Consider the following 113,475-nt stretch of genomic DNA (forward strand, 5'->3'; position numbering starts at 1 on the left):
GACGGGTGGTTGACCGTTCTGCGTGCCAGGGACGCGGTCGGTGATCCGGCGGTGCTGGTGCACGCGGATACGCCGGAGCTGCAGCGTATGGCGGTCCTGGACGTCCTGATCAACAACGCCGACCGCAAGGCCGGGCATGTGCTGACCGACGCCGAGGGCCGGGTCTACGGGGTGGACCACGGGATCTGCCTGCACGAGGAGAACAAGCTGCGCACCGTGCTCTGGGGCTGGGTGGGCAAACGTCTGCCCAGCGAGCTGCGCGACATGGTGTGCGCGCTGCGCAAGGAGCTGGACGCCGGTCTGAGCTCCCGGCTGGACGACCACCTCACGACCCGTGAGGTGCGTGCGCTGTCCGAGCGGGTCGACGCGCTGATCGCCCGCCCCAGGTTCCCGGAGCCCTCGGGACACGGCCCGGCGATACCTTGGCCCGCCTTCTGAGAGCATTTCCCGCGCAGTGGACGTAGCGTGGAGAAGTGCCAGTACTTCACGACGCACCATCACAGCTCCCGCGCACCCTCGGCGCACTGCGCGCCTCCGGGCATGAGCAGCGGGGCGTCAAAACTGAAATCCGTGAGAACCTTCTAGCGGCCCTCCGGGAGGGCCGTGATCCCTGGGTGGGCATCGTGGGCTTCGAGTCCACCGTGCTGCCCCAACTGGAACGTGCGCTGATCGCCGGTCACGACGTGGTCCTGCTCGGCGAGCGCGGCCAGGGCAAGACCCGCCTGCTGCGGTCACTGACCGGCCTGCTCGACGAATGGTCCCCCGTCATCGAGGGCTCCGAGCTGGGCGAACACCCCTACGAACCCATCGCTCCCGCGACGATCCGCAGGGCCGCCGAGCTGGGCGACGACCTGCCGGTCGGCTGGCGGCACCGCTCGCAGCGCTACACCGAGAAGCTCGCCACCCCGGACACCGCGGTGGCCGACCTGATCGGCGACGTCGACCCGGTCAAGGTCGCCGAAGGCCGGTCGCTGGGCGACCCGGAGACCATCCACTTCGGCCTGGTGCCGCGCGCGCACCGGGGCGTCGTGGCCATCAACGAGCTGCCCGACCTGGCGGAACGCATCCAGGTCGCGCTGCTCAACGTCATGGAGGAACGCGACATCCAGGTGCGGGGCTACACGCTGCGGCTGCCGCTGGACGTGCTGCTCGTGGCGAGCGCGAACCCGGAGGACTACACGAACCGAGGGCGGATCATCACTCCGCTCAAGGACCGGTTCGGCGCCGAGGTCCGCACCCACTACCCGCTCGAGGTGGCCGACGAGATCGCGCTGGTCCAGCAGGAGGCCGAGCTGGTCGCCGAGGTGCCGAGGCACCTGATCGAGGTCGTCGCCCGGTTCACCCGGCACCTGCGTGACTCCAGCGCCGTCGACCAGTCCTCCGGTGTGTCCGCGCGGTTCGCCGTGGCCGCCGCCGAGACGGTCGCGGCGTCCGCGCTGCGCAGGGCGGCGATCACCGGTGAAGGCCGGGCCTTCGCTCGTCCGGTCGACCTGGAGTCGGTGCCGTCCGTGCTGCGCGGCAAGCTGGAGTTCGCCTCCGGCGAGGAAGGCCGCGAGGAGGAGGTCCTGGAGCACCTGCTGCGCAGGGCCATCGCCGACACCGCACGGTTCGCGCTGCGCGGGGTCGACCTGACCGAGCTGGCCGACCAGGTGGCGAGCCGCCCGGTCCGGACCGGAGAGCGGATCCCGGCCGCCGAGGTCGTCTCGGCGCTGCCGTCGGTGCCGGCGCTGACCGAGGTGGCGAAGCGGCTCGACGCCTCGGGTACCGAGGATCCCGGCCCGATGGCGTCGGCCGCCGAGCTGGCTCTTGAGTACCTGTTCCTCACCCGCAAGCTGGCGAAGGACGAGTCCGAAGACGGTGCTGCCGGTGACACGGTGACTTATGGCTGATCCTCGGCGTAGGAGGCTGCGCTACGCCTACGGTCCGTACGCCGGTGGCCCGGACCCGTTGGCTCCGCCGTTCGACATCCGTCAGGCGATGGACGAGATCGGCCGCGACGTCATGGAGGGCTCGTCGCCTCGGCAGGCTCTCCAGGAGCTGCTGCGCCGGGGTATGCAGGGCCGCAGGGGTCTCGACGACCTGTCCAGGCAGGTCTGGCAGCGCCGCCGCGACCTGCAGCGCGACAATCGGCTCGACGGCACGTTGCAGCAGGTCAGGGAGCTGCTGCAGCGCGCGATGGACGCCGAGCAGGAAGCGCTCGGCCGGGAGGACTCCGACGACGCCCGGTTCCGCGAGATGCAGCTCGACGCGCTGCCGAACGACACCGGTGGCGCGGTGCGTGAGCTCGACTCCTACGACTGGCGCTCCAGCGACGCCCGCGAGGCGTACCAGGAGATCCGGGACCTGCTCGGCAGGGAGATGCTGGATCAGCGGTTCGCCGGCATGAAGCAGGCGATGGAGAACGCCACGGCGGAGGATGTCGAGCGGGTCAGGGCGATGCTCGACGACCTGAACAACCTGCTCGCCCAGCACGCGCAGGGGCAGGACACCCAGGAGCAGTTCGACGAGTTCATGGCCGAACACGGCGAGTTCTTCCCGGAGAACCCGCGCACCACCGAGGAGCTCGTCGACGTGCTCGCGGCCCGGTCGGCCGCCGCGCAGCGGATGCTCAACTCCATGTCCGCCGAGCAGCGTGCCGAGCTGGCGGAGCTGACCCAGCAGGCGTTCGGTGACCCTCGGCTCGCCCAGTCGCTGGCCCAGCTGGACGCTCAGCTGCGCGGGCTGCGCCCGGGAGAGGACTGGGACGGCTCCGGCCGGTTCCGGGGTGACAACCCGATGGGCATGGGCGAGGCGACCCGGGCGATGGAGGAGCTGGGGCAGCTCGACTCGCTGGCCGAGCAGCTCGCGCAGAGCTATCCCGGTGCCCGGCTGGAGGACATCGACCTCGACGCGGTCAGCGAGCTGCTCGGGGACGAGGCCAGGGTCGACGCACGGACGTTGGCCGAGCTGGAACGTGAGCTGCAGCGGCAGGGCCTCTTCGAGCGCGCGGCGGACGGGACGTTGCAGCTCTCTCCGAAGGCGTTGCGGCGCCTCGGTGAGTCGGCACTGCGTGACGTGGTGGACCGGATCGGTGCTCGCCGGGGTGAGCGGGAGACCCGCCGCTCGGGTGCCGCCGGTGAGGCGACCGGGGCGACCCGGCCGTGGGCGTTCGGCGACACCGAGGCCTGGTCGGTGCCGCGCACCATGCTGAACGCTCAGCTGCGTCAGGCGGGCGGGGACACCCGTCGGCTCGACGTGAGTGACGTCGAGGTGGTGGAGACCGAGCAGCGCACCCGTGCCGCGGTGGCGCTGTTGGTCGACACGTCCTGGTCGATGGTGGCCGAAGGGCGGTGGGTGCCGATGAAACGCACCGCGCTCGCTCTGCACCAGCTGATCTCGACCCGGTTCCGGGGTGACGACCTGGCGTTGATCACGTTCGGCAGGCACGCCCAGACCGTGGATCTGGGTGAGCTGGTCGGCCTGGAAGGCGCGTACGCGCAGGGCACGAACCTGCACCACGCGCTGTTGTTGGCGCAGCGGCACCTGCGTCGGCACCCGGATGCCATGCCGGTGGTGCTCGTCGTCACCGACGGCGAGCCGACCGCGCACCTGGAGCCGGACGGTGAGGCGTACTTCGACTACCCGCCCAGCCCGCACACGCTGCGCGCCACGGTGTCCGAGCTGGATCGGCTGTCCGGGATGAAGGCGATGTTCACCTTCTTCGTGCTGGGGGAGGACCCGCGCCTCGCGGCGTTCATGGACGACGTGGCCCGCCGCTGTGGCGGCAGGGGCGTCGCGCCCACCCTGGACGGCCTGGGCGCCGAGGTCGTCGCCGACTACCTCCGCACCCGCCGCTGACAGCACACCACCCGTGAGTGATTTGGGCTGCCCTGGCAGCCCAAATCACTCACGGGTGGTTCTGAGCTGGTCGGCCGAGGTGAGGATCGCCTCCGCCAGCGCCGAGCCGGGACCGTCCAGCTCCCGGCGGCCGCTGGACAGCACGAAGTCGAACGGCGCGAGCTCCGGCAGCCGTGCCTGCGGTGCGACCGGGACGAGCCCGTTCGGGATCAGCGACGATGCGTGCGCCACCACACCGAGCCCGGCCAGCGACGCCGCGCTCAAGCCGCTGAGACTGCTGCTCGTACAGGCCATCCGCCAGGGCCTGCCGACGGCTTCGAGCGCGGCGATGACCACGCTCCGGGAGATGCTCGGCGGCGGATGACAGACCAACGGCACCGGGTCGTTCGGGCCCAGAGGTGCCATCGCCGGTCCGGTGACCCAGATGTAGCGGTCGCGCCAGACCACCGTGCCGTACACCTCGCTCGGCGGGCGCTTGGCGAACACCAGGTCCAGGTCCCGGCTGTCGGCGAGCCGCTGCAGGTTTCCGCTGAGCCCCACGGTGAGCTCGAGGTCGACCAGCGGGTGACGGTGCCGGAACTCGGCCAGGATCGTGGGCAACCTGGTCAGCACGAGATCCTCGGAGATGCCGAACCTCAATCGGCCGTGCACCCGGGAGCCGTGGAAGTGCGCGAGGGCCCGCTGGGTCGTGTCCAGGATCGTGCCGGCGTAGTCGAGCATCGCCTCGCCGTCGCGGGTGAGCTCCACGGTGTGGGTGTCCCTCACGAACAGCGGCCTGCCCACCGTCGCCTCGAGCTTGCGCACGTGCTGGCTCACCGTGGGCTGCTGGACGTCGAGGTGCTCGGCCGCCCTGGTGAAGCTCAGTGTGCGCGCGACCGCGACGAACGACCTCAGATGCGCGGGGTTGAACACAGATCCACTGTAATCGCGAACTAGCATGACAATGATCGTGGTAGGCGGGTTTCCGAATGACTGTCCGACGACGACCATGGGACAGGTGAGTTCCCTGCGACGACTGACCCGCCATCTCCCGATCGACGCCTTCATGGCGCTGATCTTGCTCACCGTCGCCATCGCGGCACTGGTACCGGCAGAGGGGCAGTGGGCGGTGGGTTTCGGCAGCGCGACGACGATCGCCATCGGGGTGCTGTTCTTCCTGTACGGCGCGCGGCTGTCGCCGGCAGAGGCGCTCGACGGGCTGCGGCACTGGCGGCTGCACGGCACCGTCGTGATCGCCACGTTCGTGCTGTTCCCGCTGCTCGGCCTTGCGGTGCAGCTGCTGCCCGAGTCGATCCTCCCGCACCAGCTCGCGCTCGGCGTGCTGTTCCTGTGTTGCCTGCCCTCGACCGTCCAGTCGTCCATCGCCTTCACCTCGGTCGCCAAGGGGAACGTGCCGGCCGCGATCTGTGCCGCATCGCTGTCCAACCTGGCCGGCATCGTGGCGACCCCCGCACTGGTCGGGCTGCTGATGTCCACGCGAGGCGGCGGCTTCTCGGGGCGCGCGGTGCTGGACGTCGCGCTGCAGCTGCTGGCGCCGTTCGTGCTCGGCCAGCTGCTGCGCAGGTGGATCGCCGACTGGGTCGCGCGGCACCGTCGCATGCTGGCGGTGGTGGACCGGGGTTCGATCCTGCTGGTGGTCTACGTTGCGTTCAGCGCCGGGATGACTGCCGGCATCTGGCATCAGCTGTCCCTCGGTGCGCTCGGCGTCCTGTTGTGCGTGGACGCCGCGCTGCTCGCCCTCGTGCTCGCGGTGACCTGGTTCGTGCCGGGCAAGCTGGGCTTCTCCCGAGCCGACCGGGTCACGATCCTGTTCTGCGGCTCGAAGAAGAGCCTGGCGAGCGGGCTGCCGATGGCGAGCGTCCTGTTCGCCGGTCACGGGCTCGGGCTGCTGGTGTTGCCGGTCATGCTGTTCCACCAGATTCAGCTGATGGCCTGCGCCTGGCTGTCCGGCCGGATGGCCCGTCGGCGGGCCGCTGCAACCGTCACGGAACCGTCGGTGTTCCATACGGTGTGAGCAGCCCGAGCATCGATGTCCTAGCCCCCGAGGGCACCACCGCCGACGAGGCGGCCAGAGACGATCCGATACGACGTGCGCTCGCTGAGGACCTCGATGCCGGTTTCGTGTTGCTGTTCGAGACCTATCAGCGGTTGCTGTTCTCCACCGCGCTGCGGGTGAGTGGACGGTGGGCCGACGCGGAGGACCTCACCGCCGATGCGTTCCTGCGTGCCTATCGGGCACTCGGCGACTACCCGGCGGACCGCATCGCCACCCTGCGCCCGCGTGCCTGGCTGGTGACGATCCTGCTCAACGGGTGGCGTAACCGGCAGCGCTCGTCCGTGCGGCACCCGACGGCGCCGCTGGACAGCGCGCCCGAGGTCGTCGACCCCCGGCCCGACGTCGAGGACATCGTCACCGGCCGGGAAACGGGCGCGGAGCTGGGCGAACAGCTCGCGGAGCTGGCGTATCCGCAGCGCGTGGCAGTGGTGTTGCGTCATGTCGGTGAGCTCTCCATCGCGGAGATCGCCGAGGTGCTCGGCTGTGCTGAGGGCACCGTGAAGTCACATATCTCCCGGGGACTGGCCCGGTTACGGGTGCTGAGCGCCGAGCGCGCCGGCACGACCGATGGAGGTGTTCGATGATCACTAGAGGTGATGACGAACGAGCAATGACCAGGCAACTGGCCGGATTGGGCGTCGAACCGCCGACGGGGTTGATGGATCGGGTGGTGGCGCGCTGGTCGCAGGTGCCGGGCCCGATCGGTGAGCTGCTGGTGGCCTCGACCGAGGACGGCATCGCGTACCTGCGCACCGGAGTCGATCCGGATGAGTTCAGAACCGACTTCCGTAAGCGGTTCGCCCGGCCCCTGCTCGAAGCGCCGCAACCGCCCGCCGGTCTGATGCGCGCTCTGCGTGCAGATCTGCGCGGCGCCGACGAGCTGCCGGTGGACCTGCGCGGGCTCACCGAGTTCGCGCGCGACGTCCTGACCGTGACCAGGGCGATCCCAGTGGGGGAGACGCGGCCGTACGCCTGGGTGGCCAGCGAGATCGGCAGGCCCAAGGCCGTGCGCGCGGTCGGTACGGCTCTGGGCCGCAACCCCGTGCCGCTGGTCATCCCGTGCCACCGGGTGATCCGTTCGGACGGAACGTCCAGCGGCTACATCTTCGGCCCGGCCGCGCGCGAACGGCTCCTGCGAGCGGAGACGCGGTGACTCAGCCGTGCCAGGTCGACCGATGGTCGCGGTGGGTGTCCAGGTAGTTGCCCGGCTTGAACAGGGTGTCGTAGAAGTCCAGGTCGATGTGCTGGGCCTGCAGATAGTTCATGATCCAGACGGTCGGCACGGTGCCGGGGAACTTCCCGAACGTCTCGTCGACGTAGGTGGCCTGCAGGCTCAGCAGCTCCTTGAACCGGGCGTCGTGCGGTGCGGCCGCCCCTCGGACGCCGGGGGTGTCGAGCCACGGTCCCGGCGTGCCCGGGTTGAACGGACCGCCCGGGCCGAACTTGCGCTCCGTGTACGCCTCGACCGCGGCGGTCATGTCCGGGTAGTGCGGCCGGCAGTACGCCTCGAACACGCCGGGTAGCCCGGTGGGGTTGGGCAGTGCCCAGCTGTCGTCGGCCTGCACGTGGAACCCGAGACCGGGTACGTCGGGGCGGCCGGAGGCGCCCAGGATGCTGGGCCGGTCGATGCCGTCGAACGTCCAACCGCCCAGGCCCATCGCCTGCAGCAGCAGGTGACCGTTGTAGGCACTGGTCATGAGCTCGGCGGTCGCCTCGGCCAGCGAGTACTGCTCGACGAAGGACAACGGCAGCGGATCGTCGACGTCGACCCGGTCGGCGAAGGCGGCCAGCCCGGGGATGGGCCGCTGGTTCACGTCGTCGTAGACGGCATAGCCGTTCTGCGCGAAGAACGCGAGGTTGGCGAGCGTCTGCTGCGCCACGTCCGCCACCGGGATGACCAGCAGCGAGCCGGGGTGGTTGCCGATCCAGGTGTTGTGCCCCTCGAAGTAGGGCTGTTCCCTGGGCAGCCAGATCCGCTCGTCGGACAGCTTTCGGACGCGACCCAGCACGGCGTTGAGCCTGGTCTCGACGTCCTGGTCGTCGGGACCGGGCTCGGCGTCCCTGGTCGGCAGGAAGTACGTGCCGGACTCGTCGGTGAAGAAGAACTCCGCGGTGTGGAACCCTGCGGCCGAGGGGAAGGTGCGGCCCGCCGCGGAGCCGCTGTAGTTCGGGAACGCGGGCGCGTACCCCGGGTGGTGGGTGATGCCGTAGTGCCAGCCGGTCACGCCGGCGACCGTGGTCAGCACCAGCGCACGTTCCAGGTCGCTGAGCGGCTCGGGCTCGTGCCGGCTTCGGAAGGCGAGCGGACCGGCCGGTATCTCACCGCCCATCGGGAACCGCCGGGACCGGCGTCCGAAGATCGCGTCGAGCAGGGGGAACTCGGTCAGCCGCCGCACGGCGTCCCGTTCCACCTCGGTCAGCCGGATCGGGCGCAGATCGACCATGAGCTCTCCCTGTTCTCGACAGGTTGCGGATCAAACCAGGGCGATTCGATCATATTTCAGGCTCCGTGAGCGGGTCATCTCCACGGGACCCGCGTTGGGCGCATCAGTTGTGCCGGTCGTCGAAACGACTCGTGCCGGATACCTGAACGGGACCTGCGGGTAACAGCTCACCGGCAGACTACTAGGGGTGACAGAACCGGAGAGGTGCCGAGCGTGCGCTGCCGCACGTGATGCCGGCCAGGCGAGCTCACTGGCCTGGTCGCGTGAACGCGCGCCGGACGGCGGGATCAGCTGGCTGTGCGACCGCTGCGCCCGGGTGAACCTGCGCTCGATCGAGGCCAGGCTCCCCGACGAGTGGTGGTGAGCTGAGACGTTCCCCGAACCGACCTCGGCGGCCAGGTCCCGTGCCGAGGTGTTCGTCGGCTACCTGGACTACTTCCGTGACCAGCTGCTGGCCAAGGTCTGTTCGCTGTCCGACGATGACGCCCGGCTGAGCACGGTGCCGTCCGGCTGGGCGCCGATCGAGCTGCTCATGCACCTGCGTCACGTCGAACGGCGCTGGCTCGAATGGGGCTTCCTCGGCATGGACGTCGGTGACCCGTGGGCCGACCACCGCGACGACCGCTGGTACGTGCCGGCCGACCTGCCGCTGACCGAGGTCGCCGAGGCACTGCGTGCTCAGGGTGCCCGCTCCCGCTCGATCATCGAGGCGCACGACCTGGCCGAGATCGGCCGGCCTGGCCCACGCTGGGACGGGCAGCCTCCCGCCAGTCTCGAACGCATCCTGTTCCACCTCCTCCAGGAGTACGCCCGCCATCTCGGTCAGCTGGACGTCGTCACCGAACTGGCGGGCGGACCAGTCGGCGAGTGAGCACAGCTCTCGCCGCCGGGCACGGCATGCTGGGCGGATGGGCGGCGACGAGACCTGGACCAGCGATGAGTGCGCGCGGGCGTGGGGAGTGAAGACCCCCACGTGGCTGGGCTACGTGGCCCGCGGTCAGGCGCCCGAGCCGCTGCCCGGCTTCGACGAGCAGCGCCGCCGCAGGTGGGACGCCGAGACGGTCCGCACGTTCCCCCGGCCCGGTGTCGGCCGCACCCGAGCCGGCGCGAGTCCCGAGGCGGAGGCTCTGCTGGCCGAGATGCGCGAGGTGGCCGAGCGCATGGAGGACCTGCGCACGCGCCAACGCGACCTGCTGGCAACAGGGAAGGCCCAGGGCCTGGAGATCCAGGCGATGTCCAAGGCTTTGGGCATCTCCCGCCAGACCGCCTACGGCTGGCTCGGCCGCTGAGGCCGACCCTGGCGACTTTGCACATCTACGTGCTGCGTCGCACATGGCCGGACATGTGCGACGCAGCACGAACACGTGCAAAGTGCCCCCGGGCGCAGCCCGGCGCGCGGGGACGGGGTTAGCGGCCGGTTGTCCAGAGGTACTCGTGCTCGGGGCGGCCGGTGACGCCGTAGCGCAGGCGCATTTCCGCGTTGCCGGCATCCGCGAGCGCCGCCAGGTAGCGCTGGGCCGTGGCTCGCGCGATGCCCAGCTCGGTCGCCACCTCGGCGGCCGAGAGCGGGACGTCGGAGTCGCGCAGCCGTTCGGTCACGAGCTTGGCCGTCGCGGGGGACTGGCCCTTCGGCGAGGTCGTGCGGTTGCGATCGTAGAGGGTCTGGATGGCCCGGTCGAGGTCCTGCTGGCGTAGTGGCGCGTCGGTGCCGAGCAGCTCCCGGTAGCGGGCGTACGCGGTCAGCCGCTCCGCCAGCTGGCCCTTGGCGAACGGTTTGACCAGGTAGTTCAACGCGCCGGCACGCATTGCGGCGCGCACCGTCCTGGCGTCGGACGCGGCGGACAGGATGATCGCATCGGTGTTCAGCTCAGCGAGCAGGGCCAGCCCGGACTGGTCGGGCAGGTAGATGTCGAGCAGGACCAGGTCAGGGCGCAGTTCGCGTGCCTTCGCGCGTGCCTCGGCGCCGTTGTGCGCGACACCGACCACCTCGAAACCGGCGACCTCGGCGACGAAGCCGGCGTGCACGCCCGCGACCCGGAAGTCGTCGTCGACGATCAGCGTCCTGATCACCGGTCACCTCCCTGGTGGGTGAGCGGCCGGGACAGCACACCGGGAAGCGCGGCGACGAACAGCGCGCCCGTGTCGGCATCCCCGGCCTGGGCCAGCCACAGGTCGCCGCCGAGCGAGCGTGCCTCGTGCCGGGCAAGCGCGAGCCCCAGTCCGTGCCCCGGGGTGATCTTGGTCGTCGTGCCCTCGTCGAACAACACTGCACGCAGCTCCTCGGCGACCCCCGGGCCGCTGTCCTGCACCGAGAGGTGCAGTGTCGAGCCGTCCGCGAGCAGCGTCAGCTCGATCCACGCCGGTCGCCGGGACCCGAGGTTCGCCGCACGCAGCGCGTTGTCCAGGAGGTTGCCCAGCACCGTGGTCACGGTGACCGGCTCGGTGATCTCGCCGGTCAGCGACGAGTCATCGGACAGCCGCAGCGCGACCCCTTTCTCCTCCGCCTGCTCGGACTTGGCCAGCAGCAGCGCGCCCAGGTACGGATCGTGGACCGAGGCGTCGATGTCCGACGTGCCGGCGCCGCTGCTGTCGGTGAGCGCCTGCAGGTACTCGATCGCCTCCGCCCGATGCCCGAGCTGCAGCAGGCCGGACAGTGTGTGCAGCCGGTTGGAGTACTCGTGGCGTTGCGCACGCAGACCGTCGGTCAGCGAGCGGATCGAGTCGAGCTCACTGGTCAGCATGTCGAGGTCGGTGCGGTCGCGCAGGGTCAGCACGGTACCCAGCTCGTGATCGTCGCGCCGCACGCGACGGGAGTTGACCACGATCACCCGGTTGCCCGCGACCGCGAGCACGTTGTCCATCGGCGACTCGGCGATGGCCAGCCGGACCCGGGGCGACACGGGTAGCTCCGCCGCGCGGGAACCGATCGGAAGGTCCACGCCGAGCAGCCGCTCCGCCTCGGCGTTGCGCACCGATATCCGCTGGTCGGCGTCGACCGCGAGGACGCCTTCGCCGACGCCGTGCAGCACGGCCTCGTGTTCGTAGAGCATCTCGGTCAGCTCACGGGGCTCGACACCGTGGGTCAACCGGCGCAGCCAGCCGCTGAGCAGCCAGGACGCGGCCAGACCGAGCAGCACGGACACCACGGCGAACACCCCGATGATGACCAGCAGCCGGTTGATCTCCGCGCCCGGCACACCCACCGCGTAACCGACACTGACCTCGCCGACGACCGCCCCTCCGGCACCGAACACCGGCGTCTTGCTGCGTACCGACCTGCCGAGCGTGCCTTCCTGCACGACGCTGACCACCTCGCGCCCGGCCAACGCTTCGGCGGGACTCGTGCTGACCGGTTTACCCACCTGGTCGGGCGCCGGATGCGCGAGCCGGATCCCGTTGGCGTCGGTCACCACGACGAACAACGCCTCGGTCCGTCCGGTCAGCGACACGACCTCCGACTGGAGCGCACCACCCTGCCGTTTCGCCGCGACCGCCGCGATCACCTCGGGGTCGCTCGCGACGACGCGTGCGATGGCCAGCGCCCGCTCCCCGTACTCGTCGGTGAGCGTGTTGCGCAGCAGCCAGCCGGTCAGTGCCGCGACCAGCGCGATCAGCAGGGCGACGAGCGCGGTCTGCAACACGAAGATCTGGCGGCTGAACCGGAGCCTGCTGATGACACCCGAGCCGAGCATGGCTGCAGAACCTACTCCGCGCCGGGAGCAGAACGCGCAAAAGGTGAACAACGAGCAGAGCGGATGGAGTACGCGAAGAAGGTTCCTTCGCCGGCCGGGCCGACCTAGCTTTCCCCCAACATCGAACGACGTGACGAAGGAGTCACCGTGGTCGCACCACCGGAACGCCCGCTGATCGAGCTGATCAAGGCGACGAAGCGTTTCCCGAACGGCTCCGGTGGTGTCCACACCGCCGTCCGTGACCTCGCCATGACGGTCCAGCCGGGCGAGTTCGTCTCGGTCGTGGGTCCGACCGGATGTGGCAAGTCCACGACGTTGTCGCTGGTCTCCGGCCTGCAGCGAGCCTCGGCCGGTCAGGTGCTGGTCGAGGGCCGGCCGGTCACGTCGATCCCGGACGGTGTCGGGTACATGTTCCAGAGCGACGCGGTCATGCCGTGGCGGTCGGTGCTGGACAACGTGGCGTCCGGACCGAGATTCCGCGGCGCGAGCAAGAAGGAGGCCCGCGAGCAGGCCACCGACTGGATCGCCAGGGTCGGCCTCGCCGGTTTCGAGAACTACTACCCGCACCAGCTCTCCGGCGGTATGCGCAAGCGGGTCGCGCTGGCCCAGACGCTCGTCACGAACCCGCGCATCCTGCTGATGGATGAGCCGTTCTCCGCACTCGACGTGCAGACCAGGGCCAACATGCAGGACGAGCTGCTGCGGCTGTGGGCGGGCAGCGGCGCCGCGGTGATCTTCGTGACACACGACCTGGACGAGGCCATCGCGCTCGCCGACAAGGTCGTGGTGATGACGGCGGGCCCGGCGACGGTCAAGGACGTGTTCCCGATCCCGCTGCACCGCCCCCGCGAGGTGGAGGAGCTGCGGCTGACTCCCGAGTTCGTCCAGATCTACCGGGAGGTCTGGGAGTCATTGCGTGTCGAGGTGGACAAGACGAGGCAGCGGAGCGTGGCACATGTCTGAGACGACGGTAGCGAGCGCCGCGGTCCCGGTCGCGGAGACCGAACAACAGATCCTCGCCGGAGTGCGGCGCGGCCAGCAGCGCCATCGGCGCAACACCTGGCTGTCCCGGCTGGCGATCATCGTGGTCTGGCTGGGCAGCTGGGAACTGGTCGTCGGCCTCGGCTGGATCGACCACTTCTTCTACTCGCGGCCGTCGGAGATCTGGGCGCGGCTGGTCGAGTGGTTCGCCACCGGGACCGACTACGGCTCGATCTGGCTGCACATCGGGATCACGGTCGAGGAAGCGGTGATCGGGTTCCTGCTCGGCACCGTGGCCGGCGTGATCCTGGGTGTGCTGCTCGGACGCAGCCAGTACCTGGCCGACGTGTTGGCGCCGTTCATCAAGGGCGTCAATGCCGTGCCGCGCATCGTGCTGGCCTCGCTGTTCGTCATCTGGTTCGGCTTCGGGCTGGAGTCGAAGGTGGCGACGGTGTTCGTGCTGGTGTTCTTCGCGGTGTTCTTCAACGCGTTCACCGGTGCTCGCGAGGTGGACCGCAACCTGATCGACAACGCCCGCATCCTCGGCGCCGGTCGGACGCAGGTACTGGGCAGCATCGTGCTGCCGAGCGCCACGTCCTGGATCCTGTCCTCGCTGCACACCGCGTTCGGCTTCGCGCTGATCGGCGCGGTGGTCGGCGAGTACACCGGTGCCCAGGCCGGTATCGGGTTCCTGATCTCCAATGCGCAGGGCACGTTCGACACGGCGGGTGTGTTCGCCGGAATGATCATCATCACCGTGGTCGCGCTGGTCGCGGAGTGGGGCATCGGGTGGCTGGAAAGCAGGCTGCTGCGGTGGCGACCGACCGTCAACACGTCGGCCGCCGGGATCTGAGGTCGACTCCATGAGACGCGTATCCCGCATCCTGTGCATCGCCGTCGTGGCGATCCTCGCGGTGGCCGGACTGACCGGGTGCCGTGACTCGCGCACCCTCAGCACGGGTCCGGACGGCACGCCGCGGATCACCCTGATGGTCGGCGGGCTCAACAAGGTCATCTACCTGCCGGCGATGCTGACCCAGCAGCTCGGCGGGTTCGCCCGCCAAGGTCTCGACGTGCAACTGCTCGACCAGGCCTCCGGCGCGAACGCCGAGACGGCGTTGCTGTCCGGGCAGGTACAGGCGGTCGTCGGGTTCTACGACCACACGCTGGACCTGCAGGCCAGGCAGCAGTGCATCACCAGCGTGGTGCAGATGGCGAACATCCCCGGCGAGGTGGTGATGGTCGGCAGCAAGCACGCTGATCAGATCCGGAGTGCGGCCGACTTCCGGGGCCGCAAGATGGGCATCACGTCGCTGGGTTCGTCGACGGACTTCCTGACCAAGGCACTCGCGGCCAACGCGGGCGTCGGAACGGCGGACTTCACCCCGGTCAAGGTGGGCGCCGGTCAGACGTTCATCGCCGGTCTGAACAACGGCGGCATCGACGCCGGCATGACGACCGATCCGACCGTGGCCCAGCTCGTGCAGACCGGCCAGGGCAAGGTCCTCTACGACATGCGGACCGAGCAGGGCACCCGGGACGCTCTCGGCGGGCTGTACCCGGCGACCTCGCTGTACATGAGCTGTTCGATCGTGGACCGCTATCCCGAGGTGGCACAGAAGCTGGCGACCGCGTTCGTGGAGACGCTGCGCTGGATCCACCAGCACAACCCTGAGCAGATCGCGGCGGCGATGCCGGCCAGCTACGACGGCGGCAACCGGGCGCTGTACGTGGAGTCGATCAAGGACAGCATCGGGATGTTCAACGCCGACGGTCGCATGAGCCAGGAGGGCGCCCAGAACGTCCTGAAGGTCCTGTCCGGCTTCTCGAAGAACGTCCAACGCCACAAGGACCGAATCAACCTGACCCGCAGCTACACAACAAAATTCGTGGAACAAGCCCAGTAGCCGAGTAGCCCCAACTACCCGTGAGTGGCGAGTGGTCTCAGAGGACCACTCGCCACTCACGGCTACTTGGGGCACACACAGGCCTTCCGCGCGCCGCGCAGAGCGTCGTTCGCTCTGCGAAGCCGAACTCCCGACCCGGTTTCTTGATCACCACGGTGTGGTGGCTGATTTTTCGCCTGAAAACAGCCACCAGGCCGTGGTGATCATGAACGGGACGTCAGCCGGTCCAGGGTTTGGCGAAGCGCTGGTAGGTGCCGTTGCCCAGGGCCAGGCGCAGCCACTCGTTCACCCACTGCTGGAAGACGACGTCGCCCCGGGGGAGCAGGTAGGCCTTCGGGCCGAAGTCCAGCGGCTTGTCCGGGTTCACCGGGCACAGCTCGGGGTGCTGCTTGGACTGGTAGCGCGTCTCGCTGGCGTCGGTGATCATCAGATCGGCCTTGCCCTGCAGCAGCTGGTCGAAGATCGTGTTGTTGTCCGGGTGCGGCACGATCGTCGCCTTCTTGAGGTGCGACCGGGCGAAGTCGTTGTTGGTGCCACCCGGGTTCACCACGACCCGGACACCGGGGCGGTCGATCATGTCGAGGTTCTGGAACTTCGACACGGAGCTGCACCGCGTGATCGGCGCCTTGCCGTCCATCAGGTACGGGTCGCTGTAGGACGCGATCTTGGCGCGGCTCGTGGTGACCGACACCCCGCCCATCGCGATGTCACAGCGTTGCGCACTCAGGTCGCCCGCCAGGTTCGCCCAGGTCGTCGGGACGATCGTGAGCTTCACCCCGAGCTTCTGGGCCATGTCGCCTGCCATGTCGATGTCGATACCGGACCAGCGGTCGGTCTTCGGGTCGCGGTAGGTGAACGGCCGGTAGTCGCCGGTGCTGCACACCCGCAACTCGCCGTGCTGGGACACCAGGTCCAGCGTGCTCGGCGGCGGTGTGTACGGCTCGGGGAACGCCGGCTTCTTCGCACAGCCGGCCACGATCAGCATCAGCAACGCCGACGCAAGGACGCTCGCGGCTCTCATCGTTCTCCGCCAGCTGCGTGGCATACCCGGGACCCCTCGTTCAGTTCTTCGTACAGTTCTCCCGGCCTCGGCAACGAGACACGGACCGCAGCTACGGTGCCACAGTCGACATCACTCACAGTTCGCGGGCGGGTTTCCAACGCGTAAGTTGGGATGCATGCAGACCTGGTCATCCACCCCGTTGCCCTCGGTCCCCGGATCCGGCCCACCGCTGAGGCTGTTCGATACCGCGACCGGCGAGATCCGTCCCACAACGCCCGGCGCAACGGCCCGGATGTACGTCTGCGGCATCACCCCCTACGACGCCACGCACCTCGGACACGCCGCGACATACCTCGCGTTCGACCTGGTGAACCGGGTGTGGCGGGACTCCGGCCACGACGTGCTCTACGTCCAGAACGTGACCGACATCGACGAACCGCTGCTGGAGCGCGCCCAGCGGGACCAGGACGACTGGGTCGTTCTCGGTATGCGGGAAACAGCGCTGTTCCGGGAGGACATGGAGTCGCTGCGGGTCCTGCCGCCGCAGCACTACATCGGCGCGGTCGAGGCCATGTCGGAGATCAGCGAGCTGGTCGCCAAGCTGCTCGCCTCCGGCGCTGCCTACCGCATCGACGACCCCGAGTACCCGGACGTCTACTTCGACAGCGCGGCGACCCGCGAGTTCGGCTACGAGTCCGGCTACGACGAGCAGACCATGCGCACGCTCTCGGCGGAGCGCGGTGGCGACCCGCAGCGGCCCGGCAAGCGCAACCCGGTCGACGCCCTGCTGTGGCGCATGGCGCGCGAGGGTGAGCCGTCCTGGGACAGCGAGCTCGGCCAGGGCCGCCCGGGATGGCACGTCGAGTGCACGGCGATCGCGCTGAACCGGCTCGGTTCGCAGATCGACGTGCAGGGCGGCGGGTCGGACCTGATCTTCCCGCACCACGAGTTCGGCGCGGCACACGCGGAGGCGTCGACCGGCGTCCACCCGTTCGCCCGGCACTACTGTCACGCCGGGATGATCGCCCTCGACGGCGAGAAGATGTCGAAGTCGAAGGGCAACCTGGTCTTCGTCTCGAAGCTGCGTGCCGACGGCGTCGACCCGGCCGCAGTGCGCCTCGCGCTGCTGGCCGGGCACTGGCGCTCCGACCGGTCCTGGGAGACCGAGCTGCTGCGCGACGCCGAGGCCAGGCTGGCGTCGTGGCGAGAAGCGGCCAACCTGGACGCCGGACCGCCCGCCGAGGACACCGTCCTACGTCTGCGCACGCACCTCGCCGACGACCTGGACAGCCCGAAGGCCCTGGCCGCGGTCGACGCGTGGGCACGCGAGGCCCGCGAGCGCCGAGGCCGCGACGAGCAGGCTCCCGCCCTGATCAGGACCGCCGTCGACGCGCTGCTCGGCGTAGCCCTGTAACCACCCGTGAGTGGCGAGTGGTCTCCTGGGACCACTCGCCACTCACGGGTGTTCTAGGTGCCGTAGGGGTGTTCGGTGCGGGCCGTCCGCAGCGCGCGGCCCCACCAGAGCAGCTGGTCGAGCAGGGCCGTCGCCGCCGTGTTCGGACCCGTCGGATCGTGTGGCTCGCCGTCGGCGTCGAACTGGCCGTGCGCCATGTGGAAGCTGGCGGTCTCCCGCACGGTCACCGTATGCAGCTCCGCGAAGACCACCCGCAGCGGTTCGATCGCCCGCAGGCCACCGGAGAGCCCGCCGTAGCTGACGAACCCGACGGGCTTGGCCTGCCACTCCTTGCCGACGCCGTCGATCGCTGACTTCAACGGCCCCGGGTAGCTGTGGTTGTACTCAGGGGTGACCACGACGACGGCATCCGCCGCGCCGATCCGTCCGCTGAGGTCGGGTGGCCCGTCCGCGAGGTCGAGCACACCTACCCCGAACTCGGCCCGTCGCTGCGCGCGGCGGACGAACCAGTCCGCGACGACCGGCCCGAACCGCCCTTCTCTGACGCTGCCGATGATGACTTCCAGTTGAATCGGTTCGCTCATGAGGCAGACCGTAAAACCTCAATAAATATTCAGGTCAAGTCCTTGACCGCGCTCCGCCGCCTCCGGTAAACCAGAACCAACGTTGAGATCAGAGGTGGCGTAATGCGGCATGCCGAGTGGAACCAGGTCGAGCTGACAGTCGGCCAGCTCGCCGAACGCAGCGGCGTCGCGATCTCCGCGCTGCACTTCTACGAGCGCCAAGGCCTCATCCACAGCCGGCGGACCTCGGGCAACCAGCGACGCTACCGCCGCGAGACACTTCGACGCATCGCGTTGGTGAAGATCGCGCAGCGGGTCGGCATCCCACTGGCTGAGGTGCGCGCGGCACTGGACGAGCTGCCGAACAACCGCATGCCCACCCGCGCCGACTGGGAGCGGCTGTCCCAGCAGTGGCACGACGAGCTGGAGCTGCGCATCAAACACCTGGAGCAGCTGCGTGACAAGTTCACCGACTGCGTCGGCTGCGGATGCCTGTCCATCGACCGGTGCCGCATGGCGAACCCGTACGACGAGCTCGCCGACCACGGCGCCGGTCCACGCAGGCTGCTGGAGCGGTCAGCACCGAAGTGCTGACCGCGTCCCGCTAGTGGCTGCGACCGCCGGCGCGGCCGGGACCGTTCGGCCCGCCGCCCCTGCGACGCAGGTACCGCTCGAAATCGGCCGCGATCGACTCGCCGGAGGTCTCCGGCATGGTCGTCTCTGACTCCGTGCGCTCCTCCAGCGAACGCACGTACTCGCGGACCTCGTCGTCGGCATCGGCCATCTCGCTGACCGTCCGCTCCCACGACTCGGCCTGCTCCGGCAGGCCGCCCAGCGGCACCTCGATGTCCAGAACCTCCTCGACCCGGTGCAGCAGCGCGACCGCCGCCTTCGGGTCGGGTGCCTGCGACACGTAGTGCGGCACGGCCGCCCAGAACGCGATCGCCGGGATGCCGGCGCGCACACACAGGTCCTGGAACACCCCGACGACACCCGTGGTGCCCTTGTAGCGCGAGGTCTCCAGCCCGAACCGGGCCGCGGACTCCGCGTCGTACGCGGACCCGCTCACCGGCACCGGACGCGTGTGCGGGGTGTCGGTCAGCAGCGCACCGAGCGTGATGACCGTCGTCGCCCCGACCTTCTCCAGGTAGGTCAGGAGCTCGGCGCAGAAGCCACGCCACCGCATGTTCGGTTCGATACCCCGGATCAGCACGACGTCGTGCTCGGCGCCAGGGGGACGGCACACGGATAACCGGGTGGTCGGCCATTCGATCCGTCGGGTGATCCCGTCCACCAGCTGGACTGTGGGACGAGTCACCTGAAAGTCGTAGTAGTTGTCCGGGTCCATGGCCGCCAGTGGTGTGGCATCCCAGCTCAGCTCGAGGTGTTCCAGCGCGGTACTGGCCGCGTCACCGGCGTCGTTCCACCCCTCGAAAGCGGCCACCACCACGGGTTGGAGCAGCCTGGGCGGCTCTCCATCGGTCAGGTTGTCGGCTTCATGCCAGGACAACGAGACCGCGTCGGGCTCCCTCGGCTCGCGATCGCTCATCGGCTCAGCCTACGGCCGGGGCCCGGTTTACGACGGGTGGACGTGCCCAACGGGTGTCTATGAGGTCGTTATCGGATCCGGCTGGTCTGTTCGGACGACTATTCTTGGCGACCATGTCGACCCCTCAAGACCAGCCGTTGCTCCGTGCCCTGAACGAGCGAGTGCTTGTGGCTGACTGCGCGACGGGGACGATGCTGCAGTCGGTTCCGTTGAGTCTGGACGACTTCGCGGGCCTCGAAGGGTGCAACGAGATCCTCAACGACACCCGCGCGGACGTCGTCGAACAGATTCACCGGGAGAACCTCGAGGTCGGCTCGGACCTGATCGAGACAAACACCTTCGGTACGAACCTGCCGAACCTCGCCGAGTACGACATCCAGGACCGCATCCGTGAGCTGGCCGAGAAGGGCGCCGCGATCGCGCGCCGGACGGCCGATGAGTTCTCGACGCCCGAGTGGCCTCGGTTCGTGCTGGGCTCGGTCGGGCCGGGCACCAAGCTGCCCACGCTGGGCCACGCGCTGTTCACCGATTTGCGCGACGCCTACCAGGACTGTGTCCTCGGCCTGCTCGACGGCGGCATCGACGCGGTGCTGATCGAGACCGTGCAGGACCTGTTGCAGGCCAAGGCCGCGGTGATCGCCGCCAAGCGCGCGATGGCTCAGGCAGGCCGCACGGTCCCGATCATCACGCACGTGACCGTGGAGACCACCGGCACGATGCTGCTCGGCAGCGAGATCGGTGCCGCGATGACCGCGCTGGAAGCGCTCGGCATCGACCTGATCGGGCTGAACTGCGCGACCGGTCCCGCCGAGATGAGCGAGCACCTGCGGCACCTGTCCAAGCACTCCCGTATCCCGGTCTCGGTGATGCCCAACGCCGGCCTGCCCCAGCTCGGTCCGAACGGCGCCGTGTACCCGTTGAGCCCCGAGGAGCTGGCGCAGGCACTGGCCACGTTCGTCGCCGACTACGGCGTCGGCATGGTCGGCGGCTGCTGCGGGACGACACCGGAGCACATCCGCCAGGTCGTCGCCGCGATCCGGGAGACCACTCCCGCCGTCCGCGACCCGCGTCCGGAGTCCGGGGTGTCCTCGATCTACGCGCCGGTGCCGTTCCGCCAGGACACCAGTGTCCTGATGATCGGTGAGCGCACCAACGCGAACGGTTCGAAGAAGTTCCGCGAGGCGATGCTGGAGCAGAACTGGGAGGACTGCGTCGCGATCGCCAGGGACCAGGTGCGCGACGGCGCCCATCTGCTCGACCTGTGCATCGACTACGTCGGCCGCGACGGCACCGCCGACATGGCGCAGCTGGCAGGCAGGCTGGCGACCGCGTCGACGCTGCCGATCATGCTGGACTCGACCGAGCCCCCGGTGATCCAGGCGGGGCTGGAGCGCCTCGGCGGCCGTTGCATCGTCAACTCGGTGAACTACGAGGACGGCGACGGGCCGGAGTCGCGGTTCCAGCGCACGATGGCGTTGGTCCGTGAGCACGGCGCCGCCGTCGTGGTGATGTGCATCGACGAGGAGGGCCAGGCCAGGACTGCCGAGTGGAAGGTGCGGATCGCCGCGCGGACCATCGACGACCTCGTCGCCAAGCACGGCATGCGCACGTCCGACATCGCGGTCGACACCCTGACCTTCCCGATCACCACCGGCCAGGAGGAGGTCCGCCGCGATGCGCTGGAGACCATCGAGGCCATCCGTGAGCTGAAGCGCCGCTACCCGGAGGTACAGACGACACTCGGTGTGTCGAACGTGTCGTTCGGCCTCAACCCGGCGGCGCGCCAGGTGCTCAACTCGGTGTTCCTGCACGAGGCGGTCGAGGCCGGTCTGGACACCGCGATCGTGAGCGCGGCGAAGATCCTGCCGATGTCGAAGATCCCCGACGAGCAGCGCTCGGTCGCGCTGGACCTGATCTACGACCGGCGCGCCGAGGGCTACGACCCGCTGAACCGGTTCATGGAGCTGTTCGAGGGGGTCACGGCCTCCTCGGCGAAGGAGAGCCGGGCCGAGGAGCTGGCCGCGCTGCCGCTGTTCGACCGCCTGGAGCGACGGATCGTGGACGGCGAACGGCAGGGCCTCGACGCCGACCTGGACGCCGCGCTCGAGGAGAAGCCCGCGCTCGAGATCATCAACGAGACGCTGCTGGCCGGGATGAAGACGGTCGGTGAGCTGTTCGGCTCCGGTCAGATGCAGCTGCCGTTCGTGCTGCAGAGCGCCGAGGTCATGAAGGCCGCCGTCGCCTACCTCGAGCCGCACATGGAGAAGGCGGAGGACGACCAGGGCAAGGGCACGATCGTGCTGGCCACGGTCAAGGGCGATGTGCACGACATCGGCAAGAACCTGGTCGACATCATCCTGACCAACAACGGCTACACCGTGGTCAACCTGGGCATCAAGCAGCCGATCGCGACGATCCTGAGCGCCGCCGAGGAGCACCGGGCGGACGCGGTCGGGATGTCCGGGCTGCTGGTCAAGTCGACGGTGATCATGAAGGAGAACCTGGAGGAGATGAACTCCAGGGGAGTGGCGCAGAAGCTGCCGGTGCTGCTCGGCGGCGCCGCGCTGACCCGGTCCTACGTCGAGAACGACCTCGCCGAGATCTACCAGGGTCAGGTCACCTACGCCCGCGACGCCTTCGAGGGCCTGCGCCTGATGGACTCGGTCATGGCGGTCGCGCGCGGCGCGGCACCGGCCGAATCCGAGGAGGACCGCGCGAAGGCCGCCGAGCGCAAGGCCCGCCACGAGCGGTCCCGCCGGATCGCGGCGAAGCGCAAGGCAGCCGAGCCCGTTGTGCCGGAACCGACCCACTCCGACGTGGCGACCGACGTCCCGCTGCCGACGCCGCCGTTCTGGGGCACCAGGGTCGTGCGCGGGATCCCGCTCGCCGACTACTCCTCGATGATCGACGAGCGGGCCACGTTCCTCGGTCAGTGGGGCCTGCGTGGCGCGCGTGGCGGGTCGGGCCCGACCTACGAGGAGCTGGTCGAGACCGAGGGCCGTCCCCGGCTGCGCTACTGGCTGGAGCGGCTGTCCACCGAGGGCGTGCTGGCACACGCGGCGCTGGTCTACGGCTACTTCCCGTGTGTGTCCGAGGACAACTCGCTGGTCATCCTGACCGAGCCGAAGCCCGACGCGCCGGAACGGTTCCGGTTCACCTTCCCCCGCCAGCGCCGCGACCGGAACCTGTGCCTCGCCGACTTCTGGCGGCCCCGGGAGCTGGCCGTCAAACACGACGAGGTCGACGTCGTCCCGTTCCACCTGGTCACGATGGGCCAGCCGATCGCCGACTACGCCAACGAGCTGTTCGCCAAGGACGCCTACCGCGACTACCTCGAGGTCCACGGTCTGAGCGTGCAGCTCACCGAGGCGCTCGCGGAGTACTGGCACCGGCGTATCCGGGACGAGCTGCGCTGGTCCGACGGCGGCAGCGTGTCCGCAGAGGATCCCGACGACGTCGAGGCGTTCTTCAAGCTCGGCTACCGGGGTGCCCGCTACTCACTCGGCTACGGCGCCTGTCCGGAGCTGGAGGACCGTCGCAAGATCGTCGAGCTGCTCGACCCCAGCCGCATCGGGGTGGAGCTGTCGGAGGAGCTGCAGCTGCATCCCGAGCAGAGCACCGATGCGTTGGTCGCGCATCACCCCGAGGCGAAGTACTTCACGGCGTGACCGGCGAGGGAGACGGCCTGCGGGCCGTGCTGTGGGACATGGACGGCACCCTCGTCGACTCGGAGAAGCTGTGGGACGTCTCGCTGCGTGAGCTGGCCAGGCGTCTCGGCGGTGAGCTGACCGAGGACACCAGGGCCGCGATGGTCGGCAGCGCTCTCGGGCGCACGATGGAGCTGATGTTCGACTCGCTCGGGCTGGAGCGCCGGCCGTCGGCCATGGCGGAGGCCGGCCGGTGGCTCAACGCCCGTACCGGCGAGCTGTTCGCCGAGGGGCTGCCGTGGCAGCCGGGCGCGCTGGAGGCGTTGCGGCTGGTGCGCGAGAGCGGCGTGCGGACGGCGCTGGTCACCTCGACCCACCGGGCACTGGCCGAGCGCGCGCTCGACTCGATCGGCCGGGAGTACTTCGACATCACGGTGTGCGGGGACGAGGTACCCGCGACGAAGCCGGCGCCCGATCCGTACCTGATCGCGGCCGAGCTGCTCGACGTTCCGGTGACGCACTGTCTCGCCGTCGAGGACTCGCCGACAGGCGCTGCCTCGGCCGAAGCGGCGGGCTGCACGGTGTTGGTCGTACCGAGCGAGATCCCGGTCCCGGACGGCCCGAACCGGGTCCATCGGGATGGGCTGGCCGGGCTGACCGAGACCGAGCTGCACGACATCTGGGGCCGCCCTCAGGCTCGGAACCGCTGGTCGCCGGAGGACACCCATTCGCCAGCGTCGGTGAGCGACCGGTAATACTGGCTCTACGCCGTCGGCCGCATCGCGGCCGCCGTCAGCAGACGCTTCGACGTGTCTGGTCCGGGGGCGGGGTATGGCGTACCCGACACTTGAGGGGGAAGGGAGCACATCAAGTGAAGACTTTCGATGGCTTGTTCGCCGAGCTGTCCGAGAAGGCGCAGTCGCGCCCGGACGGCTCCGGAACAGTGGCCGCGCTGGACGCAGGTGTGCATGCCCAGGGCAAGAAGCTGCTCGAAGAGGCCGGCGAGGTGTGGATCGCGGCTGAATACGAGGCCGACGATCAGTTAGCCGAGGAGATCTCCCAGCTCCTCTACCGAATCCAGGTCCTCATGCTCGGTCGCGGGCTAGGCCTGGAGGACGTCTACAAGTTCCTCTAGACCTCTCAGGCCTATGGCGATGCCGCGTCGTCAGGCCGCTCTACCCGTAACGTAACCAGGAGAAGTGCATGCTCCGCGTCGCCCTGCCGAACAAGGGAACCCTGGCTGAGCCCGCAAGCACGATGATGCGGGAAGCCGGATACCGGCAACGCTCCGACTCGCGGGACCTCAGCGCCCTCGACGAGGAGAACCAGATCGAGTTCTTCTATCTGCGGCCGAAGGACATCGCGATCTACGTCGGCAACGGCGACCTGCACATGGGCGTGACCGGCCATGACCTGATGGACGAGTCGGGCAGCCCGGTGCGCCAGATGCTCAAGCTCGGTTTCGGCTACTCGAAGTTCCGCTTTGCGGTCCCCGAGGAGAAGGACTGGAAGCTCGAGGACCTCGACGGCAAGAAGATCGCCACCTCCTACCCCCGGCTGGTGCGGGCGCACCTGGCCGGTAAGCGGATTCAGGTGAAGGAAATCGTCAAGCTGGACGGTGCGGTCGAGATCTCCGTCCAGCTGGGCCTCGCCGACGCGATCGCCGACGTGGTGAGCTCGGGTCGCACGCTGCGGCAGCACAACCTCAAGGTCATCGGTGAGCCGATCGCGGAGTCCGAGGCGACGCTGATCGAGCGCGAGCCGAGGCACGACCGTAAGGACAGCCTCGAGGTCAAGGCCGAGAAGTCGATCTTCCTGGAGCGGCTGCGCGGTGTGGTCTACGCCCGCCAGTACCTGATGCTCGACTACGACTGCCCGGAGTCGCAGCTGCCCGCCGCTGAGAAGGTGACCCCTGGTCTGCAGTCGCCGACAGTGTCGCCGCTGCGGCGTCAGGGCTGGGTCGCGGTCCGCGCCATGGTCCGCAGCAACCAGGTGAACCTGGCGATGGACCGCCTGGCCGCCCTGGGCTGCACGGCGATCCTGACCTCGGTCATCCGTTCCTGCCGAGCGGTCGACGGCCGCACCGGCGGCAACGAAGAGGTAGCCGTCTAGCTCGCACAGAGGTCGTCCACGCCGCACAGAGGCCGGAGCCTCTGTGCGGCGTGCAGCCGGTCTGTGCGAGGTTCAGATGTCCGACTCGCCGGGCTTGCCGGGGTCGTTCAAAGCCTCCGGGTCCGGCCAGCCGGGGTAGTCCGGGGGTGTGCCGCCGAAGGCGGGGCACAGCGGTTTGTGGCTGCACCAGTCACACAGACGGCTCTTGTTGGGGCGGAAGTCGCCGGACCGCCCGGCACGCAGGATCGCGGTCCAGATCGCGTCCAGCGTGCGTTCGAACCTGCGCAGCTCGGGTTCGTCCGGCCGATAGGTCAGCGCCTCGCCGTCGGCCAGGTACATCAGCCGCAGCTGGGTGGGCACCTCGCCCCTGGTCATGAGCAGGACCAGTGCGTAGAACTTCATCTGGAACAGCGCACGCGCCTCCGCCACCTGACGGGGCGCGGCACCGGTCTTGTAGTCGATCACCCGGACCTGCCCGGTCGGGGCGATGTCCAGCCGGTCGACGTAGCCGCGCAGCAGCAGCCCGGACTCCGTCTCCGTCTCCACCAGCTGCTCGCAGGCGGCGGGCTCGAACCGGCTGGGGTCCTCGAGGGTGAAGTACGTGTCGAGCAGCGCGCCCGCCGACTCCAGCCAACGAGCCAGCTCCGGATCGTCCGGACTCTCGAACAGCGTGCTCAACTCGGGCTCGGTGGTGCTCAGCTCGGCCCACACCGGCTCGACCAGCTCACGGGCCTTCGCCGGCAACCGTTCGCCGGCGGGCAGGTGGAACAACCGCTCCAGCACGGCGTGCACGACGGTTCCCCTGACCTGCGCCCTGCTGGGCGTCTCGGGGAGCCGGTCGACCGCGCGGAACCGGTAGAGCAACGGGCACTGCTTGAAGTCGGCCGCGCGCGACGGCGACAACGCGGGCCTGCGGCGAGGTCTGGGTTCGTCCGAGGGCGGCTCGGACGACTGTGCCTGCACCTCGGATGATGCCTGGAACTCAGCGGTGTCGGTCACCCGGCGAGCCTAGGCGATACCCCTGACAGGGAATCATGAGACCGCGACCGGGGCGATCAGTCGTCGTCATCGTCGTGGCTACTGCTCGAATGCCGCGAGCTGCTCCGTGAACCGCCGTCATCGTCGTCGTCCGAGTCGTGGCTGCTGCTCCGGGAGGAGTGGTCGTCGTCGCTGTCGTAGTAGGAGCTGTCATCGTCGTCGTGGCTGCTGGAACGGCTGCTGTAGTGATCGGAATCGTCGTCCGAATCGCTGTCCCGGTCGGAGCGAGAATGTCTACTGCCGGAATCACCGTCCGAGTCCCAGCTGGCATAGGACGAGAAGTCATCCGAGTCGTCCGAATCCCGCGAACGATGGCGGGAGCCCCGGTCGTCGGAGTCGTCGTCCGAACCGCTGTGCCGGGAGCTGCTGGAGCTCGAGTAGCTGTCGGCGTAATGATCGATGACGCTGTCGATGTCCGAGGAGTCGTGACCGGAGTGGTCGTCGTCCGAGCTGCCGCGGGATCGGGAGCCGCTGGAGTGTGAGCTGCCCGAGTCTCCCGAGTCCACCCCGTAGCTCTCCAGGATCGAGTCGCGGATGTCGTCGGAGTCGCCGCTGTCCGAGTCGCCGCGCGAGCTGCCCTTGGACTCCTCCGCATGTCTGCTTGCCGTCATCGCACCGGAGAACACGTCGTCCATGTCGCCCGACATCGCGCTCTCCGCGATCCGGCTCGCGTCGTCCGCCTTCTCCTGATCGGTGTAGGTCGAGCCAGAGCCGGTGCTCGACCGTTCGCTTCCCGTGTCGGTCGAGGTCCGGGGGAGATGGCTGGTCGGCGATTCGGACCAACCACCTGAACCGGTGTCGGGCGTCGGCGTCACCTGCTCGCGCGATCCGCCTGAGTCCGATGTGGAGTCCGCGACGCGTTCGACCGGTCGGCTCACCCCACCCAGCACGTCGTTCCGTGAGCCGGTCGAGGCACTGTCGGTGTGACCCGCGCCCGGCACCGCGTTGATCGGCTGGGTCGCGCCGGTGACGGAGCGGTCGTCCCAGCCGGACCCGCCGGGCGTCGAGTTGACCGCCTGACCCGGCTGGCCGGTTCCGGGCAGGTTCACCCCGGGGCGGCTGGGCTGCGGCTGGGTCGGCAGCGGTTGCGTCGGAGGGTCGACGGGGTTGTGCGTCGTGCCGCCCTGGAGCACGCCACCGAGGGGTCCGTGCCGCTGAGGGCCGGGTTGTTGCGCGCCGGGCCGCTGAGCCCCGGGCGGCGGTGCCCCCACAGAGGGCAGCTTGACCGTGTCCTGCTGGGTCCCGCCGATCGGGCCGGGGATGACCGATCCCTGGGTTCCCGGCTTCTCGCCCTGAGCGAGGATTTCGCTGTGCCCGAGTGACGGACCGGTGCCCGGCGTCAGGTCACCGGGGGTGAGGTCGCCCGGGGCCGGGACCGCCGGCTTGGGCACCGCGGGTACCGGGACCGTTGGTTGCGCGGGCGCGGCGAGCCCACCGGGGACGGTGGGAACCTCAGGGCGATCGCGCCCGGGTACCGGCGGTGCGCCGTTGCCGGTCTGGTCGACCTCGGGGTCGTCCTGCTCACGAGGACCGGTCACCTCGGGCCGGTGCACCTGGGTGCTCGACTGGTTCGGCTCGCGCGACTGCCTGTCCCGCTCCGGGTGCGCGATCAGGTCCTGGACCTGCGTCGTGACCGACTTCGTCGGGTTGTCGTCCTCCGACAGGGGAGTGGACATCGCCTTGTGGACGTCGTCGCGCAGGCTGTCCAGCTCGGCCTTCTGTGCGTCCCGTCGCCGGGCGACCTGCTGTCGCTGGTCGACGAGCTGCCTGCGCGGACCGATGTCGGGATCGGTTCTCTTACGACTCGACGGGGCCTTGAGCGCGTTGTCGAGGTTCTCCAGCGTGTCGTCGAGATCCGCGACCGATCTACTTGCTCTGTCGAGTTCCTGGTAGGTCTTGATCTGGGTCTGCAGCGCCACCTTCTGCTGGGTGAGCTGCAGCCTGCGCGACTCGAGATTCCGGACCGGGATGGGCTTCGGTTCGAACTTGCGATCGTCGGGCAGCGCGCGCCAGGCCTGCTCGGCCTTCTCGACCTCGGTCAGCTGCTTCTGCACCGAGGCCAGGGTGACGTTGGCCTGCTTGAGCCAGCGCTTCTCCGACTCGGCGTCCGCGCCCTGGATCCGGCTGGCGGTGATCGTCGCGGGATCGGTGGACGGCGCGCTGGCGGCCATCAGGCCGCCGCCGGTGACCAGCAGACCCGCGGAACCGAGCACCGCGACCGCGCGGCAACGTCGCATGGCCGCGAGGGCGAACTCCCTGCGCCGGCTCAGGACGGCGGGAGCGGTGGCACGCGGAGGTAGGGGAAGGAGATCGGCCTCGGAGTTCGAGGAGAAGGGCAGCGGTGGGGCGCTCGCGGAGCGGTGCGAGCTCTCCCTGCGCATCTGGCGGGCGACCGCGCGATGTGCCGCGGTGCAGTACTTGCGTTGGGGGCGGCCATCCAGCTCCGGCTCGATGATCACGTAGCACCCGGGAAGGGCGCAGCGCCGACCCTCGTTGATTGTCATCTCCCCCATCCCCTACTGGAAGCCCCGGCAATGACCCTGTCCGACGACCGCGTGAGGGCACACCTCAGCGGCCCGACAATGATCTGCCTTCCCCCGACTTCCCATCCGAGCCTGGCCAAGGTATCGGACCGGCGGCGCAGTGTCACTACCACGGTGCGCACAGTTACTTCCCCGGCCGGAGGTCACCGCGCCACGGTAGGCTGCGTCGCGCTTTCTCGTGGCCGAACGAGAATTTTCGCCCTTGTCCAGGTGATTGCCGTGCGCGGCGGTCCGAACCTCCGGCGGCAGCGCTCCCGGGGCGCCGCGATAGCGTGCGGCACATGTCAGTTGATGCCGTCGGCCCGTCCGAAGCAAGTGGGCCGTTCGGTCCCGGAGACAGAGTCCAGCTGACGGATCCCAAGGGGCGCCGGTACACCCTGGTCCTGCAGAAGGGCGGCGAGTACCACACCCATCGGGGAGGACTGCCGCACGACGACCTCATCGGTCTGCCCGAGGGAAGTGTCGTCACCTCGGCGGCGGGCACGCCGTATCTGGCGTTCCGTCCGCTGCTGCCGGACTACGTGCTCTCCATGCCCAGGGGCGCGCAGGTGATCTACCCGAAGGACGCCGCCCAGATCGTCATGTGGGGCGACATCCGGCCGGGCGCCCGCGTCCTGGAAGCCGGTGCCGGCTCCGGAGCGCTCACCTGCTCGTTGCTGAGAGCGGTGGGGGACCGTGGATCGGTGACTTCCTACGAAGTTCGCGACGACCACGCCGTACACGCGGTGAAGAACGTCGAACATTTTTTCGGTGAGTCACCACCCAACTGGACCTTGCGAATAGGTGACGTCTCTGAGTTCTCCGGAGAGGTCGATCGGGTCGTGTTGGACATGTTGGCGCCGTGGGACGTGTTGCCAGTGGTGCGCGAGTCACTCATCCCCGGTGGCGTGCTCACCATCTACGTCGCAACCACCACTCAGCTGTCCAAGGTCACCGAAACACTGCGTGAGCAGCAGTGTTGGACCGAACCGCAGTCCTGGGAGACCCTGATGCGGCCGTGGCACGTCGTCGGTCTGGCCGTCCGGCCGGAGCACCGCATGATCGGTCACACGGCGTTTCTGCTGACCACTCGGCGGCTTGCGGACGGCGTAACGCCGCCTCGGCCGCAGCGTCGGCCCACCGGTCGTTGACCTCGCGACCACTTCACTGCGTGACGTCAAGCTGTCATCTGGCTGAGTGCTGGATCACCGATCTGACCTACCGCACTAATCGCGTCCGCCAGGTACCGTGTGGAAACGGAACACGGAGGGGAGGCGGCCGTGAACCACAATGAAGGACCGGAGCGGCACACACCTGAGGATCGCGGTACCAGCGCCACGGAGCTGGCCGCACAGATTCGATTCCTCGAAGACGAGGTTTCGTTGTTGCGGCGCAAACTGACCGAGTCGCCGAGGCACGCTCGCGTGCTGGAACAGCGTCTCGCCGAGTCGGCCAGCCGGCTCTCCCAGTTGAGCGCCCGCAACGAGAAGCTCACCGAGACGTTGCGTGAGGCGCGCAGCCAGCTGGTGGCTCTCCGCGAAGAAGTGGATCGGCTCGCCCAGCCGCCCAGCGGCTACGGCGTATTCCTGACCGGCTACCCCGACGGCACGGTCGACGTGTTCACCGCCGGACGGCGGATGCGCGTCGCGGTCTCACCGGCGGTCGAGGCCGCCGAGATCGGCCCGGGCCAGACGGTCCGGCTCAACGAGGCACTCACCGTCGTCGAGGCGGGAGACTTCGAGCGCACCGGCGAGGTCTGCGCCCTGCGTGAGGTTCTCGTCGAGCCGGTCAGCGACGGAGGTGTGCTCGGCTCGCGGGCACTCGTCGTCGGGCACGCCGACGAGGAGCGGGTCGTGTGGCTGGCGGCCCCGCTGATCGCGGGCCCGGACAACCCCGACGCGATTCCGCTCAAGCCGGGCGACTCGTTGCTGGTCGACACGAAGGCCGCGTACGCGTACGAGCGGGTGCCGAAGGCCGAGGTCGAGGACCTCGTGCTGGAGGAGGTCCCGGATGTCGCGTACGAGGACATCGGTGGTCTGTTCCGGCAGATCGAGCAGATCCGCGACGCGGTGGAGCTGCCGTTCCTGCAAGCGGACCTGTTCCGCGAGTACGAGCTGCGCCCGCCCAAGGGTGTTCTGCTCTACGGCCCTCCCGGCTGCGGCAAGACGCTCATCGCCAAGGCGGTGGCGAACTCGCTGGCCAAGAAGGTCGCCGAGGCTCGCGGCGAGAGCCCGCACGAGGCCAAGTCGTTCTTCCTGAACATCAAGGGCCCCGAGCTGCTCAACAAGTTCGTCGGTGAGACCGAGCGGCACATCCGGCTGATCTTCCAGCGCGCCAGGGAGAAGGCGTCGGAGGGCACCCCGGTGATCGTGTTCTTCGACGAGATGGACTCGATCTTCCGTACCCGTGGTTCCGGTGTCTCCTCGGACGTCGAGACCACGATCGTGCCCCAGCTGCTCAGCGAGATCGACGGCGTCGAGGGCCTGGAGAACGTGATCGTGATCGGTGCCTCCAACCGTGAGGACATGATCGATCCCGCGATCCTGCGACCGGGCCGGCTCGACGTGAAGATCAAGATCGAGCGGCCGGACGCCGAGGCGGCCAGGGACATCTTCTCGAAGTACCTGAGCCAGACCCTGCCGATCCACTCCGACGACATGGCGGAGTTCGGCGGCAGCCGTACCGCCTGCCTCGACGCGATGATCCAGCGGGTCGTCGAGCGCATGTACGCGGAGACGGAGGAGAACCGGTTCCTGGAGGTCACCTACGCCAACGGGGACAAGGAGGTCCTGTACTTCAAGGACTTCAACTCGGGCGCGATGATCCAGAACATCGTCGACCGGTCGAAGAAGGCGGCCATCAAGTCGGTGCTGGAGACCAACCAGCCCGGCCTGAGGGTGCAGCACCTGCTCGACGCGATCGTCGATGAGTTCGCGGAGAACGAGGACCTGCCCAACACGACCAACCCGGACGACTGGGCACGCATCTCCGGCAAGAAGGGGGAGCGGATCGTCTACATCCGGACCCTCGTCACCGGCAAGAACGTCGAGTCCGGCCGGGCGGTCGACACCGCATCGAACACCGGTCAGTACCTGTAGCGACAGCTCTGGGGCAGCCCCGTCCGATTCGTTCAATACGGATCGGGCGGGGCTGTTCTAGCTTCACGGTCATGGGTATCGAGGCACAACTGGACCTGATCGGCATCGTGACAGCGGACATGGCCGCGTCACTGAACTTCTATCGAGGGCTCGGCGTGGACATCCCCGCCGGAGCCGACACCGAGCCGCATGTCGAGGTGACGCTGGCGAACGGCGTGCGGTTGGCCTGGGACACCGACCAGACCATCCGGTCGTTTCATCCGTCGTGGTCGCCCGGGGCTGGTGGCCGTCTGGGGCTGGCGTTCCTGCTGTCGGACCCGGGCTCGGTGGACAGCGCCTACACCGACATGGTGGCGGCGGGCGCCACCGGTGAGCTCGAACCGTTCGACGCGTTCTGGGGGCAGCGCTACGCGGTGCTGCGTGACCCGGACGGCAACACCGTGGACCTGTTCGCCGCGCTTGGAGTCTCGGCCAACAGCTGACCCAGCGGCACGCCGGCGAGTGCGCGCACCTCACGGGACAGGTGTGCCTGGTCGGCGTAGCCGCTCACGGCGGCGACCTCGGCCGCCGGCACACCGCGCCAGGCCAGCCGGCACGCCGCCCGGAACCGCAGGATCCTGCGCAGCGTCGACGGCCCGTAGCCGAACGCGTCGACGGCCCGGCGATGCAGCGACCGGCTGGTCCAGCCGAGTGCATCGGCCGTCGACGCCACGCCGGCTCCCTCGGTGAGTAGCCGAACGGCCTGCCCGAGCCCCGGCACGGGCAGGCCGTCGGGCGACAGCGTGTCGCGCACCGCGCCGATCAGCGCCTGCTCGGGGGAGTGGCCCGCCTCCACGGACGCGATGACCCGCCGCGCGAGGAGCGGGTGAAGGTCCGCGAGCGGCCTGCGGCTGTCGCGTAGCTCGGTGGCGGGAAGCCCGAGCAGGCCCGGTGCCGCTCCGGGCCGGAACCGCAGCCCGGTGAGTATCTGCCCCGGCTGCTGGTCGGTCACGAACGCGGCAGTGTCCGGCCCCGCGACGAGAAGTTGCGAACCCGACCAGATCAGGTCCATGCATCCGTCCGGAAGCACCCGCTGGCGATGCGGCTGCTCGTCGACATCGAGCGAGCCCCGCCAGGTGCATTCGACCAGTGCGCGCAACGGCGTCGGCGCGTCGAACTCCTGGTAGTGGGGCACCTGACGAACTGTAGCTGCCGTCCGTCGCGGCCAAGGAACGCTCTGGCGACGTTCCACGCCCGACTCCCGGATTTTGGCACGGATGATGACTATCTCCTGGGACTCATGTGAAATGCTCCGTAGGTCGTTCCGGGCTGACCGGGTTGCGCGTCGACGGCGCTGTGTTGACACTGAAGTCAACAGATTGAATATTCAACCAACTTCGGAGTTGACGTGAGCCAGACCAGATGGCTGAGCGACGATGAGCAGCGCACCTGGCGCGCCTTCCTCGCCGCGCAACGGCTGCTGTCCGATCGGCTGGAACGACAGCTGCAGACCGAGTCCGGCATTCCGCACGCCTACTACGAGATTCTGGTCAACCTGTCCGAGGTGCCTGGCCGCACGATGCGCATGTCGAAACTGGCCGCGACCTCGCTGTCCTCACGCAGCAGGCTGTCGCACGCCGTGGCCCGGATGGAAGAGGCCGGGTGGGTCCGGCGCACCGAGTGCACGACCGACCGACGCGGCGCGATGTGCGAGCTGACCGACGCCGGGTTCGCCGCGATCCAGGCGGCCGCCCCCGGTCATGTAGCCACCGTGCGCGAGTTCCTGTTCGACCAGCTGTCCGAGGAGCAGGTCAAGCAACTGCACGAGATCAGCACAGCGGTGGCGAACAACCTGGGCGGCAACGGCAACTGGCCCCTGAAGGAAGAACTGCCCCGAGACCTCCCCGCCAGAGGCGCCCCCCGCCGAAAATAAGCCCGTGTGACCACAGGGGCGTTCTTGCCGACTTTGCACACCCACGTGCTGCGTCGCACACGTCCGGACGTGTGCGACGCAGCACGTGGGTGTGCAAAGCGTCCCGGAGGACATAGCGGCGCAGAGTTCTCCTTTCCCCAGACAGAGGCACCGATGGGAGGCGCGCCCCACGTTGACCCGACCGAGGAGCCTCTCGGCGACTAGGCTCGTGGCATGAGTGCTCGGCGGATCATGGGTACCGAGATCGAGTACGGCATCTCGGTACCCGGCGACTCCACGGCTAACCCCGTGATCACCTCGACCCAGATCGTGCTCGCGTACGCGGCGGCGGCGGAGCTGCCGCGCGCGAAGCGGGCCAGATGGGACTACGAGGTGGAGTCGCCACTGCGCGACGCCCGGGGTTTCGACCTGTCCGCGCCGAGCATCCCGACCGGCTCGGACTCCGAGCTGGACGACCTCGGCGCGGCGAACGTCATCCTCACCAACGGCGCCCGGCTCTACGTCGACCACGCCCACCCCGAGTTCTCCACCCCCGAGGTCACCACGCCTCGTGACGTGGTGATCTGGGACAAGGCGGGCGAGCGGGTGATGGAGGAGGCCGCGCTGCGGTCCTCCAGCGTTCCGGGGACGCCGCCGATCCAGCTGTACAAGAACAACGTCGACGGCAAGGGTGCCAGCTACGGCAGCCATGAGAACTACCTGATGGCCCGTTCGACGACCTTCCCGTCGATCATCACCGGGCTCATCCCGTTCTTCGTGTCCCGCCAGGTCGTGTGTGGCTCCGGCCGGGTCGGGATCGGCGCGAGCGGCGACGAGGCCGGCTACCAGCTCTCCCAGCGCGCCGACTACATCGAGGTCGAGGTCGGGCTGGAGACGACGCTCAAGCGCGGGATCATCAACACCCGCGACGAGCCGCACGCCGACGCCGACAAGTACCGCAGGCTGCACGTCATCGTCGGTGACGCGAACCTGTCCGAGTACTCGACGTTCCTGAAGGTCGGCACCGCGGCGCTCGTGCTCGACATGATCGAGGCGGGCCTGCGGTTCGACGACCTGCGCCTGGCGGAGCCGGTGCGCTCGGTGCACGCGATCAGCCGCGACCCGGGGCTGCAGACGAAGGTGGAGCTTGCCGACGGGCGCAAGATGACCGGCCTCGACCTGCAGTGGGCCTACCACGAGCGCGCCCAGGCGCACGTCGAACGCACTCAGGGCGCCGACGTCGACGAGGTGACCGCCGAGGTGCTCCAGATCTGGGGTGAGGTGCTCGACGCGCTCGGGCGTGACCCGATGGAGTGCGCCGACCGGCTCGACTGGCCGGCGAAGCTGCGACTGCTGGAGGGCTACCGCGCGCGGGACAACCTGGCGTGGTCCTCGCCCCGGCTGCAGCTGGTCGACCTGCAGTACTCCGACGTTCGCCTGGCGAAGGGTCTCTACAACCGCCTGGTGGCTCGTGGGTCGATGAAGCGGCTGGTGACCGAGGAGCAGGTCACGGCGGCGATGCACGAGCCGCCGGAGGACACCAGGGCCTACTTCCGAGGCCGGTGCCTCGAGCGCTACCCGGCGGCGGTCGCGGCGGCCTCGTGGGACTCGGTGATCTTCGATTTGGGGCGCGAGTCACTGGTGCGAATCCCCACACTCGAGCCGTTGCGCGGCACCCGCAAGCACGTCGGAGAGCTGATTGACAACTCATCCACAGCGGAAGAGCTGGTGACAGCACTCACCGCTGGGTAATGTTCGTAAGTGCAGGACCTACCAGACCGGGAGGCGTCATGGCCCAGGAGCAGACCAAGCGGCAGGGCGGCGGGGACGGCGAGGGCGACGACGACGGAGGCGCAGCGCCGGCCGGCCAGGAGCGTCGTGAGAAGCTGGGCGAGGATGTCGACACGATCTTGGACGAGATCGACGACGTGCTCGAGGAGAACGCCGAGGACTTCGTCCGAGCCTATGTCCAGAAGGGCGGCCAGTAGCCGCCAGCGAGTCAGGACATGAACCAGTGCCGCCGATGGTCGAAGTCGGCGGCACTGGCGTAAGTCGGCAACAGCATCTGCGCGAAGGAGTAGTAACCACCGATGGATCCCAGGTCGGGGCGGGGGCCGGCAGGTCCGGTCAACAGCCCGGTGAACATGGCACTGCCCGCTGAGTACTTCACGCCGGGGTCGTCGTCGTTCACCGATTTCGTCGCCACCACCGCGCCACACCTGATGCCGGGCCGGCTCCCGGAGAATGTCGCGCCGGGCCAGCTGCCCGCCGGGTTCGAGGCGATTCACGGCACCACGATCGTCGCGCTGTCCTTCAAGGGCGGCGTGCTGATCGCGGGCGACCGCAGGGCGACGACCGGCAACCTCATCGCGTCGCGGGACATGGAGAAGGTCTTCGTCACCGACGGCTACTCGGCGGTGGGCATCGCCGGGACGGCCGGTTTCGCGGTCGAGATGGTGCGGATGTTCACCGTCGACCTGGAACACTTCGAGAAGATCGAGGGCGTCCCACTGTCGCTGGACGGCAAGGTCAACAAGCTGTCCGGCATGGTGCGGGGCAACCTGGGTGCCGCGATGCAGGGCCTCGCGGTGATCCCGCTGTTCGTCGGCTACGACATCGACGCTCCCGACCCGGCACGGGCGGGACGGATCGTCAGCTTCGACGTCGCCGGCAGCCGCTCGGACGAGAACGTCGGCTACGCGGGCATCGGTTCCGGTTCGCTGTTCGCACGCTCGGCGCTGAAGAAGCGGCACGATCCGGAGGCCGACGTGGACGCCGCGATCCGTGCCGCCGTGGAGGCGCTCTACGACGCCGCCGACGACGACACCGCGTCCGGCCTGCCCGACCTCGGTCGCCGGATCTACCCCGTCGTGGCCACCATCACCGCCGAGGGCGCCGTCCGCCAGCCGGACGAGCGGATCGGCGAGGTGGCCAGGGCGGTCGTGGCCGACCGGCTCACCAGGCCCGGCGGATAGCCGCCCTCATGCGTACATCGTCGGAACCGACAACCAGGAGTGATCAGTGACGCTGCCGTTCTACGCCTCGGCCGAGCAGGTGATGCGCGACCGCTCGGAGCTCGCCCGCAAGGGCATCTCCCGGGGGCGCAGTGTCACGGTGCTGACCTATGCCGGTGGCGTGCTGTTCGTCGCGGAGAACCACTCGTCAGCGCTGCGCAAGGTGTCCGAGATCTACGACCGGATCGGCTTCGCCGCCGTCGGCCGCTACAACGAGTTCGAGAACCTGCGCACGGCGGGCATCCGGCTCGCGGACGTTCGCGGGTTCTCCTACGACCGGCGTGACGTGACCGGCCGCTGGCTGGCGAACGCCTACGCCCAGACCATGGGGTCGATCTTCACCGAGCAGCAGAAGCCGTTCGAGGTGGAGCTGTGCGTCGCGGAGGTCGGACATGCCGCGGACGCCGACCAGCTGTACCGGATCACCTACGACGGGTCGATCACCGACGAGCCCGGGTTCGTGGTGATGGGCGGGCAGACCGAGCCGATCAGCGCGAAGCTGCGCGAGTCGTACGAGGACGGCATGGAGCTGGCCGATGCGATCGCCATCGCGGTGCGCGGCCTGCAGTCCGCCTCGCCCGGTGGGACCACGTCCGGTTCGGGCAGCAACGGCGCGGCGGCCGAGCGGGTGCTCGGGGTGTCGGCCCTGGAGGTCGCGGTCCTGGACCGCAGCCGCCCCCGGCGCGCGTTCCGCCGCATCACCGGCGCGGCCCTGGAGGCGCTCCTGCCGGAGGAGAACCGCGCCTCCGCGAAGAAGGATGACGCCGAGGAGCCCTCCTCGGAAGGCAGCGGAGACGAGTCGTCCAGCTCCTGACGCAGGTTCGTGAGTGGTACGGGCGCCTCTGGGCGCCCGTACCACTCACGAGTCACCAGGGGTGGTGGGGGCGGTCGCGGTTGGCCCAGCGCGGGTTCGACTCGTCCCTGCGGTAGATCGGCACCGGCTTGGACGAGGCGCGGAAGGTGAACTTCGTGGCCTTGTCGATGACCTCACCGTCGGTGGCCAGGAGGCTGGGCGTCGCCACCTCCACGTCCAGCGTGCTCATCTCGGCCTGCTTGTAGACGTGGCTGTGCGACAGGGCCGCGAGCGCCAGCGCGAAGCAGGCGCGCAGCCGGGAGAACCGGATGTCTGCGCGCAGCCACCGAACGTCCAGCAGCCCCGAGTCGAGCTGCGGGCGCCACGCGGGCACCATGCCTGCGGGGTGGTAGGGCCCGTTGCCGACGAACAGCACCCACACCGACCGCCAGCTGCCGTTCAGCTTCACCTGCAGCGGCTCGGAGCGGTGCAGCACGACGACCAGGGCGACCAGGAACGCGGGCCACTTGCCCCACCGGTCCTCCCACTGCTCACGCAGCCGGACCAGGTCGGAGTAGCAGCCGAGGCTGGCGGTGTTCAGGAAGTACCGCTTGCGTTCCCGTTCCGCGTCGTGCAGCTCGACGACACCGAGGGTCACCGCCGCCGCCTCGCCCGCGTCGGTCGCGTCGATGGCCTCCTGCAGGTCGTAGATACCGACGTCACGCGCGAAGTGGTTGAGCGTGCCGGCCGGGATCAGCACGAGCGGCAGCTGGTTCTCGTTGGCGAACGCCGCGACCGTCGCCACCGTGCCGTCGCCGCCCGCCACGCCGACCGAGCGGACCGATCCGTCGCCGGCCTTCAGCTCGTCGGCCAGCTCTTGGCGAAGGTCGGTGCCCTTGCCGACCACCAGCATCGTGGCCTTCGGGAAGACGTTGCGGATCTGCTCGGTCGGGTCGTACTCGGGGTCGCCCGACATCGGGTTGACGACGAACACCAGGCCTTCACCCTCAGGCAGCTCCGGCACCCGGTTCATCGGTCGCGCGGCGGCCTCGTCGGACGGGCGGACCGGCCACCAGCGTCGGGTGATGAGCGCCGCCCCGGCACCGATCCAGGCACCCGCGGCCACGTCCGAGGCCCAGTGCACACCCACGTGCACCCGTGAGTACGCGACCGCCGCCGCGAGCGGGGCGATCGCCAGGCCGGTGCGTGGGCTCTCCAGCGCGACCGCCGTGGCGAACGCGGCGGCCGACGCGGCATGCCCGGACGGGAACGAGCTGGAGGTCGGTCTGTTCTCCAGACGGCGGCTGACCGGCAGCAGCTCGGCCGCCGGACGACGGCGCGGGACCAATGGCTTGAGCACCCCGTTGGCGGTTGCGCTCGCGAACCCGATCGCGATCACCCCACGCAACGCGCCTCGCCGAGTCACTCCAGCACGCGCCGCGAGCACCGCAGCGATAGCGAACCAGAGCACACTGTGGTTCGCTGACCGGGTCAAACGCATGATTAGCCGGTCCTTGTAACCCGGCGGGTAGGAGGCGACTCGATGCTCAATGGCACGGTCCGTTTCGTTGACACGCCCGACCGTCCGTCGGAACCACTCGATCACAGGCTCGACAGTACGGGCCGTGCAACGCTTACGCTGAACCCATGAACCGGCGGATTTATGGGGTCGAGACCGAGTTCGGGGTCACCTGCACCTTCCACGGCCAGCGGCGGCTCTCTCCGGACGAGGTGGCGCGATACCTCTTCCGTCGGGTCGTGTCGTGGGGACGGTCCTCGAACGTCTTCCTACGCAACGGCTCGCGTCTGTACTTGGACGTGGGTTCCCACCCGGAGTACGCGACCGCGGAATGCGACTCGCTGACCCAGCTGGTCGCACACGACAAGGCGGGTGAGCGGATCCTGGAGGAGCTGCTCGTCGACGCCGAGCGACGGCTGGTCGACGAGGGTATCGGCGGTGACATCTACCTGTTCAAGAACAACACCGACTCGGCGGGCAACTCCTATGGTTGCCATGAGAACTACCTGGTCGCCCGTGCTGGTGAGTTCTCCCGTATCGCCGACGTGCTGTTGCCCTTTCTGGTCACCCGCCAGCTGATCTGCGGCGCCGGCAAGGTGCTGCAGACCCCGCGCGGCGCGGTGTACTGCCTGTCCCAGCGCGCCGAGCACATCTGGGAGGGCGTCTCCTCGGCGACCACCCGGTCGCGGCCGATCATCAACACCCGGGACGAGCCGCACGCCGACGCCGAGCGCTACCGCAGGCTGCACGTCATCGTCGGCGACTCGAACATGTCCGAGGTCACGACCCTGCTCAAGGTGGGTTCGGCGACGCTCGTGCTGGACATGATCGAGCACGGTGTGCAGTTCAGGGACTTCACCCTGGACAACCCGATCCGGGCGATCCGGGAGATCAGCCACGACCTGACCGGTCGTCGGCCGGTACGGCTCGCCGGTGGTCGTGAGGCCAGCGCGCTCGACATCCAGCGCGAGTACTACGCGCGCGCCGTCGAGCACGTGGCCGCGCAGGGTGGGGACAAGACCACCGAGCGGGTGCTGGAGCTGTGGGGCCGGGCACTGGACGCGGTGGAGAGCCAGGACCTGTCGCTGATCGACCGGGAGATCGACTGGGCGATCAAGCGCCGGCTGGTCGAGCGGTACCGCGAGCGCAACAACCTGGAGCTGTCCAGCGCGCGCATCGCCCAGCTCGACCTGGCCTACCACGACATCCGCCGTGGCCGTGGCCTGTTCGACCTGCTGCAGCGCAAGGGCATGGTCGACCGGGTGACCGACGACGGTGAGATCGAGGTCGCCAAGGACACCCCGCCGCAGACCACCAGAGCCAAGCTGCGGGGCGACTTCATCGCGGCGGCCCAGGCGGCCGGGCGCGACTTCACAGTCGACTGGGTCCATCTGAAGCTGAACGACCAGGCGCAGCGCACTGTCCTGTGCAAGGACCCGTTCCGCGCGGTCGACGAGCGGGTGGACCGCCTGATCGCCAGCCTGTAGTCCCCGTGAGTGGCGAGAGGCCCTACCCCGAAGGGGCGCCGAAGGCGTAGCAACCCTGGGCACTCACGACCGCTTTTTGGTCGTGAGTGCCCAGGGTTGCTATAGGACCTCTCGCCACTCACGGGTCTGCTCGACCGGTGTTCACCGCGTCGGGCGGCGCGGTTCGGACACCTGGTTCCGCTGGACGCTATACGCTGCAGGCGTGTCCTCCGTCCGTGCCGAGCGCTTGGTGAACCTGGTTCTCTGCCTGCTCTCCACGCGGCAGTTCCTGTCCGCCGAGCGGATCCGGGCCACGGTGCCCGGGTACGCGAGCGCGACATCCGACGAGTCGTTCTTCCGGATGTTCGAGCGGGACAAGTCGGAGCTGCGTGACCTGGGAGTTCCGCTGGAGACCGGCAAGCAGTCGGTGTTCGACACGATCGAGGGCTATCGCATCGCCCGGCAGGACTACGAGCTGGGCGAGGTCGAGCTGGCGGCCGATGAGGCCGCCGCCGTCGCGCTCGCCGCGCGGCTGTGGGACTCCCCGGAGCTGGCCGGCGCGGCACGCGGCGCCCTGGTGAAGCTGCGCGCCGCCGGCGTCGAGGTCGACGAGGCCGCCGGAGCCGGGGTGGAACCGAAGGTGCGGGCGAGCGAGCCGTCGTTCGGGCCGCTGCTCGCCGCGGTGCAGGCCGGTCAGGTCGTCCAGTTCGAACACCAGCCCAGTCCCACCGCCGAGCCCCGGACCCGCACCGTCGAGCCGTGGGGTGTGGTGAGCTGGCGCGGACGCTGGTACCTCGTGGGACACGACCGCGACCGGGACGACACCCGGTGCTTCCGGCTGTCCCGGATCAGCGAGCCGGTCAAGGCACGCGGCCCGCGCGGCGCGGTGCGGCCGCCCGAAGGTGTCGACCTGATGGCACTCGTCAGACGCAGCGCCGGGCCGCCGCCGGTGATCGGCGTGGCCCGGGTCTGGGTGGCGAGGGGCCGAGCACTCGGTCTGCGCAGGCTCGGCAAGCTCGCCGGGGAACAGGACCATGCCGGACGAGCCGGTGACGTGCTGGAGCTGGAGCTGCGCAGCCCGGAGACGGTCGCGCGGTGGGTCGGTGGGCACGGGCCGGACGTGGTCGTGCTCGATCCGCCGGAGCTGGCCGATGCGGTCCGGCGAGGCTGGCTTGCGGCCGCGCGAGCGCACGCGCCCTCGGATCCGGCGGACCGGTCTGTCGAGATGCGCGTCGGGGGAGCGGCTCGATGAGCCCCGGCGGCCTGGGAGTGTCCGCGCGGCTGCCCCGGCTGCTGTCCCTGGTGCCGTACCTGCTGGCGCACCCGGGGGTTCGGGTGGCAGAGGCGGCAGCGGACTTCGGGGTCGCGGAGAAGCAGCTCTGGCGCGATCTGGAGCTGTTGTGGATGTGCGGGCTGCCCGGCTACGGCCCCGGGGACCTCGTCGACCTGTCGTTCACCGAGGACACCGTCACGGTCACCGAGGACGCCGGCATGCGGCGTCCGCTGCGGCTCACCACCGCGGAGGCCACGGCGCTGCTGGTTGCGCTGCGCGCGCTGACCGAGGTGCCCGGCATGGTCGACACCGACGTCGTCATGCGGGCGGTGCTGAAGATCGAGACCGCCGTCGGTGCACCGGACGGCCCGACGGGTGTGGCGGTCGGTCTGGCGGCGCGCGAGGAGGAGACGAGCACGGCGATCCGTGCCGCGATCGGTCGGGGCCGTGCGCTGCACATCCGGTACTACACGGCGTCCCGCGACGTGGTGAGTGAACGCACCGTCGACCCGATGCGGCTGCTGCTCATGGAGGGCCGCGGGTACCTGGAGGCGTGGTGCCGTTCCGCCGAGGACGTGCGTCTGTTCCGCCTGGATCGGATCGACGACGTCGAGGAGCTGGACGAGAAGGCCGCGCCACCGCCGTCGGCGCGGCGCAGCGACCTGTCGGCGGGGCTGTTCCGGCCGTCCCCCGAGCAGCGGGAAGCGGTCCTGCGGCTCGAACCGGAGGCCCGGTGGGTCGCGGAGTACTACCCGGTCGACGAGGTCGTCGAGCTGGAGGAGGGCGCCGCGCGGATCCGGATGCGTTTCACCGACGACGCCTGGCTCGTACGCCTGGTCCTGGGTATGGGCGGCCACGCCCAGATCCTGGAGCCGGCCTCCCTGCGCGCCGAGATCGCCCGGCGCGCGGAGGAAGCCCTCCGCGCGCTGACCTGACCTGACCGCAACCCCGCGAGTCGGTCGTGTCAGCACAGCGAGTCGGGCATCTGGGCACACCGAGTCGTCGACGAGGTGTGCTGAAACGCGCGACTCGCGGTGCTGAAACGCGCGACTCGCGGGGTGGGTGACGCTTCGGAGTGGCTTGGGCGGGGGGAGTAGGGGCGTACCGATACGGTGGGCGGCATGGGATGGTTGCCTAGCGCGCTCGTGGTGGTCGTGGGGCTGCTGGTGCTCGGGCTCGTGGCGGTGCGGGTATTTCGTGTAGTGCGACGGACGCAGGGCGCCGTCGAGGCGCTGTCCATCTCCGTCAGCGGTCGCCGCATGCGGGTACAGGCGGGTGTCGACGAGCTGAACGCCTGGCGGGCGCAGCGGCGCAGCGCGAGTCACTCCGGCGGCGACGCGTAACATCGGCGACATCCGACATTTCGGGCGAGAGGACACATCATGCCGGGCGGTTGGGAATGGGTGATCATTCTCGTAGTGATCCTGTTGTTGTTCGGAGCGAAGCGGCTGCCTGACATGGCCCGTTCGCTCGGGCAGTCGGCCCGGGTGCTCAAGAGCGAGGTCAAGGGCATGAAGTCGGACGACGAGGCGCGCGAGTCGCAGACCAAGTCCGACCCGCCCGCCGAGCAGCAGAAGCCGGCCGCGCTGCCGCCGGGACAGCCCTCGGCCGCCGAGCCGAGAGCCGCCTCCGAGCAGCCGGGCACGCGCTCCGACGACGCGAGGTAGCCCAGCACGGTGTGGAATCCGCTGGCTCGTCGCCGTCGTCGCCGGGCGAACCCCGACGGCACCATGACGCTGATCGAGCACATCTACGAGCTGCGCAACCGACTCGCCGTGGCGATCGTCGCGGTCGCGGTGATGGCCGTCTTCGGCTACATCTGGTTCGGTGTGTCGTTCTTCGGCGTCCCCAGCCTCGGTGACGTGCTGAAGGGCCCGTACTGCGCGCTGCCGCTCAACGTCCGGCCGGTCGTGAACGGCGCGGGCACGTGCACCCTGTACGGCACCGGCGCACTGGACCAGTTCTCGCTGCGCATGCGCGTCGGTATCGCCGCCGGTGTAGTGCTGTCCTGTCCCGTGTGGTTCTACCAGCTGTGGGCGTTCATCACGCCCGGTCTGTACGCCAAGGAGCGCAGGTTCGCCGCGACGTTCGTGTTCGCCGCGGTGTGCCTGTTCCTGGCCGGCGCCGCGATGGCCTACTACGTCGTGCAGAAGGCCTTGGGCTTCCTGCTCGGGGTCAGCACCGACGTGCAGACCACCCTGCTGTCCGGCGAGAGCTACTTCGGGCTGATCATCGCCCTGCTGTTGATCTTCGGTGTGAGCTTCGAGCTGCCGCTGCTCGTGGTGATGCTCAACCGGGTCGGTGTGGTCAGCTACGAACGGCTCAGCAAATGGCGCCGAGGGCTCATCTTCGGGCTGTTCGTGTTCGCGGCCGTGGCGACCCCCGGCGGCGACCCGATCTCGATGACCGCGCTCGCGCTCGCGCTCACGGTGCTGTTCGAGATCTCGATCCAGATCGCCAGGGTCCACGACCGCCGCAAGGCCAAGCAGCGCGCCGCCGAGGGCTGGGACTCACTGGACCCCGACCAGCCGTCACCGCTGGACACCACCCCGAGCAAGATCGAGGAACCGGAACCGCCGAAGCCGTCCTACGACGACGCGACCTGACCGAGGTCAGGCCCGGTCGAACTCGCCCGCCCTGACACCAGCCAGGAGCGCATGCCACTCGGTCGCGGCGTAGCGGTGTGCCGGTAGCGCCCGGTCCTTGGTGTCGCGGACGGCGACCGTGTCGTCGGACAGGAAAGCCATCTCGACGCAGCTGTTCCCGTTGCCGCCGCTGAACGTGCTCTTGCGCCAATTTGCCTGGGCGAGGTCCATGGCGCCTCCTCAATACAGACTCAGGTCTGGGCGGCCAATCGCCGGATAAGGGCTAGTGACTCGGCCGGATTGAGCGCGACATCGCGAACCCAATCGAAGGTGAGTCTAGCCCCGGCAGCGTCACCGTCTTTGTCGAGTAGCAACGCGCCGAGAGAGTGCTCGACATAGGCCATGTCAGGCTCACCGAGGTCTTCGAACGCTAGAAGGGTGAAGCTGGACGCAAGCCCAGCGTGTGCTCCAACGGTGTTGGCCACTACTTGCAGACTGACCGTGTTGAGGCTGGAGGCTTCTGCCAACCGCCGCAATTGAGCCCGCAGAACGTCAGGTCCACCGACTGGACGGTGCAACACGCTTTCGTCGATCACCGCGACGAGTTCCAGCGGAGTTTCGTCCGACAGCAGTCTGCGTTGTCTGATCATCCGCGCCTCGACGGCGCGATCTACTTCGCGGGGAGTGCGGGGGACTGGCACGGACGTGAACAGCGCGCGTGCGTAGTCGGCGGTTTGCAGCAGACCAGGCACGAAGCCGAGGTTGAAGTCCAGCACCTGACTGGCGTAGGCCTCGAATGCCACGTAGCTGTTGTTGCCCAGCTTGTAGGGCTCCCACCAGCCTGGTTGGCCCGCTCGGATGGCGAGGCCGGTCAGCTCCTCCCATCGCTCACTCTCCCCGTACAGATCGAGCATGCTGCGGACCCGGTGTACGTCCACGCCCTGCACCGCTCGCTCGATCCGGCTGAGTGTGGGTGGCGACCAGAACAGCATGGGCGCGGCTTCCTCCAGCTTCATGCCGGCCTGCTGGCGCAGCTTTTTGAGCTCGCGAGCCAGGATTCGGCGCAGGAGCATCGAGCCCTGGTTGTGTGCCATCCGTTCCCCCTCGTGGCGCAGCAGCCTCGCAGGCGTTATACCGGACTTGAAAGTTTCATGTTTCGAACTGTCTAGGTTGATCTTGGTCCGTCGACGCTCGTCGCATGACGGACCACAGCCTGATCACCACCGCGCGGCTCCTACTGCACTGGCCGGAGGTGGTGAGCGCGTTGCGCGAGATACATCAACCAGACCCGGACGGGCGCTGTCTGGGCTGCACGAGCCAGGTCGGGCCGGCGCCGTGGTGGCCGTGCGGACTGGCTCTCGTATCAGGCGCCGCGCCGTTCCCGCCCGGGATGTGACAACCTGGACGTGTGGCCAGCCGCTCTCCCGCCCAGGCGTACGCGGCATCCCGCGAGCGCAACGCCGCGCCCCGGCTCGTCGAGTTCGTCGGCATCCTGCCGTTCGGGCTCGACCCGTTCCAGCGTCAGGCCTGTATGGCGCTGGAAGGCGGACACGGGGTGCTGGTCTGCGCACCGACCGGGGCGGGCAAAACAGTCGTCGGTGAGTTCGCCGTGCATCTGGCGCTCGCCGAGGGCACCAAGTGCTTCTATACGACGCCGATCAAGGCGCTGTCCAACCAGAAGTACGCCGATCTCGTCGCGCGCTACGGCGCCGAGCACGTCGGTCTGCTGACCGGGGACACCGTGATCAACCCGCACGCCTCGGTCCTCGTGATGACGACCGAGGTGCTGCGCAACATGCTGTACGCGCAGTCGCCGGCGTTGGTGGGGCTCGGCTACGTGGTGATGGACGAGATCCATTACCTCGCCGACCGGTTCCGGGGCGCGGTGTGGGAGGAGGTGATCCTGCACCTGCCGCCGGAGGTGTCACTGATCGGTCTGTCCGCGACGGTGAGCAACGCCGAGGAGTTCGGCGACTGGCTGGTGACCGTGCGCGGTGACACCGCCGTCGTGGTGGACGAGCACCGGCCGGTGCCGCTGTGGCAGCACATGATGGTCGGCAACCGGATGTTCGACCTGTTCGCCGGCGAGGACGCGAGCGGGGCGCTGCGCGTCGATCCCGCGCTGATCAGGGAGGCCGAGGAGAACGGTCGTCGGTTCGCCGGTTTCGACCGGCAGTCGACCGGCCGGGTCGGGCGGTCCGGTGGGCGTCGCAACGGGCGGTCCGGGCCGCCGCGCGGTGAGCGGTTCCGGCCGCCGTCGCGGGTGACCGTGATCGATCGGCTGGACCGCAACGGTCTGCTGCCCGCGATCACGTTCGTGTTCAGCCGCGCCGGGTGTGATGCCGCCGTCGGGCAGTGCGTCCGGTCCGGACTGCGGCTGACCACCGAGGAGGACGTGGCGCGCATCCGGACGATCGTCGCGGCGCACACCTCCGAGCTGCCCGAGGACGACCTCTCTGTGCTGGGCTTCTGGCCGTGGCGTGAGGCGCTCGAACGCGGTATCGCGGCGCACCACGCCGGGCTGCTGCCGGCGTTCAAGGAGACCGTCGAAGAGCTGTTCGTGCTCGGCCTGGTCAAGTGCGTGTTCGCCACCGAGACACTCGCGCTCGGCATCAACATGCCGGCGCGGACCGTCGTGCTCGAACGGCTGGTGAAGTACAACGGCGAGAGCCACGCAGACCTGACCCCGGGGGAGTACACGCAGCTCACCGGTCGGGCGGGGCGTCGCGGCATCGACGTCGAAGGCCACGCGGTGGTGATCTGGCAGCCGGGCGTCGAACCCGCGCAGGTCGCGGGGCTCGCCTCCACCCGGACGTATCCGCTGCGCAGCTCGTTCCGGCCCAGCTACAACATGGCGGTCAACCTGATCGACCGGCTCGGGACCGAGCAGGCGCGGCTACTGCTGGAGCAGTCGTTCGCGCAGTTCCAGGCGGACCGCTCCGTCGTCGGCCTGTCCCGACGCATCGAGCGCAACGCCGAAGCGCTGCGTGGATACGAGAAGTCGATGGAATGCCACCTCGGTGACTTCTCCGAGTACGCCCGGCTGCGCCGCGCCCTCGGCGACCGGGAGAAGGCGCTGAGCAAGGGCAACGCGGCCGCCCGGCGGGCGGCCACCGCGGACTCGCTCGCCGCGCTGCGGCCCGGTGACGTGATCGCGGTGCCCTCTGGTCGGCGGTCGGGACTGGCGGTCGTGCTCGACCCGGGTCTGGACCAGACCGGTGAGCCCCGGCCGCTGGTGCTCAACGAGGATCGCTGGGCCGGGCGCCTCACGCCCGCGGACTTCCCCGCGCCGGTCGAGGCGCTCGGCCACATGCGGCTGCCCAAACGGGTCGACCACCGCGCGCCCCGGGTCCGTCGGGACCTGGCCTCCAGCCTGCGCAACACCGGAATCCGACCGCCGGTCCAGCATCGGCGCAAGGGAAAGGCGAGCGCGGCCGAATCCGGGGAGGAGGCCGAGCTCGCGACGTTGCGGCGGGCGCTGCGGTCGCACCCGTGTCACGGCTGCGACGACCGTGAGGCGCACGCCAGGTGGGCTGAGCGCGGCTCGCGGCTGGAGCGGGAGACCGAGCAGCTGCGACAGAAGGTCAGCGCCACGACCCACTCGCTGGCGCGCTCGTTCGACCGAATCACCGCGCTGCTCACCGAACGCGGCTACCTGGAGGACGACGCGGTCACCGAGCACGGAGCGGTGCTGTCCCGGTTGTGGGGCGAGTCGGATCTGCTGACCGCCGAATGCCTCCGTCACGGAATCTGGGACTCCCTGGATCCCGCTGATCTCGCCGCGGTGGTGTCCGCGCTGGTCTACGAGACACGCCGAGACGTCGGCGGCATGCCCCGGGTGCCGAGCGGGCCGGTGTCCGAGGCCCTGTCGGCGACCATGCGGCTCTGGTCCGAGCTGGAGTCCGACGAGCGACGGCACAAGCTGGAGCGGACCAGGGAGCCCGATGCGGGGTTCGCCTGGCCGATGCACCGCTGGGCCCGTGGCCAGTCGCTCGCCGCCGTGCTGACCGCCGCCGAACAGAACGGGCAGGAGCTGTCCGCCGGCGACTTCGTGCGGTGGTGCCGTCAGGTGATCGACCTGCTCGATCAGCTCGGGGCGGTCGCCGGTCCGACCAGCCCGGTGGGCAAGGCGGCGGACCGAGCGGTGCGTGCGGTGCGCCGGGGAGTTGTGGGGCTCGGGTAAACTCGCCGGGCCTTCGTGATGGGTAACCCACACGGATCGAGCGCAAAAATCCGCGTGTCACGGGCCGAACCTCGGCATCCGACCCTCGGGTGATGTGATTCGATCGGCCCTTGCCGAGGCGCGGATAATCCCGCTCGGCGGGAAAGGTCGTGATGAGCAGCCCACAGGATCCCGGTCCGGCGGCCGAGCCTGAGACCGGAACAAAGGCAGCCGCCGAGTCCGAAGCTGTCCCGGATACCGAGGCCGTCGCCGACGAACAGGTGACCGACGCCGCGGAGGCGCGCCCCGAACCGGCAGGCCGGTCCGTCGCCGAGCCCGAACCAACCGATGCCGCCGAGCCCGACCCAACCGAGGACGCCGAGCCGGTCGTCGAGGACGCCGAGCCGGTTTCCGAGCCGGACCCGGACGCGACTCCGGCGACCGGGATGGCGGCGCTCGGTGCCGCCGGGTCGATCCGGCCCCGGCACGCGGGGCCACCCGGTGGCTACACGCCGTCGCAGTGGCAGCCGGCGCCCGTCCAGCCACTCGGTGAACATCCCGAGGTGTCCGCCAGCGACTGGTGGGCCGACTCCGCGACCAGCGAGTCCACCGTGCCCTCGGCGGTGCGGGACAGCGATTCGTCCAAGGGCGTGCCGGTGTGGCTGTTCCTGGCCGCCGCGCTGATCCTGGCGACGGTCGTCGGTGTGCTCGGGTTCATCTCACCCGGCTACTTCACGACGAAGGTGCTGGACCAAGCAGCGCTGCAGAACGGTGTGCGCACCATCCTGCAGAACGACTACCGGCTGACCAACGTCGCCGAGGTCGTCTGCCCACCCAACCAGAAGGTCCTGCCGGGGAGGGCCTTCGAATGCGTCGCGCGGATCAACAACGCACCCGCGCAGGTCCGCGTCCTGATCCAGACGAAGGACGGCCGCTACACCGTCGGCCGCCCCGCCTAACCCCTCGTGAGTGTTGAGTATGGCTATAACCACACTCAACACTCACGAGGTTGGTCAGCCTTTGAGCGCTGCGCGGAGGCGGTCGATGGAGCCGCCGAGGCCCCAGCGTTCCGCCAGTGCATCGAGGCGATCGGGATCGACCGGCTCGTCGGGCAGGGTGTCATCGCGGTCGAGGTGTACGTCGGCGTCCTGAGCGACCCGCACGACCGGCTCCACGACCGAGAGGTAGTCGGTGGCCGAGGCGAGCTTCGCCCTGACCCCGGCGGCGAGGCGGTCGTCGCTCCGATCGGTGATCGCGTCGAGCAGCTCCTGCCACGACCCGAACCGGGAGATCAGCGTGGCCGCGGTCTTCTCACCGATCCCGGCGACACCGGGCAGCCCGTCGGACGGATCGCCGCGCAGCATCGCCATCTCGGCGTAGGACTCGCCCGCCCGGGCGGCCGGAACCTTGTACCGCTCGGCCAGCTCGACCGGTCCGAACACCTCGGCCTTGGCGAGGCCCCGCCCGGCGTAGACGACGCGGACCGGGTTCGGGTCGTCTCGGACGACCTGCAGCAGGTCGCGGTCGCCGCTCACCACCTCGACGAGATCGGTCCGCTCGCGTGCGCACAGTGTGCCGATCACGTCGTCCGCCTCGTAGCCTTCGGCGCCCCCGGTCGCGATGCCGGCGGCCGCGAGCACCTCCAGGATGATCGGGACCTGCGGGCTCAGTGTGTCGGGCACCGCCTCCGCCGGACCGGCGCCGCCGACCGGATCGCCGTCGGCCGTGGTGAGCTCTGCGCCCTCGGCGACCCGGTGCGCCTTGTACGACGGGATCGCGCGCACCCGGAACGCGGGGCGCCAGTCGAGGTCGAGGCAGGCGACCAGGCGGGTCGGTTTCCGCTCCGCGACCAGCCTCGACACCATGTCGGTGAAGCCGCGGACCGCGTTGACCGGAGTCCCGTCCGGGGCCTTGATCGACTCGGGAACGCCGTAGAAGGCCCGGAAGTACAGGCTCGCCGAATCCAGCAGCAGCAACCGTCCGCTCATCGCGACAGCTTGCCAGCAGCATGAAAACAGCTCGCACAGTGCCGCCCGAACCGACATTCATCCCTTCGGACCAGTCAAATGCACCCCCCGCCCTAGCGCGCGGGAACAGGCACCGGCACGATGTGCCGCGTGGTAGGTGAGTATCGGAACATGGGTCCGGACGACGAGTACGGACAACACCAGGGTGGCTACCCCCCTCAGCAGGGCGGTGGCTACCCGCCCGCGCCCGTCCGTACCGAGGTGAACGTCGGCCGGCTGTGGGCCGGTGGAGTCGCGGCCGCGGTCGTCGCCGCGCTCGTCGGACTGGTCGGCGTGCTGGTGGTGCGAGCGATCTTCCAGCTTGCCTCCTCGGCGAAGAAGAGCGGCACGTTCAGCGACGACGCCACGGTGCAGCTCTGCGTCATGGCCGCCGTGGCCGCGCTGCTCGCGACCGGGCTGGCGCACCTGCTGCTGGTGAGCACTCCGAGCCCGCTGTCCTACTTCGGCTGGATCGTCGGCCTGCTCACGGTCGCCGCTGTGGTGGCTCCGTTCCTGAGCTCCTCGTCGCTGCCGATCATGCTGGCGGAGGCGATCATCCACCTGGTGCTCGGTGTGGCGATCGGCGGCTTGGTGAGCAACGCCGCCGCAGCGGCCAGTCGCCTGACCTTGCGCGGTTAGCCGAAGCCCGCACAGACCGTCCACACGCCGCACAGAGGCTCCGGCCTCTGTGCGGCGTGTACTCGGTCTGTGCGAGCTTCAGGGTGACGGGCGGTCCGGCGTCGAGGGTGCCGCTACGCCGCCCACGGCCTTCGGGACGAGCATGTCGCCGATGACCGGGATCGCCAGGAAGCCTTCCGCGCCCGCGTAGAGCAGTCCCACCCTGGGCAGGTCGGTGGGGCGGCGGTAGGCGAGGACGCGGGGCAGCCACTCCGGGTCGAACTTGTCGTTGAAGTCGCGCAGCGACCGAATCTGGAAGAACGGGTTGAGGATCCCGACCAGCCGCCGCGCCAACCGCTCCATCGGACTGAAGTGCACGTCGTCGGCGAACAGCCTGCCCCACATGGCGAAGTTCATCGACAACCGGACGACGCCGCGCTCACCGAGTGCCCGCGCGGTCGAGGCGATCAGGAACTCGGTCATGCCGTTCGGCGCCGCCGGGTCGTGGCGCATCAGGTCGAGCGTATAGCCGAAGTCGGGCCCGTATGCGGGGACGAGACGCAGGAACGCACCCGGGACGTCGTTCTCGTCGAGCGCTACGCACAGCAGGAACTCGGGGTTGGCGCCCTCGCCCTTCACGTCCTGGCTCAGCGACATCGTGAAGCCGCGCTCGGGCGCCTTGCCCCGCCAGCGCGCGCTGATCGCGTTCAGCTCGCGGACCAGCCGGGGAGAGGCGTTCGACTCGGTGACCAGCTCGAAGCGGTACCGGCGGCCGACCCGACGAGTAGCCGCCCGGACGCTCTTGTGCGCGGTGTCGACGGAGAACGTGTCGCACCGCAGGATCGCCTCGTCACCGAGATAGAGCGCGCGGAAACCACGTGCCTCGTAGGCGGGGAAGTCCGACTCCCGGATCGCCAGGAACGCCGGGTTCCAGGCCCGCTCGTCACACATCAGCAGGAACTCGTCGAGCAGTGCCGGCAGCGACTCGGGCGCGCCGATCGGGTCACCCGCGACCAGCGCGTAGCCCCCGACATAGGTGTAGGCGAGCATCGCCTCGCCATCGGAGCCGAAGAAGAAGCTCTTGTCGTCGCGCAGCGCGAAGTAGGCCAGCGTGTCCGAGCCGTAGCTGTGCACCAGCCGCAGGGCGTGCTGCCAGTCGGCCTCGGTGTGCGGGCCCCGCGCGCGCAACGGTCGGAACAGCAGGATCGCGAACACCAGCAGACCGACCACACCCAGCGCGAGCAGCGACGTCGGGAAGAAGACGTCGAAGCGTCGCCGCAGGTAGACGAAGTCGCCGTCGAGACCGATCAGGCCGCTGAGCACCGTGGTGATCGCGTCCGAGATGTTGAACTCGGGCTGCAGGTAGTGACGCTCGGCGTACAGGCTGGCGACCCCCACGGTCAGCACCGAGCCGAGATAGGTCGGGACGAACCGGCCCAGACGCAGCAGCGACGGGGGGTCGGACGCGGCGCGGAAACGGTCCTGGGTGAGCAGCAACGCCAGCACCATCGACACGTTCCACACGATCGCGGCCAACGGCGCTCCCTTGCTCAGGTGCGCCACCGTGCTGATCCCGAACAGCGCAAGGGCGATCCGCCACGCCGCGCGTTTGCGCTTCGCCAGCTGGTCGGCCAGCAGCAACAGACCCAGCCCGACCAGGACCGACACCACACCGCCCGCGACCGCGAACCACGGTGGCTCGATGACCTGCTCGACCGACAGCAGCTTGCGGTGCAGCGTCGGGCGCAACACCATCAGCTGAATGAGGCCGCTCACCGCGGTCAGGCCGGCGACCAGCCGGACCGGCCACCTCGGCTGCCGTCCGGGGACGGGCCGTTGCGCGGGGACGGGCACCACCGTCCGCGGTGCCGGCTCAGGCGTCGGTGTCGGCGGATGGACCGGTCGAGGGGCACCCTCGGGACGGTCTATCGCCGTCATGTGCTCCGGGCGCAGCGTCGGGAACAGGATGACCTCGCGGATCGAGTCCACCCCGGCCAGCAGCATCACGAGCCGATCGAGCCCGATGCCCAGACCGCCGGTCGGAGGCATACCGTGTTCCAGCGCGCGGATGTAGTCGAGATCGATCTGGCCGGCCTCCGGATCACCGCCTGCCCTGGCCCGCGCCTCCGTCTCGAAGGCCGCGAGCTGGGCCGCCGGATCGTTCTGCTCGCTGTAGGCGTTGCACAGCTCGAAACCGGCGACGATCAGCTCGAAACGTTCGACGTAGGCCGGGTCGTCGCGGTGCTCCCTGGCGAGCGGGGAGACCTCACGCGGATAGTCGATGCAGAAGATCGGCCCGGTGACGTCGTGCTGGACCTTCTCGTCGTAGACCTCCTTCATCAGCCTGCCGGGGCCCCAGTCGGCGTGGTAGGCGATGTGGAGCCGGTCGAGCACCGCGCGTGCCTCGGCCAGCGGCATGTCCGGGTGCATGCGCGCGCCGGTCTTCTGCTCGATCAGATCGGCGAACCGCAGCCTCGGCCACGGGCCGGTCAGGTCGACGTCCCTGCCGGCGACCCGCAGCGTGGTCGTGTCGCCGATGCTGGCGCGCGCCGCATCCCTGATCAGGTCCTCGACCAGCTCCATCATGTCGTGGTAGTCGGCGAACGCCTGGTAGGCCTCGAGCAGGGTGAACTCGGGGTTGTGCCGCGTGTCGATGCCCTCGTTGCGGAACACCCTGCCGATCTCGAAGACCCGCTCCATGCCGCCGACCACGAGTCGCTTGAGGTGCAGCTCCAGCGCGATCCGCAGGTACAGGTCGATCCCCAGTGCGTTGTGGTGGGTCACGAAAGGTCTGGCGGTCGCGCCGCCCTGGATGCTCTGCAGCACCGGACCCTCGACCTCGGTGAAGCCCCGGTCGGACAGGTTGCGGCGGATCGCGGCGATCGCCGAGTGCCGGATACGGAAGATCTCCCTGGTGCGTTCGTTGACCTCGAGGTCCAGGTAGCGCTGCCGGTACCGGGTCTCGACGTCGGCAAGACCGGTGTGCTCGCCCGGAGGCGGGGCGAGCGCCCTCGCCAGCGGCTGGACCTCGGCGACCAGCACCGACAGCTCACCCCGGCGGGTGGTCATCACCCGACCGCGGACACCGACCCAGTCACCCCGCGACAGCGAGTCGAACCGCTGCCGGTCCAGGGCCCCGAGCTCGGCGGCGTCGACGAACAGCTGCAGCGCCCCCGTGCTGTCGCGGAGGGTGGCGAAACGGAGGTGACCGTGGTCGCGGATCGCATGCACCCTGCCGGCGATGCTCACCTCGTCGTCGGTGCGTTCGTCCGCCGCCAGGCCGTCGTGCCGCGCCTTGATGCGGGCCACCGTGGTGGTGGTGAGGTAGCGGTAGGGCAGGCCCTCGCCATACGGTCGCGAATCGGCGCCGCCGTCGCTGTCGGCCGGACGTTCGAGGCCGCGTTGTGACACGCGGTTGGTTACCACCGCGCCACGATAGCCGCGGGTAGCTGATAGGTCCGGCGCGGTGCGGTGTGTGGCGCACCAACCGGGCCGCGAGGTCGTAAGGTGACCAGCCATGAGCGTCCCCGCCGAACTGCTCGCCGCGCGTCTGCGCCGAGCATCAGAAGAAGCCGCGCGCCAGAACGTCGACCTGATGGTCGTCACACCCGGCACCGACTTTCGGTACCTGATCGGCAGCGAGGCCAGCACCCACGAACGGTTGACCTGCCTGGTGCTCGCGGCCGCGGGGCACCGAGCGCCGCCCGCACTGGTCGTCCCGAAGCTCGAGGCCCCCGGCCTGGCGCAGCTGCCGCTGGACGAGCTCGGCATCGAGGTCGTGACCTGGACCGACGGCGACGACCCCTACCTGCTGGTGAGTGACCTCGCCGGGGTCCCGACGAAGGTCGCCGTCGCCGACTCGATGCCGGCCTCGCACGTGTTCGGGCTGCGCGACCGGCTCCCCGGCGTCTCGCTCGGGCTCGCCGGCGGGGTGCTCGCCGAGCTGCGGATGCGCAAGGACGCCGCCGAGGTGTCCGAGCTGCGCAGAGCCGCCGAGGCGATCGACCGCGTGCACGCGCGGATGGGCGAGTTCCTCAAGGCCGGGCGGACCGAGGCTCAGGTCGGCGCCGACATCACCGACGCGATCGTCGCGGAGGGCCACACCGAGGCCGCGTTCGTCATCGTCGGCTCGGGCCCCAACGGCGCAAGCCCGCACCACGACCTGTCCGACCGGGTGATCGAAGCCGGCGACGTCGTGGTGATCGACATCGGTGGCCCGATCCTCAGCGGCTACAACTCCGACTCCACCCGTACCTACGCGGTCGGCGGCGAACCGGCCGAGGACATCCGACGCACCTACGCCGTGCTGCAGGAGGCGCAGGAAGCCGCGTGCCGCGCGGTCCGTCCCGGGGTGACCGCCGAATCCGTCGACGCCGCGGCGCGGGAGATCATCGCCTCGGCGGGCTTCGGAGAGCAGTTCGTGCACCGGACCGGACACGGCATCGGACTCGACGTGCACGAGGAGCCCTACATCGTCGGCGGCAACGAACTGACCCTCGTTCCCGGTATGGCATTCAGCGTGGAGCCCGGCATCTATCTCGAAGGACAGTGGGGCGCGCGGATCGAGGACATCGTCGTCGTGACCGAGTCCGGCGGCGAGCGCCTGAACGCCCGGCCTCGTGACCTGGTGGTTTTGTAGCTGGCTGTGGTTGGGCCAGCTGTGGCTGGGTTGGCTGTGGCTGGGCTGGGTAGCTCGGGCTGTGGGGTTTAGCGCTGGGTGAAGGTGCAGGCTGTATTGGTTGGCCTGTTTCGCGCGCCATCGTTCCCGGAAGGCCCTTCGGGCCGACCGGGAACGATCCAGGCGGCTCGCCTGACGGCTCGCTGCCTGGGGTTTTTCCTCGCGGGCCCCCATACCCTTCGGGCATGGGGACCCACTCGGAAAAATGTCGCCTTCGGCGACGCGCGCGCTTGTGGTCACCCTGAGAGCCGCCACTCATGCACTACCCGCCTGCGGCGGAACCCCTCCGGGAGCCTCTGCGGGGCCACCCGTGAACGCGCGTTCGCCATAAGAAGCCGTGAGTGTTTTGGGTTGCCCTGGCAACCCAAAACACTCACGGCTCCTTGCCGCCTGCGCATGTACATGTGTCTGTGAAGCCGGCTCCGCGAGTCTCCGAAGGAGTTCCGGCGAAGGCCGGGCAGTGAATGTCAGCAACCACATCGCCCAGCTGCCAGGGCGGCTCCCCAGGGTGGCCACAAGCGCGCGCCCGGGCGAGTCCTCGAGCCTTTTTTTCTGGGAGTACCCCAGCGAGCGTTTACGCGAGCCGGGGTGGTCACAGAAAAATACCGCGCGCGAAACAGGCCCAAGCAATACAGCCTGCACCTCCACCCACCGCTAGAGCCCCACAGCCCGAGCTACCCAGGCCAACCACCCCAGCTCCACCTACAAGAACGGGTTGATGCCCTTCCGCAGCAGGTGCGTCACGGTGAACTGGTCGCAGTCCTGCTTGATGTAGCCCTGCTTGCAGCCGTTGCGGTACTGCTGTTCGCCGCTGGTCATCGGGCGGGCCAGCGTGCGGTGGTGGCGCTGCTTGCGGTGGTGGCGGGAGGCGTCTTCCGACGAGTCGTCCGAGTTGTGGCCGAGGTGTGCGGGGGTGGTCCCGGTGCTGAGGTCCGAGTCGGTGGTCGCCGGCGCTGCCGAGGCGAGCGCGGGGGAGATCATCGACGCGCCGAGTGCCACGCCGGTGACTGCTGCGCCGGTCAGAGTCGTGAGGGCGCGGGAGGGAGCTGAGGGAGCGCGGTGCCGTGGCATCGGTACCGACCTTCTTCCGTGTGTCCATCGAGGTCTGCAACGTGCGTGACGCTCAGTACCCGGCCTGTCACGGCATGAAACCCCGTGGGGAGATTTGCGTCCACCGGTAGGTGAGTTCGTCGCGCGCGACCCCAGGTGTGCGGCACAATGTGACATCGGACACATCGACAAGCGGAGGTGTGCACCATGAGTCGGCCATCACCGAGGTTACTGGCGCAGGTCCTGGCGGGTCTGACGTTCCCTGCCGACCGATGGCAGGTGCTGGCGCATGTCGATCACTACGGGCCGGACCGGGGCACGCGGCACCTCTTCTGGCAGCTGCCGGAGCGGTCGTACGTCTCGATCGGTGCGGTGCTCACGGCGCTGGGGGCCCTGGACGGGCCGCGAGAGCCGGGCAGTACGCCGGACGCCGTGGCGAGGTGATCAGGCGGCGTCCTCAAAGGTTCAGCGGTTCTCGGCCGGAGGGCGGCGCAGTCCCCAGGGGTGCAGTCGGGGATAGCCGCGTTCGACGATCGGACGGCGCAGCCTCAGCGCGAACCGGTCGTCGCCCTCGAGCGCGGAGGCGAGCTCTTCGGAGACCAGGATCCGGCCGGGGCGGGAGTGGGTGCAGAGACGGGCGGCGTTGTCGACCACCTCGCCGTAGATGTCGCCCAGCCTGGTCAGGACGGGGCCGAATGCCAGGCCGGTGCGCAGCTCGGGCAGGGACGTGGCCTCGGCGGTGCGTTCCAGCAGGTGCAGGGCGATCTCGGCGGCCTCGTCGGGGCGGTCGGTCACGAAGAGCACCGCGTCACCGACGGTCTTGACGATGCGGCCTCCTCCGTCCGCGATCACGTCGGAGGTGATGCCGTGGAACAGCTCGACCAGCTCGACCAGCTGGGTCGCCGTCAACCGACGCGCGGTGCGGGTGAATCCGACGAGATCTGTGGAGCCGACCACCAGGGTCCGGACGTCGGACTCACTGGGGGCGTTCGCCAGCAGTCTGCCCGCCGCGACCGCCAGATGTCGGCGCCAGACGTATTCCTGCAGTTTGGACAGGGCAGGTAGCAGCCGTTCCAGGTCGGTCGTCCAGTGTGGCGCGCCCTCCGGCCGGTTGGACAGAACCTGGAAGAACAGCTCCACCTGCCATTCGGCCAGGCCGGACATGGCCTGTGCGATGGAGCGGGTCACCGCGACCTGCAGGTCGGCGGAGATCAGGCCGGTCGCCCTGAGCTGTTCGAGGCGTTCGACGGCCTGCACGTCGTTGTCGGTGAACACCACGTCGTCGCTCTCGACGTCGGCGAACCCCAGCGAGTGCCACAGCCGCAGCGTCCTCGACCGTTCGATGCCGGTGAGCGCACGTAGCTGGCGAGGGGTGTAGCGGCGGGGCGCCTGCAGGAGCAGCTCCTCGACCTGCAGCGCGAACGAGCGTTCCGCCTTCTCGGTTGGGCCGGCGGCGGTGTCGGCCGCATCGTCGTCGAGCGGTCCGGTCGCATCGGCGGAATCCTCGGCCCGGCCGGTCAGTGAATGATCGTGGCGCACCCTGCGCAGAGCTGACCGCCAGCCCGACCGGTTCTCGGCGGCCGTCATTTTGCCTCCGGTGTGCTCGGACATCGGCGGCTGCCGGTGTCGCGTCCCTGTCTATCGTCGTCGACCCGGTTGATCAAGCTGAGCCGGGTGGTACCGGGTGGTCTCCCAGTGTTGGGCCCGAGTACAGCCATTGCGTCGACGCAGGCAACCTTCGCCTTCTATCGATTGATCCATCATCAGCGACCAGGGAAGTCGAGGACCGATGGGTCTGTTCGTCAGCGGTGGAACGGCACGCATTCTGGTGATCTCCGGGAGCGTTGGCGCCGGTCACGACGGCGCCGCCGACGAGTTGATAGCGCGGCTGGAGGCGCACGGCGTTCAGGCCGAGCGTCGCGACTATCTGGATGCGGTGCCGAGGTTGGCCCGGCTGGTGCTGCGGGACGGCTACTCGCTCAGCGTCGGATACGCGCCGTGGCTGTTCGAGTGGCTGTTCGTCAGCCTCGAGTCCAGTAACTGGGTGCAGCGACTGACCCTGGGGCTGTGTCGCATGGCGCGCCGGCACGTGCGGCGCTGGGCGCGCGGCTACCCGGTGGTGGTCTCGACCTACCCGCTGGCCAGCCAGACGCTGGGTCAGCTGCGTGCACTGGGGCGCCTCGACGCCACGACGGTCACCTTCCTGACCGACCCGGCCGTGCACCGCATGTGGGTGCACCCCGAGGTCGATCATCACCTCACGGTCACCGAGGCCACGTCGCGGATGGGCCGGTTGATGTACCGGACGCCGATGCAGCCGGTCGGCGGGCTGGTGTCGGCCCGGTTCGGGACCGGCGAGTCGCTCTGCCCGGATCGGCGTCGTGAGCTGCGCGCCGAGCTGGGCCTGCGTGACGACCGCCCGGTGGCACTGGTCGTGGCCGGGTCGCTCGGTTTGGGCGACGTCCCGGATGCGGTGCGGGAGATCGCCGGCACCGGTGCGGCGCAGGTGCTGGTGCTGTGCGGTCGCAACGGCAAGCTGCGTGCCGAGTTCGACGGGGACGACGACGTGATCGCGCTGGGCTGGCGCGACGACGTGCCGGCGCTGATGGAGCTGGCCGACGTGCTGGTCCACAACGCGGGTGGACTCACCCTGACCGAGGCGTTGACCGCCGGGCTCCCGGCGGTGACCTTCCGCCCGATCCCCGGGCACGGCGCCGCGAACGCGGCGACGCTGGCGGAAGCCGGTCTCGCGCCGTGGCCCAAGGACGTCGGCGAGCTGAGCGAGGTGCTGCGCGAGCACGCCCGGCTGCGCCGCGATCCCAGTGTCGTGGTCAGGAACCCGGACGCGGCCCGCGTGGTGCTCGACCTGCTCGCCGGGGACGATCCGGCCGGTGGCGGTCCCGCTGACGCCGCGCGACGCACGGCCTGACCGCGTGTCCGCTCTCGCACCCCCGGTGGCCGCCTCATGACGGTGACGGTGATCGTCTCGTTGTTCGCGGCGGCCTGCTTCGGGCTGGCCTCGGCGCTGCAGCACCTCAGCGCGTGGCGGGTGCGCCGGCGGTCACCCGTGGGCCTGCTCGTCGAGCTCGCGGGCAAGCGGACCTGGCTCGCCGGGATCGCCGCGCAGGCCACCGGGGTCGCGCTGCACCTCGTCGCGGTCAATCTCGGGCCACTGTCGATCGTGCAACCTGTGCTGACCGTGGGTCTCGTGGTGGCTCTCGGGCTGCAACGGTTGGCCGGACGCCCGATCAGCCCACGGTCGATGCGCGGGGCGGCCGTGGTGGTCCTCGGCCTCGCGGTGTTCCTCGCGGTCGCCCCCGACAGCCCGCCGGACCCGCCGGCCGGGGTCGAGCAGTGGGTGCCCGGGCTGCTGCTGGCGGGGATCGTGCTGACCGTGACGCTCATCGGTGGCCTGATCCGGTCGGGTGTCACCCGATGTCTGTGCTTCGGAGCGGCGGCCGGGGTGCTGATGGCGACGTCCGCCGCGCTGGCGAAGGCGTGGGGCGCGATCCTGCTGCTCGACGGTTTGACCGGGCTCGTCGGGAGCTGGCAGCTGTGGACAGCGGTCGCGTGTGGTGCGTGTGGCACGCTGCTGAGCCAGGCGGCGTTCCAGGCCGGGCCGCTCGGCGGATCGCTCGCGGTGATGATGGCGATCGATCCGGTCATCGGGGTGTGCCTCGGGGTCGTGGTGTTCGGTGAACCCTTCGCCACCGGGGACTCGATGGTGGTCCGGTTGCTCGGGCTCGGCCTGACATTGGTCGGCGTCGGGCTGTTGGCCACGTCGGCACGCACCACGTCGTCAGGACGTCAGCTCAGCAACGTCTGAGAACGAGGGATAGCGGGCGGCGACAACGGGTAGTCGCTGGCCACGACATCCCCCATGCGTTGACCAGGGAGTACGGACGTGTCTCGACCCCGAATAGTGATCGTCGGCGGCGGCTTCGCCGGCCACAACGCCGCCCGAGTCCTGCACGACTCGTTGGCGGACACGGCGGACATCGTGCTGATCAACCCCACCGACTACTTCCTGTACCTGCCGCTGCTGCCCGAGGTAGCGGCGGGAGTGCTGGACCCGAGACGGGTCTCGGTGTCTCTCTCGGCGACTCTGCCGGGCGTGCAGTGCGTGCTGGGCGAGGCCACGGCCGTCGACGTCGAGGGCAGGCGCGTGACCGTCCGAACCCCGGAGGACGACACCGTCGATCTGTCCTACGATCGGTTGATCCTCGCGGCCGGCAGCGTGAACGCGTTGCTGCCGATTCCCGGCGTCACGCAGAACGCGCACGGCTTCCGGGGCGTGCCAGAGGCCGTCTACCTGCGCGACCACATCACCCGGCAGATCGAGCTGGCCGACCTCACGGACGACCCCGCCGAGCGGGACGCCCGTTGCACCTTCGTCGTCGTCGGCGCCGGGTACACCGGGACCGAGGTCGCGGCGCAGGGTCCGCTGCTGACCACTGCGTTGATCAGAAACCGGCCGAGACTGCACGGGCAGCGCGTCCGGTGGATGCTGTTGGACAAGGCGGGCAGGGTCCTCCCGGGGCTGGATCACCGGCTCGGCCGCACCGCCGACCGCGTGCTGCGCAGGCGCGGCGTCGAGGTGCTGACCGGGATGTCGATCAGCGAGGCGACGCCGGACGGTGTCACGCTGGAGACCGGCGAGGGTGTGCCGAGCCGGACGTTGGTGTGGTGCGTCGGTGTGCGGGCGGACCCCATCGCCGAGAGCCTGGGCCTGCCGACCACCAAGGGCCGCATCGACGTCGACGAGTACCTGGGCGTGCCCGGCCATCCCGAGCTGTTCGCGTGCGGCGACGCGGCGGCGGTGCCCGACCTGACCAGGCCGGGAGAGCTGACCGCGATGACCGCCCAGCACGCGGAACGCCAGGGCCGGCTGGTCGCGCACAACGTGGCCGCCTCGCTCGGTGAAGGCGACCGGAGTGCGTACCGCCATCACGACCTCGGCTTCGTGGTCGACCTGGGTGGCGTGTCGGCGGCCGCCAACCCGCTCGGCGTGCCGTTGTCCGGGCTGGCCGCGAAGGCGGTCACCCGCGGCTACCACCTGATGGCCATGCCCGGAAACCGCCTGCGGGTGGCGACGGACTGGTTGCTGGATGCGGTCCAACGCCGCCAGAGCGTCCAGCTGGGGATGGTCCGTTCACCGGCCGTCCCCCTGGACTCCTCGGCCCCCGAGCTGGCGAAGTCCCCCCGCCCCCAGGACTGAGCGGCTCGCACAGAGCGAGCACACGCCGCACAGAGGCCGGAGCCTCTGTGCGGCGTGGAGACGGTCTGTGCGGGCTAGGTCAGGGTCGGGGCGGGCTGGGTGGGGGCCGGGTCCTTGCCGCCGATCAGGTCGATCATGTCGTCGGTGGTCTGGCTCTGTTCGGGGGCCAGCAGGCCCAGCAGGCTGAACAGGGCCACCGAGACCAGGACCGGAGTGGCGACCGTGACCGTCTGGCTGGCGTTCACGCCGTAGTAGGCGATCGCGTAGGCGATCAGGCCACCTGCCCAGGACACCAGCGCGGCGCGTGGTCCGCATCGGCGGAAGCGGGGCAGCATGCCGAGCAGCAGCGGGACCGAGATCGGGCCGATGAGCGCCGCGACCCAGGAGACCACGATCTGCAGCACGCCGCCCAGCTGCTGCGCCCGGGTCGCCACGATCATGGTCAGCACCACGAACAGGATCGTGGAGATACGTGCCGCGCGCAGCCCCTCGGCGTCGGTGAACGAACGCGCGCGCCGCCACAGGACCGGCAGCATGTCCCGGGTGATGACCGCCGAGATGGCGTTCGCGTCCGAGGACACCATGGCCATCGTGTGGGAGAAGATTCCGGCGAGCACCAGCCCGACGAGCCCGGCAGGCAGGAACGTCGTGGTCATCACAGCGTAGGAGGTGTTCGGGTCCGACAGGCCGGGTACCAGCAGCGGAGCCGCGAACATCGGGAACATCAGCACAAGCGGCCAGAGCAGGTACAGCGCCGAGGACAGCCGCGCGCCCCGGATGGCCTCGCGCGTCCCGGGCGCCGCCATGTAGCGCTGCGCCAGGTTCCACATCCCGCCGTTGTACTCCAGGGTCTTCACCAGGACGTAGACCAGCAGCAGGACCGTGGTGAACTTGGGTGTCGTCGGGTTGACGTGGCTCGCCGGTAGCTGGCCCCACAGGGTCCACAGGCCCGAGATGCCGCCCAGCCGGTCCAGGATCACCCAGATCATCACCAGCGCGGCGAGGCCCTGGATGACGAACTGGCCGAAGTCGGTGAGCGCGTCGGCCCACAGTCCGCCGACCGTGCAGTAGATCAGGGTGACGGTGCCGGTCAGCACGATTCCCCAGACGTAGGGGACGCCGGCGAACGAGTTGAGCAGGGTCGCCACCGCGTACCACTTGGCGGCGATGTCGAAGATCTTCAGCAGGCTGCCGCTCCACGCGAGGGCCTGCTGGGTGGGCACGTTGTAGCGCTGCGCCAGGTACTCCAGCGGTGAGGCGACGCCGAGCGTCGAGCGCAACCGGTTCCAGCGGGCGGCGAACAGCCAGGAGCCGATGCCGACACCGATGCCGATGCTCGCGAAGCCCCAGAAGTAGACGGTGATGCCGTCCGAGTAGGCGACACCGGCGTAGGCCACGAACAGCACGGCGCTGTAACCCGACATGTGGTGCGAGATGCCCGCGAGCCACCAGGGCATCCGGCCGCCCGCCGTGAAGAAGTCCTTGACGTCGTTGATCCGGCGGTGCGACCACCAGCCGATCACGATCATCAGCACGAAGTAACCGCACACCATTGTCCAGTCGAGTACGTGCACCGTTGTTCTCCTTCGCTGGGCACGCGGGCGCGTTCACATATATGATTGAGTTCTGCTATGCGAACATGTTCCAGGAAGCTAATATGACGCGGGTCACGTGTCAACGACACGCAGCGATCGAGCGGGGGAGCGGCGAATGGCGCAACAGGCCGAGGTCGCTGCTGCCGCGCTAGAGAACGGCACCTCGGCCGCCGGTGTCAAGTCCGCCCGGCGGGCCATCGACCTGGTCGAGGAGTTCGCGACCACCGACGCCTGGCTGTCGCTGACCGATCTGCACGCCCGCACCGGCTTTCCCCGCTCCAGCCTGCACGGACTGCTACGCACCCTGCACGAGGCCGGGTGGCTGCAGGCCGATGCCAGTGGTACCCGCTATCGCCTCGGGGTGCGGGCGCTGATCTGCGGCACCGCCTACCTCGACCGGGACCCGGCGATGCCGTACGCGACCGAAGCGCTGGAGCAGCTGCGCGAGCGCACCGGGTTCACCTCGCACTACGCGCGGCGCCACGGCGCCCAGGTCGTCTACCTGGAGACCCGGGAGTCGCAGCGTTCGCTGCACCTCGTGTCCAGGGTCGGCCGCACGCTCCCGGTCCACGCCACCGCGCTGGGCAAGGCGCTGCTGTCCGAACTGACCCACGACGAGATCACCGAACTGGTACAGGGGGTGTTGTCGCCGTTGACCTCGAACACGGTGACCACGTTGGATGCGCTGCACGCCGAGTGCGCCGCGACACGCGAACGGGGTTTCGCGGCCGAGGTGGAGGAGGGCACCCCCGGTGTCCGCTGCGTCGCCTCGGTGGTGCCCTACCGGATTCCCGGTACCGATGCGATGAGCTGCTCGATGCCGGTCGACAAGGTCAGTGACGACGAGGCGCGTGAGGTCGGCGAGCTGCTGGCGGCGGCGACCGCCGAGCTCGGGCAGCGGCTGCGCAGGGCGGGAGTCCGATGAACGACCCGAAACGCATTCTGATCACCGGGGCGGCCGGCGGCATCGGCCGGATGATGCGTACCAGGATGCGCCGCGACGGCCGGATGCTGCGGTTGCTGGACCTCGCTTCCCAGACGCCCTCGGCCGACGACGAACCGGTCGAGCTGCTGACCGGTTCGGTCACCGACCCGGACGCGATGCTCGCGGCATGTGAGGGTGTGGACGCGCTGATCCACCTCGGCGGACACAGCCGCGAGACCAGCTGGGCCGAGATCCTGGACGTCAACATCAACGGGACGCAGGTCGTGCTGGACGCTGCCCGTCAGGCGGGTGTGACCAGGGTGATCCTGGCGTCGAGCAACCATTCGGTCGGTTTCCGGGACGCCGACGAACCGGGCCTGCCCGCCGACTCGTCGCCCCGGCCGGACACCTACTACGGCGTGAGCAAAGCGGCGATGGAAGCGCTGGGCAGCCTGTACCACTCCCGTTTCGGGATGGACGTCATCGCGATCCGGATCGGTTCCTGCTTCGAGACGCCGCTACCGCTCGGTCCGCGCGGCTTGATCACCTGGCTGTCACCCGACGACTGCGCCCGGCTGTTCGAGGCGTGCCTGAGCGCCCCGTCGCCCGGCTACCGGCTGATCTGGGGCGTCTCCGCCAACACCAGGAGCATCTTCTCCCTGGCCGAGGCGGAAGCACTCGGCTACCGCTCCCAGGACGACGCCGAGGCCTACGCCGACCAGCTGGCGCCCACCGAGCCCACCCCCGAACGCTACGTGGGCGGAGGCTTCTGCACAGCCCCTCTCGGCGCCCCGAACCCACTCTGAAACCCGCCCCACAACATGGCACGAATGTGGCTTTAGGGACGTTCAACGTCCCTAAAGCCACATTCGTGCCGCTTCGGGGGGTTATGGGCGGAGGGACAGTTTGTGCAGGATGCCTGCCAGCAGGGCCGTCTGGTGGGGGACCGTGTCGGGGTAGATGAACTCGGTGCGGGCGTGGGCGCCTCCGCCCACCGCGCCGAGACCGCACAGGACCGGGCGGCCCAGCGCCGCCACGAAGTTGGCGTCGCTGGCGCCGCCGACCGTGACGTTGCCGAGTTGCGTGCCCAGCTCGGCGGACACGGCGCGGGCGATGTCGAGCAGCGGCGCCGATGCCTCGGTCAGGGTCATCGGCGGCCTGTTCCAGTCGTGCCGGACCTCGACGTGCGCCCGAGGATCGCTGACCGTGATCGCGGAGAACTCGGCGTCCACCCGGTTCTGTTCCTCAACGGTCAGCACCCGGATATCGATCTTCGCGGTGGCGCTCCCGGCGACGACGTTCGTCCCTGAGCCGCCGCTGACGAGACCCACGTTGATCGTGGTCCCCTTTGCCGGGTCGGCGATCGCGGCCGCGGCGGTGATGAACTCGGCCATCGCATGGATCGCGCTGGCGCCCTTCTCCGGCGCCAGTCCGGCGTGCGACTCGATGCCGGTCGCGGTGGCCACGAAGATCCCGGTGCCCTTGCGGCCGGTCTTGACCGCGCCGTCGACGCTCGCCTCCAGCACGAGCGAGGCGTCCACCTCGGCGGCGACCTTCTCGATGATCGGCCGCGAGGACAGCGAGCCGATCTCCTCGTCGCCGTTGAACAGGAACGTCACCGTGGGCATCTGCGCACCGCTGTCCCGCAGCAGCTTCAACGCCCAGATTCCCTGGACCACACCGGTCTTCATGTCGAAGATGCCCGGTCCGGTGAGAGTCCGCCTGCCGTGGTCGTCGACCGATTCGGTGACCGGCCAGCCGGCGAGTGTGCCCTTCGGCCAGACCGTGTCGTAGTGACCGATCAGCGCGACGTGCCCCGGGCCCTGCCCGGTGAACGTGTGCGTCACGATGTCGCCGTGCTCGCCACCGGGATGGGTCTCGGTGTGGTCAGGCGCGCCCAGCCTTCGGACGGTGATGTCGCGCAGCACGGTCAGTCCCTCGGCCAGCCCCGGTAGGTCGTAGCTGTGGCTCTCGACCTTCACGAGCTCGATGATGTCCGCCAGGATCTCCTCGGCGGCGTTGTCGGCCAGCGCGGCCAGCTCGGTGGTCATCGAAGTGCCTTTCAGATGTCGACGTGGTTCAGGCGCCAGGGCCGAACGGGATACCCAACAGGTACCAGGCCAGCGCGAATGCGGTCCACACGATCCACACGACCGCCGCGATCGGGATCGTGAACGAGGCGATCGTGCCGAGCCCGGCCGAGCGGCGGTACTGCTGTACGAAGCCCAGCGTCATGACGAAGTAGGGGCTCATGGGCGTGATGCAGTTGGTGACCGAGTCGGCGACCCGGTAGACGGCCTGAGTGGCTTCCGGGCTGATCCCGAGCAGCATCAGCATCGGCACGAAGATCGGTGCCGCCAGCGCCCACAGCGCGGAACCGCTGGTCAGGACCAGGTTCATCACCGTGATCACCACCGCGATGCCGAGCAGGATCAACCAGGAGTGCACTCCGGCACCGCGCAGCAGGTCCGCGCCGGTGATCGCCAGGATCTCCCCGAGGTGTGTCCACTTGAAGTAGGCGAGGAACTGGGAGATGGCGAAGAACAACACCAGGATGGGGGCCAGCGACCTCACGCCGTCGGCCATCGCGTCGAGGACGTCCTTGGGAGCGGGCAGGCTGCCGGTCAGCCGGCCGTACACCATGCCGACCAGGGCGAAGAACACACCGAGGACAAGCGCGATCCCGGAGATGACCGGTGAGCTGACGATGCCGCCGCCCGCGCCGCGCAGCGGGGAAACCGAGGGCAGCATGCCCAGCACGAGGACCGCGACGTAGCCCAGCGCCACCAGGCCGGTGATGCGCAGCGCGCGCTGCTGCGCCGGAGTGATGTCGTCGTGCCGGAGCTCCTCGCCGACCTCGTCCTGCTCGTCGGCTTGCAGGTCAGGGCGCCGGCCCAGCACCGTCTCCACGACGAGGGTGATGACTGATGCGACCAGTACCGAGGAGGCGACGCTGAAGTAGTAGTTGGCCAGCGGCGTCACGACGTAGTGCGGATCGACGAGGTGCGCCGCGGCGGTGGAGATGCCGGACAGGATCGCGTCCACCGCGGTGATCGACGGCGACGCGTCGTAGCCGGCCGAGACCGAGACGAACGCGACGATGCAGCCGAGAACCGGGCTGCGGCCGGCCGCCCGGAACAGCAGCCCGCCGAGCGGGACCAGCGCCACGTAGGCGGCGTCCGAGGCGACGTGGCCGACCATCGCGGTCATGGACAGGGCGAACGTCAGGTACTTGCCGGGCACCCGCATGACCATCCGGCGCAGCAGGACGTTGACCAGTCCGGCCTTCTCGGCGACCGCGATGCCGAGCATGATGAGGACGATCGTGGCCAGCGGTGGGAACGTGCCGTAGGCGTCGACGGCGCCCTTGAGGACCTGCGCGAGACCGTCCTTGCTCAGCAGGTTCTGGACCTCGATGGTCTTGCCCGAGCTCGGGTTGACGGCACTGACCCCGGCCGCCTTCAGGACCGCGCTGAGCACCGCGACGATCACGGCGAAGATCCAGAACAGCCAGAACGGGTGCGGCAGCTTGTTCCCGATGCGCTCGATGGTGTCGAACCCGCGGAACGCGAGCCGCATACCCCGCGACGGAGCGGCGCTATCGGTGGTCATGACGCCTCCAGATCGACGACCCCAGCCCGACACCGCGCACCGTACGTCCACGCCGCGCCCTGTGCACCGTGCGCGGTGTGACCGAAGGGTGCGCGGTGTCGGGTCATGGGCTGGCGAAGCGGAGCGTGACGATCTCGAACGGGCGCAGGCGCAGGGTCAGGGCGCCTTCGGACAGTCTGTGTTCTTCGGTTCTGGGCCAGCGGCGTTCCAGCAGGTCGGTGGTCCAGGCGTGGTCCGGGCCGAAGTAGGTGGTGATCGTGGTGGTGGAGCGCGCACCGGTGGCCTGGTACAGCCTGGCCACCACGTCGCCCGAGCCGTCGTCGGCGAGCTTCACCGACTCCACGCATACCGCCGGGTCGTCCACGGTCAGCAGCGGTTCGACGGGCCCGGCTCCCTCGACCACCCGGGCCGGCAGGTTCAGGAAGTAGCCCTCGCGCACCGCGTCGGCCAGCTCGGCGCCGACCACGAGCGCGTGCCGCAGCCGATGGACGCCCTGGTCGGTCTCCGGGTCGGGGAACCGGGGCGCCCGCAGCAGCGACGCACGGATCGTGGTCGCGATGCCCCCGCCCTCCTTCGCCGAACGGGTCACGTCGTGGCCGTAGCTGGAGTCGTTCGCCAGCGCGACGCCGTAACCGGGTTCGGCCAGGTGAACCCAGCGGTGCGCGCAGATCTCGAACTTCGCCGCGTCCCAGCTGGTGTTGGCGTGGGTGGCCCGGTACACGTGCCCGAACTGGGTCTCCGAGGCCGACCGATCGGCCTGTACGTCCAGCGGGAACGCCAGCTTGAGGAACTTCTCCTTCTCCTGCCAGTCGACCTCGGTCTCGATGTCGAGCCGCTGTGCCCCCGGGTGCAGCGTCAACAGCTGCGTCACCCTCGACCGGGAGAACGACCGGACGATCCGCACGCCGCCGTCCACGCGGGTGATCTCGTCGACCTCCACCAGGTCCGTCCCGGTGTTGCGGTAGAACTCGTCGACGTCCCAGGCATCCCACTTGTTCGGCAGGTCCGGGTGCAGCTGCAGCAGGTTCGCGTGGGCGCCGGGGGCGACGACCTCGCGCCCGGCGGACAGGTCGAGGATCGAACCGACCAGACCGCGCCGGTCGACGGTGACCCGCAGCAGCCCGTTGTCCAGCTCGAAGCCGCCGTCCACCGCGTTGACAGCGACCGCGTCGCCCGCGGGTGTGACGACCTCGGCGCCGCCCGCCGCGACACCGTCCCTGGCGTGCGGCGCGGCGTTGAAGGTGATCGGGCGGTCGCCGATGCCGGCGAGCGCCCGCTGCGCCTCGTCGATGATCGTGGTCAGCTCCCCGGCGACGGCCGCATAGGTCCGCTCCGCCTCGCGGTGCACCCAGGCGATCGACGAACCGGGCAGAATGTCGTGGAACTGGTTGAGCAGTACCGCTTTCCACAACCGGTCCAGCTGCTCGTACGGATAGGGATGGCCGCGGCGCACGAACGCGGTCGCCGACCACAGCTCGGCCTCCCGCAGCAGGTGCTCGCTGCGCCGGTTGCCCTGCTTGGTGCGCGCCTGGCTGGTGTAGGTGCCTCGGTGGAACTCCAGGTACAGCTCACCGACCCAGACCGGCGCATCCGGATAGTCCTCGTGCGCCTTGCGGAAGAACTCGACCGGCGGCTCGATCTCGACCCTGGGGGAGCCTTCCAGATCGGTCAGCCGGGCGGCGCGCGCGAGCATCTCGCGGGTGGGGCCACCACCGCCGTCACCCCAGCCGAACGGGACCAGCGACCGTTGCCCGCGCCCTTTCTCCTGGTAGTTGGCCGACGCGTGGGCCAGCTCCGTGCCGGACAGCTCGGAGTTGTAGGTGTCGACCGGCGGGAAGTGCGTGAACACCCGGGTGCCGTCGATGCCCTCCCAGAAGAACGTGTGGTGCGGGAACTTGTTCGTCTGGTTCCAGGAGATCTTCTGGGTCAGGAACCATGTTGACGCCGACAGCGCGACGAGCTGCGGCAGCGACGCGCTGTAGCCGAACGAGTCGGGCAGCCACACCTCGTCGGTCTCGATGCCGAACTCGGTCGCGAAGAACCGCTTGCCGTGCACGAACTGGCGTGCCATGGCCTCACCGCCCGGCATGTTCGTGTCGGACTCGACCCACATGCCGCCGACCGGCACGAACTGCCCCGCCGCGACCTTCTCCTTGACCCGCGCGAACAGCGCCGGATGGTGGTCGCGCAGCCAGGCGAGCTGCTGGGCCTGGGACATGGCGAACACGAACTCGGGGTGGTCGTCCATCAGCGCGGTCACGTTGGCCGTCGTGCGCGCGACCTTGCGCACCGTCTCACGCAGCGGCCACAACCACGCCGAGTCGATGTGCGCGTGCCCGACGGCGGACAGCCGGTGCGCGCTCGCGTGCGCCGGAGCGGCCAGCGCCTCGGCCAGTACGGCGCGGGTGGCCTTCGTGGTGCCGGAGATGTCGTCGAGGTCCAGCACGTCCAACGCCCGGCCACAGGTGCGCAGGATCTCCCAGCGGCGCGGGGAGTCGGTGCTCAGCTCGTGCATGAGCTGGGTCAGCACCTCGAGGTCCGCGACGAGCTGCCAGACCTGTTCGTCGAACACCGCGAGCTCGACCCTGGTCAGGCGATAGAGCAGCTCGGGCCCGGCCGTGCTCAGCTCACCGAGATGGGTCGGTAGGAAGATGTGCCGCTCGTCGTGGATGACCGGGTTCGCCGCGGCCTCGATGTAGAACGTGACGTCCTCACCACCCGACGCGGGGTTGCCGACCCGCACCCAGCTGTTGCGCGGGTTCAGCCCCTTGATCGGGGTGCCGTCACCGGAATAGACGAGGCCCTCGCACTGGAAACCCGCCATGACCCGCTCGAAGCCCGGGTCGAACAGCAGCTCGACCGTCGAGCCCGCCCAGGCCTGGGGGACCGTGCCGGTCACCCGGAACCAGCTGGTTCCCCACGCGGGACCCCACCGGTCGCCGACCTGGCACGGCGAGTACTCGGCGGCCAACCCGACCGAGGCCGCGACGGGCTCGCCCGGTGCGTGCCACACCTCGATCCGGACCGGTGCGCTGCTCGGGTACACAGCCGGCCGGAGCCGCTCGGTCAGAACCCGGTCGATCCGCGCCTCGATCAGTGTGCGGTCGTCGTGCACGACATCATCCCTTCAGGCTTCCGGCGGTCAGGGCCCCGACGATGTAGCGCTGCAGCACGATGAACACCACGATCACCGGCACCACAGCCAGGATGCTGCCCGCCGCGAGGTACTGCGTGGTGATCTCGTTGCCGGTCTGCTGCAGGTTCACCACACCGACCGAGACCGGGTACAGGTTCGAGTCGTCGAGCAGGACGAACGGCACCGCGAACTGCGACCAGCTCAGCACCGACACCACGATCGCGGCCGAGGCGATGCCGGGCGCCGCGGTCGGGAGCACGATCCACAACAGTGCCTGCCAGCGGGTGCAGCCGTCCATCATGGCGGCCTCGTCGAGCTGCGCGGGGACGGTGTCCAGGTAGTCGCGCAGGAACCAGGTGAGGAACGGCGAGGTGACCGCGACGTAGACCAGGATCAGGCCGAGGTAGTTGTTGACCAGGTCGAGCGACACGAACACCCGGTAGATCGGCACGACGAGCACGACCGGCGAGATCAGCTGGCAGGCCAGCACGAACCGGGAGAACGTCCGCTCGCCCCGGAACCGCAGCCGGGACATCCCGTACGCGGCGGGGATGCACACGGCGAGGCAGCCGATGACCGAGCCGGCCACGACGATCAGCGAGTTCAGCAGGTAGCGGCCGATGTTGGTCGTCTCCAGCACCCGGCCGTAGTTGCCCCACTGCGGGACTTCCGGAACGAGGGGCGGCGGCACGGCGGAGATCTCGGCGGCCGTGCGCAGCGACAGCGAGAACACCCACAGCACCGGGAAGGCGAACGCCACGATGACGGCGGCCATGCCCAGGTAGAGGAGGGTGTTCTGGGCCCGGTTCGACCTCATGCCGTGGCCTCCCGCCGCGCGCTGTATCGGAAGTAGAAGCCGACCATGATCACGTTGATCAGCAGCAGGACGACCGACATGGTGGCGCCCCTGCCGAGGTTGAGCTGGTTGAACATCTGGTCGTAGACACCGAGGGCGAGCACCTCGGTCGCCGTGCCCGGCCCACCACCGGTCAGCGCCATCACCATGTCGAAGGTGTTGAACGTCTCGACCGTGATGGTGATCAGGTCGATCGCGACGAGCGGCAGTAGCACCGGCCAGGTCACCGCACGGAACGCCTGGAATGTGCCGGCTCCGTCGATGCGCGCCGCTTCGAGAAGCTCCCGCGACACCGACTGCAGACCGGCGTACATGAGGATCATGGACAGCGCGGTGCCCCGCCAGATGTTCGCCACGGTGACCGAGATCAGCGCCGCGTCCGGGTCGGACAGGAACGAGGCGTTGCCGGACAACCCGATCATGCCGCCGAGATAGTTCAGGATGCCGGCAGGCCCGTCCTGGTAGAGCAGCCGCCAGATCACCCCGATCACCACCCCGGGGATGGCCCACGCGGTCAGCACGACGGTTCTGGTCACCAGGGCGCCGCGCAGGCCTCGGCGCGCCGCGGTGTCCACCAGCAGCGCGACGGCGAACCCGAGCAACAACTGGAACACCACGCTGAACAGCACGAACAGGACGGTGACGCGCAGGATGTCGGCGAAGTCCTGGCCGGCGACGATGCTGCGATAGGTCGCCGCCGTGTACGAGTACGGCTCCCCGGCCACCATCGTCGCATCGGTGAAGCTCAGCCGGAGGATCTCCAGGATCGGGTAGACGAACACCATCACCAGCACGACCCCGAGCGGCAGCATCCACAGCCACGGCCGGGCGAGGACGGGGTTCTCCCGGGTGGCCATCAGACGACCTGCGCCAACGCCGCGTCGAGCGCCTCTTCCGGCTCCTTGGTCAACGAGGTGACCGAGGACAGCGCGATCTGCATCGCGGAGGACACCTGCTGGTACTCCCGCCGCAGCGGACGCACCCGCGCGTAGCGGCGCAGATGGTCGCGGAACACCGGAGTGAACGCGTCGCCCCGGTAGGCGGGATGGTCGTACACCGGCTCCCGGGTGGGCAGGTACCCACCGAGCGTGCAGAACTTCGCCATGCCCTCGTCGGCGGCGTAGGCGTCGATCACCAGCTTCATGCTCTGGTGCACCACCTCGGGGGCCTGCGCGAAGGACGCCCAGGTCCAGCCGCCCGCGACGCACGCGTGGTTGTCGCCGGAGCGGCTCGGGATCGGGGCGGCGCCCCATTCCTTGCCGAAGTCGCCGTTCTTCACGAGGTTCTGCAGGTCGGCGCCCTGCCAGCTGCCGCCGAGGAACATCGCCACGTTGCCGGCGAGCACGTCGGGGTTGCAGTCGTCGTCGCTGCGCAGGTTCGCCACCCGCCGGGGTGTGATCCCCTCGGTGATCAGCCGCCGGATGAAGCCCAGCCCGTCGATCATCGCGGTGCGACCGGGCCCGGATGCGAACGCGGGTGAGCCGTCCGGGTCGAGGATCTCGCCGCCCTGGGACCACAGCTGTGGCCACAACGTCGTGTTGACGCTGTCCTCGGAGCGGCTGCCGGCGAACAGGAAGTACTTGCCCTTCGCGGCGTTGGCCCGCCCGATCGACAGAACCTCGTCCCAGGACGACGGGGGAGTCGGGACCAGGTCCCTGCGGTAGTAGAGGACCCGTACGTCGGTGTTGAACTGGATGGACCTCGGCTGACCCGAACCGAGCGTCATCACCTCGCGGAACTGCGGGAACCAGCTGTCCAACGCGAGCCCCGCCTGCGCGAGCGGGCCGGTCAGGTCACCGGCGTACCTGCTGAACCGGCCGAACAGGTACGAGTCGACCTGGCCGATCTCGGGTGCTCTACCCTGCGAGGCCTGCAACAGCAGCTTGGCCATCGCCGCGGTGATGTCGCTGCTGCTCACCTCGGGTATCGGGCGCCAGCCGGTGGTGCGTTCGTACTCGGCGATCCGTGAACGGACATACGCGACGCGTTCCGGCAGCGGCGCCTGCAGTGAGTACGAGGGGATCATCTGCCAGCGAAAGCTGTGCGGTGGCCGGCCCGTTCCGCAGCCGGTCAGCGCGGCGGCGACACCGGCGGCGGCCGCCAGGCCGAGCGCTCGTCGCCTGCTCAGTGCCAGTGAAGTCCTGCGTCCCGACATGACGCCCTCCCGAGGACCGTCGGCCTCGTCGCCGACGCAAGATCTCTTTGTACGCCAGATGGGAGCCGTGGTGCGTGTGTTGCGCACGCGGGATATCGATTGCCGGGGAGCGCTTGTCGCCACCGCCCGAACCTGATAACTGAGAAACCCGTGAGTGCCGCGGCCGCCTATGACCGGCCGCGACACTCACGGGGTCGAGGGCGCCGGAGAGCCGCGCCCGGGCTGCCGAGGTGTCGGCCGTACGCTGCGGGCAGACAGCCTTGGGAGCGTGCAGTGGCCAACGATGATGAACGAATCGCCTTGTTTCTCGACTACGAGAACCTCGCGATCGGCGCGCGCGACGGGCTGGGGGTCACCCCGTTCGACTTCGGCCCGATCGCGGATGCACTGGCCGAGCGCGGGCGGGTCGTGTCGCGCCGCGCGTACGCGGACTGGTCTGCCTTCAGCGACGACCGCAGGCTGCTCGCGCGGGCCCAGGTCGAGCTGATCGAGATCACCCAGCGCATCGGCGGCTCGCGCAAGAACGCCGCGGACATCAAGCTGGCCGTCGACGCGATCGAGCTCGCCTACGAGCGCGGCTTCATCACGACGTTCGCGATCGGCACCGGGGACTCCGACTTCACCCCGCTCATGCACAAGCTCCGCGAGATGGACAAGCGGGTGATCGGGATCGGGGTGCAGTCCTCGACCTCGGCGCTGTTGCCGCCGGCCTGCGACGAGTTCCTGTTCTACGACCGGCTGCCCGGCGTCGAGGCGACACCCGTGCCGCGGCGGAGCAGAGGCGGCCGCGGCCGGTCCTCGGCGGGCTCGGCAGCCACCCCGATCCCGGCGTCCGAGGAGACCCCGGCGACCGAGCAACCGACCGAGGCCGTCACCGGGCGCACCGGCGAGCCGATCAGCGTCACGTTCGTCGAACCGGTCGCCGGCGACAGCGTCGTCGACGAGCCTGCCAAGACCGGCGAGGACCGCGACGTGGGCGCGGTCCTGGCCCGCACTCTCGCCGGTCTGCAGCGCCACTCCGACGGGCCGGTGCTCGCGTCGCGGCTCAAGCGGGCGGTGCTGCGCAAGGACCCGACGTTCGACGAGGCCGACCACGGTTTCCGTGGCTTCGGCGAGCTGCTGCGCAACCTGGAGAACCAGCGGGTCATCGCATTGCGCCCCGGCTCGGCCCAGGGTGACCCGGAGGTCTCCTTCCCCGAGGACGAGACGGCCGAGGACGCCGCCTTCCGCCTGCTGGTGGACGTCGTGAAGGGACTGAGCGAGTCCGGCGGGCCGCCGCAGCTGAGCGGGCTGAAGAACCAGCTGCGCAAGCGCGCGGCGGACTTCTCCGAGAAGCGCTACGGGTTCAAGAGCTTCCTGTCCTTCGCCAAGGCGGCGCGGACGCGGGGCCTGATCGAGATGGAATGGGACGACGACACCGGTGACTACCTGCTGCGCCTACCGAGCTGACGCCCGCCGCTGATGCTGACCTACCTACCCAGCCCTCCGCAGAGCGTGTGGCATCTCGGACCGGTCCCGATCAGGGCGTACGCGCTGTGCATCCTCGCCGGCATCCTGGTCGCCGGCCGATGGACGCAGGTCCGCTGGCGTGCCAGGGGCGGTGACCCGGAGCAGATCGTCGACATAGCGATCTGGGCGGTGCCCTTCGGGGTCGTCGGCGGCCGGCTCTACCACGTGATCACCGACCCGGAGCTGTACTTCGCGCCGGGCCGGGAACCGATCCGGGCGCTCTACATCTGGGACGGTGGCCTGGGCATCTGGGGCGCCGTGGCGCTCGGCGCGCTGGGTGCCTGGATCGGCTGCCGCCGTCTCGGTGTCCGGCTGCCCGACTTCGCCGACGCGCTGGCCCCCGGGCTGATCCTCGCGCAGGCGATCGGTCGCTGGGGCAACTACTTCAACCAGGAGTTGTTCGGCGGCCCCAGTACCCTGCCCTGGGCCGTGGAGATCGACCTGGCACACCGGCCGGCCGAGTCCCTGGACCTGGCCACCTACCAGCCGACGTTCCTCTACGAGTCGCTGTGGGACATCGGTGTGGCGCTGCTGCTGGTCTGGGCAGGCCGCCGGTTCCTGCTGAACAACGGACGGCTGTTCGCGCTGTACGTCGCCGCGTACACGGTCGGCCGGGGGTGGATCGAGGCGCTGCGCATCGACCACGCCAACCACTTCCTCGGCCTGCGGCTCAACGACTGGACCAGCCTGGTGGTGTTCCTGGGCGCGGTGGCGTTCCTGCTGGCCCGCCGCCGCGCCCCGGAACCGGCCGCTACCTCGTCGTCGAGTCCTTCTTCGGGGGCAGAGCAAGCCGATTGAGCTTGCGCAGCACCTGCAGGTACTGCCTGCCCAGCGGTCCCGTCGTGTACGGGATGCCGTACTCGGCGCACAGCGCGCGGACCTCGGGCGCAACCTCGGAGTACCGGTTGCTCGGCAGGTCGGGGAACAGGTGGTGCTCGATCTGGAAGCTCAGGTTGCCGGTCATCAGGTGAAATAGCGGACCACCGTCGAGGTTGGCCGAGCCCAGCATCTGACGCAGGTACCACTGACCGCGCGTCTCACCCTCCAGCTGCTCCTCGGTGAACTGCACCGTGCCGTCGGGGAAGTGACCGCAGAAGATCACTGCGTGCGACCACAGGTTGCGCACCAGGTTGGCGCTCGCGTTGCCCAGCAGGACCGGCAGGAAGAACGGGCCGGCCAGCGCCGGGAACACCACGTAGTCCTTGATCACCTGACGGCGCATCTTGCCCGCGATGCCCTTGAGCTGGGTCCAGAAGTCCTTGCGGGTCTTCTCGCCGCTCGCCACCCGCTCGACCTCCAGGTCGTGCAGCGCGACGCCCCACTGGAAGAACAGCGACAGCAGGAAGTTGTAGACCGGGTTGCCCAGGTAGTAAGGCCTCCACTCCTGCTCCTCGCTGAGTCTCAAAATGCCGTAGCCGACGTCGCGGTCCTTGCCGACGACGTTGGTGAACGTGTGGTGCATGTAGTTGTGGGAGTGCTTCCAGCCTTTCGCATCGCTGACCAGGTCCCACTCCCAGGTGCTGGAGTGGATCTTAGGGTCGCGCATCCAGTCCCACTGGCCGTGCAGGACGTTGTGGCCGATCTCCATGTTCTCCAGGATCTTGGCGACCGAGAGCATCGCGGTCCCGGCGACCCAGGCCGGCGGGAAGATCCCGGCGAACAGCAGCGCGCGGCCGCCGATCTCCAGGGTTCGCTGGGTCTTGATGACCTTGCGGATGTATGCGGCGTCGGCGGTGCCGCGGCTGGCGATGATCCGGTCGCGGATCGCGTCGAGGCGCCTGCCCAGCTCCTCGACCTGTTCGGCGGTGAGGCCGAGGGCCTCGGGTGCCGGGGTCGACGGAACGGGACGGATGCTGGGCTTCGGGTCCGGCTCGGTCGTGCGGTCGGGCAGCGTGATGGTCATGGGCAAGCTCCTAACGGGTCGGGAGGTCGAGGCGCGCGTCGCCGCTGGCCCCGGAGATGCAGGTCTGGATCAGGTCGCCGGGCTCGCCGTGGACCTGGCCGGTGCGCAGGTCGCGCACCTGGCCGTCACGCAGGGGCAGGACACAGCCGAAGCAGATGCCCATGCGGCAGCCGCTCGGCATCAGCACACCGGCGGCCTCGCCGGCCTCCAGCAGGCTCGTGTCACCGTCGACGGCCACCGTGTCGGTCCCGCCGTAGCAGATCTCTCCGCCGGAGCCTCCCGGGCTGCGTGCCGGGGGAGTGAAACGTTCGAGGTGTAGCTGGTCCGGCAGGTCCGCCCATCGTTCGGTCGCGGCGTCGAGCAGCCCGGCGGGACCGCACACGAACGCCGTGCGATCGCGCCAGTCCGGGCACAGGGTGTCGAGCTCACGAAGATCGAGCCGACCGTCCACGCCGGTCCGGCGCAGGATCAGCCGGGCGTTCGGATGTCGGCTGAACAACTCGGTCAGCTCGGTGCGGAAGATCGTCTGCTCGGTGCTGGGCGCGCTGTGCACCAGGACCACGTCGGGTAGCGGGCCGCGCGCGGCGAGTGTGCGCAGCATCGCCATGACCGGCGTGATGCCGCTGCCGGCAGTGATCATCAGCAGCTGATCGGGCGCGGGCTCGGGGAGCACGAAGTCACCCTCGGCCGGTTCGAGATGGACGATCGTGCCGACCGGTGTCGCCTGGGTCAGGTGCCGGGACACGACGCCGTCGGCCAGGGCCTGGACGGTGATCGTGAAATGGTCGGCGGTGGGGTCCTCCGGGCTGGTCAGGGAGTAGGTGCGCCAGTGCCGGACGCCGTCGACGTCCACGCCGATGCGGACGTACTGCCCGGCTCGGTGCCGGCGCCAGCCACGGCCGGGCCGGATGTGGAGGGTGGTGGCCCGGTCGGTCTCCGGGCGGACGGCGAGAACCCGGCCGCGCAGCGAGGTGCTCGACCAGAGGGGCGCGACGAGGCCGAGGAAGTCCTCCGGGAGCAACGGGGTGGTCAAGGTGGTCGTGATGGACGAGGCCGCCGAGCGCAGTCGGTCGGCTCTGCTGGGTGGCGCGGCTCTGAACATGACATCAGAAGAGCACAGTTCGATGTCACATAGCAAGGAGGTGTAGGTGATAAGCTGTGTCACATGGCAACCGAGCTTGATGGTGTCGAGTGGCAGACGATCGACGAACTGGCCAGGACGAGCGGCGTCACGGTGCGCAACATCCGGGCATACCAGGCGCGGGGTCTGCTACCTCCGCCGCAGGTCAAGGCGCGTACCGGGTACTACCGGCCTGGGCACGAGGCGCGGCTGGAGCTGATCAAGGAGCTGCAGGGCGAGGGCGTCAAGCTCGACACGATCAAGAAGCTGCTGGACACGACCGGCGGGTCGACCGAGCAGGTCGTGCACTTCATCCGGACCGTGCGGGAGCTGTTCGCTCCGGAGGACCGGCAGATCGTGCACGCCGAAGAACTCGGGGAGCGCTTCGGCAAGGACGACGGCAGCCTGCTGAAGCGCGCGCAGAAGATGGACCTGCTGCGCGACGTCGGCGACGACCAGTACGAGGAGATCAGCCCACAACTGATGGGCGTTGCGCAGTCCATGGTCGGCATGGGGATTCCGCTGACCCGCTCGCTCGACGTGGTCGAGCAGCTACGCAAGCACGCCGACGGCATCGCCAAGATCTACGTCGAGCTGTTCCTCGGTGAGGTGTGGCGGCCTTTCGACGACTCCGGTCGCCCCGAGGACCAGTGGCCGAAGCTCTACCAGACCATCGAGGAGCTGCGCGAGGTGTCCGTCCAGGCGATGCTGGCCGTGCTGCGTCTCGCGGTCGCGGAGCGCGTGGACGTCACCTTCGGGCGCGACATCGTGCGCAATGTGCGTACCAGTAGTTCCGCACCGAAGACGCAGCAGGAACCGTCGGAATGAATTGTCGATCAGTTCAGAATTCAGTGGCTCTTGGAGCCCGAGCTTTTACTTGATCCACCGCTCGACTTATGACCACCACTGCTGCTGTGTGAGCTCTTTGATCCACTCGAGCTCTTCGATCCGCTGGACTTCTTGCTCGAATGTGAGGAGGACCGGCTGGATTTCTCGGAGCTCGAGTCCTTGCTCGACGACGACCTGCGGTCGGATCGGCTCGAGCTCCTGCTGCTGGAGTCCTTCGAGGACGACCGCTGCTGGGAGCTGCGCTCCTTCGAACCCTGGCCGGAACTCCGGCCGGCGGCCAGTGTCGAGGACTTGGCGCCGCTGTCGGCGGATGACTTGCTCGCGCCGCGCTCCGAGGTGCTCCCGGAGTCCACGCTCTTCGCCGTGCCCGAGGCCAGAGTCCTGGTGTTGTCCGACGACGAGTTCGGCGAGTCGGTGACCGAGCCGTCCCGCTTGTCCGTGCCGCTCGATCTCGGGGAGCCGTCGGAGCTTTCCGAGCGCTGGCGTGGGGCGCCCGTGCTCGCGGCCGGGGAGCTGTGCTGCTCGGCCGGCCTGCTTGTCGAGCTGCCCCGATCTGCTGCCGACGACCCGTGCTGGGGCGTGACATCCGAGGTGGAAGGCCTGGTGGGAGCGTCGGCCGGGCGAAGCGCCTGCTCGGCGGGAGCGGTGACGATGCGACCCTGGGCCAGCACGTCGTGGGTGACCTGGGTGTGGCCGACGGTGTTGGCCAGCTCCTGGACGGCGGCCGCGACCGGGTCGGTGGTGGCGTGCCCGCCGAGTGCCGCGGCACCCGCCAGCGAGCCGACCGTGAGTACGGCACCGGTCGCGCTGGCCAGCCGCAGGCGCGGAGCACTGGAGTAGCGGACCACTTCGCGGAGGTGTCGAGGGCCGTCGCTGTCGGATGCCGTCAGGTGGCCCTCCCGGCTCAGCAGCGCCGCGACGGTGACCCCGTTGCGCAGCGTCGGTGCGACCATGGCACGAGAATGTGGCGAGACGGCCGGCCGCCCGAGTATCTCGGCGAGGGTCGTGATCGCACCAAGAGGGTGATCACTGCGCGAACCATTCAGAGCTACCAATTTAGTGACCTCTAATGGGGGAGCCGGGCCAAAATGTCATCGGAGAGTAGCAATATCTCACTGTTATAGCAGTAAGGTTAAGGTCCGTCTTCACCTGAAGAGCGCAATGCGGTCTGCATGCACAGACGCGGATACCGCCTATCAGTGGCATATTTCGGACGCTCCGAAACCCGGTCGACGGGCTCCGGCGCGCGGAGCACACTCATGATCCATGGAACCGGTACTCCGTCGTGCGACCCACGACGACCTGCCAGCCGTGGGCACGGCCGATGCACGTGCGTTCGGCCTTAACTACACCGACCAGGCCCTGGAAGACTTCCGGCCGCTGTTCGAACCCGAGCGGTTCGTACTGGCCACCGACCCGGCCATCAAGGCGGTCGTCGGCGTGGCGGGCTCGTTCTCCCTGGAGGTGACGCTGCCCGGCGGTGCGTCGGTGCCGACGCAGGGACTCACCTGGGTCTCGGTCGCGACGACCCACCGCCGGCAGGGAGTCCTGCGGTGGATGCTCACCGACATGCACCAGGGCTTCGTCGAGGAGGGCCTCGCACTGTCGTTGCTGATGGCCAGCGAGGGCGGCATCTATGGCCGGTTCGGCTACGGACAGGCCAGCCGCGCGCGCAGTGTGACGATCGATCGGCGCCTGGCGCGGGTCCGGCCCGACGCCCGCGGCCGGGGCGGGGTTCGGTTCGTCGACTCCGACGAGGCCCGTGCGCTGGCCCCCGATGTGCACCGGCGCTGGGTCGCCACCACTCCCGGTGCCCTCCACCGCGACGACCGGTGGTGGGACTTCCTGCTCCTCGACCGGGAGGCCGACCGGGAAGGCGGCTCGGCGTTGTTCTTCCTGCTGCACACCGATGGCTACGTGGCCTACCGAATCCAGCACTCCGACAACTCCTGCAGAGTCGAGGACTTCTTCGCGGTGACCGACGAAGCGCATGCCGCGCTGTGGCACACGCTGCTCGGCCTGGACCTGGTGCACACGGTCACCTCGGTCGCGTGCTCACTCGACGACCCGCTCCCGTTCCTGCTGGAGGACCCGCGCCAGGTGCGCACCACCGGGGTCGTGGACGGCCTGTGGGCTCGGATCCTCGATGTCGGTGCCGCTCTGTCGGCGCGCCCGTACGCCACCGACATCGACGTGGTCCTGGACGTCGCCGACCCGCTCCCGGGGCTCGGCGGCCGGTACCGGCTGCGCGGTGGCCCGGAGGGTGCGAGCTGTGAGCGGGTGACGACCGAACCGGACGTCCGAGTCGACATCGCGTCCCTGAGCACGCTGCTGTTCGGCGCACACCGGGCACGCACGCTGGCCCGCGCCGGGCTCGTCGTGGCCGAGCCGTCGGTGGTCAATCGGGTCGACCTGGCGTTCGCGGGTGAACGGGAGGCCCGTCACGGCACCGATTTCTGACCGTGCATAACCATTCGGCCACCGGGGTAGGCGAGTGGTTGCCGATGCACGTTGTCGAACGAGGAGCGCAGCGATGCCGCAACAGGCCTGGAGTGACAAGCGGGAGCGACAGTACGAGCACGTCAAGGAGTCCGCGAAGAAGCGGGGCACCGGTGAGGACCGCGCGGAGGAGATCGCCGCGCGGACGGTGAACAAGAATCGCGCGCAGCAGGGTGAGTCGACGGAAGCGAGCAGGACCTCGACCGAGGACGTCTCCCCGCAGCACCGAGGTGGCAAGCGATCCCACTCCGGCTCCGGCGGCCGCACCAAGGAACAGCTCTACGAGGACGCGAAACGCCAGGGGGTGAAGGGCCGTTCCACCATGTCCAAGGCCCAGCTGGAGAAAGCGGTGAGCTGAACCCCCGCGCGTCCCCGGCTCGCGGGCTCGGGTCAGAGCTGCGCGATGAAGTCCGTCAGGGTCCGGTTGAAGCGTTCGGACTCCTCCCAGAACGGCGCGTGGCCGCTGTCCTCGAACACCGCCGTCTCGGTCGTCGGGATCTCCTTCGCCATGAACTCCCAGATCGGCGTGGGATAGACCTGGCTGCGCGCGCCGTGCGCGAGCAGCACCGGTACGTCGATGCGCGGCAGCAGCGGGCGCCAGTCCTGCGGGGCGAAGGACGACCACAGCGCCAGCGCGGTCAGGTCCGGCACCGCCAGCGACTCGTCGCTCCACCATTCGACGGTGCCCGGTTCGGGCACGGAGCCGGCGGCGAACATCGCCGGGACGAACGTGCTCCAAAGGCCGCACCGGTCGTCCAGGAGCTGCCGGGACATCGCCAGCGCGGCGAGCGGATCGAGATCGCCGAACGCCGCGTGCTCCCAGGTGTCGTCGGCGAGCAGGCACGGCGTCATGTCGATCTCGGCGATCCCGGCCAACCGGTCGGAGCCGAACCGGTCGAGGTAGTTGTAGACGACCGTGGCACCCATCGACCAGCCGGCAAGCACCACGTCCCGCAGGCCCAGCTCGGTGAGCAGCGCGCGGAGATCCTGTGCGAGCTGCCCCATGGTCGGCGCGAGCCGGCCGGCCTCCGACCGACCGTGACCGCGCAGGTCCACGGTGACCACCTGATGACGAGCCGCGAGGGCGTCGATGTTCCGGTCGAAGAACCGGCCGTTCATGGTCCACCCGTGCAGCAGGACGAGTGGCTGTCCCGATCCGGTCGACCGGTAGTGCAGGCGCGCTCCGTCGGGAGCGATGACACAGGGCACGATTTACTCCGCTCCTCTGTGGCGGCGTCAGCCGCCGATGGCCGACATGGTTCGGGGTGGCTGGATGAACCCGGGTTCGTTGATGCGGTGCTTCAGCTCTTTGCGCCACACCGCCGCCCGCACCAGCTCGACGATGTCCTCGTCGGACGACCCGTCGCGCAACGGGGTGCGCAGGTCCGTCTCGGTCAGGGAGAACAGGCAGGTGCGAAGCTTGCCGTCCGAGGTGATCCGAATGCGGTCGCAGTCGGAGCAGAACGGCCGGGACACCGGCTCGATGAGCCCGATCTTTCCCTGAGCACCCACCACCCGGAACGTGCGGGCGGTCGCCGAGGCCGGACGTTGCTCCTCGACCAGCTCGTAGCGGGTTCGCACGATGCTCAGCAGTTCGTGGCCCGGCACGAACTGCGACCGTGACCAGGAATGGTCGGCGTCGAGCGGCATGAACTCGATGAACCGGATCTCGAACCCGGTGTCCTTCGCCAGCTCGACGAAGTCGAAGATCTCGTGTTCGGTGATGTCCCGCAGAGCGACCACGTTGATCTTGATCGGGCCTGGGGTCACCTGGGCGAGCGCCACGAGGCCGTCACGCACGTGGTGCAGCGCGTTGCGTCGGGTCAGCGTGCTGAAACGGGTCGGATCGAGCGAGTCGAGCGAGACGTTGAACCGGTCCACGCCGGCGTCGACGAGCGCGGCGGCCTGACGCCGCAGGAGCGTCCCGTTGGTGGTGATCGAGACCTCGCCGACGCCCGTCCCGGTCTTGAGCTCCCGCACCAGGTCCGGCACACCCTTGCGCAGCAACGGCTCGCCGCCGGTCAAGCGCAGCGAGCGCACCCCGAGTGGGGTCAGCAGCGAGACGAGCCGAACGATCTCCGCGTAGGTCAGCTGGTCGGTCCGGCTCAGCCAGGGCAGTCCCTCGGCCGGCATGCAGTAGCGGCACCGCAGGTTGCAGCGATCGGTGATCGACACCCGCAGGTCGTGCAGCGACCGCCCGTGCCCGTCCCTGAGCTGATCGGTCATCGCCTGGCCTCACGAAGCGTCTCCACGAGCGTGTCCGCGTCCAGGGTCCGGACCACACTCACCGCGGTGTCCACACCGTTGACGTGGCCGTTGCCGGAGAGCTGGTCGTGGGTCTCGCGCGTGCTGGTGGTCAGCAGGTTGTAGTTGGCGCCACCGGCGGCGTTGGCGAGCCGCCAGCCGCCGTTGTGACCCCAGCCCTGCGGGAGGCCGATGTTGCCTGCCGCCATCTCGTCGCTCACCAGCGCCTCGACCTCGATCTCACCGTCGGCGCTGCGAATCGCGACCATGTCGCCGCTGCTGATGCCCGCCGCCTCTGCGTCCGCCGGGTTGATCCGGAGCCGCTGGCGGCGATCGCCGGACATCAGCTTCTCGACGTTCAGCAGATAGGTGTTGCAGGTTCGCAGCTCGCGCACGCTGACCAGGCGCAGCGGCAGGTCGCCGTTGACCGATCGAGCGGTGTGGCGGACGAGCTCGTCGTGCATCTTCGGCTGTTCGAGATGAACCCGCTTGTCGGGCGTGTACAGCTTCTCCTGCAGGACCTCGGTCGGCAGCTCGTCCTCCAGGACCACACCCTGCGGGTTCTGCCAGACCTTCTCCCGGTTCCAGCCGTCGGGGCGCTGGCCGAACAGGTCACCGCGCGGGCTGATCCGTAGGAACAGGTCGAAGGTCTGCTGAGGGGTGAGCCGCAGACCGGTCCGGCCGAGCTCTCGGATGAGCGGGAACGGCGAAGGCACCAGGCCGAGGCGTTCACAGATCTGGTCGACGACCCACCATTCCTCCCGGCAGCCGGGCGGCGGTTCGACCGCCTTGTCCGCCCACAGCGCGAACGGTTTGATCGTGTGGCCCGAGTTGAGCCAGGGGAGACAGTCACGTTCGATCCCGAGGACTCCGGGGAGCAGGTAGTGGGCGTAACCGGCGGTCTCGGTCTGCTGGACGTCGAGGGTGACCAGCAGTTCGAGCTGCTGAAGTGCGCGGCCGAGCTCGCCGGAGCCCGGTACGCTCATCGCGGGGTTTCCGGCGTTCACGATCAGCGCCTTCAGCTGGCCCTTGCCCGGTGTGGTGATCTCCCTGGCCATGCTGACCGCGGGCGCGGTGCCGAGCACCTCGGGGAAGCCGTCGACCCGGGTCCGCCACGTGTCGTAGGTCGCGGCACCCGCGAGGTGGGTGATCAGCTGCAGGTCGATGAACTCCTCACCGAAGACGTAACCGCCGACCCGGTCGAGGTTGCCGGTAACGATGTTGAGCGCGTCCATCAGGTACTTCGCCAGGGTTCCCGCGCTGCCCAGGGAGATGCCGCACCGGCCGTAGGCGACGGCCCGGGGGGTGGTGGCGAAGTCATGCGCGAGAGCGCGCACGGTCTCGGCCGGAATCCCCGTCCGGTGTTCGGTCGACTCCGGGGTGTGCGCGCGGACCATCTCCCGGATGAACCGGCCGCCGTCGGTGGTCTGCCGCTCCAGCGCGTCCTGGTCGGCCAAGCCGTCCGCGAAGATCGTCTGCAGCAGCGACGCCATGAGCAGGACGTCCTCGTCGGCGCGGATCGGGAGCCACTCGAACGCGGCCGCCGTCTCGGAGCGGCGCGGGTCGATCACCACGACCCGGCCGCCTCGCCGCGCCACCCCGGTGAAGTGGTCGCGGGCTCTCGGCGCGGTCAGCATCGACGAGTGCGAGATGAGCGGGTTCGCGCCGAACATGAGCAGGAAGTCGGTCCGGTCGATGTCCGGGATGGGATTGATCAGCGGATGCCCGTAGAGCATCGACCCGACGACCCAGTAGTTGTTGATGTCGACCGAGGACGACGTGTAGTTGTGCGGTGAGCCCAGCGCGGCGCACATCCCGGCGTCCCAGAAGAAGCCGCTGTAGTTGTCCAGGAGCGCGTGCCCGCCGAAGAGGCCGATGCTGTCGCCGCCGTCGCGGTCGATGATGGTGCGCAGCCGGTCGGCGATGTCGTCGAGCGCGTCATCCCAGCCGACCGGGACCAGGTTGCCCGACGGGAGCCGCTTGAGCGGCTCCACGATTCGGTCGGGGTCGGAGGCGATACTCGGGTACGCGATCCCCTTGGGACAGGCGAACCCCTTCGACAACGGCGAGTTCTTGTCCGGCCGGACCTTGACTGCCTTACCGTCCTCGACGGTGACGACGATTCCGCACTGGCCTTCGCAGATGCCGCAATAGGTGATCTTCTCCTGGGCTGGCATGATGCTCCTTGCGGTCAAGAATTGTCGGCGGCGTAGTACTCGGCTGCCTTCGTCTCGAAATGACTCAGTTCCTCGGGCAGCTCGTCGTAAGCGAAGATCGCGTCGACCGGGCACTCGTGCACGCAGGCGTCGCAGTCGATGCATTCGTTCGGGTTGATGAACAGATGCTCGATCTCGGCGAACCCGGGCTCATCCGGCGTGGGATGGATGCAATCGACCGGACAGACGGCCGCGCAGCTGCCGTCCTTCTGTCCGATACAGGCTTCGGTAATCACGTAGGCCACGATTCGGAAATCCTCCAGAGAGCGGTCGGTCTCGGATGACCGGCGGCGTGAAGGAAAGGCTATTCAGTGGCGAAATGCACCGATACTCTCGTCAGCGATAATCGATTACCTCGTTCGAGGTCATCGGCCGGGGGAGTGGGGGTGCCCGTCGAACCGGGTGAACCAGGCGGCGGCCTCGGCCCGGTTGCCCACGCGCAGCTTGCGGAAGATGCGTTTGACGTGTGACTTGACCGTGCCCTCGGAGAGCACGAGACGTCGTGCGATGGCCGCGTTGGTCGCACCACCGGCCAGCAGGGCCAGCACTTCGCGTTCCCGACCGCTCAACGGGCTGTCGGCGTACGGCGGGTCGCCGGCCTCGGGCCCGGGTGACGCCGGCGCGGATGACCCCATCCGGATGTCGCCGTCGGAGAACTCCCTGATGAGGTCCTCGCTGGCGCGCAGCAAGGCCCTGGCCCGATCCCGCTGCGCATACAGCCGATCGACCAGCAGTGCCTTCTCGAGCAGCGAGCCCAGTGTCGCCGCGAACGCCCCCAGTGAATCGCGGTCGACCACGTCGACCCGGCGTCCGCTGAAATGCATGTCGCCGTGGACGGTGCCGATCGCCACCCCACCCGAGACGATCGGCGCCGATGCGTAGCTGAAGGATTGGGTGTTGGTGACGATCGGGTGGTTGGCCTTCGGGTCGTCGCGCGGGTCGAGCACCAGTCCCGCGGTGCGCCTGCGCAGCACCTCGCTCTCGAAGCGGCCCCGGTCGAGTGCGATCGGATGTGCCCTGGCGAAGTCCCGCGCGTCGCAGGCCCAGGCCTCGTGCCCCCGGAAGTAGGCGGCCTGCGCGGCGAGATGTGTCTCGTCGAGCCGGAAGATGAGAATCCGGTCGAAGTTGCACGTGTCGCACGCGTCCATCGCCGCCCGGTGGAGGAGCTTCTCGACACCGGCCGAGTCACCCACCGAGGGGGACAGCTGCTGGAGCATGCCCAGCGCGCGCAGTCGTTGCGAGAAGACATGCTTCTGGTACTGGTTGTTCAAGGCCAGGAGCTCGAACGCCAGGCGCGTCATCTCTGCGTAGTCGGCCGCCTCCAACCCCGTCGAGGAAGCAAGGCGTTCCTGCAGCTGCTCGACGGTCTCCTCGAGGCACACGTCGATGCTGTCGAGCGGTTGGGCGGGAGACGGCGCAACGGCGTCGACGTAGGCACGGGCCTGGTCGAGCGCGGCCCGGATCCTGCGTTCGAAGACGGTGTCGGCGCGCCGCTGTGCTTCGAACTCGGCGCTGGTCGTGTCGCGGGTTACCGGCGCGAACGAGGTGGCCATGTCCTTCACCTCCCGCCGACGGCGCTGGGCAGCCACTGTAGAGCGGGCGGGGGTAGGACGGCTACCGCTGGTGTCCGTTCGAGGGCATGGATTACCTCCTACGACTCACCGGTGTCCCCGGGCCGCCCGGCGAGGTCGGCTCAGCTGGCCCGGTGCCGCTCCCCGGTAACCCGCACGGCCGTGGGCGAGATGTTTGTCCGGCAGGTCGGTCATGATGAACGATCCTGGCGAGGGGAACCCGGCCGGGAACTATCACCGTCCACGGGCACGATGGTCACCGTGAGCATTCCCGAACGCACCATGCCCCCGCTGGACGCCGACGAGCGCACCTGTCTGGCGAGCTGGCTCGACTTCTATCGGGCGACCCTCGTCGGCAAGTGCGATGGCCTGGCTGACGACCAGCTGCGGGCGGAGTCGGCCACGCCGTCGTCCATGACGTTGCTCGGTCTGCTCCAGCACATGGCGGAGGTCGAGCGGAACTGGTTCCGCCGGGTGCTGGCACAGGAGGATGCGCCGCCGATCTACACCCCGGGACCGAAGCGGTCGCCGCACGACGGCGGGTTCGACCTCGACGAGGGCTCGTCGTACGACCGCGCGCTGCGGGTGTGGGGCGAAGAGGTCGACGTGGCCAGGCGGAACTGCGCGGATCGCGCGATCGATGCCTCGGTCGCGTTCATGGGTGGCCAGGTGACCCTGCGCTGGATCTACACGCACATGATCGGTGAGTACGCCCGCCACTGCGGCCACGCGGACCTGCTCCGCGAGCGCATCGACGGCAGCACCGGGGTCTGACGCCGTCACCATTCTCTGACACCAATATAATATATATGCTGCGTGGAGTGAAGATGTGTTGCCATGTTGCGGGAAGATTCTGACCGCTTGTGAAAATTAAGACCCTTATCAGTGCTCTGTAATTTCTGAGTGTTTTACTAAGGTTCAAACGTACTGTCAGGTATATTCGGCCGTGATGAGCTTTGTCTGGAGTGGCCGATCGGGTGAATTGTAGTCGCATGTGAGTGACGCTATTGCCTCAAAGTGAACCTTGTTCGATACTGGGTAAGGTAGCTCCTCTCCGCTGGCGGCCAGTGCGATGAGGAGCGAATTTGGGAACGTGAAGTCTATGGCCGGGATAAGAGCTGATGCGTGCGTATGGCTGCCGCTGTAGATGCGAGAATCGTTTTGGGAGAAGCTGTGATGTTTCACGCTTTTGCGGTGCCCATTAATCGAAGAGAGATTAGTGTCAGTGCGAACTTACCTCGCACCTCATTGAGAGGGGTGTCTGGTTCGTGAACGTTCAGGTGAAGGCTCGCTCGCCGCAGGAACACGCGCTCGATTACGTTCGCCGCTCCTCGGCGGGGTATGCGCTGCCGCCCACGTTGCTGTCCTTCGACACACATTTCCGGCAGGTGATCGCGCCTGGTAGAGCGCGCGCCGAGATTCAGCGCGTCTGTGGCGTGGATGTCGGCTTCGATCTCGCCGACGACAGCTTATCGGCGATGCTCGCGCTGACCCTGTTACCCGCGCACTCGGGCAACCGGGACCTGATCTCCCTGCTGTACCAGCAGGTCAAACAATCTCGGCGCGGATACCGCTTTCGCGTTTTTCCGAAGGCGCCGGTCTCTGCCGCCGGAACCGACTGCACAGCGATCGCGGTCACCGGGATGCATCGGCACCAGCTGCTGGTCGATCAGCAGGCCGACATGTTCGCCAGTGAGCTGCTGCTCGCCTCGACGGTATGGGACGCGGAAGTCGGCCCACACGCGGGCGTGATGCCGGTGTACTGGGACGACGAGCCCGACTCCGACAGACCGCTGCGTGAACGCAGGCACGACGCGGTCATCGGCGCCAACGCGCTGTACGCCATTCACCTCGCCAAGGGGCACACCGCGGACATCGTGCCCACCCTCGACTACCTCACCGAGCACCTCACCTCCCGCGCGTACCTGTCCGGCACCCGCCACTACCCGTCGCCGGACGCGTTCCTGTGCGCCGCCGCCGAGCTCTGTGCCGCCTGCGAGCGGTGTGACGACAAGCTCGGCGGTCTGGTGCGGCGCGCGTTGACGGAGCGGATGTCGGACCGAGGGGTGTGCTTCGCCGCGATCGACATGGCGTTGCGCATCATCGCGGCCGACCTTCTCGGCATCCAGACCAGGCAGCCGCAGCGGCGTGAGGCGCTCGCGGCTCTTCAGGACCGCGACGGCTCGTGGCCGGCGTGCCCGTACTACCGGATGGGCCGGATTCCGCTGTACTTCGGTTCTCGTTCCCTCACCACCCTGTTCGCCCTCCGCGCCCTGGAACCCGGCGGAGCCGACCAGCCCTGAGGCGCCTCATGTTCTCGCGGACGCCGTGACGAACTCCCGGATGAGCGCGGCCAGCGTGCGGGGCTGGTCCAGCGGGATGAGCGTGTAGCTGTCCTCGACCTCGACCAGCCGTCCTCCGGGCAGGAGGTCGGCGAGGCGGCGCCCGTGTGCCGGCGGCATGACCCGGTCCTCGCGGGCCCAGACGACCAGCGCCGGCTGTTCGAAGCCCGGAAGGTCGGCCGCGACATCCAGCAGGAAGCGGGTGTTCGTGGCCGCCGCTCGTAACATGCGGACGGCGTCGCGGCGGACGCCGGGCAACCTCATGGCCGGTCTCACCCAGCGGGCAGTCGCGGCGTCACCTCGTCTGGTCAGCCAGCCGAAAGCCAACGGGAGCCGGCGCGCCGCCCGTAGCCGCATCTGCTGCATGAACAGCCCGAACAGGACGGGCGGAAGCTTGCCGCTGAGCAGGAGCGTCCTGCCGGTCAGCCCCGGCGGGAAGTTGTCGAACGCGTCGCAGGACACGAGGACGACCCGGCCGACGCGGCTGGTGTCACCGCACATGAGCAGCTGGACGAGCGCACCGCCGGTGTCGTTGCCGACCAGCGTGACGTTGCGCAGATCGAGACGGTCGACGAGCTCGGTGACGAGCCGTGCCACACCGGGCAAGGACAGGTCCGCCTCCGGGCGTACCGCTCTGGCATGTGCACCGAGTGGCAGCGTGGGTACCACGCAGCGGTGACCGTCGGCCAGCTCGCCGACGACGTCGTCCCACAGGGAGGCATCCATGAGCAACCCGTGCACCAGCACGAGGACCGGGCCGTCGCCGCCGGTGTCCCGGTAGTCGATCGTGCCGGCGGACAGCTCGATCTGTGCCATGGTCGCGCGCCTCAGCGGGCCGTGTCGGCGGGCGCGGGGCGGTCAGCGGCACGCCGGCCGAGCAGGTGCCGGTTCAGGAAGGACACCTCGGCCTCGACGGTCCGTTCGTGCCCACCGAGGAAGGGCTCGTAGTGCCCGCCTGCGAGATGAACGACCTCACCGTGCGGCGCACTGTTCGCCGCGCGGACCGCCGGCCCGGGTGGCGCCGTCTGATCCTGGTCGCACACGACCACCAGCAACGGGACGTGGATGCGCGACGCGTCCCGCCCCGGCCGGTAGAAGCCGAGTAGCAGTGCCGAGCGGGCGGCGACCCTCTGCTCCCAGTCCGGGTACCGGTTGCCGGGGTTGAGGGTCGGGGGACCGTCGAGGCCGTCGGGAGTGGTGAGCATCGCGACCGTGCCCGGCCTGTCGATGAGCGGCACGAGCAGCGGGCGGCGCCCGACGAGGCTGCCGAGGGCGTCGAGGATCGCCCGCCAGGTGAAGCGAAGCATGGCCGACGTCGTCTGGTGCTCCGACGCGTTGCGTAGGCCTACCGGTCCGTCCGCGAGCGGCGCCTGTGCGATGACGGCCGCCACCGTGGGGTTGTCCGCCGCGGCCCGGAGGATGTGACCACCGGATGCGGAGAAACCCCAGAGCGCGATCTTGGCCGGATCGACGTCCGCGAGCGTGGCGGCGTGTGCGATCGCCGCGTGCCAGTCGGCGATCTGCTTCTTGATCGGAAGTACCAGCCGGGGCTCGCCCGCGCTCTCGCCCACCCCCCGGTAGTCGAAGGCCAGCACGGCGAAACCGGCAGCCTGGAACCGGGCGGCGAACACGTCCGTCGCGGGCTCCTTGGTCACCGCGAACCCGCCGGCCATGATCACGCAGGCACCGTTGGTTCCCGGGTAGTGCCAAGCGACGCATTCGGTTCCGGCGCTGATGAAATGGACTTTCTGGCGTTGCAGGGACAGGGACATGACGGCCTCCGCGTGGGTTCAGGTTCCTCTACGAAGAGAAGTGAACCACGCGGTTCGCAAACTGTCCACGAGTCGCGGTGTGCTGTGAGCGAACTACTCCTCGGCCGCCTCCTCGCGGTCGAGCGCACGCATCAACGCCTCGAACCCGGCGCTGACCGCTTCCGGGTCCCCGGTCGTCCGGACGTCGATCAAGAACCCGCGCAACACCCCGAGCACCATCTCGGCGACCTCGAGCTTGCGGCGCTCGGCCCATCCCTCGGGGCACAGGGACTCGAGGATCGGCAGGTACTGCCTCGACGCCCCCGCGCCGAAGTCCGCGTAACGGACGGGGTCGAACACGGCCAGGCCGATCGCCTGGTCGAGCACCCTGGCCTCGGTGCCGGTGAGCGCCGGCCAGAGGGCGCGCACCCGCGCGGACAGTGTGCGGCGGGCAGGTTCTTCCGCCGCGGCGGCGAGGGCCTTGTCGGTGCGTCGGTCGCGCAGCTGCTGGATCGCCTGCTTGAGCAGGTCGTCAGCGCCGTCGAAGTGGTAGAGGAGGACCTTGTGGGTCGCGCCGGCTGCCTTGGCGGCGCGACGGAGCGAGAAGTCCACCAGCCCGTTGACGGCGAGGTCGTCCGTCACACGGTCCAGCAGCTCCCGTCGCCGCGCCTCGCCGCGCGGTGACCCGGCCGATCGTCGGTATCCCGCTCGCTGCTGTGTGTCCTGCTCCCTGTCGGCGTCCACCGCGACAGCATCGCGCTGTGCGCCACGCGTCCGTACGCCGCCCCCGGGGGAAGGCTCTCAGGAATTCGATTTCTTGCTGAGTGAAATCAGTGTCTCGATTCGAACTCGTGAGAAGGTGAGGTATGCGAGGTGCCTCGACTCTTGTTTTGTCGGTGATCTTCGGAATGCTGGGTGCCGGCCTGATCGGAGTCGGCAGGCAGGGCGTCCGGCTGTACTCCGAGCGGTGGCGGGAGAATACGGACGAGGCACGGCGGCGTCTGATGCTGCGTATCGGTAGTGTCTCGTGTATCGCGGGCGGTGTCATGTTGATGCTGGTCATGGGGCTGGTTCTCATTGATATGACGCTGGCTGGGGCGATCTGAGACGGAACTGTGCGCGGGCTGTGCGTTTCCTCGGTAATGAATTCTCTCAGATGTTTGCCAGTGTCGTTTCGGTAATCTATTCCTGTTGACTCGTGTTCGTGGCGGGGCTTGACCTGAAGGCGGAGCCATGTCTCCTCGCGATGTTCTGGCTATTGCACTGCGCGCGTTGCAGTCGCACAAGATGCGATCGTCGCTGACGATGCTCGGGTTGGTCATCGGAGTCGCGGCGGTCATTCTGCTGACCGCGTTCGGCGACGGCGTCGGTGACTCGGTGAACGCGGCGATCGCGCCGGTCGCCAACAGCACGACGATCGTGCCGAAACTGTCCCCGATCCCGGGCGGCCCCTCGGCCAAGCCGCTGACCGACGCCGACGAGCAGGCGATCGCCCAGCTTCCCGGTGTCTCGCAGCTGGTGCCCACTGTGACCGGCGCGACCGTCGGGGCGGCCGGGCAGAAGGCGGTCGCCGTGACGGCCTCGACCCCGGACGCCAACTTCACCTCAGCGTCCGTCATCGGCACCACCTACAACTTCCTGGCGGCCAACCAGAAGACGGTCGCCGTCGGGTCGTTCTTCGACCAGGCCCAGGACAGGGCCGGTGCCAAGGTCGCGGTCCTGGGGCCGCTGATCGCCCAGGCGCTCTACGGGCCGGACCCGAGCGCCGCGCTGAACAAGACCCTGCGGCTCAACCACGTGTTGTTCACCGTCATCGGGGTGATGCCGTCCTACGGCAAGGCGGGTGACAACGTCGTGGTGATGCCGATGGGTGCCGCGCGGTCAGGGGTGTTCGGCTACGGCTACGGCGGCGACGAGGTCAGCTCGATCGTCGTGAAGTCGACGTCCACCGGAGCGGTGAAGCAGGTCGAAGCGGAGATCACCCAGCTGATGGACCAGCGCCACAACATCACCGACCCGAGGTACGAGGACTTCCAGGTCCAGGACCTCGGTTCCCGGCTCACGACGTTCACCCAGCTGATCCAGCTGATCACCAACTTCGTACCCGCGATCGCCGCGATCTCACTACTCGTCGGCGGCATCGGTGTCCTCAACATCATGCTGGTCTCGGTCACCGACCGGACCCGCGAGATCGGCACCCGCAAAGCGGTCGGCGCGAGCGACTCGGCGATCCTGAGCCAGTTCGTCCTGGAAGCGGTCACCCTCGCCGGCTTCGGCGGCATGATCGGGGTCGGGTTCGGCGTGGGACTCATCATGCTGACCAAGGCGCTGTTGCCGCTGCTCCCCAAGACCGGGTTCCTCAGCTCCTTCGACCCGGTGCTCGCGGTCGCGCCGATCGCGGTCGCGTTTGTCATCAGCCTGGCCATCGGCCTCATCGCCGGCGGCTATCCGGCGTGGCGAGCCGCGCGCCTCGAACCCATCGAAGCGCTGCGCTACGAGTAGGACCCCTCAGGCGAGGAGTAGGACCGAGGCGAAGAGCACCGGCGCGCTGAGCACGGTCGTGGTCAACGCGGCGTCGCGGCCGAGCACAACGCCCTGGTCGAACCGCACGGCGTAGCCGAACACGTTCTGAGCGGTGGGCAGCGCCGCGCACACCACGACCACGAGCAGCTCGTGGGCCTCGAGATGCAGCAATGTGCCGAGCAGCAGCGCCAGTCCCGGATGCACGACGTTCTTCAGTAGCAGAACAGTGGTCAGCAGCGGGGCGCTCTCGCCGGCTCCTGGCCGGGCCGCACCGCGCAGCGACATGCCGAACGCGAGCAGCATCGCGGGCACCGCGAGGTCCGCGATGAGCGTCACCGGCGCCATCAACGGTTCGGGCGGGACCACGCCCAGCGCCGAGACGACCAGCCCGGCGGCGGTCGAGACCGCGATCGGGTTGCGCAACGGCGCCGTGAGCGTCCGCGACAACGGTGGTCTGGCACCGTTGGAGTGCTCCGAGGCCACGTCCAGAACCGTCGTGAAGACCGGGGTGAGCACGGCCAGCTGGAACAGCAGCACCGGAGCCATCGCGCTGGCACTGCCCAGTGCGTAGCTGGCGATCGGGAGGCCGAGGTTACCCGCGTTGACGTATCCGCTGGCCATCGCGCCGACCGCGGTCTCGCCGGTCGGTCGGCGCAGCGCCAGTCCCACCGGCACGTAGAGCAGACACGCCAAGGTGCTCGTCACGGCGGTGACCAGCAGATTCGTCGAGAACACCGCGCCGATGTCCGCGCGGGCCAGTGTGGTGAACAGCAACGCGGGCGTCGCGACGAAGAACGCGGCGCGAGAGAGGACCTGCACCGCCGTCGGACCCAGGACCCCGGCCCGCTCGACGAGATACCCGACGGCGATGACGGCGCCGATGACGATGAACCCCTCGACGATGCCGTTCACTCTGGTACGGCGCGACGCTCGGGATCCTGCACACCGGCTACTGTGCCAGGTTGCTGCCCAGCGCCCGATTCTTCCCGCGCCGAGATCACCACCGCGTAACGCGGCGATGATCAATCAGGATTGCGTCGTGGCGGTGAGGCGTCGCAGAGATGCTTCGGCGGGTGGGCCCCAGGTCGGTTTGCCGCCGGGGCGACCGTGGACGCCGGCATGCCCGATGAGGAGACCGGCGAAGGCCCGCAGCACCGCATGGCCCCGAGCGCGGCGGACGGTCGAGGCGTCCGCGATGGGCCGGTAGGCATGGTGGAAGCGGTCGACGGCGTCGTCCGGCAGCAGGATCCAGGCGGCGGCGAGGTCGAAAGCCGGATCGCCCGCGAAGAGGTCACCGAAGTCAATTACGCCGCAGAGTGTGCCGTCCGAGGTCAACACGTTGGCCGGGTGCAGGTCACCGTGCAGCCACAGCGCCGGGCCGGTCCATTCGGGTGCGGTGACGGCGTCTTCCCAGACGGCTTGGACGGCCTCCGGGTCGTGGATCAGGCCCAGCTCGGTGAGCTCGGTGAGCTGCATGGTGAAGAGCTCGGCGCTCCCGGCGAGTGGCCCACCTCGGCCGCGACCGACGGGCGCGGTGTCGGGGGCGGGCTGGTGCAGCGCGGTGAGGAAGGTGGCCAAGCCGTCGGCCGCGGCCGAGCCGAGGGTGGCGGGAGCGCGGTCGGCGGGAGTCCCCGGTACCCAGGTGGTGACGATCCAGGGATGTGGGAACCGGTCGGAGGGCTCACCGAGCCGGCGTGGAACGGGGACCGGCAGCGGAAGGCGCGGGGCGAGGGCTGGCATCCACGTGTACTCCTTGACGAGCAGAGCCCCGGAGGACTGCATCGCCCACGGCAGCCGGACGGCAAGATCGTCGCCGAGCCGCCACATCTGGTTGTCCCAGCCACGCGCGCCGAGGGTCACAGGGCGCTCGGCGAGGTCGGGATGCTGGTCACACAGCAGGTTCCGGACCAGCTCGGCGGTGATCTTGAACTCTGACCCCAGCGTGGTCACCGGATCGCATTCCTTGGTCCCGTACGTGCTCTGACCTGGTGATCCTGTGCCCCCGGTGCGACTCGAACGCACACTGGACGGATTTTGAGTCCGCTGCCTCTGCCGATTGGGCTACGGGGGCCGGTGATGACACCTTCGATGACAGTGGTGTTAACCACCGTCGGGATCACGTCATGCGGCAACTCTATCCCGGTAGTCTTGGCAGCTCGGTCCCGACCCACCCTAGGAGAATCCCGTGACCAAGGCTGCCGCTCCCCGGCAACCCAAGGCCGATGCGTCCCCCGTGACGCACCGCGTGCTGATCGCCGAGGACGAGGCCCTGATCCGCCTGGACCTTGCCGAGATGCTCCGCGAAGAGGGCTACGAGGTCGTCGCCGAGGCCGCTGACGGTGAGGCCGCCGTCGAGCTCGCCCGCGAACTCAAGCCGAGCCTCGTCATCATGGACATCAAGATGCCCAAGGTGGACGGCATCAGCGCCGCGGGCACGATCGTCGAAGAACGGATCGCGCCGGTCGTCATGCTCACCGCGTTCAGCCAGCGCGAGCTGATCGAGCAGGCTCGGGACGCGGGTGCGATGGCGTACCTGGTGAAGCCGTTCGCGCGGCACGAGCTCGTGCCCGCCATCGAGCTGTCGGTCAGCCGGTTCGCCGAGCTGCAGGCGCTCGAGGACGAGGTGGCCACCCTCACCGACCGGTTGGAGACGCGCAAGGTCGTCGACCGGGCGAAGGGTCTGCTGATGACCAACAACGGCATGACCGAGCCCGAGGCGTTCCGCTGGATCCAGCGCACCGCGATGGACCGACGGAGCACGATGCGTGCCGTCGCCGACGCGATCGTGAACGGTCTCGCAGCGCCATCAACCACTTCGTCGTAATCCGTTAGGCCAAGCAGACCTCCCTCGTTCGGCCTAACGGCCGACGACGGTCAGTGATCAGTTGCTGACACACGGCATGATCTTGTTGCGTTCTGGTGAAGTCCGAGGGCCCGGGATATCGCTATTGCTCGGGTTCCAATACGGTGCACTTCGTTCACGAATGGGTGAGCGAGGTTCGACGGTTCTCGGGGGGCCGTTGCCCGATTTGCTCGGACAGCATCAGGAGGCCCAAGGATGAGTCGGAAGCGGACGGCGGTTCTCGCCGTCGCGGTTCTCGCCGGAGCAGTCGCGTTATCGGCATGTGGTGGTGGAGGCGGCGCCAGTGGTGGCGCGGCCGGCGACACCCTGAAGATCGGATTTCTCGGTGACCTCACCGGTCAGAACTCCGGTCTCGGGATTCCGCCGCGCAACGGCGCGAAGATGGCGTTCGACGAGTACAACGCCACGAACCCCCCGAAGAAGATCGAGCTGGTCGAGTACGACAGTCAGGGCACACCCGACCAGGCGGTTCCGCTGATCAACCGGGCCATCACCGAGGACAAGATCGTCGGGCTGGTCGGTCCGACCTTCTCCGGTGAGTCCAAGGCGGCCGACCCGGTGCTGGAACAGGCCAAGATTCCGAACATCTCGGCGTCCGCGACCAACCCGGGCCTCGGGCAGAACGGATGGAAGTTCTTCCACCGGGTACTGGCCACCGACGCGTTCCAGGGCCCGGCCGTCGCCGATTTCCTGATCAGGGCGAAAAGCCCGAAGTCCGCCTTCGTGATCAGCGATGACCAGGAGTACAGCGTCGGTCTCGCGGACGCGGTCTTCGACCAGTTCAAGGCGAAGGGCACGCCGGTCGACAGGGACCAGTTCGCCCAGACCGCCTCGGACTACTCGTCGTCGGTCGCCAAGATCAAGGCGGACAACCCGGATGTGATCTTCTTCGGCGGCTACTACGCCCAGGGCGGCCGGCTGCTCAAGCAGATCCGCGACGCGGGCATCACCGCGACGTTCGTCAGTGCCGACGGCAGCCTGGACGTGGGCCTGATCAATGGTGCCGGTGCCGCCGCCGCCGAGGGCGCCGTGGTGGCCTGCCCGTGCGCCGTGCCCGGCGCCAGTTCGGTGCAGGGCGCGCTGAAGACGTACTACGAGCACTACAAGGCCAAGTACGGCATCGACCCCGCCGTGTACTCGACCGAGGGCTACGACGCGGCGACCGCGTTCATCAAGGCGATCCAGGCCGGCAACACCACGCCGGAAACGATCAACACCTTCCTCGCCACGCTGAGCTTCCAAGGCGTCGCCAAGCCGATCAAGTTCCAGCCGAACGGCGACGTCGAGGGGGTGGACATCTTCATCCACCAGGTGAAGAACGGGAAGCTGGAGCTGTTGGGTCCCTCCACCGAAGCGAAACTAGGCTGATCGAAGCCGACGGGAGCCGGGGAACGGCCGCTGCACGCGGGCCGTTCCCCGGTTCGGTTCGGAATTCCCGCACGTCCACCGACGTGCACCGTCCCGGAGGCTAATCGCGCAGTGCTCAACGACTTCGTTCTGCAGTTCGGGCCCAGCACCCTCGGCGGCCTGGTGGTCGGCTCGATCTACGCTCTGGTCGCGCTCGGCTACACCATGGTCTACGGCGTGCTCAGGCTGATCAACTTTGCCCATTCCGAAATCTTCATGATCGGCACCTTCGCCGCGCTGTTCGTCCTTTCGCTTGTCGGTCTGCCTGGTCCGCTCAGTGGATTCGCGCTGGTCGGCATGCTGGTCCTGCTGTTCGTGGCGGCGATGGCGTTGTCCGGCGGTAGTGCGGTGCTGCTGGAGGTGCTGGCTTACCGGCCGCTGCGCAAACGCAACGCCCCCCGGCTGGCCGCGCTCATCTCGGCGATCGGCGCGTCGGTGTTCCTGCAGGAGCTGTTCGCGCTGATCGTCATCCCGGACGTGTTCGGCAAGCCCGGCCGGGTCGACGCGGCGGTGCCGAGGCTGGTGGACCGCGACGTCGTGTTCACCGTGTTCGGCACGCCGGTCAAGACCGACCAGGTGGTCATCTTCATCTCGGCACTGGTGATGATGGTCGCGCTGGACCAGCTGGTGGCGCGCACCAAGATCGGGCGGGGCATCCGGGCGACCGCGCAGGATCCCGAGGCCGCGGTCCTGATGGGCGTCAACATCGACACGATCGTCCGGCTGACCTTCCTGCTCGGTGGCGCCATGGCGGGCGTCGCGGGGGTGCTGTACGCGATGGAGTTCGAGAACGTGGCATACAACATCGGGTTCGTGCTCGGCATCAAGGCGTTCACCGCCGCGGTGCTCGGCGGCATCGGCAACATCCGGGGAGCGCTGCTCGGCGGGATCGCACTGGGCCTGGTCGAGAACTGGGGCGCGATCTTCTTCGGCTCGCAGTGGAAGGACGTGATCGCGTTCGTGATCCTGGTGGTGGTGCTGCTGTTCCGGCCGACCGGCATCCTCGGCGAGTCTCTGCAGCGGGCACGCGCATGAGCGACAAGAATCCCCGCATCGGCGGTCCGATCACCCGTATCCGGCTCGGGGTCAGCGGTATCTCGGACCGCTGCCGTGACTGGTGGGCGGGCGCGTCGGGCTGGCAACGGTGGGGGGTCTACGCGCTGCTGCTGGTGTTGGCGGTCATCGCACCGAGCCCGGCGATCGGCTCGTTCATGTCGCCGTTCACCGACTGGACGTCGTTGCTGTTCAACCCGATCGGTACCTACATCCTGCTGGCCATCGGCCTCAACATCGTCGTCGGCCACGCCGGTCTGCTGGACCTGGGGTATGTGGCGTTCTTCGCGATCGGCGCATACTCGCTCGCCTACTTCACGATCAAGCACGGGTTCGCGTTCTGGCCGACGGTCGTGATCGGCATGGCGTTCGCCGCCGTCGCGGGTGTCGTGCTCGGCGCGCCGACGCTGCGCCTGCGCGGCGACTATCTGGCGATCGTGACGCTCGGCTTCGGTGAGATCGTCCGGATCACGGCGACGAATACCAGTGCGATCGGCGGAGCGCGGGGGATGACCTCGATCCCGCATCCGCCGACGATGTTCGGCGTGGAGTTCCTGCTCGACCCGCTGCCGTACTACTACCTGATGGTGGTCATGATCGTCCTGGCGATCGTGTTCTCGGTCCGGCTCGAACGCAGCAGGGTGGGCCGCGCCTGGACGGCCATCCGCGAGGACGAGGACGCCGCCGAGCTCATGGGTGTGCCGACCTTCAAGTTCAAGTTGCTCGCGTTCGCGATCGGTGCGCTCATCGGCGGGCTGGCCGGGGTGATGTGGTCGGGCAAGGTCATCTTCATCGCGCCGACGAACTTCCCGTTCATCCTGTCCGCGACGATCCTCGCCGCGGTCCTGCTCGGTGGCTCGGGCAACCTGCCCGGCGTGATAGTGGGCGCCTTCCTGATCGCCTGGCTCCCGGAGCGGTTCCGAGGCTTCGCCGACTACCGGATCCTGATCTTCGGAGCCGCGCTGGTGATCATGATGGTGCTGCGGCCACAGGGCCTGCTGCCGTCGCGGCGGCGCAGTGCGGAGCTGGCTGATCCCTCCTCGGGCGCGGCACTCGGGGCGGAAGTGGCCGACGCCGACGTGAAGCCGGTGGAGGCGAAGTGAACCCCGTGCTCGAACTGAACGGCGTCACCATGCGGTTCGGTGGCGTCGTGGCGCTGCGCGAGCTGAACCTCAGCGTTCCCGAAGGGCGGATCGCCGCGCTCATCGGACCCAACGGAGCAGGCAAGACGACCGTGTTCAACGTGGTGACCGGAGTGTTCCGGCCCACGGAGGGCAGCGTGCGTTTCCACGGCCAGCGGATCGACGGCATGCAGCGGTTCAAGATCACCAAGGCTGGGGTCGCGCGGACGTTCCAGAACATCCGGCTGTTCGGCAACATGTCGGCACTGGAGAACGTCATGGTCGGCGCCGACGCCCATCACCGCACCGGAGCGATCAGTGCCGCGCTCGGGCTGCCGTGGCATCGGCAGGAGGAACGCGAGGGCCGGGAGAAGGCAGCCGAGCTGCTCGACTTCGTCGGCATCTCCGCGCGCTCGGACGAGACCGCGAGCAACCTGCCCTACGGCGACCAGCGCAAGCTGGAGATCGCCAGAGCGCTCGCCACCGGGCCGAGGGTCCTGCTGCTCGACGAGCCGGCGGCGGGCATGAACCCGGCGGAGAAACGATCGCTGCAGGCGCTGATCCGGCGGATCCGGGATTCCGGTCCCTCGGTGCTGCTGATCGAGCACGACATGGGGCTGGTGATGGACATCAGCGACCACATCACGGTCCTCGACTTCGGCCAGAAGATCGCCGAGGGGCTGCCGCGCGACGTGCGGTCCGACCCGAGAGTCATCGAGGCATACCTGGGGGCTCCAGCAGATGCTTCTTGACGTACACGACATCGAGGTCTTCTACGGGAAGATCGCCGCGCTCAAGGGCATCAGCCTGCAGGTCGACGAGGGTGAGATCGTCGCGTTGATCGGCGCGAACGGCGCGGGCAAGACGACGACCCTGAAGACGATCTCCGGTCTGCGTCCGCTGACCGCCGGCAAGATCCTGTTCGAGGGATCGGACATCAGTCGAATGCCGGGACACAAGCGGGTCGTCGCGGGGATCGGGCACGCGCCGGAGGGGCGGGGCATCTTCCCGGGCATGACGGTGCAGGAGAACCTGCTGATGGGCAGCTACGCCCGCAAGGGACGGCAGGCCGACAGCGAGCTCGACGAGGTCTACGAGCTGTTCCCCCGGCTGGCGGAGCGCAAGTCCCAGTTCGGCGGCACGATGTCCGGCGGCGAGCAGCAGATGCTGGCGATCGGCCGTGCGCTGATGGCGAAGCCCAAGGTTCTGCTGCTGGACGAGCCGTCGATGGGGCTCGCCCCGATCCTGGTCGCCCAGATCTTCTCGATCATCACCGAGATCAACCGGCGGGGAACGACCGTGCTGCTGGTCGAGCAGAACGCCACGCAGGCGTTGCAGCTGGCCGACCGCGCGTACGTACTGGAGACCGGCACGGTCGTCAAGACGGCGGCGGCCCGCGATCTGCTGACCGACCCGCAGGTCCAGGCCGCGTACCTGGGCGGAGACCTGGACACCGCGGCCGTGGCCGAGAGCTCCGGCGAGGGCGAGCCGACCGCGTAGCAGCGGCCGGCTCGCGCCCGCTGAGGATCAGTTCACCTGCGCCTCGGCGGGCGAGCCGGCGCCCTGCCAGTCCACCAGCTGGACGATGACGCCGTTCGGGTCGCGCACCTGGAACGCACGCTCGCCCCATTCCTCCTCGGTCAGCGGCATCGTGATCGTCACCTGCTCCGAGGTGAGCCTGGCCAGCTCTCCTTCCAGATCGTCGACGGTGAAGGCGAGGATCAAGCCCTGTGCGCGGTCGTCGCGCTGGTCGTCGGGCAGGGTGGCCAGGCCACGACGCAGGAAGATCACGTTCATGCCGATGTCCTCCCTCGTCAGTGATGCGAACCCGTCGGCGGCCATCTCCGTGGTGAACCCGAAGTGGTCGGCCAGGAAGGTGGCCGACGCCTCCGGGTCGTCGACATTGAGGGACACGGCGGACGCACTGATACGCATGCAAGCCTCCTGGGTGATGGCAATCTAAACGCCGTACGATGTACAACGTACACGGTACAACGTTTTTCGACGAGGAGAGTTCCCGTGCATTCCGAGCACACCGGAGCCGGTGACCCGGTCCGCACCCTGCAGCTGTTGTGGCGCCAGCCCGACCCGGAGCCACGCCGGGGCCCTCGGCGAGGTCTGAGCATCGACGCCGTGATCACGTCGGCGATCGAGCTGGCGGGGGAGACGGGTCTGGCGGCGATCACCATCCGGCGGGTCGCCACAGGGCTCGGCGTGGCGCCGATGACGCTCTACACCTACGTCCCCGGGAAAGCCGAGCTGCTCGACCTCATGCTGGACGCGGTGTTCGCCGACCTGCCGCTGCTGGACACATCGGGGCGGCACTGGCGAGACCGGCTGACGGCCGTGGCCGAGGAGAACCGGGCGCTGTACACGAGGCATCCGTGGGCGGCGGAGATCTCACTCGCCCGACCACCCCTGGGGCCCGGCCAGTTGGCGAAGTACGAGCACGAGCTTGCGGCGTTCGACGGTCTGGGTCTGGACGACGTGACGGTCGACGCCGCACTGACCCACCTGCTGAGCTTCGTGCGGACCTGCGCTCTGCAGGAGCAGGAGGCAGCGGCGATGCGGCCCGAGGGCGCCGCGGACGACACCGAGTGGTGGGAGAAATCGGCCCCGTTGCTGGAGAAGGTGCTCGACCCGGCGCGTTACCCCCGTGCGGTACGCATCGGCCAGGCGGCGGGTGAGGCGCACGGCGCCGCCTACAACCCCACCCACGCCTTCACCTTCGGCCTGACCCTCCTCCTGGACGGCCTGACCACTCAACTCCCGACCTGACCCGCACACACATCACCCCACCCAAACTCCACCCCACCCACCCCCGACCCTCTGGCACGAATGTGGCTTTAGGGACGTTCAACGTCCCTAAAGCCACATTCGTGCCACGTCGGCGGGGTGCTGAGCGGTGGGGTGTCAGGACCAGCCTGGGCGTACCAGGCCGGTTTCGTAGGCCAGCACCACCAGTTGGGCTCTGTCGCGGGCGGCCAGCTTGATCATCGCGCGGCTCACGTGGGTCTTCGCCGTCGCGGGGCTCACCACCAGCCTGGCCGCGATCTCGTCGTTGGACAGGCCTTCGGCGACCAGCGCGACGATCTCCCTCTCCCTGGTGGTGAGCAGATCGAGCTCGCGCATCGAGCGCACGGGTCTGGTGTGACGGGCGAACTCGACGATCAACCGTCGGGTCACACCGGGGGAGAGCAGCGCCGCGCCCTCGGCGACCACCCGGACCGCGCGCAACAGCTCGACCGGCTCCGTGTCCTTAACCAGGAAACCGCTCGCGCCGATCCGGACCGCCTCGAAGACGTACTCGTCCTCGTCGAACGTGGTCAGGATGAGCACCCGGGTCGCGGCGAGTGCCGGGTCGGCGGCGATCCGCCGGGTCGCCTCCAGCCCGTCGGTCCCGGGCATCCGGATGTCCATCAGCACGACGTCGGGGCGCTTCGCGGTGGCGATGCGGATCGCTTCGGCACCGTCGCCCGCCTCGCCGACGACGGTGATGTCGGGCTGCGCGTCCAGCAGGGCTCGAAAACCCGCTCTGACCAGCGCCTGGTCGTCGGCAAGCAGGACCTCGATCACTGGCGGGCACCTTCTTCGGTCGTCGGAGCGGGAAGCTCGGCGTCCACCCGGAAACCACCCTCCGGCCGAGGGCCCGCGGCGACCGTGCCACCCAGCGCGAGCGCGCGCTCACGCATACCGGCCAGACCGTTCCCACCGCTCAGATCGGCTGGTGCCGTCGCGGTGCCGTCGTCGTCGACCCGCAGACTCACCGAGCCGGGTCGATAGTGCACCCGTACCGTGGCGGTCGCGGCTCCGGCGTGGCGGTGCACGTTGGTCAGGGCTTCCTGCACGATGCGGAATGCGGCGGTGTCGACGGCGGCCGGGAGCGGCCGCGGCGTGCCGAGGCGATCGAGGATCACCGGTTGGCCGCCCGTACGTACCCGCTCGACCAGGTCGTCCAGGTTCCCGAGGCCCGCGACCGGCGACCGGGGCAGCTCCTCGTCGACCCTGCGCAGCACACCCAGCATGCTGCGCAGCTCCACCAGCACCTCCTTGCTCGACGCCTTGATCGCGGTCAGCGCCTCTTTGGCGAGGCCCGGTTGCTCGTCCAGGAGGTGCAGCGCGGTGCCTGCCTGGACGTTGATCAGCGAGACGTGGTGGGCGAGGACGTCGTGCAGGTCACGTGCAATGCGCAGGCGTTCCTCCGTGGCGATCCGCTCCGCGCTGTCGGCTCGGGCCTGCTTCTCCCGATCGATGCGTTCCCAGCGGTTCCGGACGAGCTCGCCGACCGACAGCAGCACCAGCAGCCAGGCCGCCGCGCCGGACAGCACCCACCAGCCCGGTGGCCCGATGCGCAGCCATGCGACGGCGACGAAGCATGGGTAGGCGATCGCGGTGGTGATCCACGCGCCCACCCTCTCCCCATGGATGACCGCGCTGAGCAGCGCGAACACGAAGGCGACGATGATCGGACCGAACGGGTACCCCATCGCGAGGTAGCCGACCAGTGCGACCACGGTGACGGCCAGCGCGGAGATCGGGAACCGGTACCGCAGCAGCAGCGCCGCGGGGCCGGCGAGCAGCAGCAGCACCGCGAGCACGTCCAGCGGGCGCGCGGCCGGCTGTCTGGTCGCGGCGGCGAAGCAGCCGAAGACCTGGACCAGTGCGGCGAACAGCGCGAACGCGACCAGTCGAGGCCCTGCGGCGGGGCGTTGCACGGACCAGACGGTAGCCGGTCGCCGGCTCGCCCACGTCACACCCGGGAGTACGACGCGGCTACTCCGCGGGGCGTAGTGGGCGCCGGTGAGATGTAGCCGCGGCGCCGACGCCGCGCAGGCCTCGGGCGGACAGCATTGGCGGCATGGACGACCCCGTGAGCATCGTGACCAGCATCAGAGCGTCGGACGCGGAGCGTGAGGAGACCGCGAGCGTGATCCGTGCCGCCGCGTCGGAAGGCCGGCTGACCATGGCCGAGCTGGAGGAGCGTCTCGAATCGGTGTACGAGGCACGGATGCGCCACGAACTCCCGCCGCTGGTCGCGGACCTGCCGTCAGCACAGCGGCCGCCCGACGGGCCACCAGGGAACGGTCCCGGCGTGGGCGCCCGGATCGGGCTCGCCGTCCACGCGCTGCTCGTGGTCGCGTTTGCGGCCGCCATGATCGGCCGCTGGGTGATGACCGGCATGCCGTTCTTCTTCTGGCCGGTCTTCCCGATCTTCTGGGCGCTGGTGACGCTCGCCGTCCACGCCAGGATTCGTGGCGTGTTCCCGTCCGGCTGACTCAGCTCGCGGCTGGGCCGGGCTTGCGGTCGAGGTGCATGCAGGTCAGCTTGCCGGTGCAGGTCCGCCGGCCACGCTCGTCGGTGATCACGACCTCGAACGTGGAGGTGGAGCGTCCGACGTGCACCGGGGTGGCGATGCCGGTGACCACGCCCTCGGTCGCGCTGGCGTGATGGGTGCAGCTCAGCTCGAGGCCGACGGGGAAGCGTTCGGGCATGGTGTGCTGGGCCGCCGCGACCGAGCCGAGCGTCTCCACCAGCACACCACTCGCGCCACCGTGGAGGAGGCCGAACGGCTGCCGGTTCCCGGTGACCGGCATCGTGCCGACCACTCGTTCGCGGCTGACCTCGACCAGCTCGATTCCCATGCGGGTGGGCAGCTGCTCGGCGGCCAGCTCCGGCGTCATCATGGCGGCGGCCTGGGGGAGGGTCGACATCCGGGAACTTTAACCCGCGTTCGAGAACAACCGTGCGTGCCCATCGGGTCGCTGTGCGCTACGCCACCTCTGTAGGTGCCGAGGGCCATCCGGTCACCGGCAGGTCGGTGTGTGGCAGCGAGTTCCACGCGGCCGCGAGCCGCCCGATGGCAAGATCCAGCGTCGGCTCGGCCAGCGTGTACGGGACCCGAAGACAGCGCTCGAACGCGCCGTCGACGCCGAACCTCGGGCCGGCCGCGAGCAGGACGCGGTGGCGGGTCGCCGTCGACACCAGCGCGCTCGATGCCGGTCGGCCGAGATCGACCCAGAGGGACAGCCCGCCGGTCGGGATGCTGGTTCGCCAGCTCGGGAGCTGATCGGCCAGCAACCCGAGCAGATGGTCGCGCGCGGAGCGCAGGGCGGGCAGCCGGTCGGCGAGCACGTCGTCGATGCGCGTCATCAGCTGCTGGGTGATGAGCTGGTCGAGCACCGACGTGGAGATGTCGATGGACGCCCTGGCCCTGGCGATCCGCTCGATCATCGCGGGCGCCGCGCGCACCCAGCCGATGCGCAGACCACCCCAGAACGTCTTGCTCGCCGAACCGATCGTGATCAGCGGGGGAGAGCTCGCCCCCAGTGCGTGCACGGCCAGCGGGGGCTGCGCGAGGCCGTCGAGCACGATCTCGCCCATCGTCTCGTCGATCACCAGCGTGGTCCTGGTCCGCCGGGCCAGTGCTACGACCTCGGCGCGCTGCTCGGGGCTCATGACCCGACCGGTCGGGTTCTGGTAGTCGGGCATGAGGTACATGAGCCGAGGACAGACGTCCCGGATGGCGGCGGCCATCGTGGTGAGGTCCCAGCCGGTGTCGCCGAACCCGACCGGCACCGCCCGGGCGTGCTCACGCGCGATCGCGTCGAGTGCGTTCGGGTAGGTCGGGTGCTCGACGAGCACCCGCTCGCCCGGCGCGACCAGCGCCGACAGGACCATTGCCATCGCGTGCTGGGCGCCGCAGGTGATCAGGATCTGGTCGCGGGTCGTAGGCAGCCCCCGGTCGTCGTAGCGGGCGGCGACCGTGTCGCGCAACGAGTCGAGCCCGAACAGCTGGTAGCCGCTGCCGGTGGCGTGGCAGGGGAAGAGCTCGGCGGCGGCGCGCAACGCGTCGGCGAACGCCTCGGTCGGGGCGGGAGGAGCGGCGTAGGCCAGATCGAAATCGGTGGGGTCGCCGGTCGGCGCGAACGCCGACGACACCGAGGGCGCTCCCGTCCTCGGCAACGTCGTCCAGCTACCCGAACCCCGCTTGCTCTGCAGGAAACCCGACTCGCGCAGCAGGTCGTAGCTCGCCGCGACGGTGGTCCTGCTGATCACCAGTACGCCGGCCAGCTCACGCTCGGCGGGCAGCCTCGTCTGGGTCGGCAACCGGCCGTCCAGTACCAGCAGCTTGATGCGTTCCGCGAGCTCGGAGTAGGCGCTCGTGCCCGTGCCCGAGACGGAGCGCCACTCACCGAGGTGCTTCACCAGCGTGCGCCCGCTGACGTGCCGATCGCCATCCATATGGACCAGTCCACTTCCTTGTGATTGGACCTGTAAGGCCAAGCCAATGAGGTCCAGGATAGAGGTACAGGGAGGTGAACGCGATGACTGGACTGCTGGTGATGGTGTTCCTGACAGCATTGGCCCTTGCCGTGCCTCGGTACGGCATGGACAGCCGTGATGGTCGCGACTGGGGTGGGGTGGCCCGTCGGACGGGTCCGGGAGAGCCCCGGATACACACCCCGGTCGAGGACCTTCGGCAACTGCGCGGCGCGGTGCGGAGGTTCGCTCGCCGGACGGTGCGGGCGTGGCGGGCGCAGGAGCACGCGTGGGGAGCGTGCTGGCAGGCGCACCAGCCGTGGCGCGGTGACGACCTGCCCGCCCACGTGGGCGAACTGAGGTGGCGAGCAGACGAGAACGGCTGGCAGCTGGAGGGACGCACCCTGCCCGGTCGTCCGCCGCTCCGGCACCCGCAGGACCACGGCTGATCGTTCGGGCTGGCGCGGATCTGGGGTTGCGGGGCGTTGTCCCCGCTGGCCGATCAGTGTCTTGGCGTGGTCGGGCGGCCTCAACCCCCGGCTTCGCCGGCCTCGCCCGTCTGCGCGGCTGTGCACATAGCGCGGTGTGACCACAGGATGCGCGGCGTCGGCGTTTCCTTGATCACCACGGCCTGGTGGCTGATCTCGCGCGAAAAATCAGCCACCACACCGTGCTGATCATGCAACGACAGCGGGACCACGCCACCACCACAGCGAGCCGGGGTGGTCACAGAAAAACTCCGCGCGGAACAGGCCCGAAAATCTAGTCGGGGGGTCTCACTAGACTCGCCGCCGTGACCGTCACCACCGATGCCGCGCAGACTGCCCCACCCGGAGACCAGACCGATCGACGGCTGTTGTTGTTGGATGGTCATTCGCTCGCGTACCGAGCGTTCTACGCGCTCCCGGCGGAGAACTTCCGCACCCAGACCGGCCAGACGACCAATGCGGTGTACGGCTTCACCTCGATGCTGATCAACCTGTTGCGTGACGAGCAGCCGACGCACCTCGCGGTCGCGTTCGACGTGTCGCGCAAGACGTTCCGGTCGGAGGCCTTCGCCGAGTACAAGGCGAACCGGTCGAGCACGCCGGACGAGTTCCGGGGCCAGGTCGACCTCATCCGTGAGGTGCTGAACGCGCTCAAGGTGCCGTCGCTGGCGATCGAGGGCTACGAGGCGGACGACGTGATCGCCACGTTGGCGACGCAGGCCACGTCCGGTGGCTACCGGGTGGCGATCTGCACCGGCGACCGTGACGCGTTCCAGCTGGTCAACGAGTCGGTCACGGTGCTCTACCCGAAGCGCGGTGTCTCCGAGCTGTCCAGGGTCGACCCGGACGAGGTGCAGACCCGGTACGGGCTGAGCCCGCGCCAGTACCCGGATTTCGCGGCGCTGCGCGGCGACCCCAGCGACAACCTCCCGTCGATCCCGGGCGTCGGGGAGAAGACGGCCGCGAAGTGGATTCGGGAGTACGGCTCGCTCGCCGAGCTGACCGACCGGGTCGACCAGGTCAAGGGCAAGGCGGGCGACTCGCTGCGGGCGAACCTGGCGAACGTGCTGCTCAACCGGCAGCTCACCGAGCTGGTCCGGGACGTTCCGCTGGAGCTCGCGCCGGATGATCTGATGCTGCACCCGTGGGATCGGGACGCGGTGCACCGGCTGTTCGACGAGCTGGAGTTCCGGGTGCTGCGTGAGCGGCTGTTCGCCACGCTGAGCAGCGCCGAGCCCGAAGCAGACGAGGGTTTCGAGGTGCAGGGTGGCGTGCTGGCCCCCGGCGCCGTCGGCGACTGGCTGACCGAGCACGCGCGTGACGGCCGCCGCGTCGGGTTGTCCCTGCACGGCAACACCGGCAGCTGGCTGGGCCGTGACGTCGATGGGATCGCGCTCGCCTCGGCGGACGGCCAGGGCGGGTACGTCGAGGTCACGAGCATGACGCCGGAGGACGAGGCCGCGTTCGGCGAGTGGCTGGCCGACCCGGCGGTGCCGAAGGCCGGGCACGACATCAAGGGTGCGCTGCATGCACTGCGGGCCCGTGGCTGGCGCATCGACGGACTCACCAGCGACACGGCGCTTGCCGCCTACCTGGCGCGGCCGGGTCAGCGCAGCTTCGACCTCGCCGACTTGGCGCTGCGCTACCTGAGGCGTGAGCTGCGTGCCGAGGACGAGGCCGAGGACGGTCAGCTGTCGCTTCTCGGTGGCGTCGAGGAGGCCGACGCGCAGCGCGCGTCGGCGGAGATGCTGAAGGCCAGGGCGATCGGCGAGCTGGCCGACGCCCTCGATCTGGAGCTGGCGAAGCTGGGCGGCGCCGAGCTGCTCGCCGACATGGAGCTGCCGCTGCTCGGTGTGCTCGCCGACCTCGAGCACGCCGGCATCGCGGTCGACAACGACGCGCTGTCCGCGCTGGAGGCCGACTTCGCGGCGCAGGTGAAGCAGGCCGCGCAGGACGCGTACGCGCAGATCGGCAAGGAGATCAACCTCGGTTCGCCGAAGCAGCTGCAGGTCGTGCTGTTCGACGAGCTGGGCATGCCGAAGACCAAACGGACCAAGACCGGTTACACGACCGACGCGGACGCGCTGCAGAGCCTGTTCGAGCAGACCCAGCACCCGTTCCTGTCGCACCTGCTGCAGCACCGCGACGCCACCCGGCTGAAGGTCACCGTCGACGGGTTGCTCAAGTCGATCGACGACGACGGCCGTATCCACACGACCTACAGCCAGACGATCGCGGCGACGGGCAGGCTCTCCTCGACCGAGCCGAACCTGCAGAACGTCCCGATCCGGACCGCGGCAGGCCGTCGCATTCGGGAGACGTTCGTGGTCGGACAGCCCTCGGCGGGCGTGCGGTGGTCCGAGCTGATGACCGCGGACTACAGCCAGATCGAGATGCGGATCATGGCGCACTTGTCCGAGGACGCGGCGCTGATCGAGGCGTTCAAGTCCCACCACGACTTCCACGCCGAGACTGCGGCACGGGTGTTCTCCGTCGACGCGGCCCAGGTGAGCCAGGAGCAGCGGGCGAAGATCAAGGCGATGAACTACGGGCTCGCCTATGGGTTGTCCGCGTTCGGGCTGTCCGGTCAGCTGCGGATCTCCACCGAGGAGGCCCGGGGGTTGATGGACGACTACTTCCAGACCTTCGGTGGCATCCGCGACTACCTGCGCACCGTCGTCGAACGGGCCCGCAAGGACGGCTACACCGAGACGATGCTCGGCAGGCGCCGTTACCTGCCGGACCTGAACAGCGACAACCGCCAGCGCCGGGAGATGGCCGAGCGCATGGCGCTGAACGCGCCGATCCAGGGCAGCGCGGCCGACATCATCAAGGTGGCGATGCTCAAGGTCCACCGGGCGCTCACCGGGTCGGAGCTGAGCTCACGGATTCTGCTGCAGGTGCACGACGAGCTCGTCCTGGAGATCGCCGAGGGCGAGCGCGCCGCGGTCGAGGAGCTGGTGACCAGGGAGATGGGCGCCGCCCACGAGCTGGACGTGCCGCTGGAGGTGTCGATCGGTGTCGGACACAGTTGGGACGACGCCGCGCACTGAGCCGGCGAGGGCCCGGTACCTGTCCGGGCCCTCGGTCGAGGTGCTGGTCCGGCTGCGTAGGGCACGCGACCTGATGGACCGCTGCTACGCCGAGCCGCTGGACCTGGCCGCGATGGCACGGGAGGCCGGCTTCTCCCGGTTCCATTTCGCCAGGCTCTTCCGGGTGGTCTACGGCGAGACACCCGGTGGCTACCTGAGCAGGCGCCGGGTCGAGCGGGCGATGGACCTGCTGGGCGCGGCCGACCTCACCGTCACCGAGGTGTGCATGGTGGTGGGGTTCAGCAGCCTCGGCTCGTTCAGCTCGCGGTTCAGCGAGCTGGTCGGGATGTCGCCGTCGCGCTATCGGCGCGCTCGGAGGGAGGGGCAGGCGCCGCTACCGGTGCCGGGGTGCTTCGTCCGGGCCTGGTCGAGGCCCGCTCGGTAGAGCAATCGGGGAGAAGTCTCATCGGACCTCGCTGGCTAGCGTGACGCACATGATTACCGCGATGTCGCATGGCTGCATCTACGTGCTCGACCAGGACTCGGCGAAGGCCTTCTACACGGAGAAGCTGGGTTTCACCCTCACCGGCGACTTCGACATGGGCGAGGGCATCCGCTGGTTGACGGTCAGCCCACCAGAACAGCCGGGGTTGGAGCTGGTCCTCGCCGACTGCCGGATGGGGCACGACGCGGAGACCGCCGAGCAGCTCCGAGCACTGGTGGCGAAGGGGGCGATCGGGCCCGGGGTTCTCGCCACCGAGGACTGTCACAAGACGTACCGGGAGCTGGTGGACCGGGGTGTCGAGTTCATGCAGGAGCCAGCCGAGAGGTTCTACGGCATCGAGGCGTTGTTCCGTGACGACTCGGGCAACTGGTTCAGCCTGAGCCAACGCCAGAGCTGATCACGCGGCGACGCCGAGAGCCGAGGTGAGGAGCTGGGTCGCCGTCGTGACCCGTGCCTGGCCCGCCGCATAGCCGAGTGAGACGGGCTGCTTGGTCAGCACCGCGATGAGGTAGCGGTGGTTGGCGCCGACCATGCCGGTGCTGTGCAGATGCAGGTTCGCGCCGTCCCGCATCCAGCCCTGCTTGGCAGCCACGCCTGGCGCACGCGGCCGGTGCAGTAGCCCGAACGCCTGGCTCGTTCCGTCCGCGCCGGTGTCCGGGGCGGAGGCGAGCGCGGTGATCACGATGTCCCGGTTGTGTGCCGCGATCGAGGTGAGCAGGTACCGGTAGACGGCGACGACGTCACGCGGCGAGAGCCGGGTCGCGCCCCAGTCGCCGGGCCGGGCGGGCGGCCGGGTGTCCTTCA

108 protein-coding genes and 1 tRNA gene (2 of these 109 only partly in view) are annotated in these 113,475 nt (G+C 69.1%); 65 read left to right on the forward strand and 44 right to left on the reverse strand.

From position 1 onward, the window contains the following. The 3 genes in view from G406_RS0124825 to G406_RS0124835 are tightly spaced (at most 35 nt apart) and all read left to right on the forward strand, a layout consistent with a single transcriptional unit that may run on beyond the window. Positions 1-438, forward strand: the 3' portion of a protein-coding gene (locus G406_RS0124825) for an SCO1664 family protein (protein ID WP_028935841.1). The gene continues 369 nt to the left of window position 1, outside the view; only the last 438 of its 807 coding nucleotides appear in the window; the start codon falls outside the window, past its left edge; the stop codon is at positions 436-438. 35 nt (positions 439-473) lie between these two features. Next, positions 474-1,889, forward strand: a complete 1,416-nt coding sequence (locus G406_RS0124830) for an ATP-binding protein (protein WP_028935842.1) — start codon at positions 474-476, stop codon at positions 1,887-1,889. Continuing rightward, positions 1,882-3,837, forward strand: coding sequence for a vWA domain-containing protein (locus G406_RS0124835; RefSeq protein ID WP_028935843.1), 1,956 nt, complete (start codon positions 1,882-1,884; stop codon positions 3,835-3,837). Before G406_RS0124830 ends, G406_RS0124835 begins: the two co-directional genes overlap by 8 nt. A gap of 45 nt (positions 3,838-3,882) precedes the next feature. Here the strand turns inward: G406_RS0124835 and G406_RS0124840 are convergent, their stop codons facing one another. Continuing rightward, a complete protein-coding gene (locus G406_RS0124840; RefSeq protein ID WP_028935844.1) occupies positions 3,883-4,749 on the reverse strand; it encodes a LysR family transcriptional regulator in 867 nt (288 codons plus the stop codon). Positions 4,750-4,825: 76 nt separating this feature from the next. Between G406_RS0124840 and G406_RS0124845 the strand changes: the two genes are divergently transcribed. The 3 genes from G406_RS0124845 to G406_RS0124855 are packed head-to-tail and all read left to right on the forward strand — an operon-like array spanning position 4,826 to position 7,046. Beyond that, positions 4,826-5,851: a bile acid:sodium symporter family protein gene (locus G406_RS0124845; protein ID WP_051342821.1), complete on the forward strand. Its 1,026-nt coding sequence runs from the start codon at positions 4,826-4,828 to the stop codon at positions 5,849-5,851. Next, positions 5,848-6,477, forward strand: a complete 630-nt coding sequence (locus tag G406_RS49695) for an RNA polymerase sigma factor (protein ID WP_245607211.1) — start codon at positions 5,848-5,850, stop codon at positions 6,475-6,477. The genes G406_RS0124845 and G406_RS49695 overlap by 4 nt, the downstream gene beginning before the upstream one ends. A 26-nt stretch (positions 6,478-6,503) precedes the next feature. Then, complete coding sequence (locus tag G406_RS0124855) at positions 6,504-7,046, forward strand: methylated-DNA--[protein]-cysteine S-methyltransferase (protein ID WP_156935146.1); 543 nt, start codon at positions 6,504-6,506, stop codon at positions 7,044-7,046. A 1-nt stretch (position 7,047) separates the two neighbouring features. On the opposite strand, the gene G406_RS0124860 is transcribed toward G406_RS0124855, so the two are convergent. Further along, entirely contained in the window at positions 7,048-8,337 is a 1,290-nt protein-coding gene (locus G406_RS0124860) for a hypothetical protein (protein ID WP_051342647.1), read from the reverse strand. A 187-nt stretch (positions 8,338-8,524) separates the two neighbouring features. On the opposite strand from G406_RS0124860, the gene G406_RS57895 reads away from it, so the two are divergent. Genes G406_RS57895 through G406_RS0124870 form a run of 3 tightly spaced genes read left to right on the forward strand, consistent with a single transcriptional unit; the run spans position 8,525 to position 9,626 of the window. After that, entirely contained in the window at positions 8,525-8,701 is a 177-nt protein-coding gene (locus tag G406_RS57895) for a hypothetical protein (protein ID WP_169736779.1), read from the forward strand. Between the two features lie 48 nt (positions 8,702-8,749). Next, positions 8,750-9,208, forward strand: a complete 459-nt coding sequence (locus G406_RS49700) for a mycothiol transferase (protein ID WP_051342649.1) — start codon at positions 8,750-8,752, stop codon at positions 9,206-9,208. A gap of 37 nt (positions 9,209-9,245) precedes the next feature. Then, on the forward strand, positions 9,246-9,626 hold the full coding sequence (locus tag G406_RS0124870; RefSeq protein WP_028935848.1) for an RNA polymerase sigma factor: 381 nt from the start codon (positions 9,246-9,248) through the stop codon (positions 9,624-9,626). 118 nt (positions 9,627-9,744) lie between these two features. Here the strand turns inward: G406_RS0124870 and G406_RS0124875 are convergent, their stop codons facing one another. Both G406_RS0124875 and G406_RS0124880 read right to left on the reverse strand, forming a co-directional pair. Further along, the gene (locus G406_RS0124875) at positions 9,745-10,407 is read right to left on the reverse strand and encodes a response regulator (protein WP_028935849.1); all 663 of its coding nucleotides are present in this window, start codon (positions 10,405-10,407) and stop codon (positions 9,745-9,747) included. Beyond that, the gene (locus G406_RS0124880) at positions 10,404-12,029 is read right to left on the reverse strand and encodes a sensor histidine kinase (RefSeq protein WP_037078354.1); all 1,626 of its coding nucleotides are present in this window, start codon (positions 12,027-12,029) and stop codon (positions 10,404-10,406) included. The genes G406_RS0124875 and G406_RS0124880 overlap by 4 nt, the downstream gene beginning before the upstream one ends. Before the next feature lie 147 nt (positions 12,030-12,176). Between G406_RS0124880 and G406_RS0124885 the strand changes: the two genes are divergently transcribed. From G406_RS0124885 to G406_RS0124895, 3 genes are read left to right on the forward strand one after another with little or no spacing between them, the layout of a single operon-like run. Further along, positions 12,177-12,992, forward strand: a complete 816-nt coding sequence (locus G406_RS0124885; protein WP_037078357.1) for an ABC transporter ATP-binding protein — start codon at positions 12,177-12,179, stop codon at positions 12,990-12,992. Further along, complete coding sequence (locus G406_RS0124890) at positions 12,985-13,863, forward strand: ABC transporter permease (RefSeq protein ID WP_028935852.1); 879 nt, start codon at positions 12,985-12,987, stop codon at positions 13,861-13,863. Before G406_RS0124885 ends, G406_RS0124890 begins: the two co-directional genes overlap by 8 nt. Positions 13,864-13,873: 10 nt before the next feature. Next, positions 13,874-14,917, forward strand: coding sequence for an ABC transporter substrate-binding protein (locus tag G406_RS0124895; protein ID WP_028935853.1), 1,044 nt, complete (start codon positions 13,874-13,876; stop codon positions 14,915-14,917). A 217-nt stretch (positions 14,918-15,134) separates the two neighbouring features. Here G406_RS0124895 and G406_RS0124900 read toward each other — a convergent pair whose 3' ends face one another. Further along, positions 15,135-15,938: a transporter substrate-binding domain-containing protein gene (locus G406_RS0124900; RefSeq protein WP_028935854.1), complete on the reverse strand. Its 804-nt coding sequence runs from the start codon at positions 15,936-15,938 to the stop codon at positions 15,135-15,137. A 157-nt stretch (positions 15,939-16,095) separates the two neighbouring features. On the opposite strand from G406_RS0124900, the gene mshC reads away from it, so the two are divergent. Further along, on the forward strand, positions 16,096-17,334 hold the full coding sequence (mshC, locus tag G406_RS0124905; protein ID WP_028935855.1) for a cysteine--1-D-myo-inosityl 2-amino-2-deoxy-alpha-D-glucopyranoside ligase: 1,239 nt from the start codon (positions 16,096-16,098) through the stop codon (positions 17,332-17,334). 53 nt (positions 17,335-17,387) lie between these two features. On the opposite strand, the gene G406_RS0124910 is transcribed toward mshC, so the two are convergent. Continuing rightward, on the reverse strand, positions 17,388-17,918 hold the full coding sequence (locus G406_RS0124910) for an NADPH-dependent FMN reductase (protein ID WP_028935856.1): 531 nt from the start codon (positions 17,916-17,918) through the stop codon (positions 17,388-17,390). A 102-nt stretch (positions 17,919-18,020) separates the two neighbouring features. Here G406_RS0124910 and soxR point away from each other — a divergent pair, with 102 nt between their 5' ends. After that, a complete protein-coding gene (gene soxR / locus G406_RS0124915) occupies positions 18,021-18,491 on the forward strand; it encodes a redox-sensitive transcriptional activator SoxR (protein ID WP_028935857.1) in 471 nt (156 codons plus the stop codon). A 10-nt stretch (positions 18,492-18,501) separates the two neighbouring features. Here soxR and G406_RS0124920 read toward each other — a convergent pair whose 3' ends face one another. Further along, on the reverse strand, positions 18,502-19,446 hold the full coding sequence (locus G406_RS0124920; RefSeq protein WP_084216367.1) for a PAC2 family protein: 945 nt from the start codon (positions 19,444-19,446) through the stop codon (positions 18,502-18,504). Between the two features lie 113 nt (positions 19,447-19,559). Between G406_RS0124920 and metH the strand changes: the two genes are divergently transcribed. The 4 genes from metH to hisG all read left to right on the forward strand — a co-directional run bounded on the left by metH (position 19,560) and on the right by hisG (position 25,205). After that, positions 19,560-23,114 (forward strand): methionine synthase, encoded by a 3,555-nt coding sequence (metH, locus tag G406_RS0124925; protein WP_028935859.1) that lies wholly within the window; start codon positions 19,560-19,562, stop codon positions 23,112-23,114. Continuing rightward, positions 23,111-23,848, forward strand: a complete 738-nt coding sequence (locus G406_RS49705; protein WP_084216368.1) for an HAD family hydrolase — start codon at positions 23,111-23,113, stop codon at positions 23,846-23,848. Before metH ends, G406_RS49705 begins: the two co-directional genes overlap by 4 nt. A 116-nt stretch (positions 23,849-23,964) precedes the next feature. Then, positions 23,965-24,228, forward strand: a complete 264-nt coding sequence (locus G406_RS0124935; RefSeq protein WP_028935860.1) for a phosphoribosyl-ATP diphosphatase — start codon at positions 23,965-23,967, stop codon at positions 24,226-24,228. A 68-nt stretch (positions 24,229-24,296) separates the two neighbouring features. Further along, positions 24,297-25,205: an ATP phosphoribosyltransferase gene (gene hisG, locus G406_RS49710; protein WP_037078360.1), complete on the forward strand. Its 909-nt coding sequence runs from the start codon at positions 24,297-24,299 to the stop codon at positions 25,203-25,205. Positions 25,206-25,277: 72 nt separating this feature from the next. On the opposite strand, the gene G406_RS0124945 is transcribed toward hisG, so the two are convergent. Together G406_RS0124945 and G406_RS0124950 are read right to left on the reverse strand one after the other, a co-directional pair. Beyond that, positions 25,278-26,168 (reverse strand): RecB family exonuclease, encoded by an 891-nt coding sequence (locus G406_RS0124945; protein ID WP_028935861.1) that lies wholly within the window; start codon positions 26,166-26,168, stop codon positions 25,278-25,280. Positions 26,169-26,260: 92 nt separating this feature from the next. Further along, positions 26,261-28,747: a hypothetical protein gene (locus G406_RS0124950; protein ID WP_156935147.1), complete on the reverse strand. Its 2,487-nt coding sequence runs from the start codon at positions 28,745-28,747 to the stop codon at positions 26,261-26,263. 320 nt (positions 28,748-29,067) lie between these two features. Here G406_RS0124950 and G406_RS0124955 point away from each other — a divergent pair, with 320 nt between their 5' ends. The 3 genes from G406_RS0124955 to G406_RS0124965 all read left to right on the forward strand — a co-directional run bounded on the left by G406_RS0124955 (position 29,068) and on the right by G406_RS0124965 (position 32,345). After that, positions 29,068-29,916: a tRNA (adenine-N1)-methyltransferase gene (locus G406_RS0124955; RefSeq protein ID WP_028935863.1), complete on the forward strand. Its 849-nt coding sequence runs from the start codon at positions 29,068-29,070 to the stop codon at positions 29,914-29,916. Positions 29,917-30,045: 129 nt separating this feature from the next. Next, a complete protein-coding gene (gene arc / locus G406_RS0124960) occupies positions 30,046-31,863 on the forward strand; it encodes a proteasome ATPase (protein WP_028935864.1) in 1,818 nt (605 codons plus the stop codon). A 71-nt stretch (positions 31,864-31,934) separates the two neighbouring features. Beyond that, entirely contained in the window at positions 31,935-32,345 is a 411-nt protein-coding gene (locus tag G406_RS0124965) for a VOC family protein (RefSeq protein ID WP_028935865.1), read from the forward strand. Here the strand turns inward: G406_RS0124965 and G406_RS49715 are convergent. After that, positions 32,270-33,037: an AraC family transcriptional regulator gene (locus G406_RS49715; protein ID WP_037078362.1), complete on the reverse strand. Its 768-nt coding sequence runs from the start codon at positions 33,035-33,037 to the stop codon at positions 32,270-32,272. The two genes, G406_RS0124965 and G406_RS49715, sit on opposite strands and share 76 nt — an antisense overlap. 213 nt (positions 33,038-33,250) lie before the next feature. Here G406_RS49715 and G406_RS49720 point away from each other — a divergent pair, with 213 nt between their 5' ends. From G406_RS49720 to prcA, 5 genes are all read left to right on the forward strand, one after another. Further along, on the forward strand, positions 33,251-33,775 hold the full coding sequence (locus G406_RS49720; RefSeq protein ID WP_037078366.1) for a MarR family winged helix-turn-helix transcriptional regulator: 525 nt from the start codon (positions 33,251-33,253) through the stop codon (positions 33,773-33,775). 213 nt (positions 33,776-33,988) lie between these two features. Then, positions 33,989-35,506 carry a depupylase/deamidase Dop gene (dop, locus tag G406_RS0124980; RefSeq protein ID WP_028935866.1) on the forward strand — a complete coding sequence of 506 codons (1,518 nt, stop codon included), beginning with the start codon at positions 33,989-33,991 and terminating at the stop codon, positions 35,504-35,506. Positions 35,507-35,544: 38 nt separating this feature from the next. Next, positions 35,545-35,742 (forward strand): ubiquitin-like protein Pup, encoded by a 198-nt coding sequence (locus G406_RS0124985; RefSeq protein ID WP_028935867.1) that lies wholly within the window; start codon positions 35,545-35,547, stop codon positions 35,740-35,742. A gap of 102 nt (positions 35,743-35,844) precedes the next feature. Beyond that, entirely contained in the window at positions 35,845-36,729 is an 885-nt protein-coding gene (gene prcB, locus G406_RS0124995) for a proteasome subunit beta (protein ID WP_051342651.1), read from the forward strand. A gap of 46 nt (positions 36,730-36,775) precedes the next feature. Next, on the forward strand, positions 36,776-37,582 hold the full coding sequence (gene prcA / locus G406_RS0125000; protein ID WP_028935869.1) for a proteasome subunit alpha: 807 nt from the start codon (positions 36,776-36,778) through the stop codon (positions 37,580-37,582). 52 nt (positions 37,583-37,634) lie between these two features. Here prcA and G406_RS49725 read toward each other — a convergent pair whose 3' ends face one another. Further along, positions 37,635-38,987, reverse strand: a complete 1,353-nt coding sequence (locus G406_RS49725) for a bifunctional phosphatase PAP2/diacylglycerol kinase family protein (RefSeq protein WP_245607212.1) — start codon at positions 38,985-38,987, stop codon at positions 37,635-37,637. A 221-nt stretch (positions 38,988-39,208) separates the two neighbouring features. Between G406_RS49725 and pafA the strand changes: the two genes are divergently transcribed. From pafA to tatC, 6 genes are all read left to right on the forward strand, one after another. Beyond that, a complete protein-coding gene (gene pafA, locus G406_RS0125010; RefSeq protein WP_028935870.1) occupies positions 39,209-40,567 on the forward strand; it encodes a Pup--protein ligase in 1,359 nt (452 codons plus the stop codon). A gap of 202 nt (positions 40,568-40,769) precedes the next feature. Continuing rightward, a complete protein-coding gene (locus G406_RS49730; protein WP_051342652.1) occupies positions 40,770-41,798 on the forward strand; it encodes a helix-turn-helix transcriptional regulator in 1,029 nt (342 codons plus the stop codon). After that, positions 41,795-42,754, forward strand: coding sequence for a helix-turn-helix transcriptional regulator (locus tag G406_RS0125020; RefSeq protein ID WP_028935871.1), 960 nt, complete (start codon positions 41,795-41,797; stop codon positions 42,752-42,754). Before G406_RS49730 ends, G406_RS0125020 begins: the two co-directional genes overlap by 4 nt. Before the next feature lie 186 nt (positions 42,755-42,940). Beyond that, positions 42,941-43,162 (forward strand): hypothetical protein, encoded by a 222-nt coding sequence (locus G406_RS0125025; protein WP_037078374.1) that lies wholly within the window; start codon positions 42,941-42,943, stop codon positions 43,160-43,162. Positions 43,163-43,201: 39 nt separating this feature from the next. Then, entirely contained in the window at positions 43,202-43,486 is a 285-nt protein-coding gene (gene tatA / locus G406_RS0125030; RefSeq protein WP_028935873.1) for a Sec-independent protein translocase subunit TatA, read from the forward strand. Between the two features lie 63 nt (positions 43,487-43,549). Next, positions 43,550-44,425: a twin-arginine translocase subunit TatC gene (tatC, locus tag G406_RS0125035; protein ID WP_037078377.1), complete on the forward strand. Its 876-nt coding sequence runs from the start codon at positions 43,550-43,552 to the stop codon at positions 44,423-44,425. Positions 44,426-44,431: 6 nt separating this feature from the next. Here the strand turns inward: tatC and G406_RS0125040 are convergent, their stop codons facing one another. Together G406_RS0125040 and G406_RS0125045 are read right to left on the reverse strand one after the other, a co-directional pair. After that, positions 44,432-44,635 (reverse strand): DUF397 domain-containing protein, encoded by a 204-nt coding sequence (locus tag G406_RS0125040; RefSeq protein WP_028935875.1) that lies wholly within the window; start codon positions 44,633-44,635, stop codon positions 44,432-44,434. 20 nt (positions 44,636-44,655) lie between these two features. Then, positions 44,656-45,498, reverse strand: a complete 843-nt coding sequence (locus G406_RS0125045) for a helix-turn-helix domain-containing protein (RefSeq protein WP_051342654.1) — start codon at positions 45,496-45,498, stop codon at positions 44,656-44,658. 104 nt (positions 45,499-45,602) lie between these two features. Here G406_RS0125045 and G406_RS0125050 point away from each other — a divergent pair, with 104 nt between their 5' ends. The 3 genes from G406_RS0125050 (at position 45,603) to G406_RS0125060 (ending at position 49,525) form a co-directional block, all read left to right on the forward strand. Beyond that, a complete protein-coding gene (locus G406_RS0125050) occupies positions 45,603-45,800 on the forward strand; it encodes a hypothetical protein (RefSeq protein ID WP_028935877.1) in 198 nt (65 codons plus the stop codon). Positions 45,801-45,812: 12 nt separating this feature from the next. After that, positions 45,813-48,587, forward strand: a complete 2,775-nt coding sequence (locus tag G406_RS0125055; protein WP_028935878.1) for a DEAD/DEAH box helicase — start codon at positions 45,813-45,815, stop codon at positions 48,585-48,587. 152 nt (positions 48,588-48,739) lie between these two features. Next, on the forward strand, positions 48,740-49,525 hold the full coding sequence (locus tag G406_RS0125060) for a DUF4333 domain-containing protein (protein WP_028935879.1): 786 nt from the start codon (positions 48,740-48,742) through the stop codon (positions 49,523-49,525). A 54-nt stretch (positions 49,526-49,579) separates the two neighbouring features. On the opposite strand, the gene G406_RS0125065 is transcribed toward G406_RS0125060, so the two are convergent. After that, positions 49,580-50,554 carry a 5'-3' exonuclease gene (locus G406_RS0125065; protein WP_028935880.1) on the reverse strand — a complete coding sequence of 325 codons (975 nt, stop codon included), beginning with the start codon at positions 50,552-50,554 and terminating at the stop codon, positions 49,580-49,582. A gap of 150 nt (positions 50,555-50,704) precedes the next feature. On the opposite strand from G406_RS0125065, the gene G406_RS0125070 reads away from it, so the two are divergent. Continuing rightward, positions 50,705-51,211 carry a DUF6069 family protein gene (locus tag G406_RS0125070; RefSeq protein ID WP_084216369.1) on the forward strand — a complete coding sequence of 169 codons (507 nt, stop codon included), beginning with the start codon at positions 50,705-50,707 and terminating at the stop codon, positions 51,209-51,211. A gap of 78 nt (positions 51,212-51,289) precedes the next feature. Here G406_RS0125070 and lysS read toward each other — a convergent pair whose 3' ends face one another. After that, a complete protein-coding gene (gene lysS, locus G406_RS55270; RefSeq protein ID WP_169736780.1) occupies positions 51,290-54,616 on the reverse strand; it encodes a lysine--tRNA ligase in 3,327 nt (1,108 codons plus the stop codon). Positions 54,617-54,707: 91 nt separating this feature from the next. On the opposite strand from lysS, the gene G406_RS0125080 reads away from it, so the two are divergent. Beyond that, entirely contained in the window at positions 54,708-55,829 is a 1,122-nt protein-coding gene (locus tag G406_RS0125080) for a M24 family metallopeptidase (protein WP_028935882.1), read from the forward strand. Positions 55,830-56,570: 741 nt separating this feature from the next. Here the strand turns inward: G406_RS0125080 and G406_RS0125085 are convergent. Then, on the reverse strand, positions 56,571-56,939 hold the full coding sequence (locus G406_RS0125085; protein WP_156935150.1) for a hypothetical protein: 369 nt from the start codon (positions 56,937-56,939) through the stop codon (positions 56,571-56,573). Positions 56,940-57,125: 186 nt separating this feature from the next. Here G406_RS0125085 and G406_RS57315 point away from each other — a divergent pair, with 186 nt between their 5' ends. Then, positions 57,126-57,362 carry a DUF2795 domain-containing protein gene (locus G406_RS57315; protein ID WP_156935151.1) on the forward strand — a complete coding sequence of 79 codons (237 nt, stop codon included), beginning with the start codon at positions 57,126-57,128 and terminating at the stop codon, positions 57,360-57,362. Positions 57,363-57,383: 21 nt separating this feature from the next. On the opposite strand, the gene G406_RS49740 is transcribed toward G406_RS57315, so the two are convergent. Further along, complete coding sequence (locus tag G406_RS49740) at positions 57,384-58,505, reverse strand: adenylate/guanylate cyclase domain-containing protein (protein WP_169736781.1); 1,122 nt, start codon at positions 58,503-58,505, stop codon at positions 57,384-57,386. 202 nt (positions 58,506-58,707) lie between these two features. Here G406_RS49740 and G406_RS49745 point away from each other — a divergent pair, with 202 nt between their 5' ends. The 3 genes from G406_RS49745 (at position 58,708) to G406_RS0125110 (ending at position 62,136) form a co-directional block, all read left to right on the forward strand. Continuing rightward, on the forward strand, positions 58,708-59,847 hold the full coding sequence (locus tag G406_RS49745; protein ID WP_051342658.1) for an MGDG synthase family glycosyltransferase: 1,140 nt from the start codon (positions 58,708-58,710) through the stop codon (positions 59,845-59,847). A 36-nt stretch (positions 59,848-59,883) separates the two neighbouring features. Further along, positions 59,884-60,744 (forward strand): DMT family transporter, encoded by an 861-nt coding sequence (locus G406_RS0125105; protein WP_028935884.1) that lies wholly within the window; start codon positions 59,884-59,886, stop codon positions 60,742-60,744. A gap of 78 nt (positions 60,745-60,822) precedes the next feature. Next, complete coding sequence (locus tag G406_RS0125110; protein ID WP_028935885.1) at positions 60,823-62,136, forward strand: NAD(P)/FAD-dependent oxidoreductase; 1,314 nt, start codon at positions 60,823-60,825, stop codon at positions 62,134-62,136. 74 nt (positions 62,137-62,210) lie between these two features. Here the strand turns inward: G406_RS0125110 and G406_RS49750 are convergent, their stop codons facing one another. Then, on the reverse strand, positions 62,211-63,710 hold the full coding sequence (locus G406_RS49750; protein ID WP_037078381.1) for a sodium:solute symporter family protein: 1,500 nt from the start codon (positions 63,708-63,710) through the stop codon (positions 62,211-62,213). A gap of 136 nt (positions 63,711-63,846) precedes the next feature. On the opposite strand from G406_RS49750, the gene G406_RS0125120 reads away from it, so the two are divergent. After that, the gene (locus tag G406_RS0125120) at positions 63,847-64,656 is read left to right on the forward strand and encodes an IclR family transcriptional regulator (protein WP_028935886.1); all 810 of its coding nucleotides are present in this window, start codon (positions 63,847-63,849) and stop codon (positions 64,654-64,656) included. Beyond that, the gene (locus G406_RS0125125; protein ID WP_028935887.1) at positions 64,653-65,462 is read left to right on the forward strand and encodes an NAD-dependent epimerase/dehydratase family protein; all 810 of its coding nucleotides are present in this window, start codon (positions 64,653-64,655) and stop codon (positions 65,460-65,462) included. The genes G406_RS0125120 and G406_RS0125125 overlap by 4 nt, the downstream gene beginning before the upstream one ends. Positions 65,463-65,543: 81 nt before the next feature. Here G406_RS0125125 and G406_RS0125130 read toward each other — a convergent pair whose 3' ends face one another. The 6 genes from G406_RS0125130 to G406_RS0125155 form a co-directional block, all read right to left on the reverse strand. Continuing rightward, on the reverse strand, positions 65,544-66,707 hold the full coding sequence (locus tag G406_RS0125130) for a M20 family metallopeptidase (RefSeq protein WP_051342661.1): 1,164 nt from the start codon (positions 66,705-66,707) through the stop codon (positions 65,544-65,546). Positions 66,708-66,735: 28 nt separating this feature from the next. Then, positions 66,736-68,268 carry an AbgT family transporter gene (locus G406_RS0125135; RefSeq protein WP_028935889.1) on the reverse strand — a complete coding sequence of 511 codons (1,533 nt, stop codon included), beginning with the start codon at positions 68,266-68,268 and terminating at the stop codon, positions 66,736-66,738. 103 nt (positions 68,269-68,371) lie between these two features. Continuing rightward, entirely contained in the window at positions 68,372-71,383 is a 3,012-nt protein-coding gene (locus G406_RS0125140) for an alpha-mannosidase (RefSeq protein ID WP_028935890.1), read from the reverse strand. Positions 71,384-71,387: 4 nt separating this feature from the next. After that, on the reverse strand, positions 71,388-72,221 hold the full coding sequence (locus G406_RS0125145; RefSeq protein WP_028935891.1) for a carbohydrate ABC transporter permease: 834 nt from the start codon (positions 72,219-72,221) through the stop codon (positions 71,388-71,390). Then, positions 72,218-73,117 carry a carbohydrate ABC transporter permease gene (locus tag G406_RS49755; protein ID WP_051342663.1) on the reverse strand — a complete coding sequence of 300 codons (900 nt, stop codon included), beginning with the start codon at positions 73,115-73,117 and terminating at the stop codon, positions 72,218-72,220. Before G406_RS49755 ends, G406_RS0125145 begins: the two co-directional genes overlap by 4 nt. Continuing rightward, a complete protein-coding gene (locus tag G406_RS0125155) occupies positions 73,117-74,415 on the reverse strand; it encodes an extracellular solute-binding protein (RefSeq protein ID WP_028935892.1) in 1,299 nt (432 codons plus the stop codon). The genes G406_RS49755 and G406_RS0125155 overlap by 1 nt, the downstream gene beginning before the upstream one ends. Positions 74,416-74,688: 273 nt before the next feature. Between G406_RS0125155 and G406_RS0125160 the strand changes: the two genes are divergently transcribed. Both G406_RS0125160 and lgt read left to right on the forward strand, forming a co-directional pair. Next, positions 74,689-75,864, forward strand: coding sequence for a PIN domain-containing protein (locus G406_RS0125160; protein WP_028935893.1), 1,176 nt, complete (start codon positions 74,689-74,691; stop codon positions 75,862-75,864). Positions 75,865-75,876: 12 nt separating this feature from the next. Further along, complete coding sequence (gene lgt, locus G406_RS49760; protein WP_211241254.1) at positions 75,877-76,722, forward strand: prolipoprotein diacylglyceryl transferase; 846 nt, start codon at positions 75,877-75,879, stop codon at positions 76,720-76,722. On the opposite strand, the gene G406_RS0125170 is transcribed toward lgt, so the two are convergent. Both G406_RS0125170 and G406_RS0125175 read right to left on the reverse strand, forming a co-directional pair. Next, positions 76,676-77,827: a fatty acid desaturase family protein gene (locus G406_RS0125170; RefSeq protein WP_028935894.1), complete on the reverse strand. Its 1,152-nt coding sequence runs from the start codon at positions 77,825-77,827 to the stop codon at positions 76,676-76,678. The two genes, lgt and G406_RS0125170, sit on opposite strands and share 47 nt — an antisense overlap. Positions 77,828-77,837: 10 nt before the next feature. Continuing rightward, a complete protein-coding gene (locus G406_RS0125175) occupies positions 77,838-78,929 on the reverse strand; it encodes a ferredoxin reductase (protein ID WP_084216371.1) in 1,092 nt (363 codons plus the stop codon). A 63-nt stretch (positions 78,930-78,992) separates the two neighbouring features. Here G406_RS0125175 and G406_RS49765 point away from each other — a divergent pair, with 63 nt between their 5' ends. From G406_RS49765 to G406_RS0125195, 4 genes are all read left to right on the forward strand, one after another. After that, on the forward strand, positions 78,993-79,775 hold the full coding sequence (locus G406_RS49765) for a MerR family transcriptional regulator (RefSeq protein ID WP_051342665.1): 783 nt from the start codon (positions 78,993-78,995) through the stop codon (positions 79,773-79,775). Positions 79,776-79,907: 132 nt separating this feature from the next. Beyond that, the gene (locus G406_RS0125185; protein WP_028935896.1) at positions 79,908-80,636 is read left to right on the forward strand and encodes a hypothetical protein; all 729 of its coding nucleotides are present in this window, start codon (positions 79,908-79,910) and stop codon (positions 80,634-80,636) included. Positions 80,637-81,062: 426 nt separating this feature from the next. After that, complete coding sequence (locus G406_RS0125190) at positions 81,063-82,256, forward strand: GNAT family N-acetyltransferase (protein WP_028935897.1); 1,194 nt, start codon at positions 81,063-81,065, stop codon at positions 82,254-82,256. Positions 82,257-82,329: 73 nt separating this feature from the next. Next, a complete protein-coding gene (locus G406_RS0125195) occupies positions 82,330-82,653 on the forward strand; it encodes a hypothetical protein (RefSeq protein ID WP_028935898.1) in 324 nt (107 codons plus the stop codon). 32 nt (positions 82,654-82,685) lie between these two features. On the opposite strand, the gene G406_RS0125200 is transcribed toward G406_RS0125195, so the two are convergent. From G406_RS0125200 to G406_RS59050, 5 genes are all read right to left on the reverse strand, one after another. Further along, positions 82,686-83,504: an alpha/beta fold hydrolase gene (locus tag G406_RS0125200; protein WP_028935899.1), complete on the reverse strand. Its 819-nt coding sequence runs from the start codon at positions 83,502-83,504 to the stop codon at positions 82,686-82,688. 27 nt (positions 83,505-83,531) lie between these two features. Next, entirely contained in the window at positions 83,532-84,521 is a 990-nt protein-coding gene (gene moaA, locus G406_RS0125205) for a GTP 3',8-cyclase MoaA (protein WP_028935900.1), read from the reverse strand. Continuing rightward, a complete protein-coding gene (locus G406_RS49770) occupies positions 84,518-86,716 on the reverse strand; it encodes a molybdopterin-dependent oxidoreductase (RefSeq protein WP_051342666.1) in 2,199 nt (732 codons plus the stop codon). The genes moaA and G406_RS49770 overlap by 4 nt, the downstream gene beginning before the upstream one ends. 14 nt (positions 86,717-86,730) lie before the next feature. Further along, on the reverse strand, positions 86,731-87,000 hold the full coding sequence (locus G406_RS0125215) for a 4Fe-4S dicluster domain-containing protein (RefSeq protein WP_028935901.1): 270 nt from the start codon (positions 86,998-87,000) through the stop codon (positions 86,731-86,733). 120 nt (positions 87,001-87,120) lie between these two features. Next, positions 87,121-88,308, reverse strand: coding sequence for a LuxR C-terminal-related transcriptional regulator (locus G406_RS59050; protein ID WP_028935902.1), 1,188 nt, complete (start codon positions 88,306-88,308; stop codon positions 87,121-87,123). 300 nt (positions 88,309-88,608) lie between these two features. Between G406_RS59050 and G406_RS0125225 the strand changes: the two genes are divergently transcribed. Next, positions 88,609-89,100, forward strand: coding sequence for a DinB family protein (locus tag G406_RS0125225; RefSeq protein WP_037078805.1), 492 nt, complete (start codon positions 88,609-88,611; stop codon positions 89,098-89,100). Positions 89,101-89,594: 494 nt separating this feature from the next. Beyond that, entirely contained in the window at positions 89,595-90,629 is a 1,035-nt protein-coding gene (locus G406_RS0125230) for a hypothetical protein (protein WP_028935904.1), read from the forward strand. Between the two features lie 6 nt (positions 90,630-90,635). Here G406_RS0125230 and G406_RS0125235 read toward each other — a convergent pair whose 3' ends face one another. The 3 genes from G406_RS0125235 to G406_RS0125245 all read right to left on the reverse strand — a co-directional run bounded on the left by G406_RS0125235 (position 90,636) and on the right by G406_RS0125245 (position 93,163). Then, a complete protein-coding gene (locus tag G406_RS0125235; protein WP_028935905.1) occupies positions 90,636-91,484 on the reverse strand; it encodes an alpha/beta fold hydrolase in 849 nt (282 codons plus the stop codon). A gap of 11 nt (positions 91,485-91,495) precedes the next feature. Beyond that, positions 91,496-92,440 (reverse strand): alpha/beta hydrolase, encoded by a 945-nt coding sequence (locus tag G406_RS49780; RefSeq protein ID WP_051342667.1) that lies wholly within the window; start codon positions 92,438-92,440, stop codon positions 91,496-91,498. 93 nt (positions 92,441-92,533) lie between these two features. Next, positions 92,534-93,163 (reverse strand): TetR/AcrR family transcriptional regulator, encoded by a 630-nt coding sequence (locus tag G406_RS0125245; RefSeq protein WP_028935906.1) that lies wholly within the window; start codon positions 93,161-93,163, stop codon positions 92,534-92,536. 122 nt (positions 93,164-93,285) lie between these two features. Between G406_RS0125245 and G406_RS0125250 the strand changes: the two genes are divergently transcribed. Further along, positions 93,286-93,525, forward strand: a complete 240-nt coding sequence (locus tag G406_RS0125250) for a hypothetical protein (RefSeq protein ID WP_028935907.1) — start codon at positions 93,286-93,288, stop codon at positions 93,523-93,525. A 127-nt stretch (positions 93,526-93,652) separates the two neighbouring features. After that, positions 93,653-94,921 carry an ABC transporter permease gene (locus G406_RS0125255; protein WP_028935908.1) on the forward strand — a complete coding sequence of 423 codons (1,269 nt, stop codon included), beginning with the start codon at positions 93,653-93,655 and terminating at the stop codon, positions 94,919-94,921. A 6-nt stretch (positions 94,922-94,927) separates the two neighbouring features. Here the strand turns inward: G406_RS0125255 and G406_RS0125260 are convergent, their stop codons facing one another. From G406_RS0125260 to G406_RS0125270, 3 genes are all read right to left on the reverse strand, one after another. Continuing rightward, positions 94,928-95,854 (reverse strand): AEC family transporter, encoded by a 927-nt coding sequence (locus G406_RS0125260; protein WP_028935909.1) that lies wholly within the window; start codon positions 95,852-95,854, stop codon positions 94,928-94,930. 114 nt (positions 95,855-95,968) lie between these two features. After that, positions 95,969-96,892, reverse strand: coding sequence for an aminoglycoside phosphotransferase family protein (locus G406_RS0125265; protein WP_028935910.1), 924 nt, complete (start codon positions 96,890-96,892; stop codon positions 95,969-95,971). A gap of 47 nt (positions 96,893-96,939) precedes the next feature. Continuing rightward, positions 96,940-97,013, reverse strand: a tRNA-Leu gene (locus G406_RS0125270). Positions 97,014-97,127: 114 nt separating this feature from the next. On the opposite strand from G406_RS0125270, the gene G406_RS0125275 reads away from it, so the two are divergent. From G406_RS0125275 to G406_RS49785, 6 genes are all read left to right on the forward strand, one after another. Continuing rightward, positions 97,128-97,766, forward strand: coding sequence for an ANTAR domain-containing response regulator (locus G406_RS0125275; protein ID WP_028935911.1), 639 nt, complete (start codon positions 97,128-97,130; stop codon positions 97,764-97,766). 234 nt (positions 97,767-98,000) lie between these two features. After that, the gene (locus G406_RS0125280; RefSeq protein ID WP_028935912.1) at positions 98,001-99,173 is read left to right on the forward strand and encodes a branched-chain amino acid ABC transporter substrate-binding protein; all 1,173 of its coding nucleotides are present in this window, start codon (positions 98,001-98,003) and stop codon (positions 99,171-99,173) included. A gap of 111 nt (positions 99,174-99,284) precedes the next feature. Continuing rightward, on the forward strand, positions 99,285-100,247 hold the full coding sequence (locus G406_RS0125285) for a branched-chain amino acid ABC transporter permease (protein ID WP_028935913.1): 963 nt from the start codon (positions 99,285-99,287) through the stop codon (positions 100,245-100,247). Continuing rightward, positions 100,244-101,368, forward strand: a complete 1,125-nt coding sequence (locus G406_RS0125290) for a branched-chain amino acid ABC transporter permease (protein ID WP_028935914.1) — start codon at positions 100,244-100,246, stop codon at positions 101,366-101,368. The genes G406_RS0125285 and G406_RS0125290 overlap by 4 nt, the downstream gene beginning before the upstream one ends. Positions 101,369-101,397: 29 nt before the next feature. Beyond that, positions 101,398-102,138: an ABC transporter ATP-binding protein gene (locus tag G406_RS0125295; protein WP_051342825.1), complete on the forward strand. Its 741-nt coding sequence runs from the start codon at positions 101,398-101,400 to the stop codon at positions 102,136-102,138. Next, the gene (locus tag G406_RS49785; protein ID WP_051342669.1) at positions 102,128-102,886 is read left to right on the forward strand and encodes an ABC transporter ATP-binding protein; all 759 of its coding nucleotides are present in this window, start codon (positions 102,128-102,130) and stop codon (positions 102,884-102,886) included. The genes G406_RS0125295 and G406_RS49785 overlap by 11 nt, the downstream gene beginning before the upstream one ends. 27 nt (positions 102,887-102,913) lie before the next feature. Here the strand turns inward: G406_RS49785 and G406_RS0125305 are convergent, their stop codons facing one another. Then, positions 102,914-103,321 carry a VOC family protein gene (locus G406_RS0125305; RefSeq protein WP_028935916.1) on the reverse strand — a complete coding sequence of 136 codons (408 nt, stop codon included), beginning with the start codon at positions 103,319-103,321 and terminating at the stop codon, positions 102,914-102,916. An 84-nt stretch (positions 103,322-103,405) separates the two neighbouring features. On the opposite strand from G406_RS0125305, the gene G406_RS0125310 reads away from it, so the two are divergent. Then, positions 103,406-104,164 carry a TetR/AcrR family transcriptional regulator gene (locus G406_RS0125310; protein ID WP_028935917.1) on the forward strand — a complete coding sequence of 253 codons (759 nt, stop codon included), beginning with the start codon at positions 103,406-103,408 and terminating at the stop codon, positions 104,162-104,164. 135 nt (positions 104,165-104,299) lie between these two features. Here the strand turns inward: G406_RS0125310 and G406_RS0125315 are convergent, their stop codons facing one another. Further along, the gene (locus tag G406_RS0125315) at positions 104,300-104,962 is read right to left on the reverse strand and encodes a response regulator transcription factor (protein WP_028935918.1); all 663 of its coding nucleotides are present in this window, start codon (positions 104,960-104,962) and stop codon (positions 104,300-104,302) included. Continuing rightward, positions 104,959-106,101, reverse strand: a complete 1,143-nt coding sequence (locus G406_RS49790; protein WP_051342670.1) for a sensor histidine kinase — start codon at positions 106,099-106,101, stop codon at positions 104,959-104,961. The genes G406_RS0125315 and G406_RS49790 overlap by 4 nt, the downstream gene beginning before the upstream one ends. Positions 106,102-106,244: 143 nt before the next feature. Here G406_RS49790 and G406_RS0125325 point away from each other — a divergent pair, with 143 nt between their 5' ends. Beyond that, on the forward strand, positions 106,245-106,661 hold the full coding sequence (locus G406_RS0125325; protein WP_028935919.1) for a DUF1707 SHOCT-like domain-containing protein: 417 nt from the start codon (positions 106,245-106,247) through the stop codon (positions 106,659-106,661). A gap of 1 nt (position 106,662) precedes the next feature. Here the strand turns inward: G406_RS0125325 and G406_RS0125330 are convergent, their stop codons facing one another. Both G406_RS0125330 and yczR read right to left on the reverse strand, forming a co-directional pair. Beyond that, positions 106,663-107,097, reverse strand: coding sequence for a PaaI family thioesterase (locus G406_RS0125330; protein WP_028935920.1), 435 nt, complete (start codon positions 107,095-107,097; stop codon positions 106,663-106,665). Positions 107,098-107,155: 58 nt separating this feature from the next. Further along, on the reverse strand, positions 107,156-108,628 hold the full coding sequence (yczR, locus tag G406_RS0125335) for a MocR-like transcription factor YczR (protein WP_037078389.1): 1,473 nt from the start codon (positions 108,626-108,628) through the stop codon (positions 107,156-107,158). A gap of 83 nt (positions 108,629-108,711) precedes the next feature. Between yczR and G406_RS0125340 the strand changes: the two genes are divergently transcribed. Next, a complete protein-coding gene (locus G406_RS0125340; protein WP_156935154.1) occupies positions 108,712-109,095 on the forward strand; it encodes a hypothetical protein in 384 nt (127 codons plus the stop codon). 80 nt (positions 109,096-109,175) lie between these two features. On the opposite strand, the gene G406_RS57320 is transcribed toward G406_RS0125340, so the two are convergent. Continuing rightward, positions 109,176-109,376, reverse strand: a complete 201-nt coding sequence (locus G406_RS57320) for a hypothetical protein (RefSeq protein WP_156935155.1) — start codon at positions 109,374-109,376, stop codon at positions 109,176-109,178. Between the two features lie 63 nt (positions 109,377-109,439). On the opposite strand from G406_RS57320, the gene polA reads away from it, so the two are divergent. The 3 genes from polA to G406_RS0125360 all read left to right on the forward strand — a co-directional run bounded on the left by polA (position 109,440) and on the right by G406_RS0125360 (position 113,068). Then, entirely contained in the window at positions 109,440-112,187 is a 2,748-nt protein-coding gene (polA, locus tag G406_RS49795; protein WP_051342671.1) for a DNA polymerase I, read from the forward strand. Between the two features lie 73 nt (positions 112,188-112,260). Then, positions 112,261-112,611, forward strand: coding sequence for a helix-turn-helix transcriptional regulator (locus G406_RS49800; RefSeq protein WP_051342826.1), 351 nt, complete (start codon positions 112,261-112,263; stop codon positions 112,609-112,611). Positions 112,612-112,660: 49 nt separating this feature from the next. After that, positions 112,661-113,068, forward strand: coding sequence for a VOC family protein (locus tag G406_RS0125360; protein ID WP_028935923.1), 408 nt, complete (start codon positions 112,661-112,663; stop codon positions 113,066-113,068). Here the strand turns inward: G406_RS0125360 and G406_RS54535 are convergent, their stop codons facing one another. After that, positions 113,069-113,475, reverse strand: the end of a protein-coding gene (locus G406_RS54535) for a serine hydrolase (RefSeq protein ID WP_051342672.1). It continues 448 nt past the right edge of the window; 407 of the gene's 855 nt are visible here — the last part of the coding sequence; its start codon lies off the right edge, out of view; it ends in the stop codon at positions 113,069-113,071.

Source organism: Actinospineispora spinosispora DSM 44797, from assembly GCF_000429025.1.
Classification (GTDB): domain Bacteria; phylum Actinomycetota; class Actinomycetes; order Mycobacteriales; family Pseudonocardiaceae; genus Pseudonocardia; species Pseudonocardia spinosispora.

Coding starts and splice junctions, on each gene's coding strand:
- G406_RS0124950 (WP_156935147.1), bottom strand. CDS start 28,747: ATGACAATCAACGAGGGTCGGCGCTGCGCCCTTCCCGGGTGCTACGTG.
- G406_RS0125060 (WP_028935879.1), top strand. CDS start 48,740: ATGAGCAGCCCACAGGATCCCGGTCCGGCGGCCGAGCCTGAGACCGGA.
- G406_RS0125295 (WP_051342825.1), top strand. CDS start 101,398: ATGCGGTTCGGTGGCGTCGTGGCGCTGCGCGAGCTGAACCTCAGCGTT.
- G406_RS0125195 (WP_028935898.1), top strand. CDS start 82,330: ATGCCGCAACAGGCCTGGAGTGACAAGCGGGAGCGACAGTACGAGCAC.
- G406_RS0125170 (WP_028935894.1), bottom strand. CDS start 77,827: ATGACCATCACGCTGCCCGACCGCACGACCGAGCCGGACCCGAAGCCC.
- hisG (WP_037078360.1), top strand. CDS start 24,297: ATGCTCCGCGTCGCCCTGCCGAACAAGGGAACCCTGGCTGAGCCCGCA.
- tatA (WP_028935873.1), top strand. CDS start 43,202: ATGCCGGGCGGTTGGGAATGGGTGATCATTCTCGTAGTGATCCTGTTG.
- G406_RS0125190 (WP_028935897.1), top strand. CDS start 81,063: ATGGAACCGGTACTCCGTCGTGCGACCCACGACGACCTGCCAGCCGTG.
- G406_RS0124955 (WP_028935863.1), top strand. CDS start 29,068: ATGTCAGTTGATGCCGTCGGCCCGTCCGAAGCAAGTGGGCCGTTCGGT.
- G406_RS0124895 (WP_028935853.1), top strand. CDS start 13,874: ATGAGACGCGTATCCCGCATCCTGTGCATCGCCGTCGTGGCGATCCTC.
- G406_RS0125255 (WP_028935908.1), top strand. CDS start 93,653: ATGTCTCCTCGCGATGTTCTGGCTATTGCACTGCGCGCGTTGCAGTCG.
- G406_RS0124900 (WP_028935854.1), bottom strand. CDS start 15,938: ATGAGAGCCGCGAGCGTCCTTGCGTCGGCGTTGCTGATGCTGATCGTG.
- G406_RS0125340 (WP_156935154.1), top strand. CDS start 108,712: ATGACTGGACTGCTGGTGATGGTGTTCCTGACAGCATTGGCCCTTGCC.
- G406_RS49765 (WP_051342665.1), top strand. CDS start 78,993: ATGGCAACCGAGCTTGATGGTGTCGAGTGGCAGACGATCGACGAACTG.
- G406_RS0125065 (WP_028935880.1), bottom strand. CDS start 50,554: ATGAGCGGACGGTTGCTGCTGCTGGATTCGGCGAGCCTGTACTTCCGG.
- G406_RS0124920 (WP_084216367.1), bottom strand. CDS start 19,446: ATGAGCGATCGCGAGCCGAGGGAGCCCGACGCGGTCTCGTTGTCCTGG.
- G406_RS59050 (WP_028935902.1), bottom strand. CDS start 88,308: ATGGCCACCTCGTTCGCGCCGGTAACCCGCGACACGACCAGCGCCGAG.
- mshC (WP_028935855.1), top strand. CDS start 16,096: ATGCAGACCTGGTCATCCACCCCGTTGCCCTCGGTCCCCGGATCCGGC.
- G406_RS0125085 (WP_156935150.1), bottom strand. CDS start 56,939: ATGCCACGGCACCGCGCTCCCTCAGCTCCCTCCCGCGCCCTCACGACT.
- G406_RS0125145 (WP_028935891.1), bottom strand. CDS start 72,221: ATGAGGTCGAACCGGGCCCAGAACACCCTCCTCTACCTGGGCATGGCC.
- G406_RS0124855 (WP_156935146.1), top strand. CDS start 6,504: ATGACCAGGCAACTGGCCGGATTGGGCGTCGAACCGCCGACGGGGTTG.
- G406_RS0125250 (WP_028935907.1), top strand. CDS start 93,286: ATGCGAGGTGCCTCGACTCTTGTTTTGTCGGTGATCTTCGGAATGCTG.
- G406_RS0124870 (WP_028935848.1), top strand. CDS start 9,246: ATGGGCGGCGACGAGACCTGGACCAGCGATGAGTGCGCGCGGGCGTGG.
- G406_RS49755 (WP_051342663.1), bottom strand. CDS start 73,117: ATGGCCACCCGGGAGAACCCCGTCCTCGCCCGGCCGTGGCTGTGGATG.
- G406_RS0125290 (WP_028935914.1), top strand. CDS start 100,244: ATGAGCGACAAGAATCCCCGCATCGGCGGTCCGATCACCCGTATCCGG.
- G406_RS0125050 (WP_028935877.1), top strand. CDS start 45,603: ATGACGGACCACAGCCTGATCACCACCGCGCGGCTCCTACTGCACTGG.
- G406_RS0124985 (WP_028935867.1), top strand. CDS start 35,545: ATGGCCCAGGAGCAGACCAAGCGGCAGGGCGGCGGGGACGGCGAGGGC.
- G406_RS49745 (WP_051342658.1), top strand. CDS start 58,708: ATGGGTCTGTTCGTCAGCGGTGGAACGGCACGCATTCTGGTGATCTCC.
- G406_RS0125120 (WP_028935886.1), top strand. CDS start 63,847: ATGGCGCAACAGGCCGAGGTCGCTGCTGCCGCGCTAGAGAACGGCACC.
- soxR (WP_028935857.1), top strand. CDS start 18,021: ATGCGGCATGCCGAGTGGAACCAGGTCGAGCTGACAGTCGGCCAGCTC.
- tatC (WP_037078377.1), top strand. CDS start 43,550: ATGACGCTGATCGAGCACATCTACGAGCTGCGCAACCGACTCGCCGTG.
- G406_RS0124965 (WP_028935865.1), top strand. CDS start 31,935: ATGGGTATCGAGGCACAACTGGACCTGATCGGCATCGTGACAGCGGAC.
- G406_RS0125175 (WP_084216371.1), bottom strand. CDS start 78,929: ATGTTCAGAGCCGCGCCACCCAGCAGAGCCGACCGACTGCGCTCGGCG.
- G406_RS49740 (WP_169736781.1), bottom strand. CDS start 58,505: ATGACGGCCGCCGAGAACCGGTCGGGCTGGCGGTCAGCTCTGCGCAGG.
- G406_RS0125130 (WP_051342661.1), bottom strand. CDS start 66,707: ATGACCACCGAGCTGGCCGCGCTGGCCGACAACGCCGCCGAGGAGATC.
- G406_RS0124890 (WP_028935852.1), top strand. CDS start 12,985: ATGTCTGAGACGACGGTAGCGAGCGCCGCGGTCCCGGTCGCGGAGACC.
- G406_RS0124860 (WP_051342647.1), bottom strand. CDS start 8,337: ATGGTCGATCTGCGCCCGATCCGGCTGACCGAGGTGGAACGGGACGCC.
- G406_RS0125330 (WP_028935920.1), bottom strand. CDS start 107,097: ATGTCGACCCTCCCCCAGGCCGCCGCCATGATGACGCCGGAGCTGGCC.
- G406_RS0124910 (WP_028935856.1), bottom strand. CDS start 17,918: ATGAGCGAACCGATTCAACTGGAAGTCATCATCGGCAGCGTCAGAGAA.
- yczR (WP_037078389.1), bottom strand. CDS start 108,628: ATGGATGGCGATCGGCACGTCAGCGGGCGCACGCTGGTGAAGCACCTC.
- dop (WP_028935866.1), top strand. CDS start 33,989: ATGAGTGCTCGGCGGATCATGGGTACCGAGATCGAGTACGGCATCTCG.
- G406_RS0125125 (WP_028935887.1), top strand. CDS start 64,653: ATGAACGACCCGAAACGCATTCTGATCACCGGGGCGGCCGGCGGCATC.
- metH (WP_028935859.1), top strand. CDS start 19,560: ATGTCGACCCCTCAAGACCAGCCGTTGCTCCGTGCCCTGAACGAGCGA.
- G406_RS0125305 (WP_028935916.1), bottom strand. CDS start 103,321: ATGCGTATCAGTGCGTCCGCCGTGTCCCTCAATGTCGACGACCCGGAG.
- G406_RS0125135 (WP_028935889.1), bottom strand. CDS start 68,268: ATGACCACCGATAGCGCCGCTCCGTCGCGGGGTATGCGGCTCGCGTTC.
- G406_RS0125045 (WP_051342654.1), bottom strand. CDS start 45,498: ATGGCACACAACCAGGGCTCGATGCTCCTGCGCCGAATCCTGGCTCGC.
- G406_RS0125020 (WP_028935871.1), top strand. CDS start 41,795: ATGAGCCCCGGCGGCCTGGGAGTGTCCGCGCGGCTGCCCCGGCTGCTG.
- G406_RS49770 (WP_051342666.1), bottom strand. CDS start 86,716: ATGCCAGCCCAGGAGAAGATCACCTATTGCGGCATCTGCGAAGGCCAG.
- G406_RS49785 (WP_051342669.1), top strand. CDS start 102,128: ATGCTTCTTGACGTACACGACATCGAGGTCTTCTACGGGAAGATCGCC.
- G406_RS49780 (WP_051342667.1), bottom strand. CDS start 92,440: ATGTCCCTGTCCCTGCAACGCCAGAAAGTCCATTTCATCAGCGCCGGA.
- G406_RS0125280 (WP_028935912.1), top strand. CDS start 98,001: ATGAGTCGGAAGCGGACGGCGGTTCTCGCCGTCGCGGTTCTCGCCGGA.
- G406_RS0124835 (WP_028935843.1), top strand. CDS start 1,882: ATGGCTGATCCTCGGCGTAGGAGGCTGCGCTACGCCTACGGTCCGTAC.
- G406_RS0125155 (WP_028935892.1), bottom strand. CDS start 74,415: ATGTCGGGACGCAGGACTTCACTGGCACTGAGCAGGCGACGAGCGCTC.
- G406_RS0125080 (WP_028935882.1), top strand. CDS start 54,708: ATGAGCGTCCCCGCCGAACTGCTCGCCGCGCGTCTGCGCCGAGCATCA.
- G406_RS0125025 (WP_037078374.1), top strand. CDS start 42,941: ATGGGATGGTTGCCTAGCGCGCTCGTGGTGGTCGTGGGGCTGCTGGTG.
- G406_RS0125225 (WP_037078805.1), top strand. CDS start 88,609: ATGCCCCCGCTGGACGCCGACGAGCGCACCTGTCTGGCGAGCTGGCTC.
- G406_RS57315 (WP_156935151.1), top strand. CDS start 57,126: ATGAGTCGGCCATCACCGAGGTTACTGGCGCAGGTCCTGGCGGGTCTG.
- G406_RS49800 (WP_051342826.1), top strand. CDS start 112,261: ATGGACCGCTGCTACGCCGAGCCGCTGGACCTGGCCGCGATGGCACGG.
- G406_RS0125235 (WP_028935905.1), bottom strand. CDS start 91,484: ATGGCACAGATCGAGCTGTCCGCCGGCACGATCGACTACCGGGACACC.
- G406_RS0125360 (WP_028935923.1), top strand. CDS start 112,661: ATGATTACCGCGATGTCGCATGGCTGCATCTACGTGCTCGACCAGGAC.
- G406_RS0125105 (WP_028935884.1), top strand. CDS start 59,884: ATGACGGTGACGGTGATCGTCTCGTTGTTCGCGGCGGCCTGCTTCGGG.
- G406_RS0124880 (WP_037078354.1), bottom strand. CDS start 12,029: ATGCTCGGCTCGGGTGTCATCAGCAGGCTCCGGTTCAGCCGCCAGATC.
- lgt (WP_211241254.1), top strand. CDS start 75,877: ATGCTGACCTACCTACCCAGCCCTCCGCAGAGCGTGTGGCATCTCGGA.
- G406_RS0125040 (WP_028935875.1), bottom strand. CDS start 44,635: ATGGACCTCGCCCAGGCAAATTGGCGCAAGAGCACGTTCAGCGGCGGC.
- G406_RS0125325 (WP_028935919.1), top strand. CDS start 106,245: ATGGACGACCCCGTGAGCATCGTGACCAGCATCAGAGCGTCGGACGCG.
- pafA (WP_028935870.1), top strand. CDS start 39,209: ATGAACCGGCGGATTTATGGGGTCGAGACCGAGTTCGGGGTCACCTGC.
- G406_RS0124845 (WP_051342821.1), top strand. CDS start 4,826: ATGGGACAGGTGAGTTCCCTGCGACGACTGACCCGCCATCTCCCGATC.
- moaA (WP_028935900.1), bottom strand. CDS start 84,521: ATGACCGATCAGCTCAGGGACGGGCACGGGCGGTCGCTGCACGACCTG.
- prcB (WP_051342651.1), top strand. CDS start 35,845: ATGGATCCCAGGTCGGGGCGGGGGCCGGCAGGTCCGGTCAACAGCCCG.
- G406_RS0125070 (WP_084216369.1), top strand. CDS start 50,705: ATGGGTCCGGACGACGAGTACGGACAACACCAGGGTGGCTACCCCCCT.